Genomic DNA, 105,927 nt, shown 5'->3' on the forward strand with positions numbered 1-105,927 from the left:
GGATTGATAAGTACCGCTCTGCCACCGTATTGCTCGGTGAGCCAGGTTGCCAGATAGCCGCCCATGGAACTGCCTATCACCTTAAGGCCTCCGGTGAGTAAATCCGGATGCGCTTTTAGCAGCGCCTGCAATTGCGCTTCAAGTTCGGCAGGGCTATTGGATAATTCCGGGCAGATAAAGGTTGTGTCAGGAAAATGTTGTAGCAGGTACGCCCGGGTTTGGTTGGCTTTTAACGAGCTTGGGGAGCTTAAGAATCCATGTAGGTAAAGTATCGACGCCATTACGACTCCTGTTTTATTGCGTTATCCGGTGTATGCGGGAAGTAAAAGTACCATTTTCTGCCCATTCAATTACCCGAAACCCAGGTCTTTCGCTGGCCAGGCCAAACTCGGCTGAAAGTTGCCACTGCCAGCACGAAGACGGCACACCAAGTATCGGAGTATTGCTGAGCTGAGCCTGAGTTTCGGCGTGAATGTGACCATGTAATACGGCTTTTATCGGTTGCTTTGCAAGCCAGCGGGCAAGCGCTTCGGTATTTTTCAGCGCATGATTATCCATCCAGCTGCCCGTAGCAACCGGATGATGATGAATTGCCAGCAGATGCCCTGCATCAGGCGCCCGGGCTATGTTCGCCGCAACGCTGGCCAGTTGCTTTTCATCAATCACGCCGAGAGTTCCCTCAAGGCGCGTATCCAGGCCATGAATGTATTTACCTTTGAGTATCCAGGGCGTATCAGCGCGTAACCAGTTGGCTTTAAGCGTCTGCTCAAAATAGGGGTTATTGTCGTGATTGCCGGGGATCACCCGCCATGGTATCTCCCCGCCCCACTGGTTCAACAGACTCAGAAATAACTGATAACTGGCCCTGCTATCGTCGCCGGAGATATCACCGGTAAATAACAGACCATCCGGTTGTTGCTCAACGGCGGCAACCAGCACAGTACTTAGAGATTGAGCGGGATTAATATCACCGTAGGCGGATAATTCGGGTGATTCAAATAAATGACAGTCAGATATCTGGATCAGCTTCATTCAGGTTGAGGCAATAGGTTGTGCGTTGTGATTCAAACAAAAATTCAGCCACTCAGTTAAAAACAAATTAACCATGTGCTTTTCGTTGCGAAGACGCATTTTGGCGTTGGGGTATTCGTAGGAAGGCGCCAGTGCACCGGCATTCTGACTGGAGGTCACCTCTGCCATTCGCGCATCATGATACAGCCTTACTGTCATGGATGGCTTAAGATAACCGGGTGTGGATACATTTACCTGCTCTACCAAAATGGTACTGGTGTAGCGAGCCGATTCAATGATCTGAATACGGTAAGACAAGCCCAGTCCGGCCGTAAACCGGTAGGTAAGATCCTCGGTATCGCAGTCGGGTAACATGTTTAACAGATGCACATAATTACGCTCGCAGATTGCCTGCAAGGTGGGTAAATTAGGTACATATTTACGCTTGTTACTGGTCACCGGACTGCCACTGCTCTAACAAAGTGTGTTTGTTCATAAAGAACCATTGTAACGCAATTATGCTTGCAGCGTTGTCTATTTTACCTGATTCAAGCCATTCACGGGCTGTGTCTTCTGCCACCCGGTGGACTAAAATATCCTCTGACTCATACTCCAGTCCGTGCACACCGGAGGCATTAGCCGCATCGGTACAGGCCACGTACACATGCAACCTTTCGGTGGTGCCACCCGGGCTCGCCAGGTAACTCAAGGCCTTGGTAAGGTGAGTGAGAGCAATCCCCGCTTCTTCCTGCGCTTCGCGGTGACAGACTGATTCCTGACTTTCCCCCTCATCAATAATGCCGGCGATTATTTCAATCAGCCACGGAGAATTGGTGGTGGGCAACGCGCCAATCCGAATTTGCTCAATCAACACAAACTCCTGACGAACCGGATCGTATGGCAGCACGGCAACCGCGTGGCCACGCTCGAAGATTTCCCGGCTGATGTTGCCGGTCCAGCTGCCGTCGTATTTCTTGTGCGAAAAGTCGTAGCGAACCATCGTGAAGAAACCTTCGTACAAGGGTTCAATTGCCGCGATTTTGACGTCTTCTGAGTTGAAACGTTGAATTTTCGCTGTCATTGCATTCTCATTTATTAGTTAAACCAGTTAATATACGCGATTGAGTATTTACGATCATGAGTGTATATATAATTTTTGTATAAGCGCACTCAGACATAGAAGACACATATTCTGTTACACTTACGCAAGCTCTGTTACGACTTAGTTGTGTCTTTTATTATGTGATTTTTTTAAAGTACACCAATGTAATAGAAGTGAGATCGTCATTTGGGTGCATGGTTCGGGCAAAGGCATACCCGTTAACCATACTAGCGTAATTTTGCTACCCATATCACCCATTTAGTTAGTAAACACAGTTGAGATTGAAGGCACAAACATGAAAAAAACACTTTTATCGCTAATGCTTGGTCTGGGAATGACCACACCGGTATTAGCAGATAGCTTATTGGACGTTTATCAACAAGCCATGGCCAACGATCCGGTTGTTAATCGTGCAAAAGCACAACGCGACGCTGCTTATCAGGCTATTCCAATCAGCCGTGCCGCGCTGTTACCACAAATTTCAGGCTCACTGGGCTATTCCACGTCTACCAGTGAATCAACCCAGAACATTCAACGTGAAGATGAAAACGGCAACCCGACCTTCGAAATTGTCGACGTAGAAGTTGACCGTGACTCTACCAGCTGGGGCATTGACCTCAATATGTCGTTATACGACCACTCTCGCTGGTTAGGTCTGGACCAGGCTGAATTATCTGCCGAGCAAAGCGACGCTACCTACGCTGCCGCGGTACAACAACTAATTGTACGCACGGTAACTGCTTATCTGGACGTACTGCGCGCACAGGATAACCTGGACTTTGTGCAGGCAGAGAAACGTGCCATCGAACGCCAGTTAGAACAAACCAAACAGCGTTTTGAAGTTGGCTTGACTGCCATCACGGATGTTCACGAAGCTCAGGCCAATTACGATAATACGGTTGCTCAGGAAATTGTTGCAGAAAACCGCATCGAGCTGGCTCGTGAAGCGCTGCGCGTGATTACCGGTAAGTATCACGACCGTCTGGACGTGCTGGATACCCAACGTTTCGCCGCCTCTTCGCCATCGCCACAGGCCGTTACTGAATGGCTGGACATCGCCGAAGAGTCTAACCTGACCCTGCTGGCGCAGCGTCTGGCCATGGACGTAGCGAAGATGGAAATCGACATTGCTACAGCTGGTCACTACCCTACGCTGGGCTTATCAGCCTCTTATGGTAGCTCGAAAACCGAAATTTCATCACCGTTCTTCACCAACGAAACGCCGTTTCAGGATAGTCAGAGCATTGGTGTAAATGTTTCTGTGCCTATTTATCAGGGCGGTCAGGTATCGGCGCAAACGGATCGCGCCCGTGCATTGTTTATCAGTGCCGGTGAAGATTTAGAACTCGCCCACCGTCAGGCTATACAGTCGGTTCGCAGTTCGTATAATGATGTAAAAGCTGCTATCTCTACGATTCGGGCTCTGGAACAGGCAGTGCTGTCTGCTGAAAGTGCGTTGAAAGCGACAGAAGCGGGTTTTGATGTGGGTACGCGTACCATTGTAGACGTACTTAACAGCACCCGTAACCTTTTCAACGCGCGCGCTAACTTGTCTGGTTCGCGTTATGACTTTATCCAGGCTATGGTTACGCTGAAACAAGCGGCTGGTAATCTGACCGCCAGTGATCTTGAGCTGATTAGTCAGGGCCTGAAAGATGCGCCTGTGGACAGCGAGTAATTAACTTTGGCAAGACTCAAAAAACGCGCCCTTGCGGCGCGTTTTTTATTGGAAAAATGGCTTATCACGGCCTGGATGTGACTTGCAAGGCTTCGAGGCGCTGGAGGATTTCTTCCATAGACGCCTTTATTTGAAGGGTCTCTTCGACACTCGGCGCATGGTTATTTAATTGTTCTGCCAGTTGCGCTAATTTAGCTTGCAAACTTTCACTGCTGTCGTCCATGATACGGCCTGAAAAATTGATATTTCACAATCATATAGTCTTATTTCACGATTCTCAAACGAAACTAACTGACCATGAAGGCATCTCATCTCCAGCACAAATTTGAACAGGTTCGAACCAATAAAGTGTTCGAACTTTTTGTTATTGCAGTCATTTTATTTTCGGCGTTACTGGTTGGGGCAAAAACCTACGACATGCCGAGCACGGTTAACCAGGTCACCAATGTACTCGACTGGCTGATTAGCGCGTTCTTTTTAATTGAAATCACCATTCGTTTTTTGGGTGAGAAAAACAAGATCGATTTCTTTAAAAGCTTCTGGAACTGGTTTGATACGCTGATTGTATTAGTGAGTTTATTGCCGCTGGAAAACAGCGATACTGCGCTGATAGCGCGACTGGTACGAGTATTCAGGGTGCTGCGGATGATATCTATCATTCCGGAGCTAAGAATACTTCTGGTTTCCCTGATGAAAGCCTTACCACAGCTTGGCTATGTGATGCTGCTGATGTTTATCATCTTTTATATTTACGCGGCTATCGGCAGTACGCTATTTGAAGACATCAATCCTAAACTATGGGGCGACATTACCATTTCACTGCTCACCCTGTTCAGGGTAATGACCTTTGAAGACTGGACAGACGTAATGTACGAAACCATGGAAGTCTATCCGTTAAGCTGGTTCTTCTACCTGAGCTTTATCTTTTTCACCGCTTTCGCGTTTTTAAATATGGTGATTGGTATTGTGGTCAATGTGATGGAGGAAGAAAACGCCAAGGCTTACCGTGAAGCCCACAAAGATGAACCAACTATCAATGATATCGCTGCTCACTTAAAACGGCTCGAACAGAAAATTGATGACATGCAGCGAAAAGAATAATCGCGTGTTATTAGGCTAAGCCAGCCTTTTCAGGAGATCCCGGATAAGCACTGCGTGCTTTCCGGGATGACGGAAAAATTAATGTCGGGTTGACGGAGTCATTGATACCGGTTCAAGGCCGGTTTAATGGCAAAGTGTTAAACCCACTTATCGTGGATATTTAGCTGCTTCATTTTTGCCGGGCAGTGAGGTTTTGATGAAGTCACGGATATCGTTGTTAGCCGACTCCAAGTCCTCGTGGCGTAAATACATCATATGGCCGCTGCGGTATCCTTTAAAACTCAGGCGATCCTTCATTTTACCACTGGCATCAAGCTGCCATAGCGTATATTTGGCGTCGAAGTAGTTGGTCGCGCCATCATAATAACCCGACTGGATCATCACATGCAGATAAGGGTTAGCCGCCATGGCCAGGCGCAGGTTTTCACCAGTTTTATCGTTGCTGCGATCCCACGGATGAACCGGACCAAACATGTTGTACTTCACATCCGTTTTATAATTCAGTACTTCACGTAAATAGTAGTTCAATGCTGGCGTAAACGAGTGCAGCCATGAAGTGAGTTCGGCATTGTAATCAGGGCGACTGCCGCTGTCTTTGCCATCAATTCCCAGATAGCGGCTATCGAGGCGGCCAACAGTTTTACCTTCTCCACGAAGCAACTCTTTCCAGTAATACCAGGGACTCACATCCAGATTGTTTTGCTCTACGGCTTTCTCTGATAGTCCCGAATAGGCAGCCACCTGCGCAATAATCGCTTGTTTTTCTGTTTCACCGATAAAACCGCCCCGGGCGACCGCTGGCAACAGTTTATTCAGCGCAAAGGCTTCAACCTGCGGCAGAAATTCTTCCAGCGCCATATTCTGGTATTCAGGCGCCAGCAATTTGTGGTGCCAGGCAGTAGCAGCAAAATAGGGTAACCGGTTTGCCACGTCTACCGGGCCGTCACGCTTAATACCTAAATCTGTTGGCGATACCAGTACCACGCCGTTCAGATACATCCACTGGCTGTTTTGTAATGCCAGCGCCAGGCCGGAAACCCGGGTGGTGCCGTAACTTTCGCCAATCAGATATTTAGGTGAACGCCAGCGGTTATTGCGGGTAACAAAGGTATTTAACCATTCTGCCAGGTACTTAACGTCGGCATTCACGCCAAAGAACATCTCTTTTTGGGCGTCTTTAGAAGGTAACTCCCCCTCTTCGTTTTTCAGCACGCGGCTGTAGCCTGTGTTAACCGGGTTAACGTACACAATGTCTGCCACATCAAGAATGGAATAAGGGTTCTTTTTCACGCCGTAAGGCTGCAGCGGGTAGCCCTCGTCATCAATGTTCAGGATCACCGGCCCGGTATAGGCAATGTGCATCCACACCGAGGCTGAGCCTGGTCCGCCATTAAAGCTTATGACCAGCGGGCGGGTGCTGTCGTCTTTAACATCACTGCGCTTGTAATAGGTGTAATGCAGGGCGGCCACGGCATCACCTTCGTCGTTCCATACCGGTTGGGTTCCGGTAGTGGCAGTGTAGTTTACCCTGTCACCGTTAATAGTCGTTTTATGTTCGGTTACTACGGTACTGTCGGGCTCAATGGCGCGACTGTAATCTTCAGCATGGCCATACGGCGATGCCAGCAGTGTAATTCCCACCGTCAGGGTGAGTAGTGATTTGATGAGTGTCATTAGTGCTCTCTTTTTTTTATTGTCGTGTCACTTATCATCATGGCACAAAAACAGGAGCAGGTTGAGTGTTGTCAGGGCATTCTGCCGGATCCCGGCGATAGTTGGCTGCAAAGCTGAGCAGCCAGTGGTTAGGTGGTGATACAAGGCGACGCTTGTATCACCACAATAAAGCTTACAGGTTATATTGCTGTTCCAGCTCGGCTACCCGGGCTTTGGAATCTGCTGCTTCGAAAATGCGGTCGGCCAGACGCCGTTTTGCCAGCGGTGTTAAGTCCATCTTCAGTAACAGTTCAATGTAGTTGAGGTAAATTTCATCACTGCGCACCTGTTCTGACATTACGCTGTCGTAGATTGCTTTCGCGTCTTCGGTTTCGCCTTTATCAATTAATACCTGGGCAAGGGTGTCGGCAATCTCCGGCGCCTGAGGTACTATCTCGAGCGCTTGTCTGGCATGCTCTTCGGCAGCATCCAGCATGCCTTCCTGATGTTCAAGGTAGGCCAGGTTATTGAGTGCGATGGCATTTTCCGGTTGTTTTTCGGCAAGCTGACGATACACGTTGATAGCCTCGCTGCGATCCCGCTGAATGAGGCGCTCTGCGTACAGCAACATTGCCTGGGTATTGTCAGGGTTGTTTTCTCTGAATGCCGTAACCAGTGCAAAAGCCTTATCTGGCTGGTCAGCCATTTCGTGGGCAGCCATGGCTAACAGCAGATTGCGGGTATTTGGAATGGCCTCGTAAGCAGCCAGCGCATTGGGAATGGCTGCTGTTGGATTATCCCGATAAAGCTGCAACCGTGCTCTTATCCCTTTAACGTAAGGCAACTGCTTTTCTTGCTCCGTCAGTTGGTCAAGGATGGCTTCGGTTTGCGGAATTTGCCGCAACATGGCGTGAAAATGCGCTTTGACTATCTCGATTTGACGGTCCGGGCGCTTTTCTAAAAAGCCGGCGGTTAGCTCCACACCATTTTGAAAGCGACTTTGCAAATCAAGGATCATGGCCATGCCCAGCACAGCCGTTTTATGATTTGGCTGTTCACTCAGCCAGGCCTCGTAATGCGCTTTTGCTTCGTTTACTTGTGAGCCTGCTAATAATAAGCGGCCTTTGGTATCCCAGAATAAATCAGGCGTGTCATCATCAAGCTGTACCTGCCCGATAAGTTCAATGCCATCAGCAACCCGTTTTTCGGCCAGGTAGACTCTGGCCAGTAACACTTTAGGTACATCATTGTCAGGGTTACGGGCAACTATTTCCTGAATAGTATTCACCGCTTCATTGGCTTTGCCCATTTGCTTTTGCACAATGTAAAGGAGCGCCAGCGATGCCTGATCGGTTGCGTCGATAGTGAGCGCCTGATTAATAGCCTCCAGCGCCTGCTGTGGCTGTTCCTGCACCATAGCCAGCGAGACCCGCTGGATTTTGGCTTTCAGGTTATTGCTGTCTAACGCCTCAGCTTTGGCAATAGCGGCTTCAGCAGCTTCGTAGTTTTGCTGAGCAATATACACCTGCCCTTTTACCAGCCAGGGCTGAGCATTTTGCGGTTCGGTTTTTTGCCAGTTTTCTGCCACTTCCAGCGCTTTATCGAACTGACGGGTAGCAATGTAGGCATTTGCCAGCGTTTGCTGGCCCATGGTGAGTTCTGGAGCCCGCTCTACCGCTGCTTCCAGATTAACCAGGCCTTCGGCATCGTTAATCGACAGCTGTAATACGCCGATACGGGTTAAATCTTCTGCTGAAGTGGCAATAGGCACTGACTTTTCAATCATCGCCTTAGCGTCGACCACGTTACCGCTTTGCAGTAACTGATACCCGGCTTTGGAAAACAGCATAGCGTCATTTTCGGCTTCACCATCGACTCTGGCCAGGATATCAGTAGCTTCTTCATTTTTGCCCTGTTGCAGCAAGCTGTTTGCCAGCATCCGCAGTGCCGCATGAGACGGCGGTAAATCAGAGGCAATCATCGACAGATGTCGGGTGGTAGCCGCGTAGTCTTCTAACTGATAAGCACTAAAACCGGCTAGCAAGCGGGCCAGCGGATCATTACGACCATTCTGGATCGCGGCTTCCAGGTGCTTAAGGGCCACGCTGAAATTGCCCTCACGGGCTTCAATCACGCCTTTAAACTGGTTAAGCAAAGGATTGGTAGCGCTTTGCTCCAGCAGATCATCCACTAACGGGGCCGCGTCTTCGAAACGCTTGGCATCCATCAGGATAGCGGTGAGAATAAATTTGGTTTCGGTGTCATCCGGCGCTACGTCCAGGTAAGCATCGTAAGCGGTAACGGCGGCATCCAGATTGCGTAAATACATATTCAGCCGCGCTTGCTGCATTAACACGTCTTTGTTAAGCGGCGCCTGTTGATGCAGGGTATTGATGGCTTGTAAGGCGCCTTCATAATCATCGTCGAGTACCTTACCGAGCGCCAGCGATAGCCCTTTATACACACTGGATGTATCTATTTTTGCAATGTCGTCAAGCAGGACCCGGGCTTCTTTGGTCTTTTCCAGTCGCAGCAGCGCTTCCAGCTTGTAGTAGGTTACCTCGGCCCGCTTTACCGGCGTCAGACCGTCCACGTTGTGATTAATTTCTGACAGGGCGACTTCTGAATTGGTTTCCTGGTAGGCCCGGGTGATAAGGGGCAGCACTTCGCTCACTTCATAGCCCAGATCCAGCGCCCGGTTGAGTTCCTTTTCTGCGGCTGCGAAGTCTTTTTGTTGCAAATAGAGCTGGCCAAGTTCGAAACGCGCGTTGGGATCCTCAGGATCTTTCTGAATGGCACTCTTATATTCAATAATGGCCGACTGGTTATCCTTCGCCTCAACAAACTGGCGTGCTGCGAGCACATGTTCTTCACTGGTTTTCTGACCGCAGCCGGTCAGTGACAGGCTGGAAATCCCCAGCATTACAGCAGCTAACACCGCGTTACGATTAAATGACTTTCTTTTCATAAAGCTTACCTTGCAAATGATTCTCAGACTTTCCGTATTGTTGCAGCGACTAATACCAATCAGACGTGGTATCCGCACTACTATTGGCCTATAATAGTGTTTTAATAATCAGCTGGCTTTTCTGCTATGCCCCATCCGAGTTATTCAGGATCCGTAATTTAATGACCACAAATGTCGAACTGACCTTCACAGACCTTAATCTTCCGCAGCCTATCTTACAAGCCCTAGAGAAAGTTGGCTACGAGAAACCGTCGCCAATTCAGGCGGAAAGTATTCCGTTATTACTGGACGGACACGATCTGTTGGGTCAGGCGCAAACCGGTACAGGTAAAACTGCAGCATTCGCACTGCCAATGCTGGCTAATCTGGACATCGAAGGCAACTACCCGCAACTGCTGGTACTTGCACCAACCCGCGAACTGGCAATTCAGGTGGCTGAAGCCTTTCAGGCGTATGCCAGTTTTTCTAAAAAAATCCGCGTACTACCGGTTTACGGTGGTCAGTCATACGATAACCAGATCCGCCAGTTAAAGCGCGGCGTGCAGGTTGTTGTAGGTACCCCGGGTCGGGTTATCGATCACATTAAACGCGGCACGCTTAAACTCGACCAGCTGAAATTTTTGGTGTTAGACGAAGCCGATGAAATGCTCCGCATGGGCTTTATCGACGACGTTGAACTTATTTTAAGCCATGCTCCGGCAGAGCGTCAGACGGCGTTGTTCTCAGCAACAATGCCAGGACCGATCAAAAAAATAACCGAGCGTTATTTAAAAGATCCCAAGCATGTCAAAATCGCCTCCAAGGTAAGTACCGCCAGCACTATTCGCCAGCGTTACTGCCAGGTTGCCGGCCACCACAAGCTGGAAGCACTGACGCGTATTATGGAAGTTGAGCCCTTTGACGGGGTCATCATCTTTGTGCGCACCAAAACCGCAACACTGGAATTATCAGAAAAACTGGCCGCACGTGGATATGATGTAGAGCCGTTGAACGGCGATATCCCGCAGAATGCCCGGGAGCGTACAGTTGATCGTCTGAAGCAAGGCAAGATTGATATTCTTGTTGCCACCGACGTGGTAGCCCGTGGCCTTGACGTTGAACGTGTTAGCCACGTTATTAACTTTGACGTACCGTACGACACAGAAAGTTATGTACACCGTATCGGTCGTACCGGCCGTGCCGGAAGAACCGGTGATGCTATTCTGTTTATCTCTCACCGCGAAAAGCGCATGCTGCAATCGATTGAACGGGCGACCCGCCAGACCATCGAAGCTATGCCGATTCCGTCGATCACTGAGCTAAACGAAACGCGCCTGAGCAACTTTAAACAAAGCATCTCCGAGGCAACCAAGGACGACAGCATTGAAAACCTGATGCCAATCGTGGATATGCTGCGCGAAGAGATTGAAGCCAGCCCGGAAGTACTGCTGGCCGCACTGGTAAAAATCGCCCAGGGTGACGAGCCGTTACTGCTGAAAGAATCAGACCGCCCGGACCTGCACAGCAAGCCCCGTCGTGACCGTGATTTCGACAGTAATAACCGCCGCGACCGTGATGGTGGCAAAGGCCGCGATGCCCGCCGCAAGTCTCCTCGCGATAGTCGTCGCCCGGATGAAGGTAAGCAACGCTTCCGCATCGAGGTGGGACATGTTCATGGTGTTAAGCCCGGTAATATCGTAGGCGCCATTGCTAACGAAGCCAATATCGACAGCAAACACATTGGCGCTATCGAAATATATGATAATTTCAGTACCGTAGATTTACCGGAAGGAATGCCGGCAGACACCCGCCAAACCTTACAGGGCACCCGCGTTGCAGGCCAGCGTCTGGCCCTTCGCGAATGGTCTGATAAACCACCAGCAAAAGGCAAAGGTAAAGGTCCTGGGGCAGGCAGAGGCAAACCTCGCGGTAAATAACGTTAACGTCTAAAAAATTCTTTTTTATTCGTTTGAACAATATAAAAAACGGGGCACACTAGCTGCAATTGGAAACACTGAGAGTTTGATATGCGCTACTTCCCGTTATTTATTGATACACAGAACCTGCCCTGCCTGATAGTGGGGGCGGGTGAAGTGGCTGCTCGCAAGCTCGAACTATTACTGAAAAGCGAAGCTCAGGTAACAGTGGTAGCACCTGAAATCTGTGGCACGGTCAGGCATCTGGCCAGCTCGGCACAGGTTTCCCTTCATCAACGTCCCTTTGAAACCTCAGATCTCGACCATGTCAGAGTGGTGTTTGTTGCCACCAGCGACGAAGCGTTAAATGCTGAAATCCATGCCGAAGCCACGGCTCGTGGTTTACTGGTAAACGTTGTTGATAACACGCCTTTGTGCGGGTTTATTACCCCCTCAATTATTGATCGCTCCCCTATTGTCATTGCCATGAGCAGTGGCGGTCATGCGCCGGTTCTGCTGCGTTATATGCGCCAGAAGCTGGAATCGTTGATACCTGCCAATATCAGCAAGCTGGGCGCTTTTTCTGAACGTTTCAGAAATAAGGTCAAATCATCACTGGCATCGGTCACTGCCCGCCGTTATTTCTGGGAGTCGGTGCTCGACGGTGACATCGCCGAAGAAGTCACCCAAGGAAATAACGAAAAAGCCGAGCAAAAGTTTGAGGCGGCTCTCGCGGCTGCCGCTGAAAACAAACAAACCGAAGGTCAGGTTTATTTAGTTGGTGCCGGCCCGGGCGATCCGGATTTGCTGACCTTTCGCGCATTACGCCTGATGCAAAAGGCCGATGTGGTGGTCTACGACCGCCTGGTATCGCCGCAAATCCTGGAACTGGTGCGTCGCGACGCCGAAAAGGTATACGTAGGCAAAGCCAAAAGCATTCATACCGTTCCTCAGGACGATATCAATCAGCTATTAGTGAAATATGCTAAAGAAGGTAACCGGGTTGTACGTCTTAAAGGCGGCGATCCCTTTATCTTTGGTCGTGGTGGCGAAGAGATCCAACGCCTGATAGAAGAAGGCATTTCCTTCCAGGTGGTACCAGGAATTACCGCTGCTGCCGGTGCAGGCAGTTACGCAGGAATTCCACTTACGCACCGCGATCACGCGCAGTCTGTGGTATTTGCCACCGGCCATCTAAAGAATAACACCATCGATTTAAACTGGCCTTCGCTGGCGCAGCCAAATCAGACCGCAGTGTTTTATATGGGCTTAACCGGCTTGCCGATTATCTGTGAACAGCTGATCAAACATGGCTTAGCCGCCTCAACACCTATCGCGTTGGTGCAATCGGCAACAACCCACCAGCAAAAGGTGCTCACCGGAACACTGGCCGATATGCCTGACCATCCGCAACTGGGTGAAATAGCACCTCCAGCACTTATCATCGTGGGTGGCGTAGTTAGCCTGCATAAACAACTCAACTGGTTTGAGCCGGGCCAGCCTGCTTAGGCTGCTCATAAGCTGAAAAATTGCGCTACACTTAAAGAATGACTCTGCTAAATTGCGCGCAATGAAATATCTCAGCTTTATTGGTTGCTTCTCCCTGCTTTACAGCTTGCTCAATGTTGCTCTGGCAGAGCAAACCGCATATCGCCGTTCAGCCACAGCAGAAGGAACCCAGTACACCTTTGCCTGGCTCGATCACGATAGCAAACCCCGTAAAATTTCATTTTTATTGCCCGACGACAGCAGCCGGCAGTTACCAGTTCAGCAGGTTAACTATAATCCTCAACTGGCACTCAGGGCAGTCGAGATAGAGTTGCTCAAAGCTGCGCGGGATATTGATCCCCGGGAGGCTCGTTTTAAACTGATTAACCGGCATGATTCACTTGAGTTTAGTCTAAGCGGTAAAAATGAAAAACGCCTGGACGAGCTGACCACTGAATTAAAGGAAACTCAGGAAACCGCCTTAGATAACTACCTGACCGAGCGTTATTTTCAGCAGTATAAAACGCCGCTGTTACAGGAAGCCATTAAACCCAACCATATTCGCTACATTGAAGAAAGCACCCTGCCGCTGATCCCGTTAGCCCAGTCGCTGTATGATATTGTTGATGAGCAATCCAATGCGCGCTCTTACCTTAATTTGCTGCTTAGCTGGGCACAGACCATCCCCTACGATGAGCTGACTAACCGGGTTTCCAGCAACGGCTCAGGTTTTTCACCGCCGCTGGCGGTGCTTAATCAGAATCTTGGTGATTGCGATAGTAAGTCAGTACTCACTGCGTCTTTAATAAGAGCTTTTCTGCCGAATAACTCTATGCGACTCGTGCTGTTACGCAACCATGCTTTACTGGCTATCGCCATGACACCACTCACAAAAGACACCACAATGATGATAGACGGCATGCCGTTTATTCTGCTTGACCCAACCGGTCCGGCGCAGATGAAGCTCGGTGAAGTCAGCAAATCCACCAAGCAGGAAATCGCCTCTCAACAGTACACACTTGAAGTTATTCCGCCTGCGTTAGCCAGGCAACAGTAGGCTGGTGATTTAATCCCGATTAAAAACAGGGATCTTACCAAACGTGAAAACGGTTACTCTTGAGTTCACCCGAACGTCGGAGCAAAGATTACTACCTTAAAATAGCGCATGCAGCCAGTATCAAACCAGTTGAAAATCAGTTTGATAAATGTAATAAAGACCTCCCGTTTGTGTCCAGAGTAAGCTCCCGGAGTCTGCTATTAAACCGCTAATTTGCTGGCTCGTTCTGGCAATCGCCCTCTCTTTTGTGAGCGGTCATTCTTCTGTCTATGCCAGCGAAAATTATGCAGGCGCTGAGGCCTGTATTGCTTGTCATAAAGCCCAGGGCGATGCATGGCTGAGCTCCGATCATTATCAAAGCATGCAGCGTGCTGATGAAAACGTGGTGCTGGGGGATTTCTCAGGTACTAAGTACACCTTTGGCAAACGCACTTCGCGGTTCTTTGTGCAAGACGGGCAATATTTTATCGAAACTTTCAACCAACAGGGCAAGCAACAGACTTACCCTGTTCGCTATGTCTTCGGTTACCGCCCGCTACAACAATATTTACTGGAAACCGAGCCAGGCCGTTTACAGGCGTTTGACGTTGCCTGGGATACCCGCCCCCGATCGGAAGGCGGGCAAAGGTGGTATCAACTGCAAGATGAAAGTGTAACGGATCCTGAGCATCCCTTTTTCTGGACCGGGTATTATCAAAATTGGAACAGCCGCTGTGCCGCCTGTCATACTACCGATTTTGAAAAACAATTTAACAGCGAAACCAATCAGTATCATTCCACCTGGACAGACGTAAACGTTGCCTGTGAAAGTTGCCATGGCCCAGGTCAGGAGCATATACAGAGTATTACTGACAAAACCTATTCTTCTGATAAGACCGGCTTAAAAGACCTGGGTGAAAAACTTGTCTTTCATTTTAATGATGGCGATCCTATCGCTCGCCCGCAGCAGTCGCCGCAAGGTCCTTCACTGGCACTGGACACCTGCGGAGCTTGTCATAGCCGCCGGTCTGAGCTAAAGGAGCTCTCCGGCACTGAGCCCTATCACCAGCAATTTCAATTGGAAGGACTGGATGAGCCACTGTATTTTAGTGACGGACAAATTCGTGAAGAGGTGTTTGTTTTGGGGTCATTTCTACAAAGTAAAATGGCTGAAGCCGGAGTAACCTGCACAAATTGTCATGATCCTCACACTGGTAAAACACTTTTACCCGGCGCCCAGCTATGCAGTACCTGCCATGCACCAACCGTTTTTGCAGCACCTGAACATACTAATGGACATGAAGGAGCTGATTGCCTTGATTGCCATATGCCAGAACGTGTCTATATGGGCGTTGATGCGCGTCGCGACCACCGATTCCACCGCCCCAGCCCTAAACACCCGAATAGCAGCTCGCCCTGTAAAACCTGCCATGGAGATGCATCCGAAGGATGGTTGACAAACGCTCTTAAAGCCTGGCCAAAACGACAGGGCGCGTCTCCAGACACCCTTGGCGAGTGGGCAGCCTTAAACCAGCGCTTATCAGCTCTGGATGTCACCGCAGTGAATGCCGCCAGTAACCTGTTGAACGAAGATAAACTTCCCTCACTGGAAGAGGCCGCGCTGGTCGAGAAAATGGTTGTTATTGCGCCCCAACGCATGCTCGAAAAGGTTTCCCGCATGACTGATGACGACGATCCCATTATCAGACAAAGTGCTGCGCGTGCAGCCGCGAGTTTACCCGAAGCCAGTCAGTATCAACTCTTACTTAAATTAAGTCAGGACCCGATCATATCGGTGCGAGCGGAAGTAGCCAGTACGCTTTTATCGCTAAGACCCCAATGGTTTTCAAGGGCACCTCAACTGACCGCGTTGCTGGAGGAGTACCAACAAATATTGCGTGATAGCCAGGATCACCCTGGCGCAAACCTAGGTTTAGCTAGGATTGCCTCGCTCCAACAGCAAATTCCCGATGCAATAAAGCTCTATGAACTGGCATTGCGAATAGATCCTCAGCATATCCCCTCCTTACTGAGTTATTCGGACTTTCTACGCAGTTTTGGTAACGAAGATAAAGCCCGTAGGCAGTTGGAGCTCGCCCTGCGATATGGCAGTGATATGGCTGCGGTACAGTTCTCATACGGACTACAGAAAATTCGCGACAAGGCCTACCAGCAAGCGCTTCCCCATCTCACTAAGGCAGCAAACTCAACTGAAGCCATACCAAGATATGCCTTTGTGAATGCAGTAGCGTTATGGCAACTCAATTATCGAAAGGACGCCATAACTGTTCTGACCGAAGCTGACACTCGCTGGCCAGGCAATTACGATATATTAGTCACCCGGGCAAAATATGCTTACCAGCTGAGAGATGTAACCGCTTTGAAAACCGCAGTAAAAGCATTGGGTGAGTACTATCCCAATGACGCCACTTATAAGCAGTTACAGAGATTGCTTAACTAAGAGTTGCAGTGACTGCTTGCCTTGCTGAATTTCACTGACAATTTGTTGGTGAGTTGCATAATTCAGCGCTACTGACGGACGATAATTATTTCCGTTACTCCGCCTGTCCCGGCCCTCGCAGAGCGAGACCGGGATAGCAGTATTGAGCTTACAGGTGATGCTCGGCAAAATCTGCCAGACGCGAACGCACCACACCATCAAGGTTAATGGTGGCGCTGCCCGAGAAGTCTTTAAACTTCTCCACCAGGTAGGTTAAGCCCGAGGTCACAGCGCTTAAATAGTTACTGTCTATCTGCGCCAGGTTACCGCTACAAATCAGCTTGGTGCCTTCACCACAACGGGTAATGATTGTTTTAAGCTGCGATGCTGTGAGGTTTTGCGACTCGTCCAGGATCACAATGGAGTTCTGGATACTCCGCCCGCGCATAAAGTTAACCGACTTAAACTGAATATTGGCTTTCTCCATAATGTAACTCATGGAGCCTTTGGTGTTTTCGTCGTGTTTATGCAGCACTTCCAGGGAGTCGGTAATCGCCGCCAGCCAGGGCGCCATTTTCTCTTCTTCGGTACCAGGTAAAAAGCCGATGGATTCAGCGATTTCCGGGGTATTACGGGTAACGATAATCTTATCGTACATGTTCCGCTCTACCACCATCTCCAGTGCAGCGGCTAATGCCAGCAGCGTTTTACCACTACCTGCCGGGCCGGTAAGGATCACCAGATCGATATGCGGGTCGAGTAAGGAATGCAGAGCCATTGCCTGGCCAATATTTTTCGGGTTAATTCCCCACGCATGGCGCGACATCAGACGCTCATAACCGAGATCGAGAATTTCCATCTGGTCGCTGTCCATGGATTCCACCAGGCCAGCAAACTGATTACTTTCGTCGAGTAAAAACTCGTTAATGTATGCTTCGGGTAATAACGAGCGCGGTACGGTGTGAATGGTGTCTCGCCCTTCTGAGCGACTGTCTACCGATTTTACGCGCTCCCAAAAGTCCCCCTCAAACTGGTGGTAGCCTCGGGTCAGATATTTAATGTCTGAAATCAGCTGATCGGTACGGTAATCCTCAACATGAGCAAGCCCGGCCCCTTTGGCTTTGAGGCGCATATTAATGTCTTTGGTGACCAGCACCACTTCCTGCGAAGCGAACATCGTTTGCAAATGCAATGCAACATTAATGATACGGTTGTCATTTTCGTCACTGGCAAAAATCTGCTGTGACTCGGTCATATTTAAATCAGCATAAATCGATAACGTCCCGGTCGGTCGGTTATCACCAGCGCCGAATCCACTTAATGGCACGCCAGCCAGCATGTCTTCGGGCGTCGCATCACGCAATAAATCTTCCATGGCGCGAATACAGACCCTGGCATCACGGGCAACGTCTTTCTTGCTGTCTTTTATATAATCCAGCTCTTCCAGTACCGTCATGGGCACCACAACATCATTTTCTTTAAAAGAGAGGAACGCGAGGGGTTCGTGTAGCAGGATATTGGTATCTAGGACATATATTCTGGTGTCTGCATTGCTTTTTCTTGGCATCCGTTACTCCAATGAACATGACCAAGCTCGTCTTATTGTCGACGTGCTATTACGAGCCGATGTACACGGAGTTACAAGCCGACTGACACTCCGCATCACATCGACCATCAACTCCACCATAATCCAGTTTTTAAAACTATTCACTTTTTTTTGGCATTTTTAGGCAAATTAATTTTTATCACCTGGTTGCCTGTTCATCAGGTACGACAAGATTGCAGCTGATTGCTATATTGAGCAAGACAGCTAAGGCGGGGATCAGTACAATACGCCCCCCGGTTATCGCGGAGTAGTTTAATATGAGTACCGACACACAATTTGCCATTGGTCAGCGCTGGCTGAGTAACACCGAAACAGAACTGGGCCTGGGCGCGATTATTCGCGTGGATTTCCGTTCCATAGAGGTGTTGTATCCAGCCACCGAAGAAAGCCGCATTTACACCAAAGCCGATGCGCCACTCACGCGCCTCACGTTTACCGAAGGTGAAATGGTGAAATCGCAGGAAGGCTGGAGTTTGTGTGTTGAGTCGATCACCGAGCAACAGGGTGTGCTGATTTATCATGGTGTACGCGAAGATACCAAACAGGCTACCACGCTGGCCGAACCCAACCTCGATCACCATATTCGTTTAAATCAGCCTGAGAAACGGTTATTTAACTACCAGTTCGACCACCCTAAGTGGTTTGACTTGCGCCATGGCTCACTAACCAATGAACATGCTCACGCTAAGTCCGACACCATAGGTCTGGTGGGCGCTCGTATCGAGCTGATTCCTCACCAGTTGCACATCGCTTCTGAAGTGGGTCGTCGCTATGCCCCACGGGTACTGCTGGCTGATGAGGTTGGCCTGGGTAAAACCATTGAGGCAGCGCTTATTATCCACCAGCAAATTCTTACCGGTCGTGCGTCGCGGGTATTAATTGTGGTACCAGATACCCTGCTGCATCAATGGCTGGTTGAAATGCTGCGCCGGGTTAACCTCGCCTTTGCTATTTATGACGAAAGCCGCTGCGTGGCACTGGAAGATGAGAGCGATAACCCCTTTGATAACGACCAGCTCATCCTGTGTGGTCTTAACTGGCTGACCAGCAATCCTAAACGTCAGCAGCAGATCCAGGATACGTCCTGGGACTTACTGGTGGTCGATGAAGCTCATCACCTGGCCTGGTCTGCCGATGAGCCGTCACTGGAATATCAAACCATTGAAAAACTGGCTGAAGCCACACCGGGTGTATTACTGCTTACCGCTACGCCGGATCAACTGGGTCACGAAAGTCACTTTGCCCGCCTGCGTTTGCTGGACCCTGCGCGTTTTTATGATTACCCGGCGTTTTTAAAAGAAGAGTCTCAGTATACGCAGTTGGCAGAAGCGGTAGCACCGCTTATCGAAGGCGATGAATTAAGCGCCGAGCAAACCGCTCAGTTAACCGCACTTGCGCCTGAGATCATGGCGCAGTTTGATGATTTAAGCAGTAACGAAAACCGAGATGCCATTTTGCATCAGCTTATCGATTGCCACGGTACCGGCCGCTTATTATTCCGTAACCGCCGTGCCGCGATAGAAGGCTTTCCGTCGCGTCATTTGCATGCTTATCCGCTGCCTAAACCTGAGCTTTATGAGAATGACGAGATTACCTCTTTAACCGAAGCTCTGTACCCGGAGCGTCAGCCGGCACTTATTGATGTCTGGCTGGATGCCGATCCACGGGTGGAATGGCTGTTAAACCTGTTACCCGACATCAAACCAGAAAAAGTACTGTTGATCTGTGCCAGTGCCGCCACCGCCCAGCAATTAGCTGAGCTGATCCGTGTGCGTACCGGTATTCGTCAGGCCGTGTTTCACGAAGGCATGAGTATTGTGGAGCGTGATAAAGCCGCCCACTACTTTGCCGATCCGGAAGACGGTGCGCAAATCCTGCTGTGCAGTGAAATTGGTAGTGAAGGCCGTAACTTTCAGTTCGCCCATCATTTGGTGCTGTTTGATTTACCGCTCACGCCCGATCTTCTGGAACAGCGTATTGGCCGACTCGACCGGATTGGCCAGACCCAGGATATCCAAATCCACGTACCAGTAATTGAAGAGTCTGCTCAGTCAGTATTGTTAAAGTGGTACCACGAAGGCCTGAATGCCTTTGAACAAACCTGCCCTACCGGCGGTAAAGTGTTCGACACGGTAGAAGAAACCCTGGTAATGAACTGCCTTACTCCGTTTGACACTGAGCTGCAGCAGGAACTGATTGAGCAAAGCCAACAGCTTAACGCCGAGCTCAAAGCCAAACTGGATGCCGGACGCGACAAACTGCTGGAATTAAACGCTGCCGGTGTGGGCCGGGTCGATACGCTATTGGAGCAGATCGTCGCCCAGGACAGTGCCAGCGAGTTACCTAAATTTGCTGGCCGACTGTTTGATGCCATTGGCATTCAACAGGAAGAAAAAGGCCAGGACTGTTTTATCCTGCGCCCCAGCGAGTCCATGATTGGCCACCTGCCGGGTCTGGACCCGGAGGGGATGACGGTCACCTACCGTCGTCGCACCGCAACCACACTGGAAAACGTGCACTTTTTAACCTGGGATCATCCGCTTATTCATCATGCCATGGAAATGGTGATGACCGACATTTACGGTAAGAGCAGCGTGGGGTTTGTGGCCGATACCAGCCAGCCTAAAGGCGCGTATTATCTGGAAACCCTGTTTGTGTTGTCGGCTAAAGCGCCTGCGGCACTGCAGTTGGAGCGCTTCCTGCCGCCTACGCCAATCCGCTTGTGTCTGGATGCCAAGAGTCAGCCGTCGGATCTTGATACCACTGCCCATCGTCCTCTCGGCCGCAAGGTAGCAACACAGTTAGTACAGGCACTTACGCCGCAGTTGCAACAGCATTTACAGCATGCCCGCGAGCTGGCCCATAAACAGGCAAATCACGTTCTCGGCGAAGCTATGGATGCTATGCAAACCACCCTGGGCGGAGAAGTACAACGCCTGAAAGATTTGCAGCAGCAGAACCCGGCTATCCGTGACAGCGAAATCGAGTTTATCGAAATTCAGATGGCAGCGTTAACCAAGGTGCTGCAGGAAAGTGACGTGCAGCTCGACGCCGTACGGGTACTGGTAAACAATCCTTAAGGTTAGCGAATTAGAATGAGTGCCAACCCGGAATTTGTTTATCAACCGCCACAGAATCCCTACTTAAGCTTGTTGTATCATGATGACGATGTGATTGTGGTTAACAAGCCCAGCGGCCTGCTCAGTGTGCCGGGCAAAGCTCCGGAACACCGGGATTCGCTCATTACCCGTATTCAACGGGTTTACCCTGATGCGAGGATCGTACACCGGTTGGATATGGCCACTTCCGGGGTTATGGTGGTGGCTCAGCACAAAGACAGCCATCGCCAGCTTTCGCGGCAATTTGAGCTGCGCCAGACCGCCAAGCGTTACTTCGCCAGGATAGCCGGCGTGCCCGCTCAATCGTCAGGCTCGGTAGATTTACCGCTCATCTGTGACTGGCCCAACCGGCCCAAACAAAAAGTCGACTTTGAGTCTGGCAAGCCTGCGCTCACCCATTATAAAGTAGTGCAACAGGATGCTACCGAAGCGCTCGTGGCACTTATCCCGATAACCGGTCGCTCCCATCAGTTGCGGGTCCATATGCTTGAACTGGGCCACCCCATCTTAGGCGATCGCCTGTATGGCACACCCTCAGTGATTGCCAGCGCGCCGCGGTTACAATTGCACGCAGAGACATTATCATTTACCCACCCGACGAGCGGTAAACGCATGCAGTTCAGTGCGCCCCTCCCATTTGGTCACTACCAACCGGATGTTTTTTCAGAAGTATCGCCGGGCGCTTAATGTTTGCGGATCATAGCCGATAACCTACTATTAGTGTTTGTCCGGACCCGCTTAATTTAGTCATGAATCGCCTCTTTGCCATCATCAGCGTTGCTTGTATCCTGCTTTTACTGGTGGTTTACAGTCGCCCGGTAACGGCGCTGACACTGGACGATCTGACCCATTATTTTCATGACGAGGATTTACTGACGCTCGCCGTAGCCGACCAGCAAATTCCGGCCCTTGAGATCCAACCGAGCGTCCCACTGGTGCGCGGTACTGCCATTATCCTGGTATCCCTCCAGTCACAATCGATCAATCTGGATACCGGATTGGTACTGGCCGAGAGCCTGGGTGAAAAAGGCTGGCGCACCTTGCTTATTCCCACCGACTTTAATCAGGCCGAGGCTACCCAGCCGGCATCGGTAACCAGTGATAAACCCGTGGCTAATCTGCTAACGGCGCCGGTAAACTATGATGCTTACCGGCTGCAAATTATCGGCTTGATTAACGCCGCCTACACCCATGCCAACCAGTTTAAAGGGTATACGTTTATTACCGCCGAAGGCATGACCAGCGCGGTGTTACTCGACGCTATCCACAACGGCCTGGTCAGTGCACCGGATACGCTGGTGAGCGTTGGCGCTTTCTGGCCGGCCAGAACTCAAAACAATGCGCTGGCCGAAATGCTGGCACAAAGCAGCTACCCGGTGCTGGATATTAGTTTGCCGTCGCTGAGCCAATGGCAATCTGCCACTGTTGAGCAGCGCAGGAATGCCGTAGCGATGAGTTTAAAGCAGCTTTATCGTCAACGCACGTTTACAGCGCAGCAAAGTTATGGCGGTGCGGGTGACCGACTGCCCCGGCCGGGCAGTGCCTGGTTAGGCACCGAGATTTACAGTTGGTTACGTTATCTCGGCTGGTAGTAAACCATCAGGTTTCTCGCTTTGATACGTAAACTACTGAAGTCTCAATGGCTTCAGAATCGACTGAAAGCGCTTCTATAACCACGAATAATTAAGACCGATAATTCTCTTACAGCCCTCGCCAGATAAGATATGCCAAGACATACGGGGGTGTACTGCAACTCGTCGCATTTTTGCAATTCTACCGGTGACTTCAGAATTTTGGGCTATACTTCGTTTAGGTTTTTTTAGCGGATTGCCAGCGTGAGTATCAGTCAATTCATTGAGGAAAAATCCCGTCAGCTGTGTTTTTATTTGCGCGCTTTCTGGCAGGGCACCCTGAATTATCAGGAACTCAATTATTTTTTCTGGGACACTCTAGAGGAGTGGTCTCTCTATCGCAGCGACGATCTGGAACCGAGCACTCACAAAGAACGCGTCTTTTGGCACTTATTGCACCAAATACACTACTGGCGCGAAGATCAGCTTACCGACGACGAAATCTTACGCGAAGAATTAACCCATTGCGTGGCTTACCTTAAAGGCGAGTCGGTGTACCCCATGGATTGCATCGGTATCCGTCCCTAACGCGAGCGGTAGCGCTCGCCTTTTCTTTAGCCAGACTGGTATACCAATCCGCATAGTAGTTTACTCTCTCAGAGTGATCCCTGAGGGCTAGACGAAAACGACTTAGATCACGACGCGTTCTCTGCGGCATAGTCATTCTATGTCCAGAGGACGCAACACAGAGGTAAGCCGTTTTGGCCACTCCCTTTGGGCAATTCCCTGAGGGCGAGCTACTATGCGGATTGGTATTACTTGCAGCCACAGGCTATACGTGATCCAATAAGCGCATAACAATAGTTAAAAAGAGTCTTTCTTAGTGCGCACATCTCTGGCCATTTTCCGCGACAAGCGCTTATTCAGTATATTTGTTTTTGGCATTGCCAGTGGTTTTCCCTGGGTCATGATCGGCTCAGTGCTCTCCGCCTGGCTTAAAGATGAATCCTTGTCACGCTCAGCCATTGGATTGTTTGGCGCTATTTTTGCCGTTTATTCCTTTAACTTTTTATGGGCGCCGTTACTCGATCGTATTAAACCGCTGGCGCTTGGTCAACGCCGTGGCTGGATAGGGCAAATGCAGTTGCTGATCATTGGTTGCTGTGTGTGGATGTCGACCCTAGATGCCCAAAGCTCGCTGTATCAGATTGCCCTGTGTGGTTTTATTATCGCATTAAGTTCGGCCACTCAGGATATTGCCATTGATGCCTTCAGAATAGACACCATCGCTCAACACGAGACTGACGCCATGTCGGCAGCTTCCTCGTTGGCAACAGCCGGATGGTGGACAGGCTACGGCGGGCTCGGCGCGATACCGTTTTTGGTGGCCGATTTGCCCGGCTGGGAATGGCAACATATTTATTTATTGTTGGCTGCGATTATGACGTTATGCCTGATGGCTACGTTGGTGGTGGCTAAAGAGCCAGACGTAAACCGACAAGCTATGCTGGATGCCGCCACTGAGCGCTACCAGGCATTACTTAGTGCTGGCGACAGTCTTTTCGGTAAGATCTCAAGCTGGTTGTTAGTCAGCCTGGTCGAGCCGTTCCGGGAATTTTTCAGCCGCAACGGGGTAAAACTCGCACTGCAGATCCTGCTGTTTGTATTTTTGTTTAAAATTGGCGAAGCGTTTCTTGGCCGGATGAGCATTGTGTTTTACAAAGAGATAGGTTTCAGCAACAGTGATATTGGCACTTATTCAAAATTGCTCAACTGGTGGGTCACCATTGTGTTCTCCATTATCGGCGGACTGGTGAATATCCGCTACGGTATTTTCCGCGGTCTGTTTATTGCTGGCATTGCCATGGCGGCCAGTAACCTGATGTTCGCCTGGATGGCGGAAATTGGCCCGCATAAGGGCTGGTTTGTGGTCACCATTGTGCTGGATGGCTTTACTTCAGCATGGAGCACCGTAGCCATGGTAGCCTTTATATCCTTGTTATGTAACCGGGCGTTTTCGGCCACACAGTATGCCCTGATGGCGTCTTTGAGTGTCGCCAGCCGCACCTTACTGGCATCGGCAAGCGGTATTCTGGTGGATGCAATGGGCGGTAACTGGGCGCTGTTTTTTGTTCTCACCGCCCTGATGGTTATCCCCAGCCTGGTCATTCTGTACCGGCTGAGGCATAACATTACGGCGATTGAAAAAGGCAACTCTGCCGGATAGTTGAGGGCAAATTATTTGGCCCGCAGAATAGCCTGATTACGGCCGTTTTCCTTGGCTTCATAGAGCGCCTGGTCGGCAATATCCAGCCATTGCATCTCATTAGCAAAGGCAGAGGAGAATTCCGCCAGACCCAGACTTACGGTAAACCTGATAGACTGGCCATCATGGGTGACTTCAGTTGCCTCAGCCGCCTTGCGGATCCGCTCCGCCACCTGCATCGCCCCATCGCCACTGGCATCGGCTAAGATAATGGCAAATTCCTCACCACCATAACGACCGGCCAGGTCGGTTTCCCGGGTCTGCTTCTTAATGATTTGCGCGAGGGTCTGAATCACTTTATCGCCGGCCTGATGGCCATAGTTATCGTTAACCGACTTAAAGTGGTCAATATCAAGCATCACAGCGGTATTGGCCGATTCACGGCGTTTTGCCAGCCGATACAGACTCTGAAACCGTTCCTGCCAGTAGCGGCGGTTATACAACTGGGTGAGTCCGTCCACACGGCTCATTTCGGTAAGCTGATTATTCAGGCCTTCAATATTCAGCCGGCTGCTGGCCTGGTCTGTTACGTCATACACCAGCATACACATGCGCTCAACCTTACCGGTGAGCGATGACAGAGGAAACAGGGTCACGTTTTGATACATGACGTCCAGTTCGGAGGTAATGGGCCGGTTACAGCCAAACTTAAACAAGTAAGGGCGCTGCTCCCAAATCAGAAACACCGGGGATTTGAGGTTAAACACAGGCTCTGCTTTTAGCATCAACCAGTCCTGCTCAATCTCCGGAAAGTGCTGGAAAAGCGACTTACCAACAATTTGGCTGGGCCGCAGGTTACTGTGGTTTTCCATAAACTGGTTCCACACTTCCACCTTAAAGTCGCGGTCGAGCACCACGATACCCACTTCGAGTGAGCTCAGTAAGTCATGTAACCAATGCTGGCGGCTAAGTTCTTCCATTACATCAGTGTTCACGGCATTAGTCCTCAATATCTACCAGTCGTGAATAAATACGCTCCATGGAGGTATCCGGGAACAGCAACAGCAACTCAAAATGAATGCCGCGCTGTTTAATGCCGTAACCAATTTCCACCGCCATAATACGATTCCAGCGTTGTTTGGTATTCGCCAACAAACTTTCCAGCTCACGGTTGCGCCCCAGAATAATCGGTGACGAGTGGCTAAAGGTAACGTTAAGCTGATCAGACAGGGCGTTAAGGCAGGCACCAATGAGAATATTAGAAATATCCATCAGCGCTTCAAGCTGCGCTGGCGCGGCCGACAACTGGTCATAATTTAATAGCGTAATGATATTTTCAAAGTCAGTATCGTTGAAAATCACCAGCGCCTCGCCGTTGATACCGGCACTTACAAACCCTTTGGACACTGCCGAAACACTGTCATTACGATTCACCTCAGCAAAAGCCATATGCAGCTCGTTGTTCTCAATGATGTTCACATTGGGAATGGGTAAGTCGATAAACTCTCCCAACTGGCGCGCGAGGTTTTCACCAGCGCGGCCCATGGCCACATTAACCAGTTCCCGGTAAGCATCCAGCTTTTCGCTGTCGCTGCTGCCGGCCAGACTGGTTTGTTGCTTTCGCTGTTCTGAACGGGCGTCGCCGGTGTAAATGCCGTACTGCTTGAGTAAAGTAATAAGCTTTTGGTTGTCGATGGGTTTACGAATAAAATCTAATGCGCCCATGGCCAGCATACGGGTGCGCGCTTCAGGCTGCACATCCCCGGATACAGTAATCACCAGACAAGGTAGATCTTCCCGACGGATGACTTCCATGGTGGCATAACCATCCATCACCGGCATATTCAGGTCGAGGAACATCACATCGCCTTTTCCGGCGCGGATCATCTCCAGCGCTTCCTGACCGTCTTTGGCAAAATGCAGCAGCACGTCCCAGCCATCGGGAATGGCCCGGGCCATCTGCTTTCTGGCGAAGGCCGAATCGTCGCAAATCAGTACATTGGTTTTACTCATAACCCACCTTAAATGGCCACCGGCGCTTTAATGTGTGGATGCGACTGATAATTTTCTAAAGTGAAATCGTCAATACTGAAACCAAAGATATCCTTCACCTCTGGATTGAGCCGCATGGTCGGGCGCGCAAAAGGCTCGCGACTTAACTGCAGCTCCGTTTGCTCAAGATGGTTAAGGTACAAATGGGCATCGCCCAGAGTATGGATAAATTCACCGGGTTCGAGGTCGCATACTTGCGCAACCATCAGAGTAAGCAAGGCATAGCTGGCAATATTAAACGGTTTTGTGACAATGGGGGTTACATCAACAAACGCTTCGCACACATTATTAATCACAATAACTTAACTCTTTCTTCTTAGTCTAAGCAGCATAGTAATATAAAAGGTGGAAGTGTTAAATTGTAAAAGCTGAAACCATTTCTATAGAAAAGGACTAGACGCTAGTTCTTTCTCAAAAAACTGAGTCCTTCAGTTGGCTCTAAACCAAGCGCCTCGCAATATTGCACATACTCATATACATTTAGCTTACGTTGAAATGTTTCAACTTTGTTGACGAATTGATGTGATTCATCAATGCGTTCAGCGAACTGGCGAACCGTCAGCCCTTGCTCTTTTCTGGCGTCTACCAGCCATTTTATTAATGACACGTACCGTTGATTATTGATTGTTTTGTTCATCAAATCATTATGTTGCCCTTTTCATTTGTCTCCAAAATAGGGATAAGTAGGAAGTAATCTGCTACGATATAGACTTTCGATAAACCTTATAATCAGCAACCAATTGAAATGAAAGAACTAACGAATGATATTGACAGTGGACATGTTAGAGAGCTTTTGAAGGTTGGCGCTCAAGCAATGTTATCTAATCTTCTGGAACATAAAGAGTATCGCGATGGTGTTCTCCAATTAATGGAAAATCACAACCGAATTGAAACAGGTGAATTGTTATTTGTAGCGCCGTACTATAATTATTGTTGTCAGGCATACGTTGCAGAAGGTAAAAATGGTCTGTATCGCATTTTTCAACAGAATATCTCTCCAAACATTTCAGCCCCAATCTTTACCATGGACTATATAAACTCGGTTTACATTGAAAACTATGAGCGTTATTTCGAAGATAACAAATAGGATATTCAGGTGTCCCGAATTCAGATAATAAGTGCACCACTCATGGTTAAACGGTGAGGAGAGATCAACTGCCTGTTGGTGGTACTCTGTAGTCGCCAAACAAACATGAGTAGTTACCATGAGTTACAAGCAGTTGATCGAGGGACAACGATACCAGATTGAGGCCTACTTGCGCGAGGGTTTCAGTTATCGGGAGATTGGAAAACGTCTGAGAGTGAGTCATAGCACTATTAGTCGGGAAGTAAATCGCAATCGAATTCGGGATAGCCATTACCTGCCGGAAGTCGCTCAGGCGAAGACAATAAAACGACGTTGTCAGGCCGCAAAGTACAGGATATTTGAACTGACGATTACCTTTGTTGAGTTCGGGCTTAACGAAAAGTGGAGCCCTGAGCAGATTGCTGGTGTAGGTAAAATCATCGGTCATCCCGTCAGTCACGAATGGATTTATGGTTATGTCCAGCGGGACAAGTTACGCGGCGGCAAGTTGTATAAACTACTGTGCCAGAGTCACCGAAGATACCGTAAAGGTAACCGCGCGAAGCGTGTGATTATCCCGAATCGCGTTGGCATAGAACATCGTCCCGCTATCGTGAACAAGAAGGAGCGGTTCGGTGACTGGGAAGCTGACACGGTTTTGGGCAAGCAAGGAACGGGCGCGATTGTTAGCTTGGTAGAGCGTAAAAGTAAGCTGTATCTGATACGCAAAGTGCCTGCGAAAAGCGCAGCCGATGTGGCCCGTGCCATGGTAGGCATGTTGTGGAAATATCGCAGTCATGTGCGATCTATCACGGCGGACAACGGCAGTGAATTCTGTGACCACGAGCTGGTCGCAGAGAAACTTAAAACGGATATTTACTTCGCAAACCCATATTCATCCTGGGAACGCGGACTGAATGAAAACTTTAACGGTTTGCTTCGCCAATACATACGTAAAGGCACCGATTTACGGACAGTAACGAACAGGCAGATTGCTGAGATTGAACGGGCATTAAATGCCAGACCGAGGAAGTGCCTTGGCTTCAGGCAACCTGTCGCGGTATTCAATGAATTACGCAAGGCTGCCTAATTTAGCGAGTGGTGCACTTCGGAGTTGAATTCGCGGTAAGCTAAAAACCTTAAAGTTATGAATTTAAGTGTTTTATTTTTAAATTTTGATTGTGGTGTGTGAATCATTTTGATGTATTTTTTTTCGGCCCTCTTTATTGGATAATACCTATATAACGAAGATGGATTTATTTTGCCTGGTATTCCAATTCAGGATAATTTTTATCGCCTGTTACCCAAAACTAAGTTTGGTAATTAGCACTACACTAGCTTTAGGTTACTGTACTCATGTTTAAATGCTCCGAGATAAATTTCACTCCCGAAAAGATTGTCGAAAATTTAGATGTATTGGCTCAGACCTATTCAATAAGAACGATTACTTTTTTGCGTTCTATAGGTTTGTCATTTGAGATTACTGAACTAGATAACGATAATCCTGCAAATCGGGCGCAAGCCTTAAATAGGCTATGCGAAATTGACACCTTTTTAAATTCCGCGCGGCTTTGGTTTACTTCTGATAATGAGTGCTGGAATTGGTTCATGAATGAGCAGCTCGAAGCATTTTCACATTTAACGCCGTCAGAAATCGTGAGGCGCTACCAGGGGCGTGGAATTAACGCTTTGCTTGAGTGGGCGGAAGAACGAAATCTTGGTAATTTTCAGTAAAACCACAGCATATTAATTTCCAGGCATAATGATAAAACGGGAAGTAACACTTCGATTCTTTAGTCAATGTCAGAACTAATAATTGGATAAAAATATGACAGATAATGCTTTTGACGAAATAATGGACAATTTAAAGCATTGGACCAGTGAGGAGATCCATTCACCTTCATTACTAATGTCCTTGGATGATGGTTCTTTCCATTTAGGCTACTACGCGGGAATGGGGAACTCTGATAGTTCACCTATCGACAATTTTTCGCCACTGTATAGAACAAAAATCAACCAGCTTTATCGCGAGGGACAACTGGAAGTCACAGGGCGAGCATTCAGCCTATACCCAGGAAGCGGCCGTTTTAGAAAACTTATATTTACAAAGCAATACCCTGAACCTGGGTCGTAGTCAAAATGGATTTCTATGACTAGATACAATGTACAATAGTTATATTTCGTCAGTCATCAATACAAACTCTACAGGGACCTTACACTTATGAGCACAAAAGAATGGGTTTCAGAGCCAGCAGACGGTGTTGGAACTTATCAGGATTGTATCTATGATTGGGACAATTATGAGGTTAACCCTAATCCGGCGGTAATTCAATTAACCCACTCCGCTGACACGACGATTACGCAGAAATTCATTAACGATAAATTGGCATCACAATTTACGATGGAAGTGACTATACCTGCGAAAACGTTTGATAAAATCGCAATCGAATGGTGCAGAAAGCGCTCTCTCAACACAAATAAATACAAGCTAGAGGAACTACTCAGTAAATACAAGTTTCCGCAATCACATCGAGCAGATGAATCGACCGAAGTTCTGGAAGATGCATTAAGTGGTTCTGAATTTACTCAAACGATAAAAGAGCAAAGCGAACAGCCTGAAATCGAAGCTAACCTCGAAATAGATAATATATTCAACATATTAACTACAGATCCTCTCGAAGCCGAATATATGCAGGAATCCAGTAACAAGTTGCTCCAACTCCGAGATGAGGGTCGAAATTTGTCCCGAAAATATCCAATACTAAGCAAAATAGGTAGTGAAGAGGAGCATGCGAAGGCATTGAGGACGATGGAAATCCTGCTAAACGATTATGACAGTAATTTACTGCTGATTGATGCGCTGAGTTGTTCTATCGCTCGATATGAAGCACATAATGACGTTTTAAAATAATGGTTAGCATTATGGTCAAATCTACAAGTGAGGCTCAACAAGCATTTAATGAAGTAGTACAAAATCGACTTTCAGATATATCTTCAGAGCCACTTATTATCGTTGCTTTAGCAATTTGGTACGAAGACTTCATACCGGACATAACTCAATTGACCCGGATTAATGAGATAGCAAGAGCCGGGTATGTTTTAGAAAAATTAATGACCTTTCACTGTGTGACCCGTGATGTAAGACTCTCGATAACCCCTACGATTAATGAGCTGATTCGGGAGGCTTCAAGTCATATCGAGTTATTACCCATTGGATCGATTCTAAACGTCAAACAGTTTTCCGGTGACGGGCTAGCACTAAGGTGGAGACTTAGGGAAGACATTCACCGGCAAGTACAAGACTTACTGCCCTACCAAGTGCGCACGTATACACATAATAGAGAATAAGGCATTGTAAACTCGTAGTTTACAGCGTGTTGGCTCTTAGCTGTTATCTGAGTCGAAGGTTTGGGAGCATCAATGTTCCGCACTGGTGAGTTTTCTGGTGAATAGTGGCGGTTCAAAGCGAAATAAAAAGGATATATAAATGCCTGTTTTACGAAGTAATCGGTTACCAATTCAGCATCCCGGGGTTGTATTCAAACGATACTATCTTGATAGATATAATATTAAGCTCTCCGATGCTGCGAAGACACTAAATTTGAAGATATCTCATCTTAATAACTTTCTCAACGGTGAGGCCACTGTTACTACCCCCTTGGCTACAAAATTGGAGAGCGTCACTGGCATTTCATCAGGCTTCTGGCTTAATCTACAGAAAAGCTACAACCTTTATACATAATCCATAAGGCAACCATGCTTTTCTCTAGACACAAGTTGTTTTTGTTGTGAGGAAGTTGGCTATAGAAAGAGCGGTGGTTCAAGTCTCCGAAATTAGAGATAAACCATGCCCGATGTAACAGGACTAAAAATGCATTCCCCGAGAGCTTACGAAAGTGTACAGAATAGCTTGGAGGTACCCTAAATCTTGAATATCCGATTGCATCTCGTGACAGGAACACATCATTGTACAGTTAGGGTAATTTGGTGGCGTTGTAGAAGTAATATGCATAATATAACCTGAACATTGACTATAAATTCTGAGATCACATGTTAATCAAAAACGGGTTGAAAGGCTGTTTTTGTTTCGACATATAGTGCTGTATTTAGGAAGCAAAAAGAATGGCTTGACTTAACGAACAGTGAACGTTGGAGCCGAGGCGTATCCATGGATCATGAAAAATTTAAAAAATTATTAAAAGACATAAAATTAGGAAAAAAATTACCTGATGCAATCTACCTCCATGTTGATGCATTTGATGAGATTCCTGGCGCCTTGAGTAAGTTTACCCAAATCGTAGCGAATGCACTGAAAGTGTCTTCATGGAATGTTGCTAAATTTTCCAGGAAGGAATTCAAGCTGTCTTTGTTATACTACCCTGATTTTTATGAAGATTCCTATCCTGCTTTAGAACAGGCTGTAACTGTCGACTTAAAAAAACTTGAACATAAAGTAATTTCCTATAAGGACAGTGAGAACCCACCAATACTTCACCGTAAAGAGCTTTTTGTACCAGAGTCGCATGGGATGTATGGCCTTTTTTGTGAGATTACCAAAGAAGGCGAAGATGTTGGCTTATATGAAAATACGCGGATCATTGGCTTTAAGGAAACATGGAAAAATTTAATTGAGAAAAAAGGGTTTACCTTAATTAATGGCCGTATAGCTAAATCATCAGGAAATGGGAGTACTACGACTGACGATAAAGTCGTTGATAGGCATAAAACAGCAATTGTCAGACATGAGCTTTCCGCTCCGATGAAGTTGTTAGCTAAAAATGGGTTCCTGAATGGCGACTACTCGATATTTGATTTTGGCTGTGGAAGAGGCGATGACTTAACTGAGCTCCAAGCTCATGGTATTGATGCCGTTGGATATGACCCAAACTTCTACCCTGAGTCTGAAAAAGTCGTAAGTGATATTGTGAACCTAGGCTTCGTTATAAACGTCATAGAAGACAGAGATGAGAGAATTGATGTTGTTCTCCAAGCATGGGAATTTACCCAAAAGATGCTTGTAGTATCTGTCATGTTAGCAAGTGAAAGCTATATTTCACAGTTTACTGCGTATAAAGACGGTGTAATAACTTCAAGAAACACTTTTCAAAAGTATTACACGCAAAGTGAAATAAAAGGGTTTCTTGAGTCAGTCATTGGAGATAACGCGGTTGCGTTAGCGCCAGGTATATTCGCTATATTCAAGGACAAAGAGCTAGAGCAGACATACCAAAAGCACCGATATCAGCGAACTTATGAATGGCAACAAAAGACCTCCCCGCAGTTACCAACTGATGCTGAAAAATTAAGAATTGTTTTCGCGCAAAACGAAGAGTTATTCAAAGCATTTTGGCTTAAATGTCTAGTGTTAGGTAGGTGTCCTGCAAACGATGAGTTTTCGAATTCAGATGATGTAAGAAAGCTTGTAGGTTCACACAAGAAAGCTTTTAAACTGGCTTTAGATTTCTATTCTGAAGAAGAATTTAAAACAGCAGAGTTGATGAAAAAAGAGGATTTACTCCTATATTTCTCGATGAGTCTGTTCGACAAACATAAACCTTATACTAAACAGCCTGAAGAAGTGAAACGTGATGTAAAGGCTTTTTTTGGCGATTATAAAACCGCTAAATCGCTAGCGACTGAATTGCTATTTGAAATTGCAGATGTAGATAAGATTGAAGCGGAATGTATTTTTGCAAATGAATCCTTACCTGCTAGTAAACTAGAGCATGAAAGCGGAAAACCGCATTCACTAACAGTTCATAAAACTTATATCGATGCATTGCCTCTTCTTCTGAGAGTTTATGTAGGTGCGGCATTACAGCTATATGGAGATCTAGAAGACATCCAATTGGTTAAGCTTCATATTACATCTGGTAAAGTTACTTTGCTTGGATATGAAAACTTCGAAAAAGAGGAATTTCCGAAATTGAAGGAAAGGGTGAAGATCAAAATGGCAGAGCAAGATATTGATTTTTTTGATTATATCAATTCAAGTAATATCAACCGTCTAAATGATAAATCCTGTTATGTTGAAGTTGAAAGATAAATTAGTTGTAGTACTAGCATTAGTTACTAATTGCTAGTACTACAATCATGCGTGGGTGCTCAATCAATTAAATGAACTCGCGCGAAAGCGGTGAACTCCTCAAAGTCAATTTTATTGTCTTGATTGAAATCGAACTCCCTAAGGATTCGGGAGCTTTTACCCAAACCCCTTTCGTTTAGTAGAACATCAGCTAACTCTATTAATTCTTTCTTCGATATATAGCCATCTGAATTACTGTCAAAAAAGTCAAACAATTCACGTAATTTATCCATTTTAAAAATCCACGTCCAAGTTTTCGTTATCTAGCTTCTCACTTTTCTTTAGTTCATTTTTAAGTGCTTTTTCAATGATTTTCTTTTCTAATGTTTCGATACCTGTCGGATCTCCAGGGTTTTCATCCATCCAGCTACTGATAATAGATAAGCCAGAATTACAGTATCCCTCGAATACTTTAACCGCATCATTTAAATTCTCGAGTTTTAAACATGCAGCGTCTTGCTTCTTCAATAATGCCAATAAGTATATAAAGGTATCTTGTTGAGTATTAAAGTAAGTGCCTAGAGTTATTTGAATTTTGTCTGAACCAACTGCCTCAAATTTATTATTCGAATAACCAACCATTGCAGCAAATACCATTAGATCTTTGTTATGGTTAAAAATAACATGATCACCTTGTGTCAGCTTCTCTACCAAAGGCTCATGCTTTCTATCTCGATAAACTTGTATATCACGCCAATTCTTTTGTTCTTTAAACATATGAACCAACCTTTTCGATTAAAGTGCGATCAACAGCGCATTGATATCTAACTGTGGGATAACTTTTACCCAAGATTGATATGAAGTCTTCTGACTTATTCTCTTGTTCAGCTTGTACTTCTGCGACTAAGTTATATTCCAATCCAACACGACCTCTTATATTTTCCTCTACAGTGCCTTCCCAATGACTAGAAGACAGGAAAAATACAACTTGACCAACAGAAGATGGGATCGCTTTAGCAACATTCCCTTTGTACTTATTATCAAGAACACCAAACGGTGCGTCTATGATAAAGGGAGCAATAGCACCTGGAGTAAGAATTTGACCAGATGCATTTTTTCTTTCTCTGGCTAATTCAATTAAAGAAGATATAAAGGTTAGACTTAACAGTAATGCTTGACCATCACTTTCTGCTACTTGAACATCATTTCTATCGTACAATCTAATATCGAAACTATTAGGATTCATTTTAGCCTTATAATCTTGCCTTACGAATTTCGATAAAAATAAATTTACTTTTTCCATTATTCTTAGTTCCACATTTTGCTGTGTGGAATTAAGAGTGGATTCTATTGTGTTTTCTACACTTTGTGCTATTTTTTCTAGTTCTCGATACTTATTCACCTCAGTTGAACTAGATTGTAATCTCAAAATTTCACTTCTTTTTCGATCTAATAGAAGCGAATTTTCTTTCACTTTTCTTTCGATATTACCTATTGACCTATACTCTTCATTTAATCTCAATTGGTATTGGCTTCTTCTGTTCTCTAATTCTCGAATGTCAGCTATGTCTCTTGTACCTTGAATTTCAACAGAAATATTTTTAAGTCTTTCCTCAAACTTACTGACATTTTCTCTACAAATAGCGATGTTTTTAAGGTTAAACTCAAATTCTTCTTTAGCTTCAGACGACTTCCTATTTAGATCTTTCAATATTCCCTGAGCACCAATAACTCTGCGCTCCTGGTCTGGATCCGAAGCAGTTTTGAGTAAGTCATGAATCCTATTATATGCTTCACTACCTACGGAAATATCAGCACCACAAATGCATTGGGTTTCTTTAAGTATCTTTCGGACTAAGGTTTCATTGTATGGTGATGGTATAGTAGTTTGAAATTCGTCTTGAGCTATGAAATCTAAAGCTTCAATTGATATATCATAGGCAAATATGTATGCAGCATATCTTTTTATTAGTGAAGCTCGGTTATTTTCAAATCGTAGTAAGTTAGATTTCGCTTCTTTAAGATCCTTTTCTGCACTAGCTCGTTCTCGATTTTTAGCTTTTATAACTTCGCTATTTGAATTCGCGAGCTGCGAATCAATTTTTTTTATCTCACTATCATAACGCTCTACTGATTCCTTTTTACTCTCAAGTCTCTTTTTATCTTCAGTAAGAGTTGACTGCAAGTCATCAATGCTTTTTTGAATAGTTGCAATTTCCCCATCTTTATCTGCTCGCTGTAAAGACCTACTGTACTCACTTTTAACTTTTTTAATATCTTCCAAGGCATGTTTAGCAACTGTAAAACCGAGTATTTTTTGTATAGCCTCTTTTATTTGCTTACCACCATGTTTGCTAGTAAATGATCCGACACCTTCACCTTGAAAAAAGAAATAGCTTGCCATGTCTTTCGGGATAATGGAGTTTATAAAAGTATCTGGGTTTGATATTTCCTTAAAGTTTCCGTCTTCAACAATGTATATCCTGAAAGTGTCTTGGCTAACAGTGCTATAAGATCTTTGTACTGAGTATTTCTTTCCTTCTTCTTCGAATTCGATCTCGACCTTATAGTTCTTTATCCCTTCATCTTTCGCAGAGTTATTCAACAAAACTGTTGGGTCTTTGAAGTTGGGAGTAAAAGATTTGAAAAAGCACCAAAGAATCGCATTTAACAAAGCGGTTTTTCCGACACCATTTTCAGCATGAATAAGAGTGACATTTTTATTTTCGTCGGTTGAAAAATAAAGTGTTTGCTCACCGTAAAACTGCCTAAAGTTATTGATGATGATTTTTTCAATTAACATATATCACCTTTTTTTCTAGCGTCTTCAATCAACTCTCTTATTAGCTTCAGGCGATTATTTGAACTCGCTTCACCATATACATATTTTCGCTCTATATTTATTATCGAAGACGTAAGCTCCTTCAAAGGCGTAGTTTCATCATAATCCTTCGCTGCTTCTTTAAACATTTTTTCTAATTCTGATTTAGATGTCATAATACAATCCTAGGTTTTCTAATTGATTTTCAACTTCCAGCTTGTTGTCGGCTAGAAGAAGAAAATCACCTATCCTCTCCATTTCGGCAGAAATTAATTTTTTTGATGCAGGTTGGCTAAAATCGGAGTTTGGCAAAACTATGAAGTCGTAAATGATCGCCTTACTTTTTTTCGGAAACTTTCTTAAGACTCTGCCTCTCCTTTGCACATATTGTCTTGGATTTCTTGTGCTAGAGAGAATTACAGCTGTTTGGCAAGCTGGAACATCAATCCCTTCGTCGAGAACTTTCATAGCAACCAGTGCATCTATAGCCTCATCCTTAAACGCATCCATGAGTTTCTTTCTTTCCACATTATTGATAGAGCTTGTAAATTGGGATGTCTTCCACCCATTCTTAAATAGCACTTTTGATACATGATCGATGACTTTAAAATCTTCTTCATCGTCGTTATCGTCATGTTGGAATGGTTTACCTTCTCCTGCATAAAAAAGCGTCAACTTTCTTTGTCCCGAAGGAATTTGAGCTACCAATGAATCTAGTTTATGTAACTTATCTGATGCGGACCCAAGGAGACGACTTCTTTGTCCACAGTAGATTGTTAGCTTATCCTTGTCTTCTTTTTTCAGGTTACCACCAGATTTCGTTATTATTGAAGTAATCTTCTCGGATAAATCTTCAAATTTTTCTTGTTCCTCTGCATTTAGATATACAGGTACTAGATGGTAATCATAAGGAGTTAAAATCTCGTCATTGATCGCATCACCTAAACCATACTCTGCGACTACTTCTCCATAATAATTCAAGAGATTTTCTTTTGATGTGTTCGGAAACATTGACTCTATTTCATCATCATCACTTCTAAACGGTGTTGCAGACAATCCCATTCGAAAATCTGCGTCGGGAAGTAGAGTCCGCATGTTTGACGAGCCATGATTGTGACATTCGTCCCCGACGAACATTAGACTTTTCTGATTTATGTTAGAGATTATTTTTTGGAAATTGCTTGATACTAAAGTTCGGTTAACAACAACGACACATAAAAAGTCTTTTAAACCCATATTAAACGCTGTTACGGCGTCCTCAATATTTGGCAGCCAACTGCTTTTATTGTTGAAACATTTGTGACTTGTAATCCCAAAATCTAATAAGTTTTCCACCCATTGATTAGCAAGTTCGATATATGGAACAGCGATTATTAGACAGAGGCTTCTGTTTTGCTTTTTTAGAGTTTCATAAACCTTTACTGCGCCGTATATGGAAGTGATTGTTTTTCCAGAGCCAGTAGCTAGCTTCAATATGCCTCTATAATTGTTCGCTCTCCATTTATTGAGAGCTGCTCTTTGGTGTTCCTTAATATTAAATTTATGTCCATTCAAATATTCTGGTATGTACGGTGTTGTCTTAGTCGTTAGATTTGCTTGTTGAGACTCGTACTGTAAAATTTGCTCTTCAAAATCAGAGAAATCATTCAACGTAAAGCTCTGCAATAATGAAGAATTCTCGACATAATCCGCCACTTTTTCATAAAACTCTGAATTAATATCTACTATATAGGTATTTTTTTGCTCTCCAGCCCACAATTTACGGAAGCCTTCATAATAACTTACACCATACGCATCATATAACTCGGTTTCCCAGCTTTTATAAACACTAATAGATTCCGCGTTGAGATGCTCAAACATTCCTGAGGGCGTTTCATTTGCGGAACCTTGAAATACAACAATGTCATTATTTTTATCATGCACAATCCCAATTTTTTCGTGATACATCCCTGCTCTTCGGAAAGCAAACTTTATCTCTAAACGACCAGACGCAATTAATATGGCTAGTAAGTCTAGCCTTTTAGTTGTTACATCTTTGTCTTGTTTAATCCAATCGAGAAGGGTATTGGTGTATTTTTGAGACAGTTCTAGGGGATAGTTTATGACATTACGAATGGCCTCGAATTCATCTCGCTCAAGTGGATGACCGATTATTAGTCGCATTTTACCATTTGAACTAATTAGAGAACTCAATCCTTTAAGATTTGCAGCTAAGATTGACGAAGAGAAATAGCCAACAGCCCTGTCATAATTAACAGCTTTACTTAAAACTTTTTTATAAAAGTCGAGATAAATATCATCATCACCAGTACGGTAAACGTGTTTTAGATGTAATGATTTGAAACCTGGATAGTTGTTTACTTCATTCAATCCTTTTATACCCACATCCTCCATAGATAACAATCGACCTTACTATTACAATGTTGATGGCGCAATATGAAAAACATTAATGTTGTTGTTTTTTGAGTTATCTCCCACATCTATACCTTACAACTTAAAGGTATACTTAGCGTATTAGTTGCTCAGAAAAACTAATCTCGAAACATTCTAGAATTTCATAACATAATGATTATATTGAAATAAAATCACTTAGAGGTGCAAAAAATAAGCTATTAGACTAAAGTTTTACAGTGATTTAAATTCCTCGTAAAGCCTAGTTAGGATATGTGCGTTTATTGCTAAGCGAGAGGTAGCCGGTAAAGAACCATATTCCAACTTTTTCACAGTTCATGAATTTTCTGCTTGCTTGCTATATCTGTATAGTTACAATCTTCCCTTGGACAAATTCTCCAGTAGGCAAGATGGTATGGAACCTAAGTTCTCAGGACACGAGACATTCCCTTTAAGATATGGCTGGCTTTATAAATCAGTCAACTTATTGAATAAAAAAACAAAACTAAGCACCTCAAATAACGAAGATGTACAAGACGCAATCGTTGAGCTAGGTGTTGGTAAAAACATGGTGAACGCAATTCGCTACTGGAGTGAAGCGTGCTCGGTGATAAAGACGCAAAAAAATGACGCCTCTCAGAGCTTAACTGAAATAGGTAAGTATCTATTTTTGCCGTCAGATACACTAACTTCGCGAAGCAGTAATGATGCTGCAAATGATCCTTTTCTCGAAAAGACAGGCAGTATTTGGCTAATTCATTTCCTTCTCAACTTTGACGAAGATGTCCTAACTTCATATCGCTATTTTTTCAACTTATCTCCTATGCAGAATTTTGAAAAGGAAAAGTTAACTTACGATATTTCACATGATATCAATTCGTTATGTGGAAAAGAGGTTAATGATAGTACCATCAAAAAAGATGTTGATTGCTTCCTACAATCCTACGCACGAAAGGCGTCTTCAACTGGTAAGAAGTCAGGGAATATTGGCGAAGAACATTTTGCATCACCATTAATTGAGCTTGGTCTTATCAAAGACTTAGGTAAAGGTGCTTATTCTTCTTTGTTAGAAGAACGTTCTAGTTTGCCTACAGAGATATTTTCATATGCGTTATTACGCTTTCTGAAAGACATTAAGAGAACAGATACAATAGGTTTTGACTCATTACTGTCAGATCAGTGTTCTCCCGGAAAAATCTTCAGACTGTCTGAGCGAGGTCTCGGCATACAGTTAGATAATGCAGTAAGAAAATATCCTGAACTATTCGTCGAAACGGATACCCAGGGAATGCGACAAGTGCGATTAATGAAAAAATTTAGTGAAAATGAAAACTACCACTTCATTCTCGATGATTATTACAGAGGCGCGAAGTGATAAGAATTAAGCAAAATTATAAAAGCTCTACGAGAATAGACGGTGCAGTAGATTCAAAGACATTCGTAGAGAATTTTGTACTTCACGGAACAGCGTTGAGTACATTAGATACGCTCGGTAAAGAAGTTAGGAATACTAGCCAAAGGTGTTTTACTCTCACAGGCACCTATGGAACAGGTAAGTCAACATTTGCTCTTTTCATGTCATTGCTTCTTTCGGGTTGTAAGAAGGATCGAGATTTTGCGCAGAAAAAATTATTAGCAGCGGATCCAAGCAGCAGCTTTATAAATGAATTAGGTCTAAAAAAGGGCTGGAGGATAGTAAAGCACGTATGTGGCCTAGATTCTCCTGCTGAAGGGTTAGCAAACAGCATTTTACAGGCTCTTGAAAACTCATCTGCTCCAGCAAATAAATCAGATCATGACTATATAGACTTAATTGATACATCACTTTCTAACGCTGCTAAAAGTGATGATGGAGTCCTTATTTTACTCGATGAGATGGGTAAGGCGCTTGATTACCAATCTCGTGAAAACAAAGACTTACATTTCTTCCAAGAATTAGCTGATACGATAGAAAAAAGTAACACTCAAGTGGTTTTAGTCGGCTTCTTACACCAATCTTTCGCTGAATATGCTCGCTCAATGACTTCTCATATTCAAAGGGAGTGGGGGAAAGTTCAAGGGCGCTATAGAGATATAGCCTACTCACCATCAATTGATGAGTCTTTAGTTCTGATTGGTGAAACGGTTGTTGCTGATGACATTTCTCGAAATAAATTAGCGGAGAAATATACAGGGTTGGTCGATGTTGTTAGTAAATACCTCGTCCAAAAACGAAATGTTTTGTCATCTCTAAGAAATGCACTTCCAATAGATCCCGTGGTCAGCTTACTTTTAGGACCGATTTCTAAGCGTTCTTTTTCTCAAAACGAGCGAAGCTTGTTTGGATTTTTAGCTTCTAACGAAAAGCTAAGCTTCAATCAATTTATTAATACCTTCTATAAAGATGACTCTCAAAGCTCTGAGTTGCGATTATATAATGCAAACTTATTTTGGCAGTATCTAACCGTTAACTTAGACCACATCATCTCAGCCAGTAGAGACGGTAAAATATGGTTGGAAGCGAAAGATGCAATCTACCGAGCATCTTTAGATGGCCATGAGTTGCATGAGGCCATTACTAAAACCGTAGCCCTTATTACGATGTTTGGCTTTCAACATCAATTATTTGCCAAACGTGAATTCCTGGAAAATTATTTTAATGAACTGGGTTATACTAAATCCAAAGTCAAGGCAGCAATTAAGGATCTAGAAGCTTGGAAGGTACTAATTTATAGAGATCAATACAAAGCTTTAGCTATATTTCAGGGAAGCGATATTGATGTCAACGAATTGGTAACATCAACCGTAGATGCTATCAAGGATGGTATTGATTGGGTTGCAGAGATTCAATCAACCAAGCATGTTTTAGCAACTGCACACTATCATAAGAAAGGAACGATGAGATGGGCTGATGTTACTTTGCTTAGTGAGCGTAATATCAGTTCGGTTGACAATATTTCTGAAATCCCAAAAGATAATGAACCCTTTTTGTACTTCTTTGTTCCAACATCTGTTTCTACACTTCAAGCTTTAAATCGGTCTTCAAATGTACACAAAAGGATTGTGCTCGGTCGTAATGTAACACCAGAGAGTTTAAAAAGTCTCGCTATTGAGCAGATAGCTCTTAGAAAAATTTTAAAAATTAATAAAGCTTTGGCGCATGACAAGATTGCCAAAGAAGAAATTACGAGCAGACTTCAAGCCAACGATAGAGCTTTGGAAAGTGAGTTAGAAGTAATCTTTAATAAAGCAGAGTGGTTGTATTGTGGTAAGTCATACAATGACAAGAATCTAAATTCACTTGTTTCTAAATTTGCAGACGAAATTTACCCTCAATCTCCAGTTATCATTAACGAACTAGTTAACCGTAACAAGCCTTCTGGTAGTGCTAACGCAGCAATTAAAAAGTTAGTGCTGGCGATGGCGGAGAACTACGATCAAGAGCTATTAGGGCTGCCTGAAGATACTTTCCCTGCTGAAAAAGGACTATATTTTTCGTGTTTGAAAAACTTTGGAATACACGCCCAGGAAAAAAACGCAGAGTGGGGATTTGTTGAGTTTATTAGAGATGAAAATGAACTCGTAGATCAATTATTCCATAACACTCACGAGCAGTTAGTATTGAAAGCTCAATCACCGGTTTGGTTATCTGAAATAGACGCCTACTGGGCAGCTCCACCTTATGGTTTAACGAAAGGGATTCGTACAGTTTGGCTCATGGCCTTCGTGCTACAGCATATGAAAGACTATGCGTTTTACGATAAAAATGAGTCTACAGGGGAAGTGATTTTCATAACTCAACCTGATGACGAGTTTGCCTTGAAGCTTTTTCAGAAGCCTCAAAGCGTCGCTGTACAAGCTATTCAAATAGACCAAGGAAAAACAGCGTATCTAAACAAGTTGGCGGAGGCTCTTGATTTAGTGACAGGCAATGAATTTGGGTACGCAAAAGAAGTTACTCCCCTAAGAATTGCAGAAGGTTTTGTTACATTCTTCTCGAAGCTGTCTAGTTGGACAGTTGCGACTAAAAATGTGCCAGCAAAAGGGCGTAAATTCATAGAAATCACAAGAAAAGCCTCGGATCCACATGATTATCTGTTCAAAGCAATACCATCGATTTTTGAGACGGCATTGGACAATATCACTATATTACAAGTAGAAGATTTATTACTCTCACTGCGGAACGCTCACCAAGAGATGATATCCAATTTTGAGATGACGATTAGAAAGGCATTTGGAGAAAAGTTGATTTCCTCAGATGTTTGCGAAGCTGTAATTAGCTTTACTCACGATCATAAACTGAAATCATTTTCGCAGCGATTGAGTGAGCGTAGAGATGGAGATAATAGCTGGGTATCAAACATTATTTCATTGCTTTCATCTAAATCGGAAAGAAATTGGGATGACCTTGCAATCAATCGTGCTTCATCTGAACTACCTGAATTAGTTGAAAAATTCAAATTGGCTGCGCATCGTGCAGAATTTAAAGATATGGACTCTTTGTTAATAAAGCGAGAATTTCAGAGCCAGGTGTCCTCTATCACTAAGTCACTTGATGGGTTGGATGTGAATAAGAAGCGTGCATTGTTAGTGGCGTTATTGGACGAGCTAAATTAAGGAGATTTAAAGCCTTGGATTCTAACAAAACGTTACATGTTTTAGGTCTATCTGGTGGAAAGGATAGTGCTGCGCTAGCCATGTATATGAGGGACAACTATCCAGATCTCGATATTCATTATTACTTCACTGATACAGGTAAAGAACTACCAGAAGTAAACATTTTTATCGATAAATTGAGAGGTTACCTGGGAAAGGAAATCATTGACCCGTATGAAGAAGTCTTTACATCTAACCGAAAGAAGAAAGACTTCGACTATCATTTAGAACAGCATAAGAATTATTTACCTTCCCCTCAAGCTCGTTGGTGCACTATTCAAATGAAATTAGTGCCTTTTGAGCAATGGGTTAAGAAGAAAATAGAAGAGGAAGGTTTTACCGAAATAATTTCTTATGTTGGTATTCGTGCCGACGAACCCGAACGTGATGGTTTCTTAACAAACAATGTAACGGAAGAGTTTATAACCATCAAAATGCCTTTCAGAGAAGATGGTTTAAATCGTCAGGATATACTCAATATCTTGCAACAAGCTGATTTGTATAGCGATGATGAAGAAGTTAAAGCTTTCAGGGAAGTAAAGTTAGGCTGCAATGGCATAGAGCAAATGTTGCCAGAAGAGCTTCTCTTTGGACATTTTGAGCAAAGATTAAAACTTATAAAGTCAAACCCTAATCATCCATATTATGGCTCGAATATCGATGTATCTACACTTGCAAAGGTAGTGAGTGCGATGGATCAAGGTAAACCTGGCTATTATGGCTGGCGATCTCGAAGTGGTTGTACATTTTGCTTTTATCAACAAAAAATTGAATGGCTTCGATTAATGGAAATTTATCCTGATGCATATGAAGAAGCCAAACAATACGAGAAAGCTGCTGAAGACGAAAGACCAGACGGTACGTTTTATTGGTTAGGTAAGGGGACGCCTCTTTCAGTTCTTGAAGATGAAGAACGAAAGCAAAAGATCTTGGAAAACCATAAAAAGCGTTATGATCGTTTTGTGAAAAAGCAAGAAAGACAAAGAGCAAGAAACCCACTACAAAAAATCATCTACTTTTCTGACGTTGACGTTATGGACGAAATTTATGACCAAGCTGAAGGTGGTGGTGCTTGTGTTACTTGTTATAAATAGAAGCATCCGGTGGGATGGCTGACGTGGTCATTCTTAATTGGTAGTACAGGTAATGTGTAATTGATGCCTCAACGCCCCAGTTCTTCTGCAAATTTCATGAGTGAACTAGGGGTTGACTCAAAGTCTAAGCTTAGTCTAATAGTTCTTTGTGCTAAGTCTCTGTTTAGAGATATACTTCTAAGGACATGTGATGGTTCTACCTCTTTCGAAGAACATGCAGAACCCTGTGCAATACAAAATAAATCGCTAGTTCTTTGAATAAACGTAGTAATATCAATTGTTGGGAACGTTAATGACAAAATATGAGGTAGAGTATCAGCCCCGTTCTCTATGAAGGGAATCTCCTGTCGAATAAGCTCTTCTCTCAGACACTTTTTCAAAGAAAGGAAATTATGTTTTGTGTATAGAGTTGGGAAGGTACTAAGAGCTTTTCCAAACGATACAATGAGAGGTGACGGCAGAGTTCCACCTCTTAAACCCATTTCTTGTCCAGCGCCATGGATAACAGGAACAATATTTTTGTTTCTAGCTTCTCTAACGTAAATAGCACCGATGCCTTTAGGGCCTCCAATTTTATGAGCAGAGATTGACATAAAATCAATATTTAAGTCATCGACGTCTATGTCTAACTTTCCAAAACTTTGGGCTGCGTCGGTATGGAAAGGAACGTTATAATCAAAACAAATTTTTCCTATCTCGCGAATGGGGTTAATTGTTCCAAGTTCATTATTAACGTGCATTATCGAAACCAGAGCAGTGTTGTCTGTTATGGTGTTCCGCACTGCTTCTTGCTCAATAATACCGTCCTTGTTTGGGCTTAAATAGGTAACTTGGAAACCTTGTTGTTCCAGATAGCTACAAATGCTTAAAATACATTTGTGCTCAGTTTTGCTGGTGATAATGTGTCGTTTCTGTTGATTTACATTAAGGATGCTTTTCAAAGCAAGGTTATTAGACTCGGTAGCACCGCTGGTAAAAATTATCTCGCTTGGGTAAGCCCCGATGGTATCTGCAATTTCTTCCCTAACATTTTCAACCTTTTGTGCTGCCTGCAAGCCGCATTCATGATCTGATGATGGGTTTGCGCTATTTGAAAGCTCGTCGATTAGCGCTTTTTTGGCGGCATCTAAAAGCGGAAATGAACCGGCAGAGTCAAAATATAGCATTCAAATACCTAATCAATATAAGTCTGATTTCTATATTAATATTTTGCTTGGGTTAACGCCAATGTAAACAGAAATACAGTTATAGAATTCACTGTTTTTGAGCCTCTGTTAATGAATATTAAGGGTTATATAGGTTAAAATCGTCTCAATATAGTCTCAATTCATATTCTGGACTGTGTATCATAATCAATGTAATTTTCCATGAATCTTAGTATCTCTTCTTCTACGTTCACATCGTTCGATATTGCGTAGAACAGGGCCTCAGCTTTATCTAATCTTTCCAACTGTTTTTGTTTATTATGAATGCGAATTTCCAAATTACGAATCAACTCTATATTGTTCATCTTTGCTGCTAATCCTTCACTTCGCGACAAAGCTAGATAGGGCCTCAAAGAGGTAATATTTGAGTGACCAGCTTTTTCCGCAGCGCGAATTAGAACATCTTGAGCCGCTAGTGGTTGCCCCTTTGCATCAAAGCCATCATAAGACCCCACGATATCGGTTAAGCCCTTTGCTCGCACTCTATGCCCTGTACCTTTAATGCGTGCGGTTTTCATAAGTCCTGATATTCTTCTAGATATGTAATCTTCGTTCAACTCAGTCCCTTTCACATGATCAATTAGTACTTCTTGAGGTTCTTGATAGGAAACTCCCCGTTTTCTTGCCCTTTTTTTGGCCGCAGAAACTACTTTTGCCCGGTCACCTTCAATGTAGTCCCTTATTGTTTCTATTGTTTCAGGTAGGAATTCTAAATCTCGTTTTTTACTACCTTTCCCAGTGACTTCAATATAGATAAGCATGTCATTGTCTTTATGTTCACCTATTTCATCCCAGTCAGGAATATCTGACAATTTGATTTGCAAGGCCTCCATTCGTCTAGCTGAACGCTCGAACAATGTCAAAATCAAAGAATCTCTAAAGCCAGTAATCTCGGATGATTCGAAGGCTTTTGCATGTAAAACCTCAATTTCGTCGTTCGTTGGAGTAGGTTGTGTTTTAGAGGACACCGAATGCATGTGGGGCCACACCCAGTTTCCTTTTTCTGACTTTTTAGCTGAGACTGAATAATTTCTATCGTCGTTGTAAATAGCGACATGACCTCGTACTACTTTGTTTCTCTCTGCCCACACTAAAAATTCAAATATTATGCGAAGTATATTGTATACATAAGTCCTCGCTTTCCCTTGCTCATCGAGATATTCATCTCTAAAATCTGTCAAATGATCATCAGTAGTGTCACACCAATTAAAATCATTTACCCTTGCGTCGAAAAATCGTAAAAATGTCTGTATTTGTTCAGCATAAGTATTCACTGAACTTCTTGCATCTTTTGAGTTAAGTGCCTTGTATATTAAGAAGTTAGTGACTGCTTCAATAACCCCTTGCTCGTTGAAAAAGACTGGTATGCCGCTTTGAGGCTTCTTTTTGAACGTTCCCTGGAGAAGGCAATCTTCATCGGTTGTCCTAAAAAATATCATGAAAAATATCCCTTAAGTTTATTAAGATAAAAGTCAAGTCCTTGCGTACGTTTACAAATAAATGGAGAGGATTCGATAGCTTGTTTTATTAATAGTTGTTCACCCACCAATACAACTTGCTTTACCCCTCTTGTGAGCGCTGTATATATCCACGTTCTATCGAGCATAGTTTTGGTAACAACGGGTATTATTACTCTGCGAAATTGAGAGCCTTGCGCTTTGTGGCATGTAATGGCGTAGCCCCATTGCAGGTTAATTATGTCATCCTCATCCAGTAATACTTCACCGGTATCAAAAATCACTGACATAACTGGAGCCGGCATGTTTTTATCAATGGCTTCTTGAATTTCTTCCGCACTTACTATCCGTTCGATTCGCCCCAACGAACCATTCATGATATCTTTTTTCCAGTTGTTAGCCGTTGAGATGACGATATCTCCAAGTTTAAATCCGGTTGGTTTTGGGATACTCTTTCCAACACTAATAAAAACCTGTTCTTTATTACCTGTATATAGGTCTGATAACCGCCTGTTTATACCTTGTGATCCCCACCCTTCGTCTCTAGTCGTTGGGCAAATGATCTTAGTATCAGCATTTTTGTCGTTTCCACCTAGCTCGCCAAAAATCAATTCTATGTCGTGCAGGATTGTCTCTTTGCTAGAAGGGTAGAGCGAAACACCGTTACCTAGTCCTTGATAGGCAGGGATATTACGCCATTTGCCTTGTCTGAAAGCCTGTGATATCAAGGGTATTCCTGTTGTTTCGTCTTGTCGCCAAACTTTTGTTAGATGCTTAACGGAAACACTAGGCTCATCAACCAAAGTATGGAATACCTTGCCTGCCCCAACAGGTGGTAACTGAGCAGCGTCTCCCACTAGCACAACTTTTTGACTTGCTTTTATACGCTTCAACACTCTTGTCATTGAATACAGATCAACCATTGAACATTCATCAATGATGATATGTGTCGCACTCTCAACTTGGCGTGAATTAAGTTTGTGCATGAAGCCCGCTATAGTAAATGATTCACAGCCAGTTGCCTCATGCATTCGCCTGGCTGCTCTGCCTGCCAATGCCATTTGGATTGCACTACCGTTTGTTTTTTTTAAAAAATAATGCAGCACTTCGAGCACGCTCGTTTTGCCAACGCCAGCGCCACCTGTAATGATTGTAAGTGGTTTAGATAACGCAGACAGAACAGCCTGAATTTGTTCATCAGTTAGCGTATAGTTGTTATCCTGCCATTGGATAAATAAGTCTTCTATTAACGGTGTTTTCAGTTCTTCCTTTTTTAAACAGCGCTTTGTAACGTCTTCAGCAATAAAGGTTTCCTGTAGTGATGCTCCCCGGCTTTGATACAGATCGTTGTGGAGCCTAAGGAAAGCACCATTAGAGTAGCTGTGCGATAAGGCTTTGGGTGCAAGCTTAGAGCCTATCAGCTTTTCAACGCCGCTGAGCAGTGAGCTTGCATTCAAGGCTGTATTGCCATCGCGTGTATATGCCGTAAATAGTACCTCCGCGACCGCTGCATGCAGACGTCTGGGATCATCTGCCGCAATGTTGAACTGGTTTCTTGAGATTTTGTCTATTTTCTTCCAAGAGATCATAAAAGCGATTAAGCGGTAAGGGTCGGATTCTATTTTTTGTACGGCATCGTTTTTGTAAAAGGCGGTCAATTTCCGGCCTAACCAAACGGGTAACCCGTAAACATCAAGCCATTCAACTAACTTTCCTTGCTTTTCCGCATGCCAACCTTGGATTAAGGTAAACGCCTTATGTTCTGAAACGCCCTGTACGCTAGTTAGAGCGTCTAAATCCTTACTTTCGAGGACATCATATATATCTGTTGAAAAAGCCTTATAAAGAGCTGTAGCGCATTTGATTCCAACGTTTACAAAAACTTCATTGAAAGCAATGTAAGAAATAAAGTTCTTACCTTTGGGCTGCATTTCAACGATTGATGTAGCTTTAATTTGATTTTCTACTTCGCCGGTGTACTTATTAATGAACTCACCATGCTCACGTCCTTGAACCTTGAATCGCTGCCCTTCATAGAGGCGAAAATCTGAGTCTGCAATCTTGCCCGTCAACAATACATTTAATTCTTCATCAGTCTTTTCACCGTCGTTACTAAGGACATATGCACTGAAGACGCAACCGTTGTTGCTCTTATATCTAATTCGGTTTACGACAACATTCTTTACAATACTTACCAAGGCAGGCGTCCTTGAACGGCTTGTTCATCATCAGACTCCAACCAACCTAATTCTAATAGTTTGTTTCTGTACTGGCTGTTTTCTTCCAGCAGTTGGGCGTTACGCTGTTCTAATTTCGATACACGTTGCATCAACAATTTCAAATCCTTGCTTTTTACTCCATGAGTCGGCTGGCGACGTGGTTTTATGCCTTTATCACGTAGCACTTTCTCGTATTCTGCAATGACTGTCTTGGCATGTTTATTCTGATTTGGCCAGTTTTGACTGCAACCAATCTGTTCACGTATCCATTCCCTACTTATACGGCCATTCATTAATTCAACAGTGTCATTATTGAAAGCCTCTCTTAGCAGTTTATCGAGACCAGCTTCGTAACTGCCCCTCTTTACCTGATTATCAGTCCGCATTTAAGTCACCCATACCAAAATCGAGCCTTGTCACTTTTGACCTAGGCTTACTTTCATATTGAATTAACTTTTTGCGCAGCGCCAAATTCTCTTCGCGTGCAACGTTGAGCGCAGACTTTAATTCTGCGATCTCTTCCTCCAGCCCTTGCTCTTTGCTTTTAAGTAAAGCAGTTTCTACTTTGAGTCGTTCTATCTCACTTGCATATTGGACATATTTATTGGCAGCATTTTGAAGAGCAGCATCGAGGTTATTGTTGACTCTTTTTAACTCTGTCTTGGTTGTCTTTCTTCTAGGCTTTCTCGGCTTAAGCAACTCTTTCAAAAGGGAGTCTATTCTCTTTATTGTGTTGCCATGAAGTTTATGATTCGTTGTAAAGGAACTTGGACTACCAATTCGTTCGATGCCAAGCTTCTGATTATCCCATTCACGAAGTTTATTTAAACTTTTGGGAAGTTCGATATCTGAAGTGCTTCCTGCTTTAATAGCCTTAAGCAGCTCGTATCTTTTGTTAATCTGCTCTGTGAGTCTTTGTGCCTTTTCTGCATTACTCACAAGGAGTCTCCAGCTCGAAGGGAGAAATCGATTCAGATTTGTTTAAAAAATCTTGGAGTGAAACAATTTTTAACGCTTGAACCTCTGCTAACACAGAATCCTTTGGTGCGCTATTAGCTGATTTGGTTCTAGTTTGGATTTCATCAGCAACCGCGTTTGGAAATCGGTCGGTATGGATACTAAAAGGGCATCCTCCACATCTTTCTATTGTGCCTTTGGATAGTTCTGGTATTCCATCTTGGTTCGCGCATCCTGAAAGTTTTGCCAGTGCAGTTTTCTTGGGACAGACGCATATTGTGCCCCATACTTGCTGTTTAAACTCAGCGCCCACTCGTCGTAAGTATCGCACCATTTTTTCGACGATCATTTCTCGCTCGTAAACGTCCACTTTTTTGTTGAAATGCTTTGACCAAGCTTCGAACTTTTTCTTAATCTTACCTCCGCTTTTGCCCCCCATTTTACGCTTTCCATTAATAGCATCTCTTATGAAAGCAGCAGTCCATGTCTCGCCAATATCGCGCATTTCTTTTAAGAACTTTTCGTCGGTTATATAACGCTTGGTCATTTCAATATTGAAGTGACGCAAGTGATGTGACAAGGCTCCAATATAAGCCCCTTCAAATCGGTAGAAATACAGTAACGCGAAAATCCTGCGATATTGATGGAATGAAAAATTCCACTCTTTCTCATTGCCATCAGGGAGATGGTATAAGTAAAAATCATTCAAGGCGTTTTTTACTACTTTATCGTTAAGCTGAACGATTTCGCCGGATGTCGCTCTATATTGCCAGATTGAATCATTCCCCGATTGAAACCTTGCTGATTCACTCAATTTTTCCAGTAAATCAACCGCTTTTTTTACCAACAAAGGAACGGGGCATAAATCATATCGTTGCAGTGTTTTTTCTATGTAAATCGTCAACCAATAGGCATTATCACCTCGGCCTTCATCTATACATTTATAGCCTAAATCGAAAATTTCTTCTTTTCGTCTTGCTGTAAGTGAAGCAATAACCGTAAAGCACGCAGCTGCTAATTGGCGTATGATATTTTCCAATGTGAATTCGTCGCGAAATTTGCAAACTCCATCACGCATTTTGACGTTTAGTCCTTTACTCAAAAGACGCTGGCTAGCAGTCTTTGAGTCAGCGTTGCTGTCATTCAAACTTATTATTTCATCGCCGTAATTTAGAACCCATTTGGCGCTTTCACTCATCATTGAGAATGCTAGCTTTGGTGGGATTGTTTTCGTTCTATTCGCTATTGTGCCGAGGTGACTCGCTACCTTGGAGCTGCTTGTTAAAAATGGCGCTTCGGCAAAATTCTTACAGGTGAAGTAATGCTGCCAAGACCAGATTTCTTCTAATGGTACGAGCTTTCTATGAACATCTTGCGAAGTTACAACGCTAGGGTTGAAATCCATCTCTTCTAAGACGTCTTCATACGACATACTCTGAAGGTCTCTTCCATTAAAATTATTTGCTATTTGAGTTTCAAACCAACTTATAATCTGTCCAGAATAGTGCGCGGGTTGCGTTGGAAGTGCTGCTACCCCAGCCATTTCATAGACGCTCCTTCTACTTACTCTTTTACCTTTGTTAAAGGGTAATCCGGCATCTGAGTTTACTGCTGATTTCAGATACGAAAATACTTTTTCAGGAATTCCTAATGCCAGCTCACTACCGAAAGCAATCTTTTTAGAGAACTCTTCAACGTGCCATCGCTTGACGTTAGAAAGTGAACGGATTTTATATTGACTAAGCCAGCATATGAATATTAGAAAAGATTTAAGCCTGAGTGCATGTACTCCTGCACCAATTACGGGGTTTTGTAACCTAAACACCTCTAAGTATTCGATAACTAACTGATAAAGTTCCCGGTTCTTGATGTCTGTTAACTTGCTCCCATCAAGCAATGTGCAATCTAGATTAACTTTTTTGGTCTGTCGATTTTCTCCTTGAACATCGATGATCTCAATGAGATTGTGTTCGAAAGTAATATTGGCTAACCAGGGCCACTTTTTCTGGTCATGAGCGTACTGTGAATCACGACAGCCGTTAATGAAAATATCTACTAATGCCAATTCACTCATTACCAAGGTTCCGGTAAATTGAAGTTATCGTCACTCATCTTTTGGTTAGCAATCTCCATAGCTGCTCTTTTAATTGAACTCAGTTTCCCTCTAGTCATTTTTTGTTCCAAAACAACAAAATAAAATGCTTGCCATGCCACCCAAACGTCTTCCCACCTATCAGAATTTTTGCTTAAAAATGCCTCTTCATGTTGTTCAAGAGATGTACGCCATATTATCATGTCTGAAATTGATTCCGGGTCTGCACTTACCCACATCCTTTTTTTGCTATCGTTGTGTTTACATTGAACGCAATGTTCAACCTCATTACATTTTGATGTTTTTCCTGACGAATCTATTATAATTCGATCGCTGCAATAAACGCCGAAACCAGTTCTTTGCGCACTTTTTCGTCTTGAATCCCATTCTTTTTCACTCATATTAAGCTTTGTATGCGGGTTGTCTTCACCTGATGTCATCACAAACTCGAGCGTTTTTTGGTAGTCCAAGATCTGGTTTTCCATTTTGATTCTATGTGGGAGTTTACTTGTGTAGCCTTCCGTTGTTGAACCTTGCTCGTGCTGTGCCATTAATTGAGCAACACCTAAGTTAGTGGGATCCTGTAGTTGGATGTCAAGCAGCACTGTTGGGCGCAACATGGACGGCACTAAGTTGAATTTTTCTAAGTAGCTTGAGGTATCACAAATCGCTTTAAAATCAGCTCGAAATGCAGACTCTTTAAGAAGTTGTAACTTGCCACTGTGAAAATACATGGCTAACGATGTAGTATCTGAGTCCACAGCCGCATTTACGGAGTTTAAAATTTTGGCTAAGTACTCAAGGGCGCTAACAGCACTGATGAGTTCATCGTCGGATGCTTTAACGGCTAGGTCATCATAAATAGCTTTTCCTTTTGAACGTTCTTTATGACCCACAACTTTCTTATGATATTCAACATTAGAGGCTTTTACACAATCCCTTGTCAAAGTTAGAGCTACAGAAACATTCGCACCACTCTCACACAGATAAAGCGTAAGGGCTGCGCTAATGGCTTCTCTGGTCGGAATTAGATGTGCTGCAACATGCTGTATTCCACCTACCAACGAGTACTTCTTGTTCCACATTTGGTATCCGGTAGTTGCTTCATTAGGTGGCGTACAAGAATACTCCGAACTTATGATCGCGAGAAGGTTACTTAGTGTTTTATCTTTATTGTTTTGTGGCAACACATTCGATAAATAGTCCTTCCAGCTCCTCAAGTTACTCGCTCTCTGCGCTAACTTTTTTGCAAACTCTTTGGTATCAACATTCGCAGCTCTTATTAACTCAGGGCCCTGCTCGAAGATATCCTTCCACTCCCGAAACATTCTGCTTGCCACTACGCGAATCTCAAGTAACCGGGATTGCGTAATTTCGTGGATAGCTTCGGTTAGATCTTCAGGCAAATCAGGAGTTGTCGCTTTTTCAAGCAATAGCGTGTTTAAAAAAGCTTGAGTATCATTGCCAGCGCGAATCTCAATGTCTCTGTATTTAGCTGCATCAAAGAGGACTTTTTCTATTAGATCTTTGTCTTTCTTTTTAACAGTTGCTTCAGCCAGTGAAGCTTTATGATTTCGATCATTACGGCTAGTTCTTCCTTTGGTTAAAAAAATGTACTTAGGTAGAACTCTCGCGCTACCGAATTCCGAAATAATTTTTAAGTTTGGATTACCCTTTGGATTTTCTTGAAGAATAGATGCCCTGTAACGCATACAAACTTCCCCAAAAAGTTGCTGCGAAATTTTCTTATCACTCTTCAGTAATTCAAACACCTCACTTTCTATATTGCTCGAATCCGCCAGCCATTCAAAAAAACGTTTGATATTTAGATATTTGTTCTTTGCACTGCTAGTTGCACAACTATTGGAAATTGCAATAAACGCTGTTCCTATTTTTTCGGCAAAACATAGTCCATAAAGATTTACTAATGATTGAAATGAATAAACCCTTTTATGTTTTACCGAAAAGGGCGTAGCACCCAAATTTATATGAGGAGCCCCAAAAACATTAAAGGATTTTTTCGTCTTACCCTTTTTTTGTGAGAGGTGAAGTTCACGAGTCCTTTGCTCAATCTGTGACATCAGGACTAGGCTCGATCTAATCTTGCCGACTCCTATATTTAACTTATCCGCCAACCATTTAATGCTGATCACCCGGGAAGATGAATCGAGAACAAGTCTCTCATCATTACAATCAAGGAGGAGTTTCAAATCTTCTAGATATACATCGCCTGAATACTGTGAATAGTTTTCAGATTGAATAATACAATCATACTCATTGAATAGTTTTTTTAACTTAGGGGCTCTTTGTTCTGCAATGGATGTACTTTGATTCTTAGGTAAACCAAAGTGGCTCATCACGGCCATTCGATTTAATTTACCGAGTTCATTCACTGGGAGTTTACGCTGATGTTTCAAAGATTCTAAGTATTGCCTGATGGCTGGCACTTCTTTTCCCCACCGTGTGCCTATGATTCCTTTATCATAAAGCTCATCATCAAACTCCTTTACCATCTTTCTCATCCACAGCCAACTCTCTGTACTTCTTAAGAGCGCTGATTCCGGCAAGTTGAATTTTTTTGCAAATGCTCGAAGTGATATGCGTCCCGCTTTATCCCCTTGTGGATTGAGCGGTATTTTTCGGGGCGATTGCCGTAGTGAATCTAATAGCTGATTTAGTCGTTTTGGAGTGCCAAACTCTAAATTTATTCCGGCGATTTCCCCCTCATTCTCAAGCAGTTCAGATTCAAAGCTATCAATTGTACCTTTTACCCATTCATATTTTTTGAGTTTGTTATAATTTGAAAGTGAATTGTGTTGAAATCCAAATTCCTTTTCTATTATCTTTCTAGCAATTTTTCCCTTGTGGATAGGCAAAGCTCGCTTTTCAAGCAAACTTGTTAACAGTCCCCTTAACTTATTGGGTGTATCGTACGTCTCGAACCCCGCCATTAGAACTTAAACCGCTACAGGAGCAGCGATTGCAGGATGCGGGTCGTAACCGACCAACTCGAAGTCGTCGATAGTGTAATCGAACAAAGAAGCTGGTTTGCGTTTAATCTTCAATGTAGGAAATGTTTTTGGCTTTCGTTGCAACTGTTCATCCACCTGTTTGATATGATTCATATAAATGTGAACATCCATACCAAACCATACTATCTCGCCCACATCATACCCTGTCTGTTGAGCAAGCAAGCTTGTTAAGAAAGCCAAATTCGCGACGTTAAAGGGCTGCCCCAAAAATCCATCAGCGGATCTTTGCACTAATGCTCCAGATAATTTATTGGTATTAGGTTCGACAAAAAACTGATAATGCTTGTGACAGGGGGGGAGTGCCATCTTGTCCAACTCACCCACATTCCAGCCATCAAAGAGAATCCGTCTTGAATAAGGGTTATTTCTTAGCATATCAACGACTTGTGAAACTTGGTCTATCTCCTTACCGTCCTCAGTTCGCCACTTTCGCCACTGCTTACCATATACTGGACCAAGGTCTCCCCACTTATCTGCAAACTCCTGGCTGTCTAGCACACGCTGTTCAAACTCCTTCATCGATATCGACCGATCAGCACTATCACCAGGCTGAGCTTCTATAAACTTTTTATATGGCCAATCACTCCAGATATGTACATTTTGCTGAACTAACTCACGAATATTTGAGCCTCCCGACAGCATCCATAACATCTCTTTAAACGCTGTTTTCCAATACACCCTCTTTGTTGTAAAGACAGGAAAGCCTTTCGAAAGGTCGAATCGCATAGTGTGTCCAAATATAGCTTTCGTGCCTACCCCAGTTCGGTCTACTCTCTCACTTCCACTCTCAAGTATGAGTTTCAGCATATCCAAGTATTGATCTTCAGGATGTAAGTTTTTCATTTAGTTTCATTACCTTTTAGCTGCAAAGATTAATATAGAGTATCTAAGTCTCGATACTAGATTACTTCACAACATTTGTTAGCATTTATTCGAGAGCTTATAATAGTGACGTGGTGGTCTTTAGCTTCAATTCATTAAGTTCTTTAGGTCTACCAAATGTATTCTTTTTAACTATGTTCCCCTTTACCTCTCTCACCTTTTTAAATCACGTACAATTTTCATGCAGGCACGAAGCTGTCAGATCGAGTATGAATCAAGATACCTTAAATACCGGTTCAGACCACTGCCCAAAAGTGAACATCTTATAAGTATTGGTTCCGGGATAGACCAAAACAGGCGTTGGGTTATAGTCATTGGTAGGCTTGAATCTAGCTACCAAATCAACAATAACTTTCATTGCTTTTTCTTCCTCTTCTATCACTTTGGCGTCATCTATATCTCTACTGAAATTTTTTTCATATCTTCTACGCAAATCGAGCGAGGCACCCTTTTTCACATAATGTATATCATGATGTGTGGGCTTAAAAAGATAACCAATTTTAAAACTCATTGAAGATTACTCCCAAGTGAATTGCAATTTCATTCCGGCGATTTTTTAGTAGCTACCGACCACCTCAGAGACTGGCATCGGCTCTACAGAACTTCTACCTACCACGTATACACTCATTATATAAATATAGGGCCAGAGATAAAAAAATCAAGAAATAAAACCCCGTAATCATATTGATTATTATGGCTTTTTTGTTTCATGCCGAGACGATTTACATTCACTCAATTGAGTCATAAATAGTCACTTTAGAGGTTGAGAGTGGTCTGGAGCGGACATCAGGCCGATTGCCCTCGTACGACTTATTTGTACGTGAACCGGACCTTAGCTTTAACCAGCGCTTTAATCTATCTTCCTAATCGAAATAGATAGTTGTTATAGTGGGATAACGACATAAACAGTCGATGATATGACTGACGACTTAGGGTTATAAATGGATTTCGAAAAACTTGTTGGTTACCTTTCGAGAGGAAAACTCCAAAAAGTACATTTAGTAAAAAATCAAAGGTGTGTTTCTGGTGCAATTGAGTATTTTAATATCAGTATTGAAGCCGCTAACGGTGAAATTACTAATTTCAATGTACTAAAAAGTAATGCTGTCCTATTTAATTATTGTTTGAAGGTAGCTAACGAACAAGGTGTTGAAGTGCGAGAAAGCAATGCTGAAATAGAGAGTGGATATGTTATTGAAGACGTCGGAGATATGCTTCCAGACGAATCTATGCTCTGGCGCTACATGGATTTCAGTAAGTTCTTAGACTTGATAACATCTTCGTGTATTTGGATGTGCAGGATGGATATATTGCAAGCAACAGATCCTATGGAAGGACGAATTCCTGACTCCGAGTTTATCGCACTAAAATCTCACCTTCATGCCGTAAATTGGGCTCCAGTGTCTTATGGAAATGGAAAGCATGTATTTGGTGGCCAAAACACATCATTAGAACCGAAAATGAAGAGCCTTACTCAAGCACAGATAGCTGATTCTAACTACTCATTGCAAGAAGAACTAGAATACCATCGACCAAGTAATCTATATATAAATTGCTGGCATATAAGTGAGCATGAAAACAACGCTATGTGGTCTATTTATGGGAAAGTTTCAAATAGTTTAGCGATTGTCACCAACTATTCGGCCCTTAAGAAAAGCTTTGGTGCAGATAAGAACTTCAAGTTGCATGCTGGTGTTGTCAATTATATTGATTATGAAAATGAAGGTTTTAAACTTCCTATAACCTCAGGACGATTTGGGCGTGTATTGACCAAAGAAAGAGCGTACGCTGATGAAAGAGAGTTACGTATTTTCTTTGAAGACCATGGAATGGTTAATGATTTAATTGATACAACAGTTCCGTTTGATTATTTTCCTTCTGAAGAACTAATCAAGGACTATAAACAGGGAGTTAAACCTGAGGTAGATTTGAATATCTTAATCGAGAGAATAATAATTAATCCAGATGCTGACCTTGAGTTTGTTAATAAAGTTAAAAATACTGTAGGTGACTTACTTCCCAAGCTTGATCCCACAAAGATAGTACAATCGTCTTTAAAAGCCTATAAACCTCAAAAGCCCAGACCATTCGATTACCCATAATGATTAGAAGTAGAAGGTTGCTTTTGACCAAATTGCGTATTCCGATTTACTTGAACGGCCATTCCGGTTTTATTTGAACACTTCAGATCAACGCATCGTTGGCTAGTCGATTTTTACCTTAAGTGTTCAAGTGGCGTCAACGGTTGCCAGTGTTTTTCTCATTGATTCCCCTTTTAGCTTTATCCGGTGAGCGTTGTGCATCAGGCGGTCGAGGATGGCGTCAGCCAGCGTGTTATCACCGATGGATTGATACCACTGGTCAGTGGGTAACTGGCTGATGAGGATAGTTGAGCTGCTGCCGTGGCGATCATCCATGATCTCCATCAGGTCGTTGCGCTGCGCCGCTTTTAGCGGCTCCAGTCCCCAGTCATCCAGGATGAGCAGGTTGAGTTTAGCCAGGCTTTTAAGCTTCTTGCTGTATGTACCATCGGCTTTGGCCTGGGTGAGTTCCATGAGCAGACGACTTACCCGGTAGTATTTCACCGTGTAGCCTTTCAGGCAGGCGGTGTTAGCGAGTGCACAGGCGATATAGGTCTTCCCGGTGCCACACGGCCCGGTGAGTAACAGGTTTTGCTGCCGTTGTAGCCAGTCGCATTGCAGTAGCCCAGTCATGACACTTTTTTGCAGACCGCGTGGATGCTGGTAGTCGATATCATGGGCGTTGGCCGCGAGTTTCAGTTGCGCCTGTTTCAGCAGGCGCTGTTGTTTACGGTTATCCCGTTCATGGATTTCCTGGTCGGTCAGCAGTTGCAGGCGTTCGGCGAAGCATAAGTCCTGATACTGGCCCGGTTGTTCCAGTTGCTGACTCAGTGCTTTAGCCATGCCACTGAGTTTAAGTTGGTGCAGCTGTGAGAGTGTGGTACTTAGCATGGGTTTTCTCCTTAGTGGAAGCTCTGTGGGCCACGGATATTCTCGTGGTGTTGAGGGAGTGTCAGGGTGTCCTGGCTGGATTCGCTGATGAGCTTGTCCTGATTGCTGTTTAAGATGTCTTTTAGCTGTTGCAAGCGATAGAGCTGATGCTGATTAGCCAATTTACAGGCGGCATTGAGCCGTTGCGGTGGATACTGACTGGCTAATCGCAATGCGCCCAGGCAGACGCGGAACGCCTGCTGGGGATGTGGTTTACGCTGAAGCTGTGCTTTCACCCAGAGAAGCACGTCACCCCCGATGTCCTTCGCCCAGTTCATCAGGCTGCCTTCGCTCACTTTGTGGTAATGCTGGTGTTGTGCGGGCATGTGTTGCGGTGTGGTGGTAAAGCCGTAACGGTCAGTGCGGGGATGGCTGGCCACGCGTTTGCCCTGGAAGTAGATTTCTACCAGGCGTGGCTTGGCGTGAAGCTCCACTTTCTCACCCACCAGTTGATGCGGCACCGAGTACAGATGATTCTCATACTGCACATGGTAATCGATGTTCACCTTAGCATTGCGGATGTCGGTGTATTCATAGGCATAGCGCGGCAGTGGTTTTAAGGCAGGCTTGTCCAGTTCATCGAACCACTGCTGACGCGTGCCAGCCATTTGCTTAAAGGGCTTATTATTCACCTCTGTCAGCAAGGCGCGGATGCACTGGTTCAGCTCATGTAGTGAGAAGAAGGTGTGATGGCGAAGCCGGGCTAATATCCACCGTTCGATGATTTGTACACCCACTTCGGCCTTAGCTTTATCTTTGGGTTTATAAGGTCTGGCGGGCACAATCGCCGTATCATAATGAGCTGCCAGTTGCTGATAAGCGGGATTGATATCCGGGTCGCTTTTACAAGCTTTGGTGACGGCACTTTTTAAGTTATCCGGCACCACCATGGTGGGTACACCACCGAGATAGTCGAAGGCCCGCACATGGCTGCCCAGCCAGTCTTGTAAGCCTTGCGTCCAGGTGGCTTCGGCGTAGTAATAACTGCTTGCGCCCATGGCCGCGACGAAGATTTGTGCATAACGGATTTCGCCTGTTAGCGGATTGACCACAGGCATGGTTTGTCCCGCATAGTCCACGAACAACACGTCACCCGCCCGGTGATGCTGGCGCATGGAGCGGCGCTGTTTCTTCAACCAATGCAGATAACGGTCACAGAACTGGGAGTAACTGTAACAGCGATTGGGGTATTGCTGGGTGTATTCTTCCCACAACAGCAGTTTGGTCACGCCCTTGCGGCTTAGTTGCTTACGCAAGTCTGCCCAGTCTGGCTCCTGGAATCGTTTGGCATGGCGGGTATCGGCTTGCGGGTAAAAGCGGCGAGCTAACTGCGCATCATCCAGTTCATCCGGCAGTGGCCAGGACAAGTTCATCCCCCTGGCTTTGTTGAGCAGTGTTTGGATGCTGCCAACACTGACTTTGGTGCTGCGGTGGATCTCGCGGATACTCAATCCCGCGGAGAAATGCAGCCTTAAAACCTCTCTGATTTTACGCATTGTAATCCTTTTCAAACCTAACCCTCACTCGCCAACGAAAAGCCAGTGGTTAAGTTATCAAAATAATAGTGATTTCAATGCGTTGAAATGATTCCGGTGTACTTGAACACCGATTCCGGAAATCAGCACAAAAGTGTACTAAATAAATCCGGAATCAGTGTTCAAATGATTCCAGAATAGGTGTTCAAGTGTTTCCGGAATCGCTGTTCAGATCAGGCCGGAATATGCACAAATGAAGAAATCCATGGTAAAAGCCTGACCTTCCGCTGTTTGTCTATTAATGCCCGTCATCGGCGGCTCCGTAAGTATAGCAGACGTTTTGCCTTGCCGATGAAAACACAGAATATGGTTTTTCAAGGGAAACGAGTTACTATGGAGTATCAGTAGTAAGCTGTAATACTTCAAAAAACAGGTATTGCGCACATCTTAATTCTTTGACGAATTGTATTCATTCATCGCATTGACATAAATAGAGAGTGGGAAATGGAAACACACAGGCTTTTTGATTCATACCCTTGTGCTAGTGAATTCGAAATGATACTTCGACAGATTGAAATTGCGTCCGATAGCTCAGCTAAAATCCGTTTGTTTAGAGGGCAAAAAGCTGGGTATCCATTGATACCGAAAGTAGCCAGAAAGAATCCTCAATCAATTACCCAAGAGATAGAAATTCAATTGATGAGAGAGTTCCGGCGTCAGCTAGCTCAATCGGAACACATCTCAAATATGAACGAATGGGATACTTTGGTGTACGGTCAACATTTCGGCTTGGCAACTAGGTTGTTAGATTGGACTACAAACCCGCTAGTTGCAACGTGGTTTGCATTAAAACGTACTCATTATGAAAAATCTGAAAAAGGCTTTTTATTCATTTTAGAAACTAATGAATCGATAGTTGATGAAAATACACTTTGTAAGTCACCATTTGATATAGAAAAAACGAGAGTTTTAAAGCCGAGCCTCAACAATTCAAGAATTATCGCACAAAGCGGCTGGTTCACCGTACACGCTAACTATAAGGGCGATCTTGGTTTTTGCAACTTAGCAGATGATGAGAGATCTGGAATCAAAATATCGGTAATAGGTATTTCTGATTACAGACAGAAAATAATCTCAAAGCTCAATTTGCTAGGAGTAAATGATATTTCGGTATTTCCGGGACCTGAGGGGGTAGCCAACCATATAAATTGGGAGTTTAACCACTGGTTATAACAAGCCCATGCATGGTGGGCCTAAACTGTTTGAGCAGGGCTTAAAAGTCCACTCTTTGTCTAGCTGGCGGTGAGAGAACCATTGTTGAACGATCACTATCTTCGTCAAGCGGACATTTAATTCTATTTCTTCTGAAAACCCATTCATGGTTTTTCATGGCAAACGGATGTTACTATGAAGTCCCAGTTATAATCTGTTAGGCATAAAAATTAAATGGAAATTATTTCAGATAAATGCATTAAAAAATTTCTTGAAACTGCCCCCCTATATTCATGGAATGAGTTCAAAAAGCCCAACATAAATAGGAGTAGTCTCTGGATCGAGGAAATCGATTCGTTTTGTCAGACGTGCAATCAAGTAAGACCCTTTCAAGACATGAGGTCAAGAGGTGGACTTATTGGTACGGAACTTAAAGCACTTTCAACTGGTACGTCATATTTTCAATTCTCTTGTGCTTCTTGCCGCGGAAATCAGCATGAATATTTAGTCGAGCAAATTGTTACTGACGAAACAATAAAGATTCAAAAATATGGTGAACGCCCTAGGAAAAAGCTGGAGAGAGACCCATTTCTACAAGATTTCTTTGATAATGACTCTGAGTGCTACGAAAAAGCTGTTGTATGCATTTCTAATGGCTATGGAATAGCTGCTTTTGCTTATATGAGAAGAATTATCGTAAGCGTCACTAAATCGACCTCTATTTTCTTTGCATCAAACGCGTAACACTTATTCCTGATGTTAACTACACAGGAAAAAGACAATGAATGAACGCGAACAAAACTGGCAAAGCGTGGTTGAGGCATGGCAGTCGAGTCATTTATCGGGGGCTGCATTCTGCCGAGAGCACGGGTTAGTGTACCATCAGTTTCAATATTGGCAGCAAAAGTTGAGGGACAGCGAGAGTGGTGATAAAGCGTGTCGGGTTAAGACCCACCAATTGGTGCCGGTGCAAGTAGCTCACCGTGCTAATACCAGTGAAGTGCCGTTGCAATTGCAGTTACCGAATGGACTGGTCATTCGTGATGTGACCCTCAGTAATATTGATACGGTCACGCAATTATTGAAACAGTTATGAAGGCGCGTTATTTACGACCCGCACTGGCACTGCCACAGATTTACCTCTACCGTGACCCGATTGATTTTCGCAAACAAGCACATGGGTTGGCGGTCTTGGTAGAGCAAGAGTTAGGGCATAATCCCTTTACCGGCGCGCTTTATGTGTTTTCTAACCGTCAGCGTAATAAAATCAAATGTCTGATGTGGGAAGATAACGGTTTTGTGCTGTATTACAAAGCCTTGGCAGAAGAAAAATTCAAATGGCCTAGGCCAGACGATGACTTGCTGTTATTGACGGGGGAACAAATGAATTGGCTGTTGGATGGGTATGATATTAGCCTGCTTAAAGGGCATAAAAAGTTGCATTATGAGGCAATAAATTAGCGCGTTTTAGGGTGAGATTTGGTATAATCTCGCCATGAAAAAGACAGGCAAAAAGCAAGATAAAACAGTTGATTACAGTGGTTTAACTGCCGCTGAATTGTTGGCTGTGCTAGCCCAAAAAGAGGGGTTGCTTGCTGATGCCTGCCAACAGCGTGACAGTGCGCTTAGTGAGCGCGATAGCGCGGTTAATGAGCGTGATACCGCGCTTGCTCAACGTAACAACGCCATAGTAGAACGTAACGACGCTATTGCTCAGCGTGACAAATACAAAGCACTCACCGATGAATTACTGCGTTTAGCCAAAATCCAACGCTTTGGCGCAAGCAGTGAAAAACACCCCCACCAAATTAACCTGTTTGATGAAGCTGAGCTTGAAGCCGCCATTGATGATTTACGCGAACAGGTGCCGGAAGAAACACACACGCCTGCACACACCACAACAAACAAAAAGAAGACCCGCAATCGTGGTTTCTCGGCGACGCTAAACCGTATACGTCGTGAATGGTTATTGAGCGACGAAGAAAAAGCCGGTGCAAGTAAAACCTTCTTCAGCAAAGTGAAAGAAGAATTAGAATATATCCCTGCGCAACTCAATGTGGTTGAGATATGGCAAGAAAAGGCGGTATTCGACACACAGCAGGATGAACACATGGTGGCGGCTGCCCGTCCTACACATCCCTTAGGTAAATGTATCGCGACCACTTCACTATTGGCGTACATCATTACCTCAAAATACGCTGACGGGTTACCCCTCTATCGCCTCAATAACATGCTCGCCCGTTTAGGCCATGAGATTGGTCGTAATACCATGGCCAATTGGGTTATCCGACTCGACGAGGTGTTTCACCCCTTAATCAAACTGGCCCGCGAACAACAAAATCAGGGCAACTATATTCAAGCCGATGAAACACGTATTCAAGTCTTAGACGAAGCCGGTAAAAGTCGTCAAAGTGACAAATGGATGTGGGTGACCCGAGGCGGCCCACCGGATAAACCGACAGTGCTGTTTGACTATGACCCTTCACGCGCCGGTCAGGTTCCTGCACGTCTACTCGATGGATTTAACGGTGTCTTGCAAGTGGACGGCTATGCGGGTTACGCCAAAGTCTGTCGCGAGCGTCAATTACCCCGTATTGGCTGTATGGACCATGCGCGACGTAAATTTATTGAAGCCAGTCGAGCGGGCACGCCCAGCCATAAAAACAGTAAAAAAGGCGCGCCCTCTAAAGCCGATGTTGCGATTGGCTATATCCGAAAGCTATACGCCATTGAAAGGAAAATTGCTGACTTGAGCAGTGACGAAAAATACCGTGCACGGCAAACCTTAGCTGTGCCTATTCTGCACGAATTTAAACCGTGGCTTGAGCGTAATCTGCCCAAGGTACTGAAAGATTCACTGACCTACAAAGCCATATTCTATATGCTTAATCAGTGGGATACGCTTGTTGCTTATTGCGACTACGGCTACGTCAATATCAGTAATGCCCTAGCGGAAAATGCCATTCGACCGTTCGCTGTAGGCCGACGAAATTGGTTGTTCGCAGATTCATCGCGAGGTGCAAACGCCAGTGCGACCTGTTACTCGCTCATTGAAACGGCCAAAGCTAACGGTGTTGAGCCATCAAGTTACATCAAATATGTGCTAGATAATATTGCCGATGCCACGACAGTTGAAAAATTAGAAGCATTATTACCTTGGAATGTGCCAAAAACTGCGTAAAGTGCTGATTTAAGATCGCTTACGAATTATCGAAAGAAACATAAATGAGTTGCTTAGCCTAATTAAGGAAGATGTTAAAGTTTCTGAAAGTGAAAGCCCAGTTTTAGCAAAATTGGCCGAGCTTAGAGCTGAATCACCAATGAGCAACAAGATAATAATCGCCAATCATGCATTGCCAAACTATCTAATTCCTTCTGGACTGAATCCCTTAGGTAGATTGTATAAAGTTCTTAGCGAGGGCGTTCACAGCTACGATGACGGGGAATGTCTAGAGAGAGCTAAAGCTATTCAAGCTTGCACTAAATATCTAATCAGCGAGCTTGCTACCAGAAAGAAAAACAGGGAGTCGTTTAAAAACCTAATAGGTAGACTGTAGTAGCCTAAAGGCCCTGCTGTCGGACAATTTTCCGTTGTAATCTAAATTTGCCGTAGAGACCGAAAGTAAAGCAGCTGTTCATGTGTGTAATACCTAACGACAGGAATGAGTGATTTTGGGATATAAGTTATATTTCCACTCCATTGAAAATATTTATCAAAACGGTCAAGAACCTTTGCTTGTTTGGAAAATAAAGGGATGCAATTTGGACTTTTTAATCAGCTAAATAGATTTTCTATTCCATTTTAGGGGAAATATATTATGTGTCAAAATGAAATAAAAATGCATTGTATCGAATTTTATAAGGCATTTGTCGAGGTAAGCAATCACGAATTATCAGATAAGGAAATAGAAGACGCTTTTAACAAGTATATCGAGTTCGAAAAAAGCCCAATTTTCAAAAGACTGTCTTCTGCTGACATGACTGCTATTTTTAAAACCATAAAAATTTGCTGGCAAGATAAACAAAATTTTGAACGAGCGATAGATCAGGTATTGACTAAGCGAGGAATTAATAAATAGCTATATTAATTTTTGTAAAATCAGCAGCTTCTTGGCCACTTTGGAATGGAAGTGTGTATTTATACTCAAGTGAAGCGAATAGCGAAAAAATTATCCAGTGGTATCAAAAATCAATAAACAAAGGTGACCTTTCGTCAGGAATACGTTAGTTAATGTATCGTGTGCTCGGCAGAGCAGGAAAGTTATAAAAGGCATCAGTGAATTGTTCAAGAGGAGAGTCCTTAGAAGATTTCGAGTCTAGCAATTTTTTGCTGACGTACTTTTTCGTGATTACGTAACACCCAATAAAGACCGCCAAAGAGGATGCCAAAAGTAACTCGCCCGCTCTGCGGCAGGGTATTTCTTACTAAATGAATTAGGCAGCACAACATACCTTTTGCCCCGACTCAGCGATTCGTATTTTTTTGTGGTCCTTGTTTTGCGAACTCCTAAGTGTATGACTGTATCCGTCCGGTAATCCCACCTAGTCTTTAGCAAACTGCCATGGTAGTAGCTGCTCGATATCGGTTTCGGGTTTGCTGAGTTGCTCCAGGCAGCCCATGACATACTCGAAGACGTTGAGGTCGTTAGCCTTCGCCGTTTCGATAATGCTGTAGAGAATGGCGCTGGCATTGGCACCACTTGCGGTCTGACTGAACAGCCAGTTTTTTCTGCCGATGACAAACGGCTTTATAGCTCGCTCTGCGCGGTTATTGTCGATGCTAAGCTGGCCATCCAGTGTGTAGCGTTCCAGCTTTTGCCATTGATTAAGGCAGTACTGTATTGCCTCTCCGAGTTTTGTTTTCGGTAACACCTGTTGGGCTGATTTTATCAGCCATGTCTCAAGCTGATTAAGCAGCGGCAGGCTTTTTTCCTGTCACGGCGCCGGGTATAGTAAGTTTGAACGTTAATTTGCTGCTGGCGACAAAACTCCACCGCAGTGAGCCCGCTTTGTTTTTGTTGCTCAAATAAGTTGAGCCAGTCTTGCACTTCTCTCCGTTGATAATGCTGCATGGTCATTCTCCTTTGTAAAGAGAACACCATGCCGTAGCTAATTTATTAATTGAATGTGTGGATTACCGGACGGATACGTATGACTTGGCAGCGTAAAGCTGTACTATAGCCAATAGTGATTTATTTATATGCGGTTCTTAGGGTCCGCATCATTTAAATGTTATACGAAAAGGAGATTTACAAAATGAAGGAACGTTTGATAGAAGTTTTATCTAGTATTGAGCTTCTCATAAAGTCCACTGAAGTAGAGTCGGTATCAATAGAAATCTGCAAATGGTATGAAGAAAAAAATATATCTACCCCAAAGCAATTTCTTACTGATAATCTATTAATTATCGGAAAATCAGAAAACGATAATTTGTTAGTATTTACACTATCTGAACGTATGCCCGGTTCGTCTTTGGCAGTTATTAAACCAAATGCAAAAACTTACAAAATCAAATTTCCAGTAGATTCTTCGATTTAACTGTTCGTATCAAGCCGCTGTAGTCGCTCGCTGGGACACAAACGCGTGGGCTGTGTCGCTTCGCTCCGATTTTAGCCCACATATTTGTGCCCCTACTAAGCGGGGTTGAATGTACTTTGTCTTAAGCAGACTAAAGTCACACACGTAAGTTACGGTCCGCTTTTCGCTCATTTGAGTCATAATACTTGCGTAAAAAGCTGAAAATGAGCGAATTGAGACATCAGTATTTGTCTAACAATAATATTGCTAAGTTCAGCGTAACGATTACGTCATCGAAGGGAATCACGAATCTATCTTCCTCCTCATGTCGTAAAGACACTAAATTGCGCAGTAAAACTTCAATCTGCTCGGCCCTAATATTCGAGTCTAGAGCCAGTTCATACTCTGTAATTTGTACTGCGTCATTTTCTAAAAACGGCATTTCATAGGCCCTCTTCGTAAAGACTCTTATACTAATGGACTGCTAGCTTTACAATACTGTACGCATGGCCAGAATCGCAGCTAGCTAGCAACAAATAGCTCTGCTGATATTTGAGGAATGGTTTGATGTCGTTTAACCGCTGAAACTGATAGGAATACCCTGCTGCAGTTATTCCTTGGCTCTAATGCTGACCCTGTTCGCATTCATTGCCAAGAATTAGTGGATTTTGCAATACATATTAGCTCATTTGCCTGAGCCATATATGTTGACGCTCACAAAAATAAAGTGCGCGAATAACTTCACACGAGAGTTCACAACAATATTTAAGAATAAATACTTAAAATCATGACATTAAGACATCATTCGTTCGTGCGTAATGTAATTGTAGTCACAAAAGAAATTTACGCCAAGGAAGACATCACCACTGCGTTGATATAGCTGACAGGAGAGCTTTCCTTCCAGCACATAAAACTGAAACAGAGTGTGGCAAGGCGGTAAGGCTTGTTTGCCGTGGGCCGCATTGTCTTTCGGTGACATCGTTGGATCAGGTAATACTGACGGGTTCCAGGCACTCACAATCAGGCGGCGGGAATCAGGGTTGGTTTTAATCTCGTTGATCAGCGCGGTAATCTGGTCAACGGTCTCGCCATCGGCACCGGCCCAGCTGCGCCACTGATGGCCATAAACCGGGCCCAGCTCGCCTTCATCCGTAGCCCATTCGTCCCAGATCGAAACGCCGTTGTCCTTGAGATAGGCGATGTTGGTCTCGCCTTTTAAGAACCACAACAATTCATGAATAATGGAGCGCAGATGGCACTTTTTGGTAGTGACCAGCGGAAAACCTTCACTCAGGTCGAAGCGCATCTGATAGCCAAATACACTTAATGTTCCGGTGCCGGTTCTGTCTTCTTTTTTTACGCCGTTATCGCGGATGTGGCGCATTAATGCTAAGTACTCTTTCATGCGTCGTCTAGCTCTTTACCGTTTTGTTAGCAGGTGTTGTGGTGACACCATTCTTTTTATAGGCATATACCATTAGTCCCAGACCACCAAGGATCATCGGGATACAGAGTAACTGTCCCTGGCTCAGGCCAACCTGATACAAGCCAATATGGGCGTCAGGCTCGCGATAAAACTCAACAATAAAGCGAAACGCGCCATACCCCATCAGGAATAAACCGCCCACCGCACCGGTTGGTCTTGGTCGCGCAGAATACAGCCAGAGAATAATAAACAGTAACACACCTTCCAGGGCAAATTCATAAAGTTGTGAAGGATGGCGTGGTTGTGGACCGGCGCCCGGGAAAATAATCGCCCAGGGTACGTCGGTAGTGCGCCCCCACAGTTCAGCATTAAGAAAGTTACCAATACGGCCGGCACCGAGGCCGATGGGCACCAGTGGTGCGATGAAGTCTGCTACCTGCAAGAAGCTGGCGTTCAGGCGCCGAGCCTGCCAGAACATGGCGGCAATTACACCCAGCAGACCGCCGTGGAATGACATCCCACCGGTATGAATATAAAACAGGTAGAGCGGATCCTCTAAAAATAAGCCAAACTGGTAGAAAAAGACATAGCCCAGACGGCCACCAATAATCACCCCGACAAAGCCCCAGAACAGCAGGTCGCTGAGTTGATCGCGGTTCCACGGCGAATTGGGTAAGCGCTTTTTAGCCAGCAGATAAGCGGCAATAAAACCCAGCAGATACATCATGCCGTACCAGCGTACGCTTAGTGGCCCAAGGCTGACAATAATCGGATCGATATTGGGAAATACCAGGAAGTCTGTTTCACCCATGTACTAATTCATTCCTATAATCATGCGGATACTCACTAACACCAGCAGTCCCGCTAAAATCTTCTTAAGTAATTCAGTTGGCATATTCTGCCCTAACCGGGCGCCAAAGCCAGCAGTAAATATAGAAGTGGCCATAATGCCAAATCCTGCTGGTAAGTAAACATACCCCAGCGACCAGTCTGGTAAACCGGGTAAATTCCAGCCCGCGTGGATAAAGCTCCCGGTACCAAATAACGCGATAACCAGGCCGCTGACTGCTGCACAGCCAATTGCCTGACGAATAGGTACCTGGAACCAGACCAGCGCCGGTACCAGCAAAGCACCGCCGCCAATGCCCATCAGTGCCGAAATGGTTCCTACAATTGCTCCCACGGTAATAAGGATGGCTGGCGTATAGGCCTTGTTCGAGGCAGTACGCTTGCCAAATACCATTTGTGCGGCAATGAGTATGACTAATCCGGCAAACACTTTGGTGAGAATATCGGCCGGCAACATGCTGGCCAGTTGAGCTCCGGCGATGGCACCAACCGCAATACCGGTACCGCTTAAAACAATCACCCGTGGCACAATATTGCCCAATGAGTAATGTGCTTTGGCAGAAAAAAAACCGGTGATGATAATGGTAAACAGTGACGTTGCGATGGCCATGGGCATCGCCAGTTCGTGGCTGATGCCGGCAATACCGGTAAGCAGTGCAGACAGCACCGGTACAATAATCAGGCCGCCACCTATGCCGAGCATGCCAGCCAGCGTCCCGGTGAGCATTCCCAGGGCCATACAACTGACGAAAATGAGTAGCAGAGGATCCAATCTAAGTCTCCGTAATGATTGAGGTTGCTAGCATACCATAAGTCCACCTTACAGAGGCGTTAGCATAGCCCTGTAATATGATGAATTTAAGAACCGGCCCGGACTAATCCACCGAGCCCTTTAACTTCCAGATACTGATTGATGTGATTAAAGACTTCTTCGTAGCTGTCGGAGGTTAATGCACAAGACAGCAATGACTGCGCCTCACTGAGGTTTACATTACGCACCACCCAGTTAATCTTACGCAGGTTAAAGGCATTCATACTGAGTTTTCGATAGCCCATCCCCATCAGCAAAATGGCGCCGCCCGGTTCACCGGCGATTTCCCCACACACTGATACCGGTACCTGATACTGGTCGGCCTGTTTGGCAATGTCATACAAGGCCGAGAGTACTGCCGGGTGGTAACTGTTGTACAAGCTGGCTACGCGCGTGTTGTTGCGGTCTACGGCAAGCAGGTACTGGGTTAAATCGTTACTGCCGACTGAGAAAAAGTCGACCTTTTTTGCCAGTTGCGGTAATTGATATAACACCGAGGGCACTTCGAGCATTATCCCCAGGCGCGGGCGATAAAGCCGCTCGCCTTGGAGCCTAGCCTCTTCTTCTACCTCGAAAAACGCCTGCTCCACCAGCCGGCGTGCCTCATTTACCTCGCCAACGCTGGAAATCATCGGCAGCATAATGCTGAGATTCTGTAAGCCAATACTGGCGCGTAACATGGCGCGGATTTGCACCAGGAAAATTTCCGGATGGTCCAGGGTCAGGCGGATCCCACGCCAGCCCAAAAACGGGTTTTCTTCGGTTATCGGAAAGTACGGTAAAGGTTTGTCACCGCCTACATCCAGCGTACGCATGACAATTTCGCGATCCGGCGCGCTTAACAGCACATTGCGGTACAGCTCTACCTGTTCGCTTTCAGACGGAAAGCGCTCACGCATCATAAACGGAATTTCCGTACGATAGAGCCCTATACCGACTTTACCGGAGCGCACAGCAGTTTCTATCTCCGCCGATAAGCCAGCGTTCACCTGCAAATTAATCCGGCAGCCGTCTTCACTTTCACAGGGCTTGTCGGCTTCTTTGTCGATGCGCTCTGAGAGGAGTTTCTCTTCTTCTATGAGTTGACTGAACTCTGCCTTGATTGCCTTTTCAGGCGACACAATAACCTCGCCGGCATAGCCGTCGAGAAGGATTTCTTTTTTCTCAAGCAGAGTTGGCGACACATTCTGACAACCCATAACCGCCGGCACGCCCATGGCTCTGGCGAGAATAGCAGCGTGGGAGTTATTGGAGCCGCGAATGGATATTATGCCGGCCAGAAACTCCTTAGGAAATTCCGCCAGCATTGGCGCGGAGACTTCTTCGGCCACCAGAATGCTAGCCTCACTGGGGCGATCGCTGACGGATTCTGTCTTGCCACTGATAACCTGCAGAATATTAACCAGGATCCGGTTGGATAAATCCACAATATCGATGGCCCGTTCCTGCATGTACGGATCATCCATCGCCTCAAACCGGGCAGCATAAGCTTCCACCACCAGCTTTAATGATGACGCCGCATCCCAGCCTTCGCGTATTTTTGCCTCGACCTCGCGCCCCAGACTGTTGGCGTCGAGTAATTGATGATAAAGCTGAAAGATTGCCCTTACATCATCGGGCACCTGTCCTTCCAGCCGCTGCGACAGCGCTTCGACCTGCGTGCGGGTGACCTCTACCCCTTTGCGGTAATAATCAATTTCCTGCTGGGTATTATCCGACTGTTTTACAATCCAGGTAGCCAGCGTGTAGGCGGCATGAGGCGAATAACCCACGCCCATGGCCAGACCCGGCGAACCTGGCACGCCGCGTACATTCTTTTGAATGTGGCCAGCGTAAATGCCGGCGATCGGATTGAGTGCGCCACGGGTTTCTGCGTGGGATATTTCCAGCGCAATTTGCGCCGCCAGCGTAACCAGAAAGGCTTCTTCATCTTCACTGAATTTACGCTTAGCGCTTTGCTGCATGGTGATAACACCCAGCACTTTACGCTGATGGATAATCGGGGTGCCAAGAAAAGCGTGATAACTTTCTTCTTTAACTTCCGGATAGTGCTTAAAGCGCGGGTGGTTGGGTGCGTCCTGAATATTGAGCGGCTCTTCACGCTGCCCTACCAGCCCGATCAGGCCTTCAGAAAAGCCAATTTTAACCAGCTCTACCGCGTCGGGCGCGAGGCCATCAGTGGCTTTAAGAACAAAAGCCTGAGAGTTGTAGTCGGCCAGGTAAATGGAACAGGAGTCAACGCCCATGGTTTGCTTAACGCGTTCAGCCAGACGAAACAGTGCATCGGTCAACCGGGGGATTTGGTTGACCTCCTGAACGATACTCTTAAGTACCGTTAGAATACTGTTTTTTCGACCCGCTTCTGCCGCCAAGAGTGACCCTACCCTTATCCGCGTCGTTTGCGACGATGCTGCTTTGAATGATGATGCTGGTGTCGCGGCTGCGAGGTGATCACCGTCCCGGCAAATTCTTTCATTACACGGCGGTAGACATCGCGCTTAAAGGACACCACATTTCTCACCGGGTACCAGTAACTCACCCAGCGCCAGTCATCAAATTCCGGATGACCGGATTTCAGTACATCTACGTCTTTGTCCTGGCAATCCAGTTGCAACAAAAACCATTTTTGTTTTTGTCCTATACAAACCGGATTACTGCCTTGCCTTATTAACCGTTTGGGCAGTTTGTATCGCACCCAATTTCGTGTCACGCTCAGAATGCTTACATCTTTCGGGGTAAGCCCTACTTCCTCATGTAACTCACGATACATTGCCTGCTCTACAGTTTCCCCTTCATCTATTCCGCCTTGGGGAAACTGCCATGAATGTTGGCCATAACGTCTTGCCCAAAATACCTGACCTATTTTGTTGCAAATCACTATGCCCACATTCGCACGGAATCCATCGGTATCTATCACTCAGACTCCCGGGCACTTTATATTGTTCTGTGATAGCATTCTTTCACAAACCTTTGTACATGCAAAGTATTTATCACATATGTTTAACGTAATGGTTTTTTAAGGGATAGAAGGTTTGCAAGTACCAACCTGTGCACCCGCTGATTTATCAGAACTGGAAAGCCGCGCCCAGGCGATTGCCGGATTCACTCTTGGCGAGCTGGCAGACATGGCCGGTATTGCTATTCCACGGGACTTTAAACGCCACAAAGGCTGGACAGGTCAGTTGATTGAAACCTGGTTGGGCGCCACCGCCGGCTCTAAGCCACAACAGGATTTCCCGGAACTCGGGGTTGAACTCAAAACCCTGCCAATTAATCAGTTCGGCCAGCCGCTGGAAACCACTTACGTCTGTTATGCCCCCTTACTGCTGCCACCGTTAATCACCTGGCAAACCTGTAACGTCAAAAACAAGCTGCAATGTGTTCTGTGGGTACCGGTTGAGGGCGAACGGCAGATACCGGTAGCTGAGCGGCGCATTGCTACGCCATTTCTGTGGCAACCCAACGAAGCACAAAATGCCCTGTTACAGCAGGACTGGGAAGAACTCACCGAGATGATCGCCCTTGGCAAGGTTGAGTCAGTGACGGCCCGGCATGGCGAGGTCATGCAGCTTCGTCCTAAGGCTGCCAGTGGCCAGGTGCTAACCGATGCCCTGGATGCCGAGGGCAATAAAATTCAAACCCGACCACGGGGCTTTTATCTGCGCAAACAGTTTACCAGTCTGATCCTGCAGACCCATTTCCAGCAATAACCATCGTTTCTCATTTTGCCTTTGACCTGAATCAAGCGATAGCGTCAACGGCTTTGCATATAAATAAAGACTTATATACAGTCACAATACTGAATTTGGCTGGCCCGGAGAGTAACCATGGCATTATTAATTAGCGAAGAATGTATTAACTGTGACTTGTGTCCGGCGGAGTGTCCAAACGAAGCCATTAGTATGGGTGACGAGATTTATCAGATAGATACTGCACGTTGCACTGAGTGTGTGGGCCACTACGACGAACCGCGTTGTGTGGATGTTTGCCCGGTAGAATGTATTGAGCAGGATCCGGCCAATAAAGAAACTCTGGATCAGCTCGCCGAAAAATACGCTGCCATGTATGCGTAACGCCAGTGGCACTTAACCTTAACGGCGGCTTTCGAGGTATTTTAAAAAGCTGCGACTGGCGGTGCCATTGGTCCCCAGCTTCAGGCGTTTGGTGACACTGTCGAGTTTGGTGTCAGACCCCATTAATACCTGCTTGGCATACTTCATTCGATACTGGTAGATAAACCCACGGAAATGGGTTTTCTTACCCGCCAGTAACGCCAGACAAATATCACTGGCAGACATGCCGGCCCGCTCAGCAAACACCGCCAGGGTCAGGCCTATTTCTTTGTAAGCTTTTTGACTGATCACCGCGGCTTCGGCACGTTTTAACAGCGCCTGAGCAGTGCTCTGCGACATTTTCGGCGCTGCACTCATGGCGTAGTGGTCGAAGGGTGACGGTGACGGCCGGTGAGCGCGGCTCAATTGTGCCAGCAACACCAACGTAGTTAGAGCCAATCCTAAATGAAACCAGGCCAACCAGAATGTCAGCGGTAAAAAACCAAACGCAACGGCGGCAACCACAATCGCCAGACAGAAAGCCATGCCGACAGCAAACCCGCTGGCGCCGCTCAGCCCTTTAATGTGATACATTTCAGTATCCACTACCTGCAAGGGTAATTCGTGATGGTATTGCTGTAATTGCTCAATCAGCACAATACTGATGTACAAAAATAAAAAGGCCGCAATCAAACAACTTAAATACACAGCCCAGTAACTAAGCGGCTCTCCAAGCGGAGCAAACCCCGGCCATTGTTGCCAGTCACTGCCATGCAGCCCCCCCTGAATAGCCACTAACACTAACAATCCAATACCTGCCGCATAAAACGGCCACAGTGCCAGTTTTGGCTTACGCCACAGCATCGCAAGTAAGTTACGGTAAATCCCGGCCAACAATAGCGGCATTGCAACCACTGCCGCCGCTGCCAACCAGGGTGATGCGCCGCCAACCAGCTGCCATAATTCACTGCTAAGCAGCAGCGGCCAGCTCAGTATGGCCAGCCAGAATCCCTGATAGTCTTTCGCTGCAATCTTATTCCTGCTAACTTTAAACAGCAGGCACAGCCACAGCACAGTCAGCGCACCTGCGCTCCAGAGTGGGATCATGTGTTGAGTGGACATTGTATTTTTTTCCGCGGTAATCAGTTACCAGTACACTTCGCCGGTCATGGCAACCTGACGACTTCTTTCCATCACATTGAGCAGCCCGTGGGTTTTCTCATGAACCCACTCCAGCAACTCCTGTTGCTCGGCCAACTCGGCATCAAAAATTGACTTTTTCAATAATAACAAAGCATTGAGTTCATCGATACCGATTAAAATATCCAACCAAGGCGCGCGGAAGTGGCCACGACTGTCTTCAAACATATCGGCCAGTAAAAAGCCGTTAAACAAGGTCTGGCGCAACAGCATTTCTACTGACGTATAATTGGAAGCGTACATACGACGCTGGATAGGCATGGTTTGCAGAATGGTTTGCCAGCCTTGCGATAGCCAGCCCTTGGCATGCTCCATCAGCGGCATGTCATAGCCTTTTACCTCGGAACGCCAGGGTTTGCTTTGCAGCATCTGAGCAATAGCGAGTTTTAGCTTTGAGGGCGCAGACTGAAAAAGCCGGCTGGCAGGGTCATGGGCCTGCACCAAGCCGGCCTGCCGCCCCTGCAGGTAACTGATCAGTGCCGGATAGCGGGACAGCTTCTTATTAAACAGGCTTTTCTTTGACAGCAACAATCTTAAACTCTGTAAATCGTCCTGCCATAGCCAGTTATCGGCATAACTGAGCAGTTGCTTATGCAGTGTCAGCATAGCCGGGCATTGCAAAACCGGTAGATACAGCGACACTGTTTGCAGCAACATTCGCACTGCCCGGGTAACCTCAGTGAGCATTTTGGTCGCGCCGGTTTCAAAGTACAGGTGTTCATGTTTCTGCCAATGCACTAATCCGCACTCCAGCGCACGGCAAAATGCTTCTTCGGTAGAAATATTCTCTTTCAGTGGCAGGAAGTCCGGTAACGGCGTTACTTTGTGGGAAACACCGTGCAGTAACTGATATCCCTGGGCCGCTTTGGAGGTATCACTTAACCTCGCCGGCAGTGCATCCACCAGCCGGTTTGCCAGCTCAAACATGCGGCTGAGTTCGCCGCTTTTTAACTCAAGCTCGATTTCGCGGATCGGTGCTTCCTGCTGTTGCGCAGCAACTTTACCGTTATCGTAAACCAGTTCAATTTCAGCATCGGGATAGCTAATATCAAAGGTAGTCCGGTTAAAATGCGTGCCGAACTGTTTTTCCAACTGCTCGTTTAGCGTGTCTGCCTTATGCCCTGGTGGCCACGGCACATCATTAAACAGGGTCAAGTCGGGTTCCGGACTATCCAAATCAACGTTAAATTCCAAACGCTGATGCAGGCCGCCGCTAACCTGCCCGGTGGTTTTTACCGTTTGCTCGTAGCGACCATCGGCACCACGAACTCGCATGCCAATTTTATTTTGCTGAAACAAGTGATCGGTGGTGTCGTAATAATCATTGAGCAGATCGATCTGACCTTTTTCCTCAATGGAGATATCCTGCGACGTTAAGGCGGTGAAGAGGTTGTTTTTAAGTGCGGCCAACGGATCTTCGCGCAGCACAAATTTGATTTCGGTTTCCGACATGGAACAGTCGTACTCATAAGCAGTTGCGAGATAGTCCGGCTACATTACCTGCCGATGGGTTATTTAGCAATAGGTGCTGCGCCGCAGACCGCCAGCAATAACAATGTATGTCGGGAAGCACTTGCCTTTCATGGTATCAGCCCCTAACATCAGAGCATTATTTTATGATGTAGAGACACTCATGCGCTTGCTACCTTTTCTTTTCGGCCTGGTTATTGTGAGCCTGCCAGCCGCGGCTCAGCAATCTTCAGATACCTTATCGGCCGATAGCGATCACTATATTGCCGATAACCTTATTGTTTACATGCATTCCGGACCGGGGCGTAATTACCGGATCCTGGGTTCTATTGAAGCCGGATTACCGGTAACCGTGCTGCAAACCAACAGTGAAAATGACTTTTCTCAAATCAGCGATGCCGACGGTCGTGAGGGGTGGGTAGAAACTCAGTATCTTATCGACACTATTTCCCGCCGGGCGCAATTACCGCAGTTAAGTCAGCGTCTCGCCGACAGCGAACAGCAGCTTAACCGGGTTCAGTCACGCAACGCCGAACTGAGCCAGGAGCTGGCGCAGGTAAAACAACAAAATGCTCAGTTGGAAGCGGCGCTGAATGAATCACAACAATCGGTTTCGTCGCTGGAAGCGCAAATCAGCGATCAGGATACCCAGGAGCGTTACAGGATGTTCAGTTATGGCGGTATTGTTGCGGGTGCCGGCGTTATACTTGGCATTATCGTGACCTTTATTCCAAAACGTCGTCGCCGCAACGATTCCTGGATGTAATGGCTTTGCCAATCAAAAAGGGCGCTTAAATAAGCGCCCTTTTTCGTTTTTGATGACCTGTTTTTTAAAACTTGGCTACTCGTCTTCGTCTACCATGGTCATCAGCGAGGTATTACCGCCCGATGCCGTAGTATCGATACTGATAGTTTTCTCGGTCATCAGACGCTGAATCAGCTTATCGTTATATTCAGCGGTGATTACCGGCAGGATAGCGCCCTGACGTTCGGCTAACATCGCAGTAATGTGAGCAGTACGTTCGGTATTACTGTCTACGACCACACCGGCCAGTTGCTCATCCATTAACAGCGCGTCGAGATGGCTTAGTCTGGCAACCTGGAATACACCATCAGGCGCTCCTACTGCCTTAAACTTCTCTTTCACTGCCAGCGCTTCTTCATAGAACAAGTCCGAGACAACAGACACTACGCAGTTACCGGTAGCCAGGGCTGATACGATAGACAGCATCCAGTATTCGAACGCTACTTCCTTATCGGCGAAACAGACCAGTACGCCACGAGGCTCAAGGTAAAGCTTATTCGACTCACCCGTTGGTCCTGGCAATACAGTAGGTTTGGCGAGTTTTTTATCGATGCTGATTAACTGCGAACGGGCAGAAGCCAGTGTGCGGTTAAGGTCATCGGCCAACTCTTCAACGATATCTACCGTTGCCAGTTTAGCCAGCAGCTGACGCACCTTGGAGATCCGCTCATGCAGCGGCAGATAGCGCCAGGTTTCTTCGGTCTCGGTTGCCTTACGCATAATGGCAGCCGCTTCTTCGTGCTGGGTGTCACCACCCGACAGCGCATCATCGATACTTTCAGGCTCTTCCAGAATGGTGGGTTTCGGCGTAGCTTTTTCCATCATCAGGCGCGACAGGTAGCTTGGGCCACCCGCTTTTGGCCCGGTGCCGGATAATCCACGACCACCAAATGGCTGAACACCTACAATGGCACCAATCATGTTGCGGTTAATGTATACGTTACCTACCCGTGAGCGGGCAGCCAGTTCATACGCACGCTCTTCTATACGGGAATGAATCCCCATGGTCAGGCCATAACCGGTATCATTGATTTGCTTAAGCACTTTATCGAGCTCTTTACCTTTAAAGCGCACCACGTGTACAACCGGACCAAACACCTCGCGTTTTAATACGCTCAGATCACTGATTTCATAAAGGGTTGGCGGGAAGAATGTACCGTCTTTTGCGCTTTCCGGCAGCTCTGACTGATAAAGCAACTTGCCTTTTTCTTTCATGTATTCGGCATGTTCTTGCAGCGAAGACAGGGCTTTCTGGTCAATTACCGGGCCCACATCAGTGCTCAACCACGACGGATCGTCGATGGTCAGCTCCTTCACCGCACCGGTGAGCATTTTAATCAGGTTATCAGCGATGTCTTCCTGAACAAACAGGACCCGCAATGCAGAACAGCGCTGACCGGCACTCTGGAAGCCGGAATGGATCACGTCATCCACCACCTGCTCAGGCAACGCGGTTGAATCAACGATCATACAGTTCTGGCCGCCAGTCTCGGCAATCAGTGGGACCTGTTCACCACCACGCTGGGCCAGTGTTTTGGAAATCAGCGTACCGGTTTGGGTTGAGCCGGTAAAAATAACCGCCTTAATGCGCTCATCCGGCAGCAATACGTTGCCCACATCCGGTCCCTTGGCAATAACCAGTTGTAAGGCGTTATCCGGTAAGCCCACCGAGCGCATCATCTGCACTGCACGCAAAGCAATCATACTGGTTTGCTCAGCCGGTTTGGCCACTACGGTATTACCGGTTGCCAGCGCGGCGACCACCTGACCAAGGAAAATGGCCAGCGGGAAGTTCCATGGGCTGATACAAAGTACCACGCCACGCGGTACCAGACGTTCATCCTGGCTAAGCTCCACGGCTCTGGCAGCATAATAGCGACAGAAGTCCACGGCTTCACGTACTTCGTCGATTGAGTCCTGAGTTACTTTACCCGCCTCACGGATACATATCGCAATCAGCTCGTCCATATGCCGTTCCAGAGAATCCGCAACCTGATTCAGCAGCATTGCCCGTTCACTGGCAGAGCGCTCCGACCACTCCTGAAAACCGCTTTCAGCGTTATCCAGTGCCTTTTTGATTGCCGCTTCATCGGCATAATGGTGATAACCCACAATATCGTTGAGGTTGGCCGGGTTCTTCACCGGCACCGCACCTTCCGGCACATCTTCCGGCTGCACAACGTACTGACGCGCATAACGCCCTAAGTTGTACTTGAGAGTATTAACGGTATTCAGATCGGTAAGATCCATGCCTTTGGAATTGACCCGCTCCGGGGCAAACAACTCTGAGGCTTTATTGATTTGCTTGTTGTAGCGGTACGTCAGACGCTGAGTCAGCTCTACCGGGTCTTCAAGCAACGCCTCTACCGGCTTGCTATCGTCCACAATGGCGTTAACGAACGAAGAGTTAGCGCCATTTTCCAATAAGCGGCGTACCAGGTAAGCCAGCAGGTCTTCATGAATACCAACCGGCGCATACACCCGGCACTGTATTTGTTCCTCGGTAACCACCTGGTCGTACAGCGTATCGCCCATGCCATGCAGACACTGGAACTCAAAACCTTGTTTGTCATCGCCGGCCAGCTCAACAATCACTGATGCCGTATAGGCGTTGTGTGTAGCGAACTGAGGATAAATCGTATCCCGGTACTCCAGCAACTGGTTAGCACAGGCATGGTATGACACGTCGGTAGACGATTTACGGGTAAACACCGGAAATGCATCCACACCGGCTGTCTGGGTGAGTTTGATTTCGGTATCCCAGTACGCCCCTTTCACCAGACGAACCATCATTTTGCGGCCAACATCCACAGTCAGCTCGCGCAGCCACTCAATAACATGGATGGCGCGTTTCTGATAAGCCTGCACGGCCAGACCAAATCCTTCCCAGCCATCAAGATCCGGATCGCGGAACACCTTCTCGATAATATCCAGCGAAGTTTCAAGCCGGTCTGCTTCCTCAGCATCCACTGTAAGGCCAATATCGTATTCCTTGGCCATCATGCAAAGTGATTTAAGTCTTTCTGGCAGCTCTTCCATCACCCGCTCATAGTGAGAAAACTCATAGCGCGGATGGATTGCCGACAGTTTTACCGAAATCCCCGGCGACTTTCGCGGCCCTTTACCGGCAGCGGCTTTACCAATTACCTTGATAGCTTTTACATAGGCATCGTAATAACGGTCTGCATCGGCAAAGGTGCGAGCCCCTTCACCAAGCATATCGTAAGAATATACGTACCCTTTCTTTTCTTTTTCCTGAGCGCGTTCTACCGCATCTTCGATGCTTTCGCCCATAACAAACTGGCGGCCCATTACGCGCATGGCAATATTCATGGCCCGGCGGATCACCGGCTCACCAAGGCGGCCAAGAGTCTTTTTCAAAAGGCCGAATTGCTCGCTCTTACGTTTGTCGGCATAGTTGACCATGTTGCCGGTAAACAACAGGCCCCATGATGAAGCGTTAACAAACAGCGATTCACTGTTGCCCAGGTGTGGGGTCCACTGACCTTTGGATAATTTGTCACGGATCAGTTCATCCTGGGTGTCTTTATCCGGCACCCGCAATAACGCTTCCGCCAGACACATCAATACCACGCCTTCCGAGGTAGACAGAGAATATTCATTCAGCAGAGCGTCAACGCCACCATGGCCCTCCTGATCGCGCCGAATTTTAAGCACCATTCGTCGGGCGCGTTCCCACGCCCGGCTGCGGGCGCGAGGATTGACTTCGGCAATCGGCAGGATCTGGTCGACCGCGTCAGTTTCGGGGATGCGATAATAATCGCGGATCAACTGTCGGATCGGGCTGGTAGTCGTAAACGTGCTTTTAGTTAACATTGAACCCCTTGTGTACTTTCTGTCGTATAAAAATTAAGATTATCACCGTTTTTTAACGCGGCAGTTTGAATACAGATCACTGTTTTATTTGTAAAAGCGCTCATTGAAGCGCTCTGTTAACAAAGGTTGTGTATTCTAACCAAGACGACTGCGCCGGGGTATTCCCCCAGACCTGCCCGTGACGAGAAAGCCGGTGAACTAACGTAAGATTTTGTTGCCACATTAACCGGCCAGTTTTTGCGCGTCAAGGCAGAGCCGCTGCACTGCGTCGCTGTGCGATATCTAACAGCCTGACGGAAATGGCGTGTATCACAGTAAAGGAGCAAGTTATGCAGAGTCGAGCCACTAAGTTTACCGTCTGGATAGCCGGGATAATTCTCACCCCGGTGATCATCTACTGGCTGTTTGCTGACATGCTGATTAAATCAGTGCTTGAAGCCCAGCTTACCCAGGCCCACGGCGCAGAAGTGAACATTGGCGGCTTTGAGCACAGGTTGTTTCCTCTGGAAGTCGAAGTTACTGAGATAGGCTTTACCGATCCGGCTCAGCCACAAAACAATCAACTGGTAGTAGGGCGTCTGGCAGGCGATGTGGAACTGATGCCCTTATTGTCTGACCAACTGATTATGAATCAGGTGGATTTGCTGGATGTTGCTTTTAATCAGCCGCGTCCTGAGCCGGGCAAAGTGCTGCGCCAACCGGAAGGACAAAGCTTCGATGAAATCCTTAGCGAAGCGAAGGAAGCCCTGCCAACGGTAGATGAATTGCTGGAACGTTCGCCACTGAAAACCACCGCGGCAGTGGAAGACGCCAAAACAACCTACGACACCTACGCCACCGAGCTTAAAACTGATTATCAGGCGTTGCCAGACAAATCCCGCCTTGAGTTTTACAAAGCAGAAATTCAAAAACTTCGCGAAACCGACTTTAAAAATCCGGCAGAAGTAGTAAAAGCCAAAGCAGCTTTTGATGAATTAAAGCAACAAATTCGCACCGATAAAGAAAAAATCACCACGTTCAGAGAAAAAGCCAGTGAGGCAAGAACCGCAATGAGCGGCGCTTTGAAAACCTTAAAAGCGGCACCAGAGCAGGATTATGAACTGCTTAAAGGTGTTTACGCTGGCGACCAGGCCGCCCTGTCGCAGCTAACCGAAGCGGTATTCGGCGATAAAGCGGCTCAGTACAACCGCTATTTATTCAGCGCCTTTGACATACTGGTGCCCTTACTCAAGGGCGGCGAAGCGCAAACAGAAGATGAACAACCCGGTACGCCTCTGCAGGTATTAGTCAGGCAGGCCAACCTGTCCGTTAACTGGCAGGATACCCTGCTCACCGGTGACTGGAAAAATATCACCAACCAGCACTCGGTATTTGGCAACCCTACTACCTTCATACTCAATGCCGCTGCCGAAGGTGCACAAAAGTTTGCTACGCAGGGGCAGTTTTTTATGGATTCTGACGGGCTGGATGCCTCGCAGACCTGGCAGATTGCCGGCTTATTATTAGACAGCGTCTCGCTGAGCGATAATCCGCGCCTTGATGCCTCCATTAAACAGGCCTTACTAGCGGCCAGTGGCTCGCTTGAGATCACCGATAATATGCTGGATGGCTCTGGCACTGTGGATCTGACTAAGCTGACCATGGCAGCAACGGGCAGCGACAACCTCACCAACGCCATTGCCAGCCTGCTCGATAGCCTGCAACAGCTTGATATGACTATGAACATTGGCGGCACCTTAAGTGCACCAAATTTTGGCTTTTCATCTGACCTCGACCGCCAGTTGGCCAACGCGGCATTATCCAGCCTCAGCGCCTCACAGCAGGATAAACTCGACGAACTGAATAGTAAATTACAGGGATTGGTAGGCAGTCAGGATGACAACCTGGCCAGCGAACTGGGCAATATATCAACCTGGTTGAGCGCCACTCAGCGCGATGAAGCCGCTTTGCAGGAGTTACTGCAGGCGACCTTCAAAAACGCAGTGGAAAAACAGAAAGACAAGCTGCTGAACAAACTGTTCGATAAACTGGATGGACGTTGAGCATCCGGCGCGGCATAATAACTTCGACTAATTCGAACAGGTGTTCATTGTGTGGCGAGATCGGGCAATTCTTTTTATTCTGCTGGCGCTGTTAGGCGCGCTGCAGTATCGCCTGTGGCTCGGGAAAAACAGTATTCCTGACTATCTGGCCAAACAACAGGAAGTGCAAAAACAGCATCAGCAAAACGCCAACCTGGTGCAGCGCAATGCGTTGTTAAAGGCTGATATCAGCGACCTCACTATCGGCCTTGAGGCGGTAGAAGAAAGAGCAAGAAACGAGCTTGGCCTGATCAAACGGGGTGAAACCTTTTACCGCATACTGCCCAGCGAAGATGACTAAGTGGCACAGTTAGCGTTGGTTTCATTAATCCACCCCAACAATGACCATCAAAAAAACAACAAAGAGAAACATACCTTTGAGCACAGCTAATACATCCATTGTTGCCGTGGTTCCCGCGGCAGGTATTGGTTCACGGATGCAGGCCGACCGCCCCAAGCAATATCTCACCATTGGCTCGCAAACGATTCTGGAGCACACCTTATTAAAACTGGCGGCCCATCCAGCCATATCCAGAGTGGTAGTAGCTCTGAGCCCCGACGATCAATACTTTAGCCAGTTGCCGCTGCAGAATGCATCATGGCTGACTATAGTAGACGGAGGAGCAAGTCGGGCTGAGTCGGTAAACAACGCGCTTGCTGAGTTAGCCGATAACGAGTGGGCCCTGGTGCATGACGCCGCGCGTCCTTGCGTAAACAGTAGTGACATTAGCCGCTTAATTGAGCGTACTGACGCAGAGCATTTTGGGGGCGGCATTCTTGCTACGCCAGTTCGCGACACCATGAAACGGGCCAGCGCAGATACTGCCAACCCGGTGGTGCTTAAAACGGAAGAGCGGGATAACCTCTGGCATGCGCTTACCCCTCAGTTATTCAGAGCGGATAGGTTACGTGAAGCGCTGGCGGCAGCATTATCGGCTGGCGCAGTGGTCACCGATGAGGCCTCAGCCATGGAGTTTGCCGGTTATACAGTTGAGTTAATCGACAGCGATCCGGCCAACATCAAGATTACCCGCCCGGCAGATTTGCCGCTGGCGCAATTTTATTTACAACAAAGCAGGTAAGTGACACATATGCGGATCGGACACGGTTACGACGTTCACAAATTCGGTGGCGAAGGCCCGATTACTATTGGTGGTGTATCCATTGACTATGAACAGGGTCTGCTCGCCCACTCAGACGGCGACGTACTTATCCATGCCCTCTGCGACGCACTGTTAGGTGCAGCCGCACTGGGCGATATCGGTAAGCACTTCCCGGATACCGACAGCGCCTATGCCGGTGCCGATAGTCGCGGATTATTGCGTGATGTAATAGCCCGGTTACATAACCTGGGCTATAAGCTGGTCAATGCTGATATGACTATCGTTGCCCAAGCGCCCAAGATGGCGCCTCATATTGCTACCATGCAGCAATTACTGGCAGAAGACTGCGCAGTCGACACCGATCAAATCAATGTGAAGGCAACGACCACCGAAAAGCTCGGTTTTGCCGGGCGTAAAGAGGGCATTGCGGCACACGCAGTGGTGCTGATTACTAAGTGAATACCATGCAATTAAACACGGAACACTGGCAGTACCTCAACGAAAAGCCTGTCGCCAGCGGGCTGCTGAAGCAACAGGTCGAAGACTTTAAAGTAACCGAAGAGCTTGGCTACACGCTGTCCGGAGAGGGAGAGCATATCTATATCGAGCTTGAGAAAACCCAGCTCAATACCGCTTTTATGGCAGAACAGCTGGCCAGTTTCTGCGGTTTGCCACTCCGGCAGGTTACGTATGCCGGCCGCAAGGATAAATATGCCGTCACCCGGCAGTGGTTTGGTTTGCACGTTCCGGGCAAAGCAGAATTTAACTGGGACGAGTTCACCCTCGAGGGTACACGTATTCTGCAGGTACAGCGCCATAATAAAAAGTTACGCACCGGGCAGTTGAAAGGCAACACTTTTGAAATTACCCTGCGTGACGTAAGCGACCCGGAAGCGGTAATAAACCGGCTCAATCAGGCCGCCCAACAAGGCGTACCCAATTATTATGGCAGCCAGCGCTTTGGCATCCAGCGCATCAGTGAAAGCGGCGAGGTAAACCGTGGCGGCAATCTGCTGATGGCAGAACGCATGCTAAATGGTGAGGTCATTAAAAATCGTAATAAACGATCTATGGCATTATCAGCGTTACGCAGCTGGCTGTTTAATGAAATGCTGTCGGCCCGCATCGCCGAGGGCCGCCTGCAAGCTATTTTGCCCGGTGATGTCATTAATCTCACCGGTTCTAACAGTATATTTGTTGCCGATGAGGAAACTGAAGCTCTTGCCGAGCGATTAAACCGGCAGGATTTATCCACCACTGTCCCCTTGTGGGGAAAAGGCGATATTGGCTCAGCCGGTGAAGCCAGAGCGACAGAACTACAAACAGCCGCCGGTTATCCCGAGGTAACATCGTTTTTAGCCGGCCAGAAACTCAGCATGGAACGCCGCGCGGCGATTATTTGGCCCCAACGGCTTGAATGCAGTCAGCAAGGTGATACATTAATCATTCGGTTTTTCCTGCCCTCAGGCTGTTTTGCTACTACGGTTTTAAGAGAATGTCTGCTTACCACCGAATTAGCCTGATGGAATCCATTTCCTGTAGATACAACCGGTATACGTTAACAGCTTATGAAAATACTACTCAGTAATGACGACAGCGTTTTTGCCAAAGGCATTGCCACTATGCACGCCGCACTGGCAAAACAGCATGATGTAACGGTCATTGCCCCCGACCGCAACTGCAGCGGGGCGAGTAATGCCTTGTCATTGCATCAGCCATTGCGCATTCAGAAAATGGACAGCGGCTTTTTTGCCGTAAACGGTACGCCTTCCGATTGCGTCCACCTGGGCGTTAACAGTTTTCTGGAAGAGGATCCTGAACTGGTGGTCTCAGGCATCAATCATGGCGCTAATCTGGGTGACGACGTTATTTATTCCGGTACTGTAGCCGCCGCCACTGAAGGGCGTTACATGGGTCTGCCAGCCATTGCGGTGTCGTTGTGTAACTACGATGGCGGGCATTTTGAAACCGCAGCCCGGGTGGTAGTAGAAGTGATTGAAAAATTAATCACTCACCCGCTGCCTGCTAATCAGATCCTGAATATTAATGTGCCGGACCTCCCTTATGAAGAATTAGCAGGTGTGAAGGTTACCCGTCAGGGGCGACGCCACCGCGCAGAGTCTATGGTAAAAGCCAAGGACGCTTTTGGACGGCCAATTTACTGGTATGGACCGGCCGGGGCAGAACAGGATGCCGGACCGGGAACAGATTTTCACGCTATCGCCCATGGCTATTGTTCTGTCACCCCCTTAAGTGTTGATATGACAGCCCGCGACAGTATTGCAGAAATGGAAAAATGGCTTGAAATGTAAGCCCGATAAGAAAAATAACCCGTAACAAGAATTAATGACACATGAGAACAACAAGAAAAGGCGATGCACTGGCACAGCTGTTGTGCGACGAAGGGATTTCGAATCAAAAGGTGCTCAATGCAGTAGCGAGTGTTCCCCGCGAACGCTTTTTACCGGATGCATTGCAGCATAAAGCCTATCAGAATACGGCTTTACCTATTGGTCAGGGACAAACCATCTCGCAACCTTACATTGTTGCCAAAATGAGTGAGCTGCTGCTGGCAGCTCCTAATCCCGCCAGTTCAGTGCTGGAGATTGGTACCGGCTCCGGCTACCAGACTGCCATTCTGGCGCTGCTGTTTCCTCAGGTATTCTCGGTTGAGCGCATCAAAGCCCTGCAATTTCAGGCTAAACGGCGCATGAATCAACTGGATTTACATAACATAAAAATGAAGCACGGTGATGGCTGGCAAGGCTGGAGCAGTAAAGCTCCCTACGATTGTATTATTGTTACTGCTGCTGCCAGCAGCGTGCCCGAGGCGCTGACCGATCAGCTTAATGAAGGCGGCCGACTGGTGATCCCAGTGGGCGATGATCAACAACAATTGTTGTGCATCGATAAAATTGAGGGCGAGCTGCACAGCACCACTGTGGAAGCCGTTCGTTTTGTGCCCCTGGTGGCCGGAGATCTCCTTTGAAATTATTCCAACCTTGTTACGACCTGGCCTTACGCTGGTCTAAACACCCGGCCGCCAGTCGTTACCTGGCATTGCTGAGCTTCGCCGAATCGGTGATTTTTCCTATTCCGCCTGATGTCATGCTGGCGCCAATGTCACTTTCGCAGCCATCCAGGGCCTGGCATTTTGCCCTGATCACCACGCTGGCTTCTATTGTAGGTGGTGTAGCCGGTTACCTGTTGGGCTTCTTTGCTTTCGATACGCTACTCCAGCCATTTATTGAATCGTCTGGTTACGCGCACAAACTGGAAACCGCCATTGGCTGGTTTGAAACCTACGGCGTCTGGGTGGTCTTTCTGGCCGGATTCTCTCCTATTCCCTATAAAGTCTTTACTATCAGTGCCGGCTTCTTACAGATGGCTTTTCTGCCCTTTTTAATCGCATCGGCGATAGGCCGGGGTGCGAGATTCTTTTTAGTGGCATCACTAATGAAGTGGGGCGGCGCAAGAATGGAAGAGCAATTGCGTAAGTACGTGGAAGTGCTCGGTTGGGCAGTGGTTGGACTGGCGATTGTCGCTTATTTGATGCTACGATGAATTTTAACAGCACTAGCGTGATGCGCGTCGTCATTAGCCTGATTGCCAGCATATCGTTAGTAAGCTGCGCTGGTCCGGAACGTCCGGCGCCGCTAGTAGTGCTTAATAGTCAGCACTACCCTGAAGCCGAGAAAAAGCTAACCAATTACACGGTAAAGGCCGGCGACACACTCTATGCGATTGCCTGGTACACAGGGAATGATTACCGGGACATAGCGAAATGGAATTCGTTGTCTGAACCCTACAACATTTATCCGGGGCAATCTCTGAATTTGCAAAGTTCGGAGAGAGTGTCAAAAAAATCTCACACTGTCAATAATATGACTGGTCAAACCAGCAAGCAAAAGCCAAAAATGTCTATTGACCAAAAAGATAGCCAGGCGTATTGTAATTGTGAACCAGATGTTAACAACACAAAAGGAGTTGTGAGTAAACCCAAGATTAATGGTTTTCCACAACGTGTTGAAAAATGGATATGGCCTGCACAAGGTCGAATCGAATTATCAAATAGTAATGGTCAGACCACCCAAACAGGGGTCGACATTTACTCAAATCAGGGCAGCGAAGTCGTTGCTGCTGCCTCAGGGAAAGTTGTATACGCTGGTAACGCGCTGCGCGGATACGGGAACCTTATTATAATTAAACATACCGAATCGTTTTTAAGTGCATACGCCCACAGTGACCGCATACTGGTTAGTGAGCGAGAGTGGGTTAGCGCGGGTCAGGAAATTGCGAAAATGGGCGACACCGGTACTACCAGGGTTAAGCTTCATTTTGAAATACGCTATCGGGGAAAAGCAGTAGAACCGATGAAATATCTACCAAACAAACAATAACAATAAATAATAATAATAATTAAGAAATCAGGAGAACGTCGTAAGGTAAAACAACGCAGGAGATACAGTTGTGGGTCAACAAAATATCGCTGTCATCGACGCAACCCCCCAAGACGAAGTAGACAACATCGAAGTTAATGAAAATATCAAAGACGACGAGTTGTTAGATGAAGAAAATGAAAAAACCAAGACCGAAACCTGGTTAAACCAGGAAGAGGTCTCTAAAACACTGGATGCAACTCAGTTGTACCTGAGCGAAATTGGCTATTCACCTCTGCTCACCGCAGAAGAAGAAGTGCATTTTGCGCGCAGGGCACTGAAAGGCTGCGAAGCATCCCGTAAACGAATGATCGTTAGCAACCTCAGGTTGGTAGTGAAAATTGCCCGACGTTACAACAATAGAGGCCTGGCACTGCTGGATCTTATTGAGGAAGGCAATCTTGGATTGATTCGGGCAGTGGAAAAATTTGATCCGGAACGCGGCTTCAGATTTTCAACTTATGCGACATGGTGGATTCGTCAGACTATTGAACGAGCCATTATGAACCAGACCCGGACTATTCGGTTACCAATTCATGTGGTGAAAGAATTAAACGTTTATCTGCGTGCGGCGCGTGAACTGGCTCAGGAGCTGGACCACGAACCAACTGCAGAAGACATTGCTCTGCATCTCGATAAACCTATTGATGAAGTCAGCAAGATGCTGCGTCTGAATGAACGCATCAGCTCCGTTGATACTCCCATCGGTGGCGAAAACGACAAAGCACTGCTCGATATTCTGGCCGATGATAACGAATCCAGTCCGGAAGACGAACTTCAGGATAGCAATATTAAACAGAATATTGTGTCCTGGTTGCAGGAGCTCAATGCCAAGCAACGTGAAGTGCTGGCAAGACGGTTTGGCCTCATGGGTTACGAACCATCTACTTTGGAAGATGTAGGCGCTGAGATTGGTCTGACCCGTGAAAGGGTACGTCAGATTCAGGTAGAAGGCTTGCGTCGTCTGAAAGACATGCTTAGCAGTCAGGGCCTCGATTTAGAAAGCGTCTTTAGTCGCCTGAGCTAATCAGATAAATAAACGCCCCTTAGACAGGGGCGTTTTTGTATTTATTGTCTGTCCAGAGTGACAAAGCGATAAGGGTGCGGGTTTTTCTCGTCAGGCCCACATGCCTGTTCCTCAACAAGCTGCCACTCGCCATCAGCCTGATAATCCGGAAAATGGGTATCACCGTCGGTGTCTAAATCTATCAGTGTAAGATACAGGCGGTCGGCCTTTGCAAGCAGGCTGCTGTAAATTTTACCGCCACCAATAATCATCACCTCTTCAGGCGCTTGCTGTTGTGCCTGGTTGAGGGCATCTTCGATAGAATTTACCACCTCAGCATCTGCCAGTTGATAGCTGGTATCAGTAGTGATGACAATGTTCAGGCGTCCCGGTAAGGCTCTGCCAATGGACTCGTAGGTCTTGCGCCCCATAATGACAGGTTTGCCAAGCGTGGTGCGTTTAAAATGGGCCAAATCCGCCGGCATATGCCAGGGCATCTGGTTATCTTTGCCAATCACCCTGTTGTTCGCCATTGCGGCAATCATCGCTATTTTCATGTTTACTACCACCTAACTGCTAAAGCCGGATTACTTACGGTAGATCACTTCAACGTCGTAGTCGTCATCATCGTCCCAGTCGTCATCGTCGTCATCCACTTCAGGCTCGGGGTTATAAGTATCCCACTTAAACTCAACTTCGCGGTTATCCTGCTCTTCCTCGAGTTCGTCCGGCAGATTCTCAATAAAGTTCATAATCTCGAGACACAGCGGCTCCAGACCGATGCGCTGGAATGCAGAGATATAAAATACCGGTCCGTCCCATTCAAGCTTGTCGACGATTTGCTGGCACAACTCTTCGGCTTCTTCCTCGAGTAACAGATCGATTTTATTAAATACCAGCCAGCGTGGCTTGCCCGCCAGCTTGGGGCTGTACTTCTCAAGTTCATTAATGATCGTAATGGCATTTTCAGCCGGATCAGACTGATCGGCTGGCATCAGGTCAACCAGATGCAACAGAACCCGGCAGCGCTCAAGATGCTTAAGGAAGCGAATACCTAAACCCGCTCCCTCGGATGCGCCCTCGATTAGCCCCGGAATATCCGCAATAACGAAGCTGCGTTGTGCATCCTGTCTGACTACGCCTAAGTTAGGTACCAACGTAGTAAAAGGATAATCCGCTACCTTTGGTTTGGCCGCAGAGACCGAACGAATAAAGGTGGATTTACCGGCATTCGGTAAACCTAACAAGCCAACATCAGCCAGCAGCATTAGTTCCAGCTTAAGGTTACGAATTTCACCCGGGGTGCCGTTGGTTTTTTGCCGTGGCGCCCGGTTAGTACTGCTTTTAAAACGAGCATTACCAAGACCGTGGAAACCGCCCTGGGCTACTTTTAAACGCTGACCATGACGGGTTAAATCGCCCAGTACTTCCTGGGTATCGGCGTCGGTTGCGCGGGTACCGATGGGCACCATCACAGTAAGATCTTCACCGGCCTTCCCCGTACAGTTACCGCCCATACCGTTCTGGCCACGTTCCGCGCGATGGAAACGCTCAAAACGGTAATCGATAAGGGTGTTCAGGTTCTCGTCGGCTTGTAAGTACACACTACCGCCATCGCCACCATCACCACCGTCCGGACCGCCTTTAGGGACATATTTTTCGCGACGAAATCCAATGGTACCGTTGCCGCCATCACCTGCTTCAACTCGAATTTCAGCTTCATCTACAAATTTCATGTTTACCCCGGACCGAACCCTAAACTTTTAATTGTAACTCACTTTATCGAAGTGGATAGCCAGCAGGGCCGTTTCTTCACTCCGATAATTATAAACTGCTATGTTACCTGCAATAAAAAACCCCGCAAGCGCGGGGTTTTTTAAATCAGTAAACGATTGCGCTTTATTCAGCAACAATGCTCACAAACTTACGGTTGTTAGGTCCTTTAACTTCGAACTTAACTTTACCGTCAGCTAATGCGAACAGGGTGTGGTCTTTACCGATACCCATGTTGTTGCCAGCGTGGAAACGAGTGCCGCGCTGTCTAACAATGATGTTACCGGCCAGCACAGACTCACCACCAAAACGCTTAACACCTAAGCGTTTACTTTCTGAGTCGCGACCGTTTTTGGTACTACCACCAGCTTTTTTGTGTGCCATGTGTCTATGCTCCTATTATGCGTTAATACCAGTGATTTTCACTTCAGTGAACCACTGACGGTGACCCGCTTGCTTACGCGAGTGCTTACGACGACGGAACTTAACGATTTTTACTTTATCGCCACGACCGTGTGTAACAACTTCAGCAGTCACTTTACCACCGGCAACATATGGCGTGCCGATTTTAACGTCGTCACCATTGCTAACCATTAATACGTTATCAAACTCTACACTGTCGCCTGGAGCGACTTCGATCTTCTCGAGACGAACGGTTTGACCTTCGGCCACACGGTGTTGTTTACCACCACTTTGGAAAACCGCGTACATAACTTTCTCCGCTCTGCGCCTAAATTTATTGCGCTTTCAATTCTAAAACAGGGCGCGAATTGTACGTGAATCAATTTTCGATCACAACCCCATAATGCGAAAAAAGTTTATTTTTCGAGCGAAGTTATCGATCACCGGCCAGAGCGACCATTTTAACAGGTTTAGCGGCTAACCAAAACGCTTGTTTTTATTCATATTTATCAACAATTTCAAACTCATGCGGTTGGCATCTGTTACTATACTGTAGATTGTGTTTGTCTCATAGTCGCTGGGATCGCCACATACCGATCCCAGGATCGCGTGTTGTTTATCCCGGTAGGGCTGTTAATTATGGCGAAATTAATCTAATTCACTGGATAGACGGTAATATTTATGTACAATCTGCTGCCAGTCAGCTTACACGTACCGGACACTACGAGACGCTATGAATATTGATCAAATAAAAGCATTGGCCGAATCCGACATGCAGGCAGTTAATCAACTGATCCAGCAGCAGGTTGATTCGGATGTTGCCCTGATCAATCAACTCGGCTTCTATATTGTAAACAGTGGCGGCAAGCGCCTGCGTCCGTTATTAACCGTGTTGGCAGCCAGAGCACTGCAAATCGAGTCTGGACAGCATCATACACTGGCGGCAATCATTGAGTTTATTCATACCGCCACGCTGTTACACGACGACGTAGTAGATGAATCAACCATGCGCCGGGGCCGCGAAACGGCCAACGCGCTGTTCGGTAACCAGGCCAGTGTACTGGTTGGTGATTTCCTGTATACCCGCAGTTTCCAGATGATGGTTGAACTGCAAAGTATGCGGGTGATGGAAATACTGTCTGACTCCACTAACCGTATCGCTCAGGGCGAAGTGCAGCAGTTAATGAACTGCAACGACCCGGATACCACCGAAGCCAGCTATTTTGACGTTATCTATGGTAAAACTGCTCGTCTGTTTGAAGCGGCTACCCAGTTAGCGGCGGTAATCACTGGCCAGTCGGATGAGATTGAACAGGCTATGCAGGCCTATGGCCGTCATTTAGGTACCGCTTTCCAGCTGGCCGATGATATTCTCGACTATGAGTCAGACAGCGATGCCATGGGTAAGAACGCCGGTGACGACCTGGCCGAAGGTAAGCCTACCCTGCCATTGCTATACGCTATGTGGCATGCCGGTGATGAAGATGCAGCGCTGATCCGGGAAGCCATCGAAGAAGCCAACGGTTTACCGCATTTACAGCGTATTGTAACGGTGATGAACGACACCGGTGCGCTGAACTATACCCGTCAGAAAGCCTTTGAAGAAGCTGATATGGCAATCTCTGCGCTTAACGTTCTGCCACCAAGCGATTACAAGCAGGCGCTGATTGCCCTGGCGCACATCGCTGTAGACCGTAATAGCTAAAGACTAAATCCAAGCATTCCTATCATAAAACCCAGGATCCCGCCCAGCGGTGGTGCCCAGCTGTTTTCCATGCGTACCTGAGGCGCGATGTCCTGTAGTACTGAATACAGAATGCCGCCGGCGGCAAACAGCATAATAGCCGACACTATGACGGTATATTCCGCCAGCACAAAATAGCCAATCAGCGCCAGCACTGGCCCCAGAAACGCCATCAGCAGGAACATAAACAGAATTCGCCGCGCGCTGTAATGACCCGCGGCTTTAAGCTCACGGTAGGCATTAAACCCTTCCGGAAAATTTTGCACGGCAATCAACAGCCCCAGTAACACACTGCCGCCGCCCAGGGCTGCAGTAGTACCCAGCGCAATAGATTCGGGAACAAAGTCAGATAGCATTGATGCCAGCTGACTAGCGGGAAGCTTTCTACGGGCCAGCCAGATGTCCAGCCCCATGAAGGCCAGCGCCCCCAAAAGGAAACTTACACAGGAGGCGGCAGTACCCAGTTCCTGCATGCCATCCGGCACCAGCACCAGCGCCACCGCCGAAAGCAGGGCTCCTGCCCCCATGGCGAGAATGCCATGCCGTAATTCTTCGTCGAGCCATGCCGGAAAAACGCCTTCAACCCTGGCTAATAGTCCGCCGGCGGGCATGGCCAGACCTGCCACAAGTGCCATTATCACTACATAAACGACTGACGGGTCTGTCACGCAATTCCCTCTGTTAACTGTGTTCCCGGCGGCTCACTACGCGTTACTCTAAGCGTTCTGCTCGGCGAGCCGTTCGGCAATCCGTTCGGCGATCCGGGTCATATTTTCGTTGTTGTCACGATGCACGATAATGTTATCTTCAATACGGATGCCGCCGTAGGGGCGATACTTATCGACCACATCCCAGTTAATGTACTTGGAAGACTCGCTGCTTTTCAGATCGGCAAGCAGAGACTCTATAAAATACAGGCCAGGTTCGATGGTAAAGACCTGACGGGCTTCCACCGTGCGGGTACAGCGTAAAAATGGGTGTTCGTCAGGCGCAGGCTTGGGTGTGCCGCGGTCGTCCATTACCAGCCCGCCCACATCATGCACCTGTAACCCCAGGAAGTGGCCAATTCCGTGCGGGAAGAAAGTACGGGTAATACCCTGCGTCAGGCAGTCCTCAGCACTCATGTTAACCAGTCCGGCCTGCACCAGCACATCGGCAATACCCTCATGGGCCGCCAGATGAATATCGGCATAATCCACACCAGGTTTTAACCTGCCGGCCAGTGACAGGGTTAACTTATCGAGTTCGCTGATAAGCCCTTTGAACGGATTATCTCCCACCGTGTAGGTGCGGGTGATGTCTGCCGCATAGCCATTGTAATTCGCACCGGCATCAATCAGAAAGGAACGATGCTGGTCTGGTTTAGCAGTGTCGTAGTGCATGTAGTGGAGAATCGAACAATGTTCATTAAGGGCAATGATACCGGTGTAGGGCACATCGTTGTCGCCCTGCTGAGTAGCAGCATTGTAAGCGAGGTTTATATTAAACTCGCTTTCGCCGGCAAAGAACGCCTGCGCCGCCGCCCGGTGACCTGCCACCGCTATACGGTTAGCTTCGCGCATGCAGGCCAGCTCATAGTCAGTTTTATAAGCGCGTTGGTAATGTAAGTAATGCAGTGCCCGGTCGGGATTCACATTGGTAAAGCCTAACGCACTGGCTACTTCAATATACTCACCTACGTAGGCAAAGTTGCGTTTGTCGTACGGCAGATGCTTTTCCACCATATCCGCCTGCCTGAGCATGACCACGTCGAAACAGTCAGTCCAGTATTCGTTGGGCTCAGGCGGCACTTTGTGCCAGAAGTCGGTGGGCCGGTAAAAAATGAGCTTGGGTTTATCCACCCCGTTAACCACCAGCCAGCAGTTTGGGTTATCGATAACCGGTAACCAGGCCTTAAACTGTGGGTTAACCTTAAAAGGATAATGGTTGTCGTCTAAAAACAATCGCTTGCTTTGACCTGAGTGAATAACCAACCCTTCCAGTCCTTCCCGTTCCACGGCTTCGCGGGTACGTTGCTGAAGGGTTTCAATATGCGCTGCATACAGGTCGTGATGCTCTGTCATAGTGCCTCTGTCGTTATCTTTTATGCTTATATTATGGCGCATAACACTACCACGGGCCTAAGGTAAAGTCAGGCTGTCTGCCGAGAGTTTCATGCGACTCAAAGTATCGAACAGGTGCGACGGCTGGCCAAGTTGTACCTGATAGATATAGCGGTAAGCCATCACCGCTTTAACATAATGACGGGTTTCCCGGTAGGGGATGTTTTCAATCCACACATCCAGCGATTGCTCACCGTTGGTTGGCAACCACTCCATCACCCGCTGCCAGCCAGCGTTATACGAAGCCGACACCAGCACCGGATTATAATTAAGCTTCTCGTTGAGGTATTTCAGATACTGAATACCAAATTCAAGATTTTGCTCTGGCTGAAGCAGAGTACGATACCCCACCCGCTGCTTACTGATGTAATTGACGGTGCCCGGCATCAGTTGCATCAGGCCCCGGGCCCCGGCCGGTGATACCGCATCAACCATAAACGAGCTCTCCCGTCGGGCAATCGCCATAGCCAGCGCCGGGTCGACCTCATGCTCTGAAGCCTGCTGCTGAAACTCTTCGGCAAACGCCATGGGAAAACGGCGGCGCACATCGTTGAAGTAACCGGTTTGAGCAAAGCCGATAATGGCCTGATCGTGCCATCCCCAGTCGCTGGCAAGCAGCGTTACCGCCCGCTTTTCTTCGTTGGTCAGGCGCCGGTTCAGGTAATACCACTCACGCCGTGCTTCCACAAAGCGGCCCAGCTTAAATAACTCGTAGGCGCGTTGCACCGCCGGCACCGTGCTCATTCTGGCCAGGGTGTAATCGCTCATTTCAAGAGGCTTATCGGCCAGCTCCGGCGGTTGTTGCAAACGGGCACTGGCCAGAAACCCGTAATAATGACGCTCTTTGGCTAACTCACCATAAAGCTGTTGTGGCACCTGCTCAGCATTAAGCTCTGAAAGTCCCCGAGCCCGCCAGTAACGAAAAGCGTCCTGGCGCTGCTCATCTGCCGGTGCGGTCTGAATGACTTCCAGCGCCTGCTGCCAGTCACTTTGCCGCAGCATATAGGCAAGATGCCAGTGTCTGACGTCTTCTTCAGCATCAGGCACGTTCGCCTTCGCCAGCCACTCACTGGCGTTATCATCGCCTTCAATCACCAGACTGATGGCAATGGCGCGATAAATTTGTCTGATTTGTGCCTCACTGAATGCGATTTTGCCCTGCCAGTACTGAAAAGCTTTTATCGCTTTGGTTGGCGTCTGCCAGGCCAGCCGGATCAGACCGTAATAAAGCACGGCCTTTTCCTGCTCCGGATACTTACGGGGAAACAGACTGTATTTCAGTACCGTAGACGATGAGCGACGGGTCTGCCGCCATAAATCCACCAGATAATGATGCGAGGCAGGCAGCCGGCGCTGCAGATAGCCCAACAGATTACGATCGCCGCCTCTGACCACTTTTTCGATGCGCCCCAACACCCTGTCGGTGGTCATATGGCCAGCCTGTTGCCACTGTTTAAATACCGGATCGCACTCATCCGGACGCGACTGTCCGGACAACCAAAGCGCATCAACCTGCTCAAACCAGTAGTCCGGGTTGTCCGACTGCTGTAGCTGATAGTGCAGATAGCGGCAGGTATATTTAGTGCCAAGCCCCGGTTGATAGGCTTCAATAAACGCCGCTTTTCTTTGCTGTTTGCTAAGTAAATCCAGCCAGCGCTTGCGCAAATGCGTCGCCAGAGGCGTACCAGCATAGCGGGCAAGAAATTCATTAACGGTGGTGTCGGACAGGCTCCCCAGGGTGCGCTCGGCAAGTCGCAGTTTTAAATATGGTACCAGCGGATAGTTCGCCAGATCCTCAATGTCTTTGTGTATAGCGGGTAGTTTTGATACCGGCAGTGTATTGAGTTGTTTCTCCAGGCTTAAAAATTGTTCGCGTTGCTGTTCACGCAGTTTGCCGTCTTCGGCCACCGCATACGGCGAAGCAAACCAATTCAGTAACGTGATTAGCAGTACAAACCGCAATGCCTGCACAACATCTCCTTTTTTGCCCGGGCCATATCAGAGTCTTGTAGTGTAGAGACTCTGCGTCCGGGATGACAGCGATATTCGATGACTCGCTTTTGTACGAGTTTCAGGGCAAAAAGTAACCAACAGTGCTAACATCAACAACAGCATTGCCGGAATCGCCTGCCCGTATATCTAATTTAGCAAAATTGGCAAAAAATGGCAGCGACAGGAATGGCTATACACAACTATAAATAAATTAAATATGCGTTAAAGGGCTTGAAAACGTTACCTTAGACACCATTGACTCAACATAATTGAAACACCTGTTTGAATTTTTGTTGATATTTTTCTCTGCATTGGAAAGAATCAGGGTTTTAAAGAAAACGCGCCTCCCTACAATTTTATTAATTTCACGCGTAACGCTGAAAGGAGACAACAATGATCTACGAAGGCCAAAATCTAACGGTATCACTGTTGGATAACGGTTTTGCTGAGCTGGTATTTGATGCCAAGGGCTCGGTAAATAAATTCGACCGCCAGACAATCAGTGACCTGGACGAAGCTACCCAGGCAATCGCTGCTAACAGCGATGTAAAAGGTGTGGTAGTTCGCAGCGCCAAACCGGCTTTTATCGTTGGTGCCGACATCACTGAATTTACCGATATGTTTGCTCAGCCAGAAGAAGAAGTGCTGGCCTGGGTTTCCAAAACATCAAAAGTGTTTGACCGTTTCGAAGATCTGCCGGTCCCCACCGTCGCTGCCGTGAATGGCTTTGCGCTGGGTGGTGGTTGTGAGATGGCACTGGCCTGTGACCTTCGCGTTGTGGATACCACGGCTTCTATCGGCCTGCCGGAAGTGAAATTAGGCCTGATGCCTGGCTTCGGTGGTACGGTTCGCCTGCCACGCCTCATTGGTTCGGATAACGCCCTTGAGTGGATGACCACGGGTAAAGACAGAAAAGGCCAGCAGGCACTTAATGAAGGCGCCGTTGATGCCGTTGTTGCACCTGAAAAGCTGACTGAAGCCGCTCTTAGCATGGTGGCGGATGCCGCCGCCGGCAAAATCGACTGGCAGGCTCGCCGGGCCAGCAAGAAAGCGCCGCTCAAATTAAACAGCAATGAAGCGATGATGAGCTTCTCTACCGCTCAGGCTTTCGTTGCTGCCAAAGCAGGTAAGCACTACCCGGCTCCGCACATGATGGTAGAAACTGTTAAGAATGCTTCGTCACTGGATCGTGATGGCGCGCTGGCGCTGGAAAACCAGGGCTTTGTCAAACTGGCTAAAACCGATGCGGCGAAAGCGCAGATTGGTATTTTCATGGCCGACCAACTGGTGAAAGGCAAAGGTAAGAAGTTAGCCAAGTCAGCCACTAAAGCAGTCAAAATGAATGCGGTACTGGGTGCCGGTATCATGGGTGGCGGTATTGCTTACCAGAGCGCCGTGAAAGGCTTGCCAGTAGTAATGAAAGACATTAACCAGCCCGCTCTGGACCTCGGCCTGTCTGAAGCCGCTAAGATCCTTAACAAAGGCATGCAGCTGGGTAAAGTTACGCCAGAAAAAATGGCTAAAACCCTCAATGCTATTACTCCATCGCTGGAATACAGCGCCATTAAGGACGTTGATCTGGTCATTGAAGCGGTAGTTGAAAATCCGAAGGTTAAAAGCATCGTTCTGAAAGAAACCGAGCAGCACGTGGATGACGACACCATCCTGTGTTCAAACACCTCTACCATTTCGATTAACCAGCTGGCAGAAAGCCTGGAAAAACCAGAGCGCTTCTGCGGTATGCACTTCTTTAACCCGGTGCACCGCATGCCACTGGTCGAAATCATCCGCGGCGAGAAAACCTCAGACGACACCATTGCTGCCGTAGTAGCGACCACGCTGCAAATGGGCAAAACGCCGATTGTAGTAAATGACTGCCCGGGCTTTTTGGTGAACCGCGTATTATTCCCTTACTTTGCAGGCTTCTCGAAACTGGTACTCGATGGCGCCGATTTTGTTGCCGTTGATAAAGTAATGGAAAAACAATTTGGCTGGCCAATGGGCCCGGCCTACCTGCTCGACGTAGTAGGAATGGATACGGCAGACCATGCCGCCTCGGTTATGGCAGACGGTATTCCTGAGCGTATGGCAAAAGTCGAAAACGATCCGGTAACGCTATTGTTCAAAGAAGAGCGTTTAGGTCAGAAGAATGCCAAAGGCTTCTATAACTTCAGTAAAGATAAGCGTGGTAAGCCGAAGAAAGATGCGGCCCCTGAAGCTTATGAGCTGATTAAACCTCACCAGGCAGAAGCCAGTGAGTTTAGCAGTGAAGAAATCATTGCCCGCCTGATGATCCCGATGGCCAACGAAGCGATTCGTTGTCTTGAGGAAGGCATCGTGGCAAGTGCTGCCGAAGCCGATATGGCCCTGATTTACGGACTTGGCTTCCCGCCGTTCCGTGGTGGTATTTTCCGTTACATCGAAACTATGGGATTAGCGAACTTTGTCGAACTTGCCGACAAATACGCCCATTTAGGTCCGATTTACCAAATTACAGACGGCGTTCGTCAAATGGCCGCTGAAGGTAAATCTTACTTCGCTTAATCACCTTAGGAGACATAATCATGAAAGATGTAGTAGTTATTGACTGTATTCGCACACCCATGGGTCGCTCCAAAGGTGGCGTATTCAGAAACGTTCGTGCCGAGAGTTTATCGGCGCACTTAATGAGTGCCCTGATTGCCAGAAACCCCAATGTGGATCCGGCAGAAATTGAAGACATTATCTGGGGCTGTGTGCAGCAAACCAAAGAGCAGGGCTTTAACGTTGCCCGTAATGCCCAGCTGTTAACAGAAATTCCACGTAGTACTTCTGCGGTAACGGTTAACCGTTTGTGTGGCTCATCCATGCAGGCGCTGCATGATGCCACTAAAGGTATCATGACCGGTCAGGGCGACGTGTACATGATTGGTGGTGTGGAGCACATGGGTCATGTGCCAATGACCTTTAACCTAGACTTCCACCCGGGTCTGGCAAAATATACCGCCAAAGCGTCTGGTAACATGGGCATGACAGCAGAACTGCTGGGCCGTCAGAACGGCATTACCCGTGAGATGCAGGATGCCTTCGCAGCCCGCTCACACCAGAAAGCGCATCAGGCACATCTGGAAGGCCGCTGGGCTAGCGAGATTGTCGCCACCGAAGGCCATGATGCTGACGGCGTGTTAAAGATGGTCGACTTTGACGAAGTTATCCGCCCGGAGAGTACCCCAGAAACCATGGCTGCGCTGCGTCCGGTATTTGATCCGGTTAACGGTACTGTTACTGCGGGATCTGCTTCGGCGATTTCAGACGGTGCTTCGGCAATGCTGCTAATGTCGGCCGATCGTGCCAAAGAGCTGGGCCTGACACCACGCGCTAAGATTCGCTCAATGGGTGTGGCTGGCTGTGACGCGGCGATCATGGGTTACGGCCCGGTGCCTGCTACCCAAAAAGCCCTCAAGCGTGCGGGCTTAACCATGGATGATATTGAGATTGCTGAGTTTAACGAAGCCTTTGCAGCTCAAGCGCTTAGCTGTATCAAGCAACTTGGCTGGCTGGATAAGTACGACGAATGCGTTAACTTAAACGGCGGTGCCATTGCGCTTGGTCACCCTCTGGGTTGCTCAGGCTCTCGTATCAGCACCACTTTAATTAACCTGATGGAAGCTAACGACAAATCAATCGGTCTGGCGACCATGTGTATTGGTTTAGGCCAGGGTATTGCTACCGTATTTGAACGCGTGTAGGTCAGTATAACTTCATTGAAAGGGCACCTTAGCGGTGCCCTTTTTTGTTGTCGCCAGAAAATCTGAGCTTTACCGGCATGCCCGGCGTAGTTAACCCATTGCTACTTTGTTTTTGCCAGGGAGTTTTCATGAAGGTAACGATGTTCCTTTTTTCTTTGATTAGTTTGTTTTCTTTTTCTGCACACGCCGCTGAATATGCTATTGAGCAGGTGAAGGACAATGTGTATCGCTTTACTGCCGGCAACTATCATTCGGTATTTGTCACCACTGAACAGGGTACTATTGTTACCGATCCCATCAGCCCTGATGCGGCGAGCTACCTAAGGCAATACCTTTCCCAAAAAAAGCTACTGCCAGTAAGTTATATGCTGTACAGCCACAATCATACCGATCACGTTAGTGGTGGCGAACAGCTGGCCAGCGATAAAACCGTAGTGATTGCTCACCAACAAGCTGCCCGGGACATTGTATTTACCCGCCTGCCAACCCGGCAACCTGATATTACATTCAACGATGAACTAACCGTTACTTCCTGCTCAACTCAGGTTCTCCTGGCTTACCATGGCGAGAATAACGGCAAGGGCTCGGTAAGCTACCTTATTCAACCCGCCGGAGTATTGCATGTTGTAGATTGGATAGTGGTAGGTCGCTTACCCTATAAAGATCTGCCCGGCTACGACATACAGGGCATGATCAGCTCCACCAAAGCGGTACTTAATCGCTACGACTTTGAGGTGTTTGTAGGCGGCCATGCCGATATCGGTACTCGTGCGGATATTGAACATTATCTGGCGTATCTGGAAGCGCTTTATAGTGCCGTAAGAGACGGCATGCTGGCCGGAAAAACGTTAGCGGAATTACAGCAAAGCATTACACTAGAGCAGTTCAGCGATCTGAAAATGTATAACGAATGGCTGGCCGACAATATTAAAGGCGTGTACCAGTCACTGGTGGACGATTCCTATTTTAATTTTCGGGCTGACCTTGATACGACCTAATGACCTTTAAAGTGCTGCGTTACTGCATCAAACAGGCTGGCACAGCGTTGGTAGCCGGATGCTACACCATCACTTTCGTAGTTCGAATCCACCAGGTATAAGTGCTGTATTCCGGCACTTTGCCCGGCCTGTATATCTGACATTTTGTCGCCAATCATCACCGAGCTTGCCAAATCAATCTGATGTTTTGTGGCAGCAGCGTTGATCATGCCTGGATTTGGCTTACGGAAATCACAATCTTTAAGGTATTCGCCCTGGCCGTGGGTGGCATGATGGGGGCAAAAACGTACATCGGTAATGGCGACCCCATGTTGGGAAAATTGCTCACACATCCATTTGGTAAGTGCCGCAAACTTCTCTTCGGTATAATATCCCCGACCAATCCCCGCCTGATTTGTGACAACAATGATGACATAGCCTTCATCCACAATGCGTTTGCAGGCTTCAAACACACCAGGTGCAAACTCAAAACTCTCGGGCTCGCATACATAGCCGTGATCAATGTTAATTACACCATCCCTGTCGAGGAAAAACGCTTTACGCACTGCTTCAGGCATATTAAGTGTTCCGTGATTTAATAAAGTAAAGATTAACTAGATTACGCATAAGCTCATAATTAACGTTATAATATTTCGAGTTTTTCAAAAATAAAATTGAACCCTATGTTAACTCAAATAAAATCAAAAATTCGCAACTCTATTACCGTTAAAGAACAGGTCATTCAGGATGATGCACTACTATCAGAATTACAAACGTTGATAGAAGCCTGTATTGACTCACTTAAAGATGGCGGGAAAATTATTTTTTGTGGTAACGGGGGCAGTTTTGCCGATGCACAGCATTTGTCTGCAGAGTTTACTGCAAGGTTTGAGCGGGAACGTTCATCATTGGCTTCAGTTGCTTTAGGGACGAACAGTTCAACCTTAAGTGCTATTGGCAATGACTATGGCTATGAATATGTATTCTCAAGAGAGCTAGAGAGTATCGGTCAGGACAAGGACATTTTTATCGCCATATCAACCAGTGGTAATAGCAAAAACGTAGTCGAAGCTGTCAAGGTAGCAAATGCGAAAAGTATCAAAACCTGGGGATGGACAGGTCAAGGAGCGGGCAAGATGGCAGATATGTGCAATACGTTACGGATGCCGTCTTCTAATACAGCTCGCATTCAGGAGTGCCACATTATGCTTGGTCATATTCTTTGCGGCGCGGTAGAAGAGCTATATTTTAAATAAGCGGTATTTAGCGATAGCAATCGATGGGGAAGCGCTCAGTGATTTCTATCGCGTAGACACCATTAATATTTATCACATAGGTACGGTAAGCAGTCTCTACTGAAGTCTTACCATTCTCAGACAAAGAATTGTCTACGCCAAAATCAAAAATCTCCCGGTAGGACTCAAGGCCTTCATCTCTTAGTAATTCGCCAATCCCTATCTTATTTGCGATCAACCTCTCCGCCGTTGAGGATGGAAGTCGGGATAAACAAATATAGGAATCCGCTGTGGCATAACTGGTATCAGTGTATTGGCCAACTAACTCTATTTCCCGATGAAGAAACTGCCCTACTTCGTCTTTATCAAAGACCGTTATTCTATTAGGTTTTTGTACCAGTTCCTGCGTAATGCTGACGACTTTGATGGGTTCCCAGTAAAAGGCCTCAAGAGTTTTAGTCACTGTACCATCTGTTACTAACAGCGTTCTCAAGAAAGGCGGAAGCAAAGACAGATCGACTTCTTCGCCATTATTATTAATAACAGCGCCACCGTCGAAAAACCCTTTCGTTTTAAAATGCTTTCTGATCACTACTAATCTTATCAATTACTTTTAGGCGCAATTCTATCATTGCTGGTTACATTTAATATGGGTTTTATTTTTGTCCGATTGGTTAAGATGTTACTGGTGCTAATATCGGTAGTTCTGAACTCTACGGTTGGACGATGGGGGTCCCGGTCTTCGCCGAGCGAAACCGGGATGACAGTTCTTTGTTTTATTAAATTAAGAAAGCTCTCACATGGGGCTGCGCCGGTCACCGGTGAAGAACGGTGCTTCGTAGAAGCATGGCGAATGCCGGTGGCATTCGACAAGTGAT

93 protein-coding genes and 3 pseudogenes (1 of these 96 only partly in view) are annotated in these 105,927 nt (G+C 46.2%); 48 read left to right on the top strand and 48 right to left on the bottom strand.

Going from position 1 to position 105,927, the window contains the following annotated elements:
* The 4 genes in view from D9T21_RS09820 to nudF are tightly spaced (at most 31 nt apart) and all read right to left on the bottom strand, a layout consistent with a single transcriptional unit that may run on beyond the window.
* Positions 1–281: the start of a YqiA/YcfP family alpha/beta fold hydrolase gene (locus tag D9T21_RS09820; protein ID WP_123324780.1), read on the bottom strand. 319 nt of this gene lie to the left of the window's left edge; the window shows 281 of its 600 coding nt (coding positions 1–281); it begins with the start codon at positions 279–281; the stop codon falls past the left edge of the window.
* Between the two features lie 13 nt (positions 282–294).
* Entirely contained in the window at positions 295–1,032 is a 738-nt protein-coding gene (locus D9T21_RS09825) for a metallophosphoesterase family protein (protein WP_123324781.1), read from the bottom strand.
* Positions 1,033–1,428 (bottom strand): DUF1249 domain-containing protein, encoded by a 396-nt coding sequence (locus D9T21_RS09830; protein ID WP_241155688.1) that lies wholly within the window; start codon positions 1,426–1,428, stop codon positions 1,033–1,035.
* Positions 1,429–1,459: 31 nt separating this feature from the next.
* A complete protein-coding gene (gene nudF, locus D9T21_RS09835) occupies positions 1,460–2,092 on the bottom strand; it encodes an ADP-ribose diphosphatase (protein WP_123324782.1) in 633 nt (210 codons plus the stop codon).
* 316 nt (positions 2,093–2,408) lie between these two features.
* Here nudF and tolC point away from each other — a divergent pair, with 316 nt between their 5' ends.
* Entirely contained in the window at positions 2,409–3,791 is a 1,383-nt protein-coding gene (gene tolC, locus D9T21_RS09840) for an outer membrane channel protein TolC (RefSeq protein WP_123324783.1), read from the top strand.
* A gap of 64 nt (positions 3,792–3,855) precedes the next feature.
* Here the strand turns inward: tolC and D9T21_RS22710 are convergent, their stop codons facing one another.
* Positions 3,856–4,014, bottom strand: a complete 159-nt coding sequence (locus D9T21_RS22710; RefSeq protein ID WP_164464634.1) for a hypothetical protein — start codon at positions 4,012–4,014, stop codon at positions 3,856–3,858.
* A 74-nt stretch (positions 4,015–4,088) separates the two neighbouring features.
* Between D9T21_RS22710 and D9T21_RS09845 the strand changes: the two genes are divergently transcribed.
* Positions 4,089–4,892: an ion transporter gene (locus D9T21_RS09845; protein WP_123324784.1), complete on the top strand. Its 804-nt coding sequence runs from the start codon at positions 4,089–4,091 to the stop codon at positions 4,890–4,892.
* 147 nt (positions 4,893–5,039) lie between these two features.
* Here the strand turns inward: D9T21_RS09845 and D9T21_RS09850 are convergent, their stop codons facing one another.
* Together D9T21_RS09850 and prsT are read right to left on the bottom strand one after the other, a co-directional pair.
* Positions 5,040–6,566 carry a S10 family peptidase gene (locus tag D9T21_RS09850; protein WP_123324785.1) on the bottom strand — a complete coding sequence of 509 codons (1,527 nt, stop codon included), beginning with the start codon at positions 6,564–6,566 and terminating at the stop codon, positions 5,040–5,042.
* Between the two features lie 172 nt (positions 6,567–6,738).
* The gene (gene prsT / locus D9T21_RS09855) at positions 6,739–9,513 is read right to left on the bottom strand and encodes an XrtA/PEP-CTERM system TPR-repeat protein PrsT (RefSeq protein WP_123324786.1); all 2,775 of its coding nucleotides are present in this window, start codon (positions 9,511–9,513) and stop codon (positions 6,739–6,741) included.
* Positions 9,514–9,674: 161 nt separating this feature from the next.
* Between prsT and D9T21_RS09860 the strand changes: the two genes are divergently transcribed.
* From D9T21_RS09860 to D9T21_RS09875, 4 genes are all read left to right on the top strand, one after another.
* On the top strand, positions 9,675–11,429 hold the full coding sequence (locus D9T21_RS09860) for a DEAD/DEAH box helicase (RefSeq protein WP_123324787.1): 1,755 nt from the start codon (positions 9,675–9,677) through the stop codon (positions 11,427–11,429).
* A 90-nt stretch (positions 11,430–11,519) separates the two neighbouring features.
* On the top strand, positions 11,520–12,917 hold the full coding sequence (gene cysG / locus D9T21_RS09865; protein ID WP_123324788.1) for a siroheme synthase CysG: 1,398 nt from the start codon (positions 11,520–11,522) through the stop codon (positions 12,915–12,917).
* A 61-nt stretch (positions 12,918–12,978) separates the two neighbouring features.
* Positions 12,979–13,953: a hypothetical protein gene (locus tag D9T21_RS09870; RefSeq protein ID WP_123324789.1), complete on the top strand. Its 975-nt coding sequence runs from the start codon at positions 12,979–12,981 to the stop codon at positions 13,951–13,953.
* 247 nt (positions 13,954–14,200) lie between these two features.
* Entirely contained in the window at positions 14,201–16,393 is a 2,193-nt protein-coding gene (locus D9T21_RS09875; RefSeq protein WP_123324790.1) for an ammonia-forming cytochrome c nitrite reductase subunit c552, read from the top strand.
* A 148-nt stretch (positions 16,394–16,541) separates the two neighbouring features.
* On the opposite strand, the gene D9T21_RS09880 is transcribed toward D9T21_RS09875, so the two are convergent.
* Entirely contained in the window at positions 16,542–17,939 is a 1,398-nt protein-coding gene (locus tag D9T21_RS09880) for a PhoH family protein (protein WP_123324791.1), read from the bottom strand.
* 296 nt (positions 17,940–18,235) lie between these two features.
* Here D9T21_RS09880 and rapA point away from each other — a divergent pair, with 296 nt between their 5' ends.
* The 5 genes from rapA to D9T21_RS09905 all read left to right on the top strand — a co-directional run bounded on the left by rapA (position 18,236) and on the right by D9T21_RS09905 (position 24,895).
* Complete coding sequence (gene rapA / locus D9T21_RS09885; protein ID WP_123324792.1) at positions 18,236–21,058, top strand: RNA polymerase-associated protein RapA; 2,823 nt, start codon at positions 18,236–18,238, stop codon at positions 21,056–21,058.
* A gap of 15 nt (positions 21,059–21,073) precedes the next feature.
* Positions 21,074–21,784, top strand: a complete 711-nt coding sequence (gene rluA / locus D9T21_RS09890; protein WP_123324793.1) for a bifunctional tRNA pseudouridine(32) synthase/23S rRNA pseudouridine(746) synthase RluA — start codon at positions 21,074–21,076, stop codon at positions 21,782–21,784.
* Positions 21,785–21,846: 62 nt separating this feature from the next.
* Positions 21,847–22,689, top strand: a complete 843-nt coding sequence (locus D9T21_RS09895) for a DUF3530 family protein (RefSeq protein WP_123324794.1) — start codon at positions 21,847–21,849, stop codon at positions 22,687–22,689.
* A gap of 243 nt (positions 22,690–22,932) precedes the next feature.
* Entirely contained in the window at positions 22,933–23,256 is a 324-nt protein-coding gene (locus tag D9T21_RS09900) for a hypothetical protein (RefSeq protein ID WP_105935735.1), read from the top strand.
* A gap of 295 nt (positions 23,257–23,551) precedes the next feature.
* The gene (locus tag D9T21_RS09905; RefSeq protein ID WP_123324795.1) at positions 23,552–24,895 is read left to right on the top strand and encodes an AmpG family muropeptide MFS transporter; all 1,344 of its coding nucleotides are present in this window, start codon (positions 23,552–23,554) and stop codon (positions 24,893–24,895) included.
* Positions 24,896–24,906: 11 nt separating this feature from the next.
* Here the strand turns inward: D9T21_RS09905 and D9T21_RS09910 are convergent, their stop codons facing one another.
* The 4 genes and pseudogenes from D9T21_RS09910 to D9T21_RS09925 form a co-directional block, all read right to left on the bottom strand.
* Complete coding sequence (locus D9T21_RS09910) at positions 24,907–25,854, bottom strand: GGDEF domain-containing protein (protein ID WP_123324944.1); 948 nt, start codon at positions 25,852–25,854, stop codon at positions 24,907–24,909.
* Between the two features lie 19 nt (positions 25,855–25,873).
* Positions 25,874–26,887: a response regulator gene (locus D9T21_RS09915; protein WP_123324796.1), complete on the bottom strand. Its 1,014-nt coding sequence runs from the start codon at positions 26,885–26,887 to the stop codon at positions 25,874–25,876.
* A gap of 8 nt (positions 26,888–26,895) precedes the next feature.
* Positions 26,896–27,207, bottom strand: a pseudogene (gene thyA, locus D9T21_RS09920) (thymidylate synthase); the annotation flags it as partial.
* Positions 27,208–27,326: 119 nt separating this feature from the next.
* Positions 27,327–27,563 (bottom strand): helix-turn-helix domain-containing protein, encoded by a 237-nt coding sequence (locus D9T21_RS09925; protein ID WP_123324797.1) that lies wholly within the window; start codon positions 27,561–27,563, stop codon positions 27,327–27,329.
* Between the two features lie 108 nt (positions 27,564–27,671).
* Here D9T21_RS09925 and D9T21_RS09930 point away from each other — a divergent pair, with 108 nt between their 5' ends.
* From D9T21_RS09930 to D9T21_RS09960, 8 genes are all read left to right on the top strand, one after another.
* Complete coding sequence (locus tag D9T21_RS09930; protein ID WP_123324798.1) at positions 27,672–28,013, top strand: hypothetical protein; 342 nt, start codon at positions 27,672–27,674, stop codon at positions 28,011–28,013.
* 118 nt (positions 28,014–28,131) lie between these two features.
* The gene (locus D9T21_RS09935) at positions 28,132–29,082 is read left to right on the top strand and encodes an IS30 family transposase (RefSeq protein WP_123324799.1); all 951 of its coding nucleotides are present in this window, start codon (positions 28,132–28,134) and stop codon (positions 29,080–29,082) included.
* A gap of 266 nt (positions 29,083–29,348) precedes the next feature.
* On the top strand, positions 29,349–29,726 hold the full coding sequence (locus D9T21_RS09940; RefSeq protein ID WP_123324800.1) for a hypothetical protein: 378 nt from the start codon (positions 29,349–29,351) through the stop codon (positions 29,724–29,726).
* 82 nt (positions 29,727–29,808) lie between these two features.
* Complete coding sequence (locus tag D9T21_RS22715) at positions 29,809–30,126, top strand: hypothetical protein (protein ID WP_164464635.1); 318 nt, start codon at positions 29,809–29,811, stop codon at positions 30,124–30,126.
* An 87-nt stretch (positions 30,127–30,213) separates the two neighbouring features.
* On the top strand, positions 30,214–30,903 hold the full coding sequence (locus tag D9T21_RS09945) for a hypothetical protein (protein WP_123324801.1): 690 nt from the start codon (positions 30,214–30,216) through the stop codon (positions 30,901–30,903).
* Between the two features lie 11 nt (positions 30,904–30,914).
* Complete coding sequence (locus tag D9T21_RS09950) at positions 30,915–31,340, top strand: hypothetical protein (RefSeq protein ID WP_164464636.1); 426 nt, start codon at positions 30,915–30,917, stop codon at positions 31,338–31,340.
* Between the two features lie 139 nt (positions 31,341–31,479).
* The gene (locus tag D9T21_RS23260) at positions 31,480–31,734 is read left to right on the top strand and encodes a HigA family addiction module antitoxin (RefSeq protein WP_123324803.1); all 255 of its coding nucleotides are present in this window, start codon (positions 31,480–31,482) and stop codon (positions 31,732–31,734) included.
* Positions 31,735–32,160: 426 nt separating this feature from the next.
* A complete protein-coding gene (locus tag D9T21_RS09960; protein WP_123324804.1) occupies positions 32,161–34,038 on the top strand; it encodes a DNA phosphorothioation-associated putative methyltransferase in 1,878 nt (625 codons plus the stop codon).
* Positions 34,039–34,097: 59 nt separating this feature from the next.
* Here the strand turns inward: D9T21_RS09960 and D9T21_RS23265 are convergent, their stop codons facing one another.
* From D9T21_RS23265 to D9T21_RS09985, 5 genes are read right to left on the bottom strand one after another with little or no spacing between them, the layout of a single operon-like run.
* Positions 34,098–34,310 carry an EF-hand domain-containing protein gene (locus tag D9T21_RS23265; RefSeq protein ID WP_123324805.1) on the bottom strand — a complete coding sequence of 71 codons (213 nt, stop codon included), beginning with the start codon at positions 34,308–34,310 and terminating at the stop codon, positions 34,098–34,100.
* 1 nt (position 34,311) lies between these two features.
* A complete protein-coding gene (locus D9T21_RS09970; protein WP_123324806.1) occupies positions 34,312–34,794 on the bottom strand; it encodes a hypothetical protein in 483 nt (160 codons plus the stop codon).
* Positions 34,787–36,820, bottom strand: a complete 2,034-nt coding sequence (locus tag D9T21_RS09975) for an AAA family ATPase (protein ID WP_123324807.1) — start codon at positions 36,818–36,820, stop codon at positions 34,787–34,789. Before D9T21_RS09975 ends, D9T21_RS09970 begins: the two co-directional genes overlap by 8 nt.
* Entirely contained in the window at positions 36,814–37,014 is a 201-nt protein-coding gene (locus tag D9T21_RS09980; protein ID WP_123324808.1) for a hypothetical protein, read from the bottom strand. Before D9T21_RS09980 ends, D9T21_RS09975 begins: the two co-directional genes overlap by 7 nt.
* The gene (locus tag D9T21_RS09985) at positions 37,004–39,232 is read right to left on the bottom strand and encodes a DEAD/DEAH box helicase family protein (RefSeq protein ID WP_123324809.1); all 2,229 of its coding nucleotides are present in this window, start codon (positions 39,230–39,232) and stop codon (positions 37,004–37,006) included. Before D9T21_RS09985 ends, D9T21_RS09980 begins: the two co-directional genes overlap by 11 nt.
* A 412-nt stretch (positions 39,233–39,644) precedes the next feature.
* On the opposite strand from D9T21_RS09985, the gene D9T21_RS09990 reads away from it, so the two are divergent.
* Genes D9T21_RS09990 through D9T21_RS10000 form a run of 3 tightly spaced genes read left to right on the top strand, consistent with a single transcriptional unit; the run spans position 39,645 to position 44,958 of the window.
* Complete coding sequence (locus D9T21_RS09990) at positions 39,645–40,604, top strand: DUF4007 family protein (RefSeq protein ID WP_123324810.1); 960 nt, start codon at positions 39,645–39,647, stop codon at positions 40,602–40,604.
* Positions 40,601–43,825, top strand: a complete 3,225-nt coding sequence (locus D9T21_RS09995) for a P-loop NTPase family protein (RefSeq protein ID WP_123324811.1) — start codon at positions 40,601–40,603, stop codon at positions 43,823–43,825. The genes D9T21_RS09990 and D9T21_RS09995 overlap by 4 nt, the downstream gene beginning before the upstream one ends.
* 14 nt (positions 43,826–43,839) lie before the next feature.
* Positions 43,840–44,958, top strand: a complete 1,119-nt coding sequence (locus D9T21_RS10000; RefSeq protein WP_123324812.1) for a phosphoadenosine phosphosulfate reductase domain-containing protein — start codon at positions 43,840–43,842, stop codon at positions 44,956–44,958.
* Positions 44,959–45,026: 68 nt separating this feature from the next.
* Here the strand turns inward: D9T21_RS10000 and D9T21_RS10005 are convergent, their stop codons facing one another.
* The 9 genes from D9T21_RS10005 to D9T21_RS10045 all read right to left on the bottom strand — a co-directional run bounded on the left by D9T21_RS10005 (position 45,027) and on the right by D9T21_RS10045 (position 57,313).
* Positions 45,027–46,124 carry a cysteine desulfurase family protein gene (locus tag D9T21_RS10005; RefSeq protein ID WP_123324813.1) on the bottom strand — a complete coding sequence of 366 codons (1,098 nt, stop codon included), beginning with the start codon at positions 46,122–46,124 and terminating at the stop codon, positions 45,027–45,029.
* 161 nt (positions 46,125–46,285) lie between these two features.
* The gene (locus D9T21_RS10010; protein WP_123324814.1) at positions 46,286–47,602 is read right to left on the bottom strand and encodes a site-specific integrase; all 1,317 of its coding nucleotides are present in this window, start codon (positions 47,600–47,602) and stop codon (positions 46,286–46,288) included.
* Entirely contained in the window at positions 47,599–49,818 is a 2,220-nt protein-coding gene (locus tag D9T21_RS10015; RefSeq protein ID WP_123324815.1) for an AAA family ATPase, read from the bottom strand. Before D9T21_RS10015 ends, D9T21_RS10010 begins: the two co-directional genes overlap by 4 nt.
* Positions 49,812–50,225 carry a hypothetical protein gene (locus D9T21_RS10020; RefSeq protein WP_123324816.1) on the bottom strand — a complete coding sequence of 138 codons (414 nt, stop codon included), beginning with the start codon at positions 50,223–50,225 and terminating at the stop codon, positions 49,812–49,814. Before D9T21_RS10020 ends, D9T21_RS10015 begins: the two co-directional genes overlap by 7 nt.
* Entirely contained in the window at positions 50,215–50,778 is a 564-nt protein-coding gene (locus tag D9T21_RS10025) for a hypothetical protein (RefSeq protein WP_123324817.1), read from the bottom strand. The genes D9T21_RS10020 and D9T21_RS10025 overlap by 11 nt, the downstream gene beginning before the upstream one ends.
* Positions 50,771–52,870, bottom strand: a complete 2,100-nt coding sequence (locus tag D9T21_RS10030) for a site-specific integrase (protein ID WP_123324818.1) — start codon at positions 52,868–52,870, stop codon at positions 50,771–50,773. Before D9T21_RS10030 ends, D9T21_RS10025 begins: the two co-directional genes overlap by 8 nt.
* Positions 52,870–55,782, bottom strand: coding sequence for a hypothetical protein (locus D9T21_RS10035; RefSeq protein WP_164464637.1), 2,913 nt, complete (start codon positions 55,780–55,782; stop codon positions 52,870–52,872). Before D9T21_RS10035 ends, D9T21_RS10030 begins: the two co-directional genes overlap by 1 nt.
* Positions 55,783–55,845: 63 nt before the next feature.
* Complete coding sequence (gene thyA / locus D9T21_RS10040) at positions 55,846–56,763, bottom strand: thymidylate synthase (protein WP_123324820.1); 918 nt, start codon at positions 56,761–56,763, stop codon at positions 55,846–55,848.
* 253 nt (positions 56,764–57,016) lie between these two features.
* Positions 57,017–57,313 (bottom strand): hypothetical protein, encoded by a 297-nt coding sequence (locus tag D9T21_RS10045; protein WP_123324821.1) that lies wholly within the window; start codon positions 57,311–57,313, stop codon positions 57,017–57,019.
* Between the two features lie 430 nt (positions 57,314–57,743).
* On the opposite strand from D9T21_RS10045, the gene D9T21_RS10050 reads away from it, so the two are divergent.
* Positions 57,744–58,904 carry a hypothetical protein gene (locus D9T21_RS10050; RefSeq protein ID WP_123324822.1) on the top strand — a complete coding sequence of 387 codons (1,161 nt, stop codon included), beginning with the start codon at positions 57,744–57,746 and terminating at the stop codon, positions 58,902–58,904.
* 126 nt (positions 58,905–59,030) lie between these two features.
* On the opposite strand, the gene istB is transcribed toward D9T21_RS10050, so the two are convergent.
* On the bottom strand, positions 59,031–59,774 hold the full coding sequence (gene istB, locus D9T21_RS10055) for an IS21-like element helper ATPase IstB (protein ID WP_123324823.1): 744 nt from the start codon (positions 59,772–59,774) through the stop codon (positions 59,031–59,033).
* A gap of 11 nt (positions 59,775–59,785) precedes the next feature.
* Positions 59,786–61,309 carry an IS21 family transposase gene (gene istA / locus D9T21_RS10060; protein ID WP_123324824.1) on the bottom strand — a complete coding sequence of 508 codons (1,524 nt, stop codon included), beginning with the start codon at positions 61,307–61,309 and terminating at the stop codon, positions 59,786–59,788.
* A gap of 483 nt (positions 61,310–61,792) precedes the next feature.
* Between istA and D9T21_RS10065 the strand changes: the two genes are divergently transcribed.
* From D9T21_RS10065 to D9T21_RS10095, 6 genes are all read left to right on the top strand, one after another.
* The gene (locus D9T21_RS10065) at positions 61,793–62,521 is read left to right on the top strand and encodes an FRG domain-containing protein (protein ID WP_123324825.1); all 729 of its coding nucleotides are present in this window, start codon (positions 61,793–61,795) and stop codon (positions 62,519–62,521) included.
* Between the two features lie 213 nt (positions 62,522–62,734).
* Positions 62,735–63,244, top strand: a complete 510-nt coding sequence (locus D9T21_RS10070; protein ID WP_123324826.1) for a hypothetical protein — start codon at positions 62,735–62,737, stop codon at positions 63,242–63,244.
* 37 nt (positions 63,245–63,281) lie between these two features.
* Positions 63,282–63,596 carry an IS66 family insertion sequence element accessory protein TnpA gene (gene tnpA, locus D9T21_RS10075; RefSeq protein ID WP_123324827.1) on the top strand — a complete coding sequence of 105 codons (315 nt, stop codon included), beginning with the start codon at positions 63,282–63,284 and terminating at the stop codon, positions 63,594–63,596.
* Positions 63,593–63,961: an IS66 family insertion sequence element accessory protein TnpB gene (tnpB, locus tag D9T21_RS10080; protein WP_123324828.1), complete on the top strand. Its 369-nt coding sequence runs from the start codon at positions 63,593–63,595 to the stop codon at positions 63,959–63,961. The genes tnpA (D9T21_RS10075) and tnpB overlap by 4 nt, the downstream gene beginning before the upstream one ends.
* Positions 63,962–63,995: 34 nt before the next feature.
* Positions 63,996–65,681 carry an IS66 family transposase gene (gene tnpC, locus D9T21_RS10085; protein ID WP_123324829.1) on the top strand — a complete coding sequence of 562 codons (1,686 nt, stop codon included), beginning with the start codon at positions 63,996–63,998 and terminating at the stop codon, positions 65,679–65,681.
* A 637-nt stretch (positions 65,682–66,318) separates the two neighbouring features.
* A complete protein-coding gene (locus tag D9T21_RS10095; protein ID WP_123324831.1) occupies positions 66,319–66,579 on the top strand; it encodes a hypothetical protein in 261 nt (86 codons plus the stop codon).
* Between the two features lie 463 nt (positions 66,580–67,042).
* On the opposite strand, the pseudogene D9T21_RS10100 reads toward D9T21_RS10095, so the two are convergent.
* Positions 67,043–67,435: pseudogene (locus D9T21_RS10100) on the bottom strand (IS66 family transposase); the annotation flags it as partial.
* Positions 67,390–67,602, bottom strand: a complete 213-nt coding sequence (tnpA, locus tag D9T21_RS23270) for an IS66 family insertion sequence element accessory protein TnpA (RefSeq protein ID WP_420884656.1) — start codon at positions 67,600–67,602, stop codon at positions 67,390–67,392. The pseudogene D9T21_RS10100 and the gene tnpA (D9T21_RS23270), both read right to left, overlap by 46 nt.
* Before the next feature lie 154 nt (positions 67,603–67,756).
* Here tnpA (D9T21_RS23270) and D9T21_RS10110 point away from each other — a divergent pair, with 154 nt between their 5' ends.
* Positions 67,757–68,038: a hypothetical protein gene (locus tag D9T21_RS10110; RefSeq protein WP_164464638.1), complete on the top strand. Its 282-nt coding sequence runs from the start codon at positions 67,757–67,759 to the stop codon at positions 68,036–68,038.
* Between the two features lie 790 nt (positions 68,039–68,828).
* On the opposite strand, the pseudogene thyA (D9T21_RS10120) reads toward D9T21_RS10110, so the two are convergent.
* The 5 genes and pseudogenes from thyA (D9T21_RS10120) to rppH all read right to left on the bottom strand — a co-directional run.
* Positions 68,829–69,422 (bottom strand): annotated as a pseudogene (gene thyA, locus D9T21_RS10120) (thymidylate synthase); the annotation flags it as partial.
* A gap of 7 nt (positions 69,423–69,429) precedes the next feature.
* A complete protein-coding gene (gene lgt / locus D9T21_RS10125) occupies positions 69,430–70,254 on the bottom strand; it encodes a prolipoprotein diacylglyceryl transferase (RefSeq protein WP_123324835.1) in 825 nt (274 codons plus the stop codon).
* A gap of 3 nt (positions 70,255–70,257) precedes the next feature.
* Positions 70,258–71,064: a sulfite exporter TauE/SafE family protein gene (locus tag D9T21_RS10130; protein ID WP_123324836.1), complete on the bottom strand. Its 807-nt coding sequence runs from the start codon at positions 71,062–71,064 to the stop codon at positions 70,258–70,260.
* An 86-nt stretch (positions 71,065–71,150) separates the two neighbouring features.
* Positions 71,151–73,445 carry a phosphoenolpyruvate--protein phosphotransferase gene (gene ptsP / locus D9T21_RS10135; protein ID WP_123324945.1) on the bottom strand — a complete coding sequence of 765 codons (2,295 nt, stop codon included), beginning with the start codon at positions 73,443–73,445 and terminating at the stop codon, positions 71,151–71,153.
* Positions 73,446–73,489: 44 nt separating this feature from the next.
* Positions 73,490–74,020 carry an RNA pyrophosphohydrolase gene (gene rppH / locus D9T21_RS10140; RefSeq protein WP_105935729.1) on the bottom strand — a complete coding sequence of 177 codons (531 nt, stop codon included), beginning with the start codon at positions 74,018–74,020 and terminating at the stop codon, positions 73,490–73,492.
* Positions 74,021–74,135: 115 nt separating this feature from the next.
* Here rppH and mutH point away from each other — a divergent pair, with 115 nt between their 5' ends.
* Together mutH and D9T21_RS10150 are read left to right on the top strand one after the other, a co-directional pair.
* Positions 74,136–74,813 (top strand): DNA mismatch repair endonuclease MutH, encoded by a 678-nt coding sequence (gene mutH, locus D9T21_RS10145; RefSeq protein ID WP_123324837.1) that lies wholly within the window; start codon positions 74,136–74,138, stop codon positions 74,811–74,813.
* Between the two features lie 117 nt (positions 74,814–74,930).
* Positions 74,931–75,176: a YfhL family 4Fe-4S dicluster ferredoxin gene (locus D9T21_RS10150; protein WP_105935727.1), complete on the top strand. Its 246-nt coding sequence runs from the start codon at positions 74,931–74,933 to the stop codon at positions 75,174–75,176.
* 18 nt (positions 75,177–75,194) lie between these two features.
* Here the strand turns inward: D9T21_RS10150 and D9T21_RS10155 are convergent, their stop codons facing one another.
* Both D9T21_RS10155 and D9T21_RS10160 read right to left on the bottom strand, forming a co-directional pair.
* Complete coding sequence (locus D9T21_RS10155) at positions 75,195–76,277, bottom strand: helix-turn-helix domain-containing protein (protein ID WP_164464639.1); 1,083 nt, start codon at positions 76,275–76,277, stop codon at positions 75,195–75,197.
* A gap of 24 nt (positions 76,278–76,301) precedes the next feature.
* On the bottom strand, positions 76,302–77,807 hold the full coding sequence (locus tag D9T21_RS10160) for a CYTH domain-containing protein (RefSeq protein ID WP_123324839.1): 1,506 nt from the start codon (positions 77,805–77,807) through the stop codon (positions 76,302–76,304).
* A 130-nt stretch (positions 77,808–77,937) separates the two neighbouring features.
* Here D9T21_RS10160 and D9T21_RS10165 point away from each other — a divergent pair, with 130 nt between their 5' ends.
* The gene (locus tag D9T21_RS10165; RefSeq protein ID WP_164464640.1) at positions 77,938–78,591 is read left to right on the top strand and encodes a TIGR04211 family SH3 domain-containing protein; all 654 of its coding nucleotides are present in this window, start codon (positions 77,938–77,940) and stop codon (positions 78,589–78,591) included.
* 75 nt (positions 78,592–78,666) lie between these two features.
* Here the strand turns inward: D9T21_RS10165 and putA are convergent, their stop codons facing one another.
* Complete coding sequence (gene putA / locus D9T21_RS10170) at positions 78,667–82,467, bottom strand: bifunctional proline dehydrogenase/L-glutamate gamma-semialdehyde dehydrogenase PutA (protein WP_123324841.1); 3,801 nt, start codon at positions 82,465–82,467, stop codon at positions 78,667–78,669.
* A gap of 329 nt (positions 82,468–82,796) precedes the next feature.
* Here putA and D9T21_RS10175 point away from each other — a divergent pair, with 329 nt between their 5' ends.
* The 10 genes from D9T21_RS10175 (at position 82,797) to rpoS (ending at position 91,117) form a co-directional block, all read left to right on the top strand.
* Positions 82,797–84,509, top strand: a complete 1,713-nt coding sequence (locus tag D9T21_RS10175) for a TIGR03545 family protein (RefSeq protein ID WP_164464641.1) — start codon at positions 82,797–82,799, stop codon at positions 84,507–84,509.
* Positions 84,510–84,558: 49 nt separating this feature from the next.
* Entirely contained in the window at positions 84,559–84,849 is a 291-nt protein-coding gene (gene ftsB / locus D9T21_RS10180) for a cell division protein FtsB (protein WP_206427258.1), read from the top strand.
* Positions 84,850–84,889: 40 nt separating this feature from the next.
* The gene (ispD, locus tag D9T21_RS10185) at positions 84,890–85,630 is read left to right on the top strand and encodes a 2-C-methyl-D-erythritol 4-phosphate cytidylyltransferase (RefSeq protein WP_123324843.1); all 741 of its coding nucleotides are present in this window, start codon (positions 84,890–84,892) and stop codon (positions 85,628–85,630) included.
* Positions 85,631–85,639: 9 nt separating this feature from the next.
* Positions 85,640–86,110, top strand: a complete 471-nt coding sequence (gene ispF / locus D9T21_RS10190; protein WP_123324844.1) for a 2-C-methyl-D-erythritol 2,4-cyclodiphosphate synthase — start codon at positions 85,640–85,642, stop codon at positions 86,108–86,110.
* A 5-nt stretch (positions 86,111–86,115) separates the two neighbouring features.
* The gene (truD, locus tag D9T21_RS10195) at positions 86,116–87,174 is read left to right on the top strand and encodes a tRNA pseudouridine(13) synthase TruD (RefSeq protein WP_123324947.1); all 1,059 of its coding nucleotides are present in this window, start codon (positions 86,116–86,118) and stop codon (positions 87,172–87,174) included.
* Between the two features lie 45 nt (positions 87,175–87,219).
* Entirely contained in the window at positions 87,220–87,963 is a 744-nt protein-coding gene (gene surE, locus D9T21_RS10200) for a 5'/3'-nucleotidase SurE (protein WP_105935718.1), read from the top strand.
* A gap of 41 nt (positions 87,964–88,004) precedes the next feature.
* Positions 88,005–88,640 carry a protein-L-isoaspartate(D-aspartate) O-methyltransferase gene (locus D9T21_RS10205; protein WP_123324845.1) on the top strand — a complete coding sequence of 212 codons (636 nt, stop codon included), beginning with the start codon at positions 88,005–88,007 and terminating at the stop codon, positions 88,638–88,640.
* Complete coding sequence (locus D9T21_RS10210; protein ID WP_123324846.1) at positions 88,637–89,215, top strand: YqaA family protein; 579 nt, start codon at positions 88,637–88,639, stop codon at positions 89,213–89,215. Before D9T21_RS10205 ends, D9T21_RS10210 begins: the two co-directional genes overlap by 4 nt.
* Positions 89,212–90,051, top strand: a complete 840-nt coding sequence (locus D9T21_RS10215) for a peptidoglycan DD-metalloendopeptidase family protein (RefSeq protein WP_241155678.1) — start codon at positions 89,212–89,214, stop codon at positions 90,049–90,051. Before D9T21_RS10210 ends, D9T21_RS10215 begins: the two co-directional genes overlap by 4 nt.
* Before the next feature lie 94 nt (positions 90,052–90,145).
* The gene (gene rpoS / locus D9T21_RS10220; RefSeq protein ID WP_377908087.1) at positions 90,146–91,117 is read left to right on the top strand and encodes an RNA polymerase sigma factor RpoS; all 972 of its coding nucleotides are present in this window, start codon (positions 90,146–90,148) and stop codon (positions 91,115–91,117) included.
* Between the two features lie 41 nt (positions 91,118–91,158).
* Here rpoS and folA read toward each other — a convergent pair whose 3' ends face one another.
* From folA to rplU, 4 genes are all read right to left on the bottom strand, one after another.
* The gene (folA, locus tag D9T21_RS10225) at positions 91,159–91,653 is read right to left on the bottom strand and encodes a type 3 dihydrofolate reductase (RefSeq protein ID WP_241155679.1); all 495 of its coding nucleotides are present in this window, start codon (positions 91,651–91,653) and stop codon (positions 91,159–91,161) included.
* A gap of 30 nt (positions 91,654–91,683) precedes the next feature.
* Positions 91,684–92,832, bottom strand: a complete 1,149-nt coding sequence (cgtA, locus tag D9T21_RS10230; RefSeq protein WP_123324848.1) for an Obg family GTPase CgtA — start codon at positions 92,830–92,832, stop codon at positions 91,684–91,686.
* A gap of 163 nt (positions 92,833–92,995) precedes the next feature.
* Positions 92,996–93,253 carry a 50S ribosomal protein L27 gene (gene rpmA, locus D9T21_RS10235; protein ID WP_105935713.1) on the bottom strand — a complete coding sequence of 86 codons (258 nt, stop codon included), beginning with the start codon at positions 93,251–93,253 and terminating at the stop codon, positions 92,996–92,998.
* Between the two features lie 15 nt (positions 93,254–93,268).
* Complete coding sequence (gene rplU, locus D9T21_RS10240; RefSeq protein ID WP_105935712.1) at positions 93,269–93,580, bottom strand: 50S ribosomal protein L21; 312 nt, start codon at positions 93,578–93,580, stop codon at positions 93,269–93,271.
* A 424-nt stretch (positions 93,581–94,004) separates the two neighbouring features.
* Here rplU and ispB point away from each other — a divergent pair, with 424 nt between their 5' ends.
* Positions 94,005–94,976, top strand: coding sequence for an octaprenyl diphosphate synthase (gene ispB / locus D9T21_RS10245; RefSeq protein WP_123324849.1), 972 nt, complete (start codon positions 94,005–94,007; stop codon positions 94,974–94,976).
* Here ispB and D9T21_RS10250 read toward each other — a convergent pair.
* Genes D9T21_RS10250 through D9T21_RS10260 form a run of 3 tightly spaced genes read right to left on the bottom strand, consistent with a single transcriptional unit; the run spans position 94,973 to position 99,088 of the window.
* On the bottom strand, positions 94,973–95,683 hold the full coding sequence (locus tag D9T21_RS10250) for a ZIP family metal transporter (RefSeq protein ID WP_273023756.1): 711 nt from the start codon (positions 95,681–95,683) through the stop codon (positions 94,973–94,975). The genes ispB and D9T21_RS10250 overlap by 4 nt on opposite strands.
* Before the next feature lie 48 nt (positions 95,684–95,731).
* On the bottom strand, positions 95,732–97,078 hold the full coding sequence (gene pepQ / locus D9T21_RS10255) for a Xaa-Pro dipeptidase (protein ID WP_123324851.1): 1,347 nt from the start codon (positions 97,076–97,078) through the stop codon (positions 95,732–95,734).
* A 57-nt stretch (positions 97,079–97,135) separates the two neighbouring features.
* Complete coding sequence (locus D9T21_RS10260; RefSeq protein ID WP_123324852.1) at positions 97,136–99,088, bottom strand: transglycosylase SLT domain-containing protein; 1,953 nt, start codon at positions 99,086–99,088, stop codon at positions 97,136–97,138.
* A gap of 414 nt (positions 99,089–99,502) precedes the next feature.
* Here D9T21_RS10260 and fadB point away from each other — a divergent pair, with 414 nt between their 5' ends.
* The 3 genes from fadB to D9T21_RS10275 all read left to right on the top strand — a co-directional run bounded on the left by fadB (position 99,503) and on the right by D9T21_RS10275 (position 103,835).
* Entirely contained in the window at positions 99,503–101,653 is a 2,151-nt protein-coding gene (gene fadB / locus D9T21_RS10265; protein WP_123324853.1) for a fatty acid oxidation complex subunit alpha FadB, read from the top strand.
* 20 nt (positions 101,654–101,673) lie between these two features.
* Entirely contained in the window at positions 101,674–102,837 is a 1,164-nt protein-coding gene (fadA, locus tag D9T21_RS10270) for an acetyl-CoA C-acyltransferase FadA (protein ID WP_105935708.1), read from the top strand.
* Between the two features lie 128 nt (positions 102,838–102,965).
* Complete coding sequence (locus tag D9T21_RS10275; RefSeq protein ID WP_241155680.1) at positions 102,966–103,835, top strand: MBL fold metallo-hydrolase; 870 nt, start codon at positions 102,966–102,968, stop codon at positions 103,833–103,835.
* Here the strand turns inward: D9T21_RS10275 and gmhB are convergent.
* A complete protein-coding gene (gene gmhB, locus D9T21_RS10280) occupies positions 103,832–104,392 on the bottom strand; it encodes a D-glycero-beta-D-manno-heptose 1,7-bisphosphate 7-phosphatase (protein WP_123324854.1) in 561 nt (186 codons plus the stop codon). The genes D9T21_RS10275 and gmhB overlap by 4 nt on opposite strands.
* Positions 104,393–104,497: 105 nt before the next feature.
* Here gmhB and D9T21_RS10285 point away from each other — a divergent pair, with 105 nt between their 5' ends.
* The gene (locus D9T21_RS10285; protein WP_123324855.1) at positions 104,498–105,070 is read left to right on the top strand and encodes a D-sedoheptulose-7-phosphate isomerase; all 573 of its coding nucleotides are present in this window, start codon (positions 104,498–104,500) and stop codon (positions 105,068–105,070) included.
* 7 nt (positions 105,071–105,077) lie between these two features.
* Here the strand turns inward: D9T21_RS10285 and D9T21_RS10290 are convergent, their stop codons facing one another.
* Positions 105,078–105,641, bottom strand: coding sequence for a chorismate--pyruvate lyase family protein (locus D9T21_RS10290; protein ID WP_164464642.1), 564 nt, complete (start codon positions 105,639–105,641; stop codon positions 105,078–105,080).
* 11 nt (positions 105,642–105,652) lie between these two features.
* Positions 105,653–105,927: hypothetical protein (locus D9T21_RS22865; protein WP_206427259.1), on the bottom strand; the 275-nt coding region annotated here is incomplete at its 5' end.

Source organism: Marisediminitalea oceani (assembly GCF_003731635.1).
In the GTDB taxonomy this organism is placed as follows: domain Bacteria; phylum Pseudomonadota; class Gammaproteobacteria; order Enterobacterales; family Alteromonadaceae; genus Alteromonas; species Alteromonas oceani.

What these genes read in the sequence shown, in the direction of transcription:
- gmhB (WP_123324854.1), bottom strand. Translation starts at nt 104,392, where the DNA reads ATGCCTGAAGCAGTGCGTAAAGCGTTTTTCCTCGACAGGGATGGTGTA.
- thyA (WP_123324820.1), bottom strand. Translation starts at nt 56,763, where the DNA reads ATGAAAAACTTACATCCTGAAGATCAATACTTGGATATGCTGAAACTC.
- D9T21_RS10160 (WP_123324839.1), bottom strand. Translation starts at nt 77,807, where the DNA reads ATGTCGGAAACCGAAATCAAATTTGTGCTGCGCGAAGATCCGTTGGCC.
- tnpB (WP_123324828.1), top strand. Translation starts at nt 63,593, where the DNA reads ATGAAGGCGCGTTATTTACGACCCGCACTGGCACTGCCACAGATTTAC.
- D9T21_RS10065 (WP_123324825.1), top strand. Translation starts at nt 61,793, where the DNA reads ATGGAAACACACAGGCTTTTTGATTCATACCCTTGTGCTAGTGAATTC.
- ispB (WP_123324849.1), top strand. Translation starts at nt 94,005, where the DNA reads ATGAATATTGATCAAATAAAAGCATTGGCCGAATCCGACATGCAGGCA.
- ispF (WP_123324844.1), top strand. Translation starts at nt 85,640, where the DNA reads ATGCGGATCGGACACGGTTACGACGTTCACAAATTCGGTGGCGAAGGC.
- prsT (WP_123324786.1), bottom strand. Translation starts at nt 9,513, where the DNA reads ATGAAAAGAAAGTCATTTAATCGTAACGCGGTGTTAGCTGCTGTAATG.
- truD (WP_123324947.1), top strand. Translation starts at nt 86,116, where the DNA reads ATGCAATTAAACACGGAACACTGGCAGTACCTCAACGAAAAGCCTGTC.
- D9T21_RS10205 (WP_123324845.1), top strand. Translation starts at nt 88,005, where the DNA reads ATGAGAACAACAAGAAAAGGCGATGCACTGGCACAGCTGTTGTGCGAC.
- D9T21_RS09950 (WP_164464636.1), top strand. Translation starts at nt 30,915, where the DNA reads ATGGTCAAATCTACAAGTGAGGCTCAACAAGCATTTAATGAAGTAGTA.
- D9T21_RS09935 (WP_123324799.1), top strand. Translation starts at nt 28,132, where the DNA reads ATGAGTTACAAGCAGTTGATCGAGGGACAACGATACCAGATTGAGGCC.
- fadB (WP_123324853.1), top strand. Translation starts at nt 99,503, where the DNA reads ATGATCTACGAAGGCCAAAATCTAACGGTATCACTGTTGGATAACGGT.
- D9T21_RS10005 (WP_123324813.1), bottom strand. Translation starts at nt 46,124, where the DNA reads ATGCTATATTTTGACTCTGCCGGTTCATTTCCGCTTTTAGATGCCGCC.
- D9T21_RS09990 (WP_123324810.1), top strand. Translation starts at nt 39,645, where the DNA reads ATGGAACCTAAGTTCTCAGGACACGAGACATTCCCTTTAAGATATGGC.
- tnpA (WP_420884656.1), bottom strand. Translation starts at nt 67,602, where the DNA reads ATGGTGTTCTCTTTACAAAGGAGAATGACCATGCAGCATTATCAACGG.
- D9T21_RS10050 (WP_123324822.1), top strand. Translation starts at nt 57,744, where the DNA reads ATGGATTTCGAAAAACTTGTTGGTTACCTTTCGAGAGGAAAACTCCAA.
- D9T21_RS10285 (WP_123324855.1), top strand. Translation starts at nt 104,498, where the DNA reads ATGTTAACTCAAATAAAATCAAAAATTCGCAACTCTATTACCGTTAAA.
- nudF (WP_123324782.1), bottom strand. Translation starts at nt 2,092, where the DNA reads ATGACAGCGAAAATTCAACGTTTCAACTCAGAAGACGTCAAAATCGCG.
- rapA (WP_123324792.1), top strand. Translation starts at nt 18,236, where the DNA reads ATGAGTACCGACACACAATTTGCCATTGGTCAGCGCTGGCTGAGTAAC.
- fadA (WP_105935708.1), top strand. Translation starts at nt 101,674, where the DNA reads ATGAAAGATGTAGTAGTTATTGACTGTATTCGCACACCCATGGGTCGC.
- pepQ (WP_123324851.1), bottom strand. Translation starts at nt 97,078, where the DNA reads ATGACAGAGCATCACGACCTGTATGCAGCGCATATTGAAACCCTTCAG.
- D9T21_RS09925 (WP_123324797.1), bottom strand. Translation starts at nt 27,563, where the DNA reads ATGAACAAAACAATCAATAATCAACGGTACGTGTCATTAATAAAATGG.
- D9T21_RS09860 (WP_123324787.1), top strand. Translation starts at nt 9,675, where the DNA reads ATGACCACAAATGTCGAACTGACCTTCACAGACCTTAATCTTCCGCAG.
- rluA (WP_123324793.1), top strand. Translation starts at nt 21,074, where the DNA reads ATGAGTGCCAACCCGGAATTTGTTTATCAACCGCCACAGAATCCCTAC.
- D9T21_RS09850 (WP_123324785.1), bottom strand. Translation starts at nt 6,566, where the DNA reads ATGACACTCATCAAATCACTACTCACCCTGACGGTGGGAATTACACTG.
- D9T21_RS10150 (WP_105935727.1), top strand. Translation starts at nt 74,931, where the DNA reads ATGGCATTATTAATTAGCGAAGAATGTATTAACTGTGACTTGTGTCCG.
- putA (WP_123324841.1), bottom strand. Translation starts at nt 82,467, where the DNA reads ATGTTAACTAAAAGCACGTTTACGACTACCAGCCCGATCCGACAGTTG.
- D9T21_RS09960 (WP_123324804.1), top strand. Translation starts at nt 32,161, where the DNA reads ATGGATCATGAAAAATTTAAAAAATTATTAAAAGACATAAAATTAGGA.
- D9T21_RS09930 (WP_123324798.1), top strand. Translation starts at nt 27,672, where the DNA reads ATGAAAGAACTAACGAATGATATTGACAGTGGACATGTTAGAGAGCTT.
- D9T21_RS10020 (WP_123324816.1), bottom strand. Translation starts at nt 50,225, where the DNA reads ATGCGGACTGATAATCAGGTAAAGAGGGGCAGTTACGAAGCTGGTCTC.
- D9T21_RS09940 (WP_123324800.1), top strand. Translation starts at nt 29,349, where the DNA reads ATGTTTAAATGCTCCGAGATAAATTTCACTCCCGAAAAGATTGTCGAA.
- D9T21_RS22710 (WP_164464634.1), bottom strand. Translation starts at nt 4,014, where the DNA reads ATGGACGACAGCAGTGAAAGTTTGCAAGCTAAATTAGCGCAACTGGCA.
- D9T21_RS09980 (WP_123324808.1), bottom strand. Translation starts at nt 37,014, where the DNA reads ATGACATCTAAATCAGAATTAGAAAAAATGTTTAAAGAAGCAGCGAAG.
- tnpC (WP_123324829.1), top strand. Translation starts at nt 63,996, where the DNA reads ATGAAAAAGACAGGCAAAAAGCAAGATAAAACAGTTGATTACAGTGGT.
- D9T21_RS10095 (WP_123324831.1), top strand. Translation starts at nt 66,319, where the DNA reads ATGTGTCAAAATGAAATAAAAATGCATTGTATCGAATTTTATAAGGCA.
- tnpA (WP_123324827.1), top strand. Translation starts at nt 63,282, where the DNA reads ATGAATGAACGCGAACAAAACTGGCAAAGCGTGGTTGAGGCATGGCAG.
- D9T21_RS09895 (WP_123324794.1), top strand. Translation starts at nt 21,847, where the DNA reads ATGAATCGCCTCTTTGCCATCATCAGCGTTGCTTGTATCCTGCTTTTA.
- D9T21_RS10110 (WP_164464638.1), top strand. Translation starts at nt 67,757, where the DNA reads ATGAAGGAACGTTTGATAGAAGTTTTATCTAGTATTGAGCTTCTCATA.
- D9T21_RS09975 (WP_123324807.1), bottom strand. Translation starts at nt 36,820, where the DNA reads ATGTTAATTGAAAAAATCATCATCAATAACTTTAGGCAGTTTTACGGT.
- D9T21_RS10165 (WP_164464640.1), top strand. Translation starts at nt 77,938, where the DNA reads ATGGTATCAGCCCCTAACATCAGAGCATTATTTTATGATGTAGAGACA.
- D9T21_RS09870 (WP_123324789.1), top strand. Translation starts at nt 12,979, where the DNA reads ATGAAATATCTCAGCTTTATTGGTTGCTTCTCCCTGCTTTACAGCTTG.
- surE (WP_105935718.1), top strand. Translation starts at nt 87,220, where the DNA reads ATGAAAATACTACTCAGTAATGACGACAGCGTTTTTGCCAAAGGCATT.
- D9T21_RS10010 (WP_123324814.1), bottom strand. Translation starts at nt 47,602, where the DNA reads ATGATATTTTTTAGGACAACCGATGAAGATTGCCTTCTCCAGGGAACG.
- D9T21_RS10215 (WP_241155678.1), top strand. Translation starts at nt 89,212, where the DNA reads ATGAATTTTAACAGCACTAGCGTGATGCGCGTCGTCATTAGCCTGATT.
- D9T21_RS09825 (WP_123324781.1), bottom strand. Translation starts at nt 1,032, where the DNA reads ATGAAGCTGATCCAGATATCTGACTGTCATTTATTTGAATCACCCGAA.
- D9T21_RS10030 (WP_123324818.1), bottom strand. Translation starts at nt 52,870, where the DNA reads ATGAGTGAATTGGCATTAGTAGATATTTTCATTAACGGCTGTCGTGAT.
- D9T21_RS09985 (WP_123324809.1), bottom strand. Translation starts at nt 39,232, where the DNA reads ATGGAGGATGTGGGTATAAAAGGATTGAATGAAGTAAACAACTATCCA.
- D9T21_RS10155 (WP_164464639.1), bottom strand. Translation starts at nt 76,277, where the DNA reads ATGTCCACTCAACACATGATCCCACTCTGGAGCGCAGGTGCGCTGACT.
- D9T21_RS10070 (WP_123324826.1), top strand. Translation starts at nt 62,735, where the DNA reads ATGGAAATTATTTCAGATAAATGCATTAAAAAATTTCTTGAAACTGCC.
- D9T21_RS23260 (WP_123324803.1), top strand. Translation starts at nt 31,480, where the DNA reads ATGCCTGTTTTACGAAGTAATCGGTTACCAATTCAGCATCCCGGGGTT.
- D9T21_RS10275 (WP_241155680.1), top strand. Translation starts at nt 102,966, where the DNA reads ATGAAGGTAACGATGTTCCTTTTTTCTTTGATTAGTTTGTTTTCTTTT.
- istB (WP_123324823.1), bottom strand. Translation starts at nt 59,774, where the DNA reads ATGCTAAGTACCACACTCTCACAGCTGCACCAACTTAAACTCAGTGGC.
- cysG (WP_123324788.1), top strand. Translation starts at nt 11,520, where the DNA reads ATGCGCTACTTCCCGTTATTTATTGATACACAGAACCTGCCCTGCCTG.
- D9T21_RS09910 (WP_123324944.1), bottom strand. Translation starts at nt 25,854, where the DNA reads ATGGAAGAACTTAGCCGCCAGCATTGGTTACATGACTTACTGAGCTCA.
- D9T21_RS23265 (WP_123324805.1), bottom strand. Translation starts at nt 34,310, where the DNA reads ATGGATAAATTACGTGAATTGTTTGACTTTTTTGACAGTAATTCAGAT.
- rpmA (WP_105935713.1), bottom strand. Translation starts at nt 93,253, where the DNA reads ATGGCACACAAAAAAGCTGGTGGTAGTACCAAAAACGGTCGCGACTCA.
- cgtA (WP_123324848.1), bottom strand. Translation starts at nt 92,832, where the DNA reads ATGAAATTTGTAGATGAAGCTGAAATTCGAGTTGAAGCAGGTGATGGC.
- folA (WP_241155679.1), bottom strand. Translation starts at nt 91,653, where the DNA reads ATGAAAATAGCGATGATTGCCGCAATGGCGAACAACAGGGTGATTGGC.
- tolC (WP_123324783.1), top strand. Translation starts at nt 2,409, where the DNA reads ATGAAAAAAACACTTTTATCGCTAATGCTTGGTCTGGGAATGACCACA.
- lgt (WP_123324835.1), bottom strand. Translation starts at nt 70,254, where the DNA reads ATGGGTGAAACAGACTTCCTGGTATTTCCCAATATCGATCCGATTATT.
- D9T21_RS09945 (WP_123324801.1), top strand. Translation starts at nt 30,214, where the DNA reads ATGAGCACAAAAGAATGGGTTTCAGAGCCAGCAGACGGTGTTGGAACT.
- D9T21_RS09845 (WP_123324784.1), top strand. Translation starts at nt 4,089, where the DNA reads ATGAAGGCATCTCATCTCCAGCACAAATTTGAACAGGTTCGAACCAAT.
- D9T21_RS10175 (WP_164464641.1), top strand. Translation starts at nt 82,797, where the DNA reads ATGCAGAGTCGAGCCACTAAGTTTACCGTCTGGATAGCCGGGATAATT.
- D9T21_RS09880 (WP_123324791.1), bottom strand. Translation starts at nt 17,939, where the DNA reads ATGCCAAGAAAAAGCAATGCAGACACCAGAATATATGTCCTAGATACC.
- istA (WP_123324824.1), bottom strand. Translation starts at nt 61,309, where the DNA reads ATGCGTAAAATCAGAGAGGTTTTAAGGCTGCATTTCTCCGCGGGATTG.
- D9T21_RS10045 (WP_123324821.1), bottom strand. Translation starts at nt 57,313, where the DNA reads ATGAGTTTTAAAATTGGTTATCTTTTTAAGCCCACACATCATGATATA.
- rplU (WP_105935712.1), bottom strand. Translation starts at nt 93,580, where the DNA reads ATGTACGCGGTTTTCCAAAGTGGTGGTAAACAACACCGTGTGGCCGAA.
- ispD (WP_123324843.1), top strand. Translation starts at nt 84,890, where the DNA reads ATGACCATCAAAAAAACAACAAAGAGAAACATACCTTTGAGCACAGCT.
- D9T21_RS09915 (WP_123324796.1), bottom strand. Translation starts at nt 26,887, where the DNA reads ATGAGTAAAACCAATGTACTGATTTGCGACGATTCGGCCTTCGCCAGA.
- D9T21_RS09970 (WP_123324806.1), bottom strand. Translation starts at nt 34,794, where the DNA reads ATGTTTAAAGAACAAAAGAATTGGCGTGATATACAAGTTTATCGAGAT.